The organism is Gemmatimonadaceae bacterium (assembly GCA_020851035.1).
Lineage (GTDB): Bacteria > Gemmatimonadota > Gemmatimonadetes > Gemmatimonadales > Gemmatimonadaceae > JACMLX01.
The window spans coordinates 173,014-288,356 of the sequence record JADZDM010000002.1 but is presented as its reverse complement, the minus strand read 5'-3'; the positions used below and the strand labels follow the sequence as shown (position 1 = coordinate 288,356).

87 protein-coding genes and 1 tRNA gene (1 of these 88 running past the window's edge) are annotated in these 115,343 nt (G+C 70.4%); 49 read left to right on the top strand and 39 right to left on the bottom strand.

Annotated features, from left to right (window positions below):
- The 6 genes from IT355_02015 to IT355_01990 all read right to left on the bottom strand — a co-directional run.
- Nucleotides 1-84 carry the start of an ABC transporter permease gene (locus tag IT355_02015; GenBank protein MCC7052012.1) on the bottom strand. It extends 738 nt beyond the left edge of the window, so 84 of the gene's 822 nt are visible here — the first part of the coding sequence; it begins with the start codon at nucleotides 82-84; its stop codon lies beyond the left edge, outside the window.
- Entirely contained in the window at nucleotides 81-1,028 is a 948-nt protein-coding gene (locus IT355_02010) for an ABC transporter permease (protein ID MCC7052011.1), read from the bottom strand. The genes IT355_02015 and IT355_02010 overlap by 4 nt, the downstream gene beginning before the upstream one ends.
- Nucleotides 1,029-1,070: 42 nt before the next feature.
- Nucleotides 1,071-2,696 (bottom strand): peptide ABC transporter substrate-binding protein, encoded by a 1,626-nt coding sequence (locus IT355_02005; GenBank protein ID MCC7052010.1) that lies wholly within the window; start codon nucleotides 2,694-2,696, stop codon nucleotides 1,071-1,073.
- Nucleotides 2,693-4,240: a DUF885 family protein gene (locus IT355_02000; protein ID MCC7052009.1), complete on the bottom strand. Its 1,548-nt coding sequence runs from the start codon at nucleotides 4,238-4,240 to the stop codon at nucleotides 2,693-2,695. Before IT355_02000 ends, IT355_02005 begins: the two co-directional genes overlap by 4 nt.
- A 134-nt stretch (nucleotides 4,241-4,374) precedes the next feature.
- Complete coding sequence (locus tag IT355_01995) at nucleotides 4,375-5,514, bottom strand: Gfo/Idh/MocA family oxidoreductase (GenBank protein MCC7052008.1); 1,140 nt, start codon at nucleotides 5,512-5,514, stop codon at nucleotides 4,375-4,377.
- Complete coding sequence (locus tag IT355_01990) at nucleotides 5,511-7,253, bottom strand: DUF885 domain-containing protein (GenBank protein ID MCC7052007.1); 1,743 nt, start codon at nucleotides 7,251-7,253, stop codon at nucleotides 5,511-5,513. The genes IT355_01995 and IT355_01990 overlap by 4 nt, the downstream gene beginning before the upstream one ends.
- A 298-nt stretch (nucleotides 7,254-7,551) precedes the next feature.
- On the opposite strand from IT355_01990, the gene IT355_01985 reads away from it, so the two are divergent.
- On the top strand, nucleotides 7,552-8,850 hold the full coding sequence (locus tag IT355_01985) for a GAF domain-containing protein (GenBank protein ID MCC7052006.1): 1,299 nt from the start codon (nucleotides 7,552-7,554) through the stop codon (nucleotides 8,848-8,850).
- Nucleotides 8,851-8,852: 2 nt separating this feature from the next.
- Here the strand turns inward: IT355_01985 and IT355_01980 are convergent, their stop codons facing one another.
- Nucleotides 8,853-10,934, bottom strand: a complete 2,082-nt coding sequence (locus IT355_01980) for a response regulator (protein MCC7052005.1) — start codon at nucleotides 10,932-10,934, stop codon at nucleotides 8,853-8,855.
- A gap of 317 nt (nucleotides 10,935-11,251) precedes the next feature.
- Between IT355_01980 and IT355_01975 the strand changes: the two genes are divergently transcribed.
- The 3 genes from IT355_01975 (at nucleotide 11,252) to solA (ending at nucleotide 13,967) form a co-directional block, all read left to right on the top strand.
- Nucleotides 11,252-11,980: an aquaporin family protein gene (locus IT355_01975; protein MCC7052004.1), complete on the top strand. Its 729-nt coding sequence runs from the start codon at nucleotides 11,252-11,254 to the stop codon at nucleotides 11,978-11,980.
- 82 nt (nucleotides 11,981-12,062) lie between these two features.
- Nucleotides 12,063-12,749 (top strand): hypothetical protein, encoded by a 687-nt coding sequence (locus IT355_01970; GenBank protein MCC7052003.1) that lies wholly within the window; start codon nucleotides 12,063-12,065, stop codon nucleotides 12,747-12,749.
- A 69-nt stretch (nucleotides 12,750-12,818) separates the two neighbouring features.
- The gene (solA, locus tag IT355_01965; protein ID MCC7052002.1) at nucleotides 12,819-13,967 is read left to right on the top strand and encodes an N-methyl-L-tryptophan oxidase; all 1,149 of its coding nucleotides are present in this window, start codon (nucleotides 12,819-12,821) and stop codon (nucleotides 13,965-13,967) included.
- Nucleotides 13,968-13,988: 21 nt separating this feature from the next.
- Here solA and IT355_01960 read toward each other — a convergent pair whose 3' ends face one another.
- The 5 genes from IT355_01960 to IT355_01940 all read right to left on the bottom strand — a co-directional run bounded on the left by IT355_01960 (nucleotide 13,989) and on the right by IT355_01940 (nucleotide 20,566).
- Nucleotides 13,989-14,597: a nucleotidyltransferase family protein gene (locus IT355_01960; protein ID MCC7052001.1), complete on the bottom strand. Its 609-nt coding sequence runs from the start codon at nucleotides 14,595-14,597 to the stop codon at nucleotides 13,989-13,991.
- Nucleotides 14,590-15,681 (bottom strand): XdhC family protein, encoded by a 1,092-nt coding sequence (locus tag IT355_01955; GenBank protein MCC7052000.1) that lies wholly within the window; start codon nucleotides 15,679-15,681, stop codon nucleotides 14,590-14,592. The genes IT355_01960 and IT355_01955 overlap by 8 nt, the downstream gene beginning before the upstream one ends.
- An 8-nt stretch (nucleotides 15,682-15,689) precedes the next feature.
- Nucleotides 15,690-17,906, bottom strand: a complete 2,217-nt coding sequence (locus IT355_01950) for a xanthine dehydrogenase family protein molybdopterin-binding subunit (protein MCC7051999.1) — start codon at nucleotides 17,904-17,906, stop codon at nucleotides 15,690-15,692.
- Nucleotides 17,903-18,391, bottom strand: coding sequence for a (2Fe-2S)-binding protein (locus tag IT355_01945; GenBank protein MCC7051998.1), 489 nt, complete (start codon nucleotides 18,389-18,391; stop codon nucleotides 17,903-17,905). Before IT355_01945 ends, IT355_01950 begins: the two co-directional genes overlap by 4 nt.
- 87 nt (nucleotides 18,392-18,478) lie before the next feature.
- The gene (locus IT355_01940; GenBank protein MCC7051997.1) at nucleotides 18,479-20,566 is read right to left on the bottom strand and encodes a S9 family peptidase; all 2,088 of its coding nucleotides are present in this window, start codon (nucleotides 20,564-20,566) and stop codon (nucleotides 18,479-18,481) included.
- A gap of 111 nt (nucleotides 20,567-20,677) precedes the next feature.
- Here IT355_01940 and IT355_01935 point away from each other — a divergent pair, with 111 nt between their 5' ends.
- The 3 genes from IT355_01935 to IT355_01925 are packed head-to-tail and all read left to right on the top strand — an operon-like array spanning nucleotide 20,678 to nucleotide 22,751.
- Nucleotides 20,678-21,271, top strand: coding sequence for a sigma-70 family RNA polymerase sigma factor (locus IT355_01935; GenBank protein MCC7051996.1), 594 nt, complete (start codon nucleotides 20,678-20,680; stop codon nucleotides 21,269-21,271).
- Nucleotides 21,268-21,843 (top strand): hypothetical protein, encoded by a 576-nt coding sequence (locus IT355_01930; protein ID MCC7051995.1) that lies wholly within the window; start codon nucleotides 21,268-21,270, stop codon nucleotides 21,841-21,843. Before IT355_01935 ends, IT355_01930 begins: the two co-directional genes overlap by 4 nt.
- A complete protein-coding gene (locus tag IT355_01925) occupies nucleotides 21,843-22,751 on the top strand; it encodes a DUF4097 family beta strand repeat protein (protein MCC7051994.1) in 909 nt (302 codons plus the stop codon). The genes IT355_01930 and IT355_01925 overlap by 1 nt, the downstream gene beginning before the upstream one ends.
- Before the next feature lie 16 nt (nucleotides 22,752-22,767).
- Here the strand turns inward: IT355_01925 and IT355_01920 are convergent, their stop codons facing one another.
- Nucleotides 22,768-23,898 (bottom strand): ketoacyl-ACP synthase III, encoded by a 1,131-nt coding sequence (locus tag IT355_01920; GenBank protein ID MCC7051993.1) that lies wholly within the window; start codon nucleotides 23,896-23,898, stop codon nucleotides 22,768-22,770.
- A 98-nt stretch (nucleotides 23,899-23,996) separates the two neighbouring features.
- A complete protein-coding gene (locus tag IT355_01915) occupies nucleotides 23,997-25,439 on the bottom strand; it encodes a 1-acyl-sn-glycerol-3-phosphate acyltransferase (GenBank protein ID MCC7051992.1) in 1,443 nt (480 codons plus the stop codon).
- A 105-nt stretch (nucleotides 25,440-25,544) separates the two neighbouring features.
- On the opposite strand from IT355_01915, the gene IT355_01910 reads away from it, so the two are divergent.
- Together IT355_01910 and IT355_01905 are read left to right on the top strand one after the other, a co-directional pair.
- Entirely contained in the window at nucleotides 25,545-26,708 is a 1,164-nt protein-coding gene (locus IT355_01910) for a membrane dipeptidase (protein ID MCC7051991.1), read from the top strand.
- A gap of 77 nt (nucleotides 26,709-26,785) precedes the next feature.
- Nucleotides 26,786-29,035, top strand: a complete 2,250-nt coding sequence (locus tag IT355_01905) for a fused MFS/spermidine synthase (GenBank protein ID MCC7051990.1) — start codon at nucleotides 26,786-26,788, stop codon at nucleotides 29,033-29,035.
- A 24-nt stretch (nucleotides 29,036-29,059) separates the two neighbouring features.
- On the opposite strand, the gene IT355_01900 is transcribed toward IT355_01905, so the two are convergent.
- Entirely contained in the window at nucleotides 29,060-30,355 is a 1,296-nt protein-coding gene (locus IT355_01900) for an aminotransferase class V-fold PLP-dependent enzyme (GenBank protein ID MCC7051989.1), read from the bottom strand.
- A gap of 166 nt (nucleotides 30,356-30,521) precedes the next feature.
- Here IT355_01900 and IT355_01895 point away from each other — a divergent pair, with 166 nt between their 5' ends.
- A complete protein-coding gene (locus IT355_01895) occupies nucleotides 30,522-32,087 on the top strand; it encodes an SDR family oxidoreductase (GenBank protein MCC7051988.1) in 1,566 nt (521 codons plus the stop codon).
- A gap of 70 nt (nucleotides 32,088-32,157) precedes the next feature.
- On the opposite strand, the gene IT355_01890 is transcribed toward IT355_01895, so the two are convergent.
- The gene (locus IT355_01890; protein ID MCC7051987.1) at nucleotides 32,158-32,640 is read right to left on the bottom strand and encodes an Hsp20/alpha crystallin family protein; all 483 of its coding nucleotides are present in this window, start codon (nucleotides 32,638-32,640) and stop codon (nucleotides 32,158-32,160) included.
- Nucleotides 32,641-32,900: 260 nt separating this feature from the next.
- On the opposite strand from IT355_01890, the gene IT355_01885 reads away from it, so the two are divergent.
- A complete protein-coding gene (locus IT355_01885; protein ID MCC7051986.1) occupies nucleotides 32,901-34,340 on the top strand; it encodes an aminopeptidase P family protein in 1,440 nt (479 codons plus the stop codon).
- A 6-nt stretch (nucleotides 34,341-34,346) separates the two neighbouring features.
- Here the strand turns inward: IT355_01885 and IT355_01880 are convergent, their stop codons facing one another.
- Entirely contained in the window at nucleotides 34,347-35,396 is a 1,050-nt protein-coding gene (locus IT355_01880; GenBank protein MCC7051985.1) for an aldo/keto reductase, read from the bottom strand.
- The gene (locus IT355_01875; GenBank protein ID MCC7051984.1) at nucleotides 35,393-35,776 is read right to left on the bottom strand and encodes a TIGR04076 family protein; all 384 of its coding nucleotides are present in this window, start codon (nucleotides 35,774-35,776) and stop codon (nucleotides 35,393-35,395) included. The genes IT355_01880 and IT355_01875 overlap by 4 nt, the downstream gene beginning before the upstream one ends.
- Nucleotides 35,777-35,814: 38 nt before the next feature.
- Here IT355_01875 and IT355_01870 point away from each other — a divergent pair, with 38 nt between their 5' ends.
- Nucleotides 35,815-37,227 (top strand): hypothetical protein, encoded by a 1,413-nt coding sequence (locus tag IT355_01870; GenBank protein ID MCC7051983.1) that lies wholly within the window; start codon nucleotides 35,815-35,817, stop codon nucleotides 37,225-37,227.
- 7 nt (nucleotides 37,228-37,234) lie between these two features.
- On the opposite strand, the gene IT355_01865 is transcribed toward IT355_01870, so the two are convergent.
- A complete protein-coding gene (locus IT355_01865) occupies nucleotides 37,235-39,496 on the bottom strand; it encodes a response regulator (GenBank protein MCC7051982.1) in 2,262 nt (753 codons plus the stop codon).
- A 249-nt stretch (nucleotides 39,497-39,745) separates the two neighbouring features.
- On the opposite strand from IT355_01865, the gene IT355_01860 reads away from it, so the two are divergent.
- Genes IT355_01860 through IT355_01850 form a run of 3 tightly spaced genes read left to right on the top strand, consistent with a single transcriptional unit; the run spans nucleotide 39,746 to nucleotide 43,424 of the window.
- The gene (locus tag IT355_01860; protein ID MCC7051981.1) at nucleotides 39,746-40,612 is read left to right on the top strand and encodes a nucleotidyltransferase family protein; all 867 of its coding nucleotides are present in this window, start codon (nucleotides 39,746-39,748) and stop codon (nucleotides 40,610-40,612) included.
- Nucleotides 40,612-42,015 (top strand): hypothetical protein, encoded by a 1,404-nt coding sequence (locus IT355_01855; protein ID MCC7051980.1) that lies wholly within the window; start codon nucleotides 40,612-40,614, stop codon nucleotides 42,013-42,015. The genes IT355_01860 and IT355_01855 overlap by 1 nt, the downstream gene beginning before the upstream one ends.
- Before the next feature lie 23 nt (nucleotides 42,016-42,038).
- Nucleotides 42,039-43,424: a Gfo/Idh/MocA family oxidoreductase gene (locus IT355_01850; protein ID MCC7051979.1), complete on the top strand. Its 1,386-nt coding sequence runs from the start codon at nucleotides 42,039-42,041 to the stop codon at nucleotides 43,422-43,424.
- Between the two features lie 9 nt (nucleotides 43,425-43,433).
- Here the strand turns inward: IT355_01850 and IT355_01845 are convergent, their stop codons facing one another.
- Nucleotides 43,434-45,110, bottom strand: a complete 1,677-nt coding sequence (locus tag IT355_01845; protein MCC7051978.1) for a long-chain fatty acid--CoA ligase — start codon at nucleotides 45,108-45,110, stop codon at nucleotides 43,434-43,436.
- A gap of 181 nt (nucleotides 45,111-45,291) precedes the next feature.
- Here IT355_01845 and IT355_01840 point away from each other — a divergent pair, with 181 nt between their 5' ends.
- The gene (locus IT355_01840; GenBank protein ID MCC7051977.1) at nucleotides 45,292-46,632 is read left to right on the top strand and encodes a M20/M25/M40 family metallo-hydrolase; all 1,341 of its coding nucleotides are present in this window, start codon (nucleotides 45,292-45,294) and stop codon (nucleotides 46,630-46,632) included.
- 111 nt (nucleotides 46,633-46,743) lie between these two features.
- Here IT355_01840 and IT355_01835 read toward each other — a convergent pair whose 3' ends face one another.
- Both IT355_01835 and IT355_01830 read right to left on the bottom strand, forming a co-directional pair.
- Nucleotides 46,744-47,961: an FAD-binding oxidoreductase gene (locus IT355_01835; GenBank protein ID MCC7051976.1), complete on the bottom strand. Its 1,218-nt coding sequence runs from the start codon at nucleotides 47,959-47,961 to the stop codon at nucleotides 46,744-46,746.
- A gap of 121 nt (nucleotides 47,962-48,082) precedes the next feature.
- Nucleotides 48,083-50,287: a DPP IV N-terminal domain-containing protein gene (locus IT355_01830; protein ID MCC7051975.1), complete on the bottom strand. Its 2,205-nt coding sequence runs from the start codon at nucleotides 50,285-50,287 to the stop codon at nucleotides 48,083-48,085.
- A gap of 321 nt (nucleotides 50,288-50,608) precedes the next feature.
- On the opposite strand from IT355_01830, the gene IT355_01825 reads away from it, so the two are divergent.
- From IT355_01825 to IT355_01760, 14 genes are all read left to right on the top strand, one after another.
- Nucleotides 50,609-52,981: a carbohydrate binding family 9 domain-containing protein gene (locus IT355_01825; protein ID MCC7051974.1), complete on the top strand. Its 2,373-nt coding sequence runs from the start codon at nucleotides 50,609-50,611 to the stop codon at nucleotides 52,979-52,981.
- A gap of 29 nt (nucleotides 52,982-53,010) precedes the next feature.
- Entirely contained in the window at nucleotides 53,011-53,595 is a 585-nt protein-coding gene (locus IT355_01820; protein MCC7051973.1) for a hypothetical protein, read from the top strand.
- Nucleotides 53,596-53,689: 94 nt separating this feature from the next.
- On the top strand, nucleotides 53,690-55,618 hold the full coding sequence (locus IT355_01815; protein ID MCC7051972.1) for a DUF885 family protein: 1,929 nt from the start codon (nucleotides 53,690-53,692) through the stop codon (nucleotides 55,616-55,618).
- A gap of 95 nt (nucleotides 55,619-55,713) precedes the next feature.
- Nucleotides 55,714-56,373, top strand: a complete 660-nt coding sequence (locus IT355_01810; protein ID MCC7051971.1) for a hypothetical protein — start codon at nucleotides 55,714-55,716, stop codon at nucleotides 56,371-56,373.
- A gap of 46 nt (nucleotides 56,374-56,419) precedes the next feature.
- Nucleotides 56,420-58,309, top strand: coding sequence for an ATP-binding cassette domain-containing protein (locus tag IT355_01805; GenBank protein ID MCC7051970.1), 1,890 nt, complete (start codon nucleotides 56,420-56,422; stop codon nucleotides 58,307-58,309).
- A 191-nt stretch (nucleotides 58,310-58,500) separates the two neighbouring features.
- Nucleotides 58,501-59,343, top strand: coding sequence for a dienelactone hydrolase family protein (locus tag IT355_01800; GenBank protein ID MCC7051969.1), 843 nt, complete (start codon nucleotides 58,501-58,503; stop codon nucleotides 59,341-59,343).
- Nucleotides 59,344-59,383: 40 nt separating this feature from the next.
- The gene (locus IT355_01795; protein ID MCC7051968.1) at nucleotides 59,384-60,409 is read left to right on the top strand and encodes a lipid A deacylase LpxR family protein; all 1,026 of its coding nucleotides are present in this window, start codon (nucleotides 59,384-59,386) and stop codon (nucleotides 60,407-60,409) included.
- Between the two features lie 21 nt (nucleotides 60,410-60,430).
- Complete coding sequence (locus IT355_01790; protein MCC7051967.1) at nucleotides 60,431-60,970, top strand: YaeQ family protein; 540 nt, start codon at nucleotides 60,431-60,433, stop codon at nucleotides 60,968-60,970.
- A gap of 198 nt (nucleotides 60,971-61,168) precedes the next feature.
- On the top strand, nucleotides 61,169-61,564 hold the full coding sequence (locus IT355_01785; protein ID MCC7051966.1) for a hypothetical protein: 396 nt from the start codon (nucleotides 61,169-61,171) through the stop codon (nucleotides 61,562-61,564).
- A gap of 119 nt (nucleotides 61,565-61,683) precedes the next feature.
- Nucleotides 61,684-62,127 (top strand): hypothetical protein, encoded by a 444-nt coding sequence (locus IT355_01780; protein ID MCC7051965.1) that lies wholly within the window; start codon nucleotides 61,684-61,686, stop codon nucleotides 62,125-62,127.
- Between the two features lie 8 nt (nucleotides 62,128-62,135).
- A complete protein-coding gene (locus IT355_01775) occupies nucleotides 62,136-62,588 on the top strand; it encodes a RidA family protein (protein MCC7051964.1) in 453 nt (150 codons plus the stop codon).
- A gap of 173 nt (nucleotides 62,589-62,761) precedes the next feature.
- The gene (locus IT355_01770; GenBank protein MCC7051963.1) at nucleotides 62,762-66,349 is read left to right on the top strand and encodes a PAS domain S-box protein; all 3,588 of its coding nucleotides are present in this window, start codon (nucleotides 62,762-62,764) and stop codon (nucleotides 66,347-66,349) included.
- Nucleotides 66,346-66,903, top strand: coding sequence for a GNAT family N-acetyltransferase (locus IT355_01765; GenBank protein ID MCC7051962.1), 558 nt, complete (start codon nucleotides 66,346-66,348; stop codon nucleotides 66,901-66,903). The genes IT355_01770 and IT355_01765 overlap by 4 nt, the downstream gene beginning before the upstream one ends.
- Nucleotides 66,904-66,985: 82 nt before the next feature.
- Nucleotides 66,986-67,870 (top strand): DMT family transporter, encoded by an 885-nt coding sequence (locus IT355_01760; GenBank protein MCC7051961.1) that lies wholly within the window; start codon nucleotides 66,986-66,988, stop codon nucleotides 67,868-67,870.
- Here the strand turns inward: IT355_01760 and IT355_01755 are convergent.
- Genes IT355_01755 through IT355_01730 form a run of 6 tightly spaced genes read right to left on the bottom strand, consistent with a single transcriptional unit; the run spans nucleotide 67,855 to nucleotide 74,313 of the window.
- Nucleotides 67,855-68,391, bottom strand: coding sequence for a hypothetical protein (locus IT355_01755; protein ID MCC7051960.1), 537 nt, complete (start codon nucleotides 68,389-68,391; stop codon nucleotides 67,855-67,857). The genes IT355_01760 and IT355_01755 overlap by 16 nt on opposite strands.
- Complete coding sequence (locus IT355_01750) at nucleotides 68,391-69,446, bottom strand: MaoC family dehydratase (GenBank protein MCC7051959.1); 1,056 nt, start codon at nucleotides 69,444-69,446, stop codon at nucleotides 68,391-68,393. The genes IT355_01755 and IT355_01750 overlap by 1 nt, the downstream gene beginning before the upstream one ends.
- Nucleotides 69,447-69,456: 10 nt before the next feature.
- The gene (locus tag IT355_01745; GenBank protein ID MCC7051958.1) at nucleotides 69,457-70,500 is read right to left on the bottom strand and encodes a CoA ester lyase; all 1,044 of its coding nucleotides are present in this window, start codon (nucleotides 70,498-70,500) and stop codon (nucleotides 69,457-69,459) included.
- 45 nt (nucleotides 70,501-70,545) lie between these two features.
- On the bottom strand, nucleotides 70,546-71,766 hold the full coding sequence (locus IT355_01740) for a CoA transferase (GenBank protein ID MCC7051957.1): 1,221 nt from the start codon (nucleotides 71,764-71,766) through the stop codon (nucleotides 70,546-70,548).
- A 46-nt stretch (nucleotides 71,767-71,812) separates the two neighbouring features.
- Nucleotides 71,813-73,036 (bottom strand): CoA transferase, encoded by a 1,224-nt coding sequence (locus IT355_01735; GenBank protein ID MCC7051956.1) that lies wholly within the window; start codon nucleotides 73,034-73,036, stop codon nucleotides 71,813-71,815.
- Between the two features lie 11 nt (nucleotides 73,037-73,047).
- Entirely contained in the window at nucleotides 73,048-74,313 is a 1,266-nt protein-coding gene (locus IT355_01730) for a CoA transferase (protein MCC7051955.1), read from the bottom strand.
- A gap of 104 nt (nucleotides 74,314-74,417) precedes the next feature.
- Between IT355_01730 and IT355_01725 the strand changes: the two genes are divergently transcribed.
- On the top strand, nucleotides 74,418-75,269 hold the full coding sequence (locus IT355_01725; GenBank protein ID MCC7051954.1) for a MaoC family dehydratase N-terminal domain-containing protein: 852 nt from the start codon (nucleotides 74,418-74,420) through the stop codon (nucleotides 75,267-75,269).
- Between the two features lie 259 nt (nucleotides 75,270-75,528).
- On the opposite strand, the gene IT355_01720 is transcribed toward IT355_01725, so the two are convergent.
- The 5 genes from IT355_01720 to IT355_01700 all read right to left on the bottom strand — a co-directional run bounded on the left by IT355_01720 (nucleotide 75,529) and on the right by IT355_01700 (nucleotide 82,857).
- Nucleotides 75,529-76,482 carry a DUF1684 domain-containing protein gene (locus tag IT355_01720; GenBank protein MCC7051953.1) on the bottom strand — a complete coding sequence of 318 codons (954 nt, stop codon included), beginning with the start codon at nucleotides 76,480-76,482 and terminating at the stop codon, nucleotides 75,529-75,531.
- A 110-nt stretch (nucleotides 76,483-76,592) separates the two neighbouring features.
- On the bottom strand, nucleotides 76,593-77,321 hold the full coding sequence (locus IT355_01715) for a response regulator transcription factor (GenBank protein ID MCC7051952.1): 729 nt from the start codon (nucleotides 77,319-77,321) through the stop codon (nucleotides 76,593-76,595).
- Nucleotides 77,318-79,549 (bottom strand): hypothetical protein, encoded by a 2,232-nt coding sequence (locus IT355_01710; protein MCC7051951.1) that lies wholly within the window; start codon nucleotides 79,547-79,549, stop codon nucleotides 77,318-77,320. The genes IT355_01715 and IT355_01710 overlap by 4 nt, the downstream gene beginning before the upstream one ends.
- Nucleotides 79,550-79,654: 105 nt before the next feature.
- Complete coding sequence (locus tag IT355_01705; GenBank protein ID MCC7051950.1) at nucleotides 79,655-80,824, bottom strand: hypothetical protein; 1,170 nt, start codon at nucleotides 80,822-80,824, stop codon at nucleotides 79,655-79,657.
- Nucleotides 80,821-82,857: an Ig-like domain-containing protein gene (locus IT355_01700; protein ID MCC7051949.1), complete on the bottom strand. Its 2,037-nt coding sequence runs from the start codon at nucleotides 82,855-82,857 to the stop codon at nucleotides 80,821-80,823. Before IT355_01700 ends, IT355_01705 begins: the two co-directional genes overlap by 4 nt.
- A 115-nt stretch (nucleotides 82,858-82,972) precedes the next feature.
- On the opposite strand from IT355_01700, the gene IT355_01695 reads away from it, so the two are divergent.
- From IT355_01695 to IT355_01665, 7 genes are all read left to right on the top strand, one after another.
- The gene (locus IT355_01695; protein MCC7051948.1) at nucleotides 82,973-86,434 is read left to right on the top strand and encodes a glycosyltransferase; all 3,462 of its coding nucleotides are present in this window, start codon (nucleotides 82,973-82,975) and stop codon (nucleotides 86,432-86,434) included.
- A 108-nt stretch (nucleotides 86,435-86,542) separates the two neighbouring features.
- Entirely contained in the window at nucleotides 86,543-89,509 is a 2,967-nt protein-coding gene (locus IT355_01690; protein ID MCC7051947.1) for a protein kinase, read from the top strand.
- A gap of 106 nt (nucleotides 89,510-89,615) precedes the next feature.
- Nucleotides 89,616-91,076: an MBL fold metallo-hydrolase gene (locus IT355_01685; GenBank protein ID MCC7051946.1), complete on the top strand. Its 1,461-nt coding sequence runs from the start codon at nucleotides 89,616-89,618 to the stop codon at nucleotides 91,074-91,076.
- A complete protein-coding gene (locus IT355_01680) occupies nucleotides 91,073-92,947 on the top strand; it encodes a heavy metal translocating P-type ATPase (GenBank protein ID MCC7051945.1) in 1,875 nt (624 codons plus the stop codon). The genes IT355_01685 and IT355_01680 overlap by 4 nt, the downstream gene beginning before the upstream one ends.
- Nucleotides 92,948-93,157: 210 nt before the next feature.
- Nucleotides 93,158-93,478 carry a PepSY domain-containing protein gene (locus tag IT355_01675; protein ID MCC7051944.1) on the top strand — a complete coding sequence of 107 codons (321 nt, stop codon included), beginning with the start codon at nucleotides 93,158-93,160 and terminating at the stop codon, nucleotides 93,476-93,478.
- Between the two features lie 163 nt (nucleotides 93,479-93,641).
- Nucleotides 93,642-93,950 (top strand): PepSY domain-containing protein, encoded by a 309-nt coding sequence (locus IT355_01670; protein ID MCC7051943.1) that lies wholly within the window; start codon nucleotides 93,642-93,644, stop codon nucleotides 93,948-93,950.
- A gap of 101 nt (nucleotides 93,951-94,051) precedes the next feature.
- Nucleotides 94,052-94,125, top strand: a tRNA-Pro gene (locus IT355_01665).
- Nucleotides 94,126-94,339: 214 nt separating this feature from the next.
- Here IT355_01665 and IT355_01660 read toward each other — a convergent pair.
- Nucleotides 94,340-94,909, bottom strand: coding sequence for a helix-turn-helix transcriptional regulator (locus tag IT355_01660; protein ID MCC7051942.1), 570 nt, complete (start codon nucleotides 94,907-94,909; stop codon nucleotides 94,340-94,342).
- Nucleotides 94,910-95,085: 176 nt separating this feature from the next.
- Here IT355_01660 and IT355_01655 point away from each other — a divergent pair, with 176 nt between their 5' ends.
- From IT355_01655 to IT355_01645, 3 genes are all read left to right on the top strand, one after another.
- Nucleotides 95,086-95,835 (top strand): SDR family NAD(P)-dependent oxidoreductase, encoded by a 750-nt coding sequence (locus IT355_01655; GenBank protein ID MCC7051941.1) that lies wholly within the window; start codon nucleotides 95,086-95,088, stop codon nucleotides 95,833-95,835.
- A gap of 52 nt (nucleotides 95,836-95,887) precedes the next feature.
- Nucleotides 95,888-96,844, top strand: a complete 957-nt coding sequence (locus IT355_01650; protein MCC7051940.1) for a hypothetical protein — start codon at nucleotides 95,888-95,890, stop codon at nucleotides 96,842-96,844.
- A 94-nt stretch (nucleotides 96,845-96,938) separates the two neighbouring features.
- On the top strand, nucleotides 96,939-97,838 hold the full coding sequence (locus IT355_01645) for an SDR family oxidoreductase (GenBank protein ID MCC7051939.1): 900 nt from the start codon (nucleotides 96,939-96,941) through the stop codon (nucleotides 97,836-97,838).
- Nucleotides 97,839-98,320: 482 nt separating this feature from the next.
- Here the strand turns inward: IT355_01645 and IT355_01640 are convergent, their stop codons facing one another.
- Complete coding sequence (locus tag IT355_01640; protein ID MCC7051938.1) at nucleotides 98,321-98,623, bottom strand: hypothetical protein; 303 nt, start codon at nucleotides 98,621-98,623, stop codon at nucleotides 98,321-98,323.
- A 1,151-nt stretch (nucleotides 98,624-99,774) separates the two neighbouring features.
- Between IT355_01640 and IT355_01635 the strand changes: the two genes are divergently transcribed.
- Nucleotides 99,775-100,968 carry a cation:proton antiporter gene (locus IT355_01635; protein MCC7051937.1) on the top strand — a complete coding sequence of 398 codons (1,194 nt, stop codon included), beginning with the start codon at nucleotides 99,775-99,777 and terminating at the stop codon, nucleotides 100,966-100,968.
- Nucleotides 100,969-100,995: 27 nt separating this feature from the next.
- Here IT355_01635 and IT355_01630 read toward each other — a convergent pair whose 3' ends face one another.
- Nucleotides 100,996-102,867 (bottom strand): APC family permease, encoded by a 1,872-nt coding sequence (locus IT355_01630; protein ID MCC7051936.1) that lies wholly within the window; start codon nucleotides 102,865-102,867, stop codon nucleotides 100,996-100,998.
- Between the two features lie 394 nt (nucleotides 102,868-103,261).
- On the opposite strand from IT355_01630, the gene IT355_01625 reads away from it, so the two are divergent.
- A complete protein-coding gene (locus IT355_01625) occupies nucleotides 103,262-104,632 on the top strand; it encodes a DUF389 domain-containing protein (protein MCC7051935.1) in 1,371 nt (456 codons plus the stop codon).
- A 26-nt stretch (nucleotides 104,633-104,658) separates the two neighbouring features.
- Here the strand turns inward: IT355_01625 and IT355_01620 are convergent, their stop codons facing one another.
- Both IT355_01620 and IT355_01615 read right to left on the bottom strand, forming a co-directional pair.
- Nucleotides 104,659-105,156: a MarR family transcriptional regulator gene (locus IT355_01620; GenBank protein ID MCC7051934.1), complete on the bottom strand. Its 498-nt coding sequence runs from the start codon at nucleotides 105,154-105,156 to the stop codon at nucleotides 104,659-104,661.
- 5 nt (nucleotides 105,157-105,161) lie between these two features.
- A complete protein-coding gene (locus IT355_01615; protein ID MCC7051933.1) occupies nucleotides 105,162-105,725 on the bottom strand; it encodes a universal stress protein in 564 nt (187 codons plus the stop codon).
- 193 nt (nucleotides 105,726-105,918) lie between these two features.
- On the opposite strand from IT355_01615, the gene IT355_01610 reads away from it, so the two are divergent.
- From IT355_01610 to IT355_01595, 4 genes are all read left to right on the top strand, one after another.
- Nucleotides 105,919-107,079: a mechanosensitive ion channel family protein gene (locus IT355_01610; protein MCC7051932.1), complete on the top strand. Its 1,161-nt coding sequence runs from the start codon at nucleotides 105,919-105,921 to the stop codon at nucleotides 107,077-107,079.
- A 66-nt stretch (nucleotides 107,080-107,145) separates the two neighbouring features.
- Nucleotides 107,146-109,422 carry a trehalose-6-phosphate synthase gene (locus tag IT355_01605; GenBank protein ID MCC7051931.1) on the top strand — a complete coding sequence of 759 codons (2,277 nt, stop codon included), beginning with the start codon at nucleotides 107,146-107,148 and terminating at the stop codon, nucleotides 109,420-109,422.
- A complete protein-coding gene (gene otsB / locus IT355_01600; GenBank protein MCC7051930.1) occupies nucleotides 109,419-110,210 on the top strand; it encodes a trehalose-phosphatase in 792 nt (263 codons plus the stop codon). Before IT355_01605 ends, otsB begins: the two co-directional genes overlap by 4 nt.
- The gene (locus tag IT355_01595; GenBank protein ID MCC7051929.1) at nucleotides 110,207-111,994 is read left to right on the top strand and encodes a glycoside hydrolase family 15 protein; all 1,788 of its coding nucleotides are present in this window, start codon (nucleotides 110,207-110,209) and stop codon (nucleotides 111,992-111,994) included. The genes otsB and IT355_01595 overlap by 4 nt, the downstream gene beginning before the upstream one ends.
- Before the next feature lie 154 nt (nucleotides 111,995-112,148).
- Here the strand turns inward: IT355_01595 and IT355_01590 are convergent, their stop codons facing one another.
- The gene (locus IT355_01590; GenBank protein ID MCC7051928.1) at nucleotides 112,149-113,408 is read right to left on the bottom strand and encodes a sodium:proton antiporter; all 1,260 of its coding nucleotides are present in this window, start codon (nucleotides 113,406-113,408) and stop codon (nucleotides 112,149-112,151) included.
- 232 nt (nucleotides 113,409-113,640) lie between these two features.
- Between IT355_01590 and IT355_01585 the strand changes: the two genes are divergently transcribed.
- Both IT355_01585 and IT355_01580 read left to right on the top strand, forming a co-directional pair.
- Nucleotides 113,641-113,931, top strand: coding sequence for a hypothetical protein (locus IT355_01585; GenBank protein ID MCC7051927.1), 291 nt, complete (start codon nucleotides 113,641-113,643; stop codon nucleotides 113,929-113,931).
- Between the two features lie 682 nt (nucleotides 113,932-114,613).
- Entirely contained in the window at nucleotides 114,614-115,276 is a 663-nt protein-coding gene (locus IT355_01580; protein MCC7051926.1) for a transposase, read from the top strand.
- Nucleotides 115,277-115,343: the final 67 nt, after the last annotated feature.

The following is a 115,343-nucleotide window of genomic DNA, read 5'->3' as shown; positions in this document are numbered from 1 at the left end:
GGCCAGCAGCACGGCCAGCAGGGACGCGGCGATCACCGGGGCGCGGCGCGACGACTCCGCGGTCTCCGCCGTGCCGGTGCTCATGCGGCCTCCCGCGTGCGCGGGTCGATTGCATGCACCGCCAGGTCGGCCACGAGGTTCAACAGCATCACGGCCACCGAGCCGCACATCAGGAACGCCATCAGCACCGCGTAGTCGCGGCGCGCGAGCGCCTCGGTGAAGAGGCTCCCGATGCCGGGCCAGGCGAAGATGCTCTCCGTGACCACCGCGCCCGAGGCCATCATCGACACGTCGAGGAGCACCACGGTCACGAACGTCGGCAGCGCATTCGGCAGCGCATGGTGGAGCAGCAGGCGGCGCTCGCCGATGCCGCGGGAGCGCGCCGCGCGCATGAAGGGGCGTGAGACGGTGTCGCGCATCGCACGGCGCAGGTAGCGGGACCACGCCGCCGAGAGAGCGGCGGCGAGCACGGTCGCCGGCAGGACGAGGTGGGCGAGGCGGTCGGCCAGGCCGCCGCCGTCGAACGACGCGCGCCCCGACGACGGCAGCCAGCCCAGCGCCCCCGCGAAGACGAGCTGCAGCACGAGCCCGAGCCAGAACACCGGGAGCGAGATCCCCGCCACCGCCACCACGGAGCTCACCCGGTCGAAGCGCCGGTTCACCGCCGCCACGATGCCGGCCGGCACGGCGGCCAGCAACGCCATCACGCACGCCGCACCGACGAGTTCCAGCGTGGCCGGGATGCGCTCGACCATCCGGTCGAGCACGGGACGGCCGTCGGCGTAGCTGAAGCCCCAGTCACCGCGCACGAACGCCGCCAGCCAGGACAGGTACTGCATGCCGAGCGGACGGTCGAGCCCCATCGCCTTCCGGAGGCGCTCGATGTCCTCGGGCCGGACGTTGGGGTTCTCGAGGTACGTCGACAGCGGCCCGCCCGGCGCCGCATGGATCAGCGCGAAGGTGAGCAGCGAGATGACGAGGAGCAGGGGAATCCCCTGCGCCACGCGCCGGACCACGAACCGGATCACCGCCGTGCCGGCGTCACGCGCCGCGGCTGGGGTGCCGGCCGCTCATCGCGGCGTGAGCTGCCACTGGTGCACGTTCCAGAACGGCCCGGCGTTGGTGGGATTGCCCGTGAAGCCGGTGAGGGTCGCCGGCACCGCGTCCACCTTGGAGGTGTTGTAGAGCGGCAGTTCCGGCACCAGCGTCGCCAGCCGGCGCTGCGCGGCCTTCAGGAGCGCGATCCGGGCGCCCTCGTCCACCGTGCGGTCCGACTCGTAGAGCATCCGCGTCAGCGTGTCGTCGCGGAAGTAGTTGATGTTGCGGCCGGCCGGCGGCATGCGGTCGGCGGCGAAGAAGAGCGTGATCTCGGGATCGGCGCCCTGCTGCCACCAGTGGAGCATCGCGTCGAAGTCGCCCTTGAACCACACGCTGCTGATCGAGGTGCCGTCGATGAGCTGCACGCGCGCGTCGATCCCGACGGCACGCAGCTGCTGCTGCAGTGCCTGCGAGACGTTCTCGCGGATGGCGAAGCCCGATTGCGTGATCAGGGTGAAGGCGAGGCGCGTGCCCCCCTTGGCGCGAATGCCATCGGCGCCCACCAGCCAGCCGGCCGAGTCGAGCAGCGCGCGGGCGCGAGCGGGGTCGTAGGGATAGGTGGTGACTTCCTTCTCGTAGGCGCTGGACAGTGGCTGGATCGGGCCGTCGACCACCGTCACCAGCCCGTCGAGCAGCGTGCCCACGATCAGGTTGCGGTCGATGGCATGCGCCATCGCGCGGCGCACCGCCAGCTCGGCGAACGGGGGGAAATGGCGCTGGTTGAGCGTCACGTGCTCGTAGCCGTTGCCCACCACCTGGTTGAGCCGCACCGCCGGCAGGCCGCGCAGCTCGCGCACCTTGTCCCAGGGCACCAGCGCCACCATCTGCACCTCACCCGACTTGAGCTGGTTGATGCGGGTGGTGGTGTTGGGCAGGAACCGGAACAGCAGCCGCCGGATCTTCGGGTACTCGGCGCCACGCCAGTACCCGGGCGCCGCCTCCAGCAGGATGTGCTCGCCGGTCTTCCACTCGGCCACGCGGTATGGCCCGGTGCCCAGCGGGCGGCGGTTGTACTCGGTGGCCGCGTCGATGTTCTTCCCCGCCAGCAGGTGCCGCGGCAGGGTGCCGCGGACGAACTGCAGCCGGTACGGCGCATACACCTCGCGATAGTGGACCACCGCGGTCAGCGAGTCGGGGGTGTCCACCGACGAGATGCGGTCGAAGCCGTCCACGCTCTCCGGCTTCCAGTCGCCCTTGTTGATCGCGTCGACGGTGAACTTCACGTCGGCCGACGTGTGCGGCACCCCGTCGTGCCACTTCACGCCCGGCCGCAGCTTCCAGGTGACGTCCATGCCGCCGTCCTTCCGCAGCGTCACACCGCCGTTGGCGAGCTCCGGCACCTCGAGCGCCAGCACCGGCACCACCTGCATCTTTTCGTCATTGGTGACCAGCCCCTCCACCACGCACGACTCGATGTCCTCCAGGATGTGCGTGGCATACCGGTTCATCGTGTCGGGCTCGCGGTCGTACCCGATCACGAGCAGGTCGCCGGCTGGGGTGCCGGCACCGCCCTTCGCCCCACCGGCCGTCTCGCCGCCGCAGCCACCCAGCAGCAGGGCCGTCGCGAACAGGGCCGGGACCACCAGTGCACGCGTCACGTGTCCCCCTCCGTCATCAGGGTGGCGGCCAGCATCACGGGGATCGCCCCGCGGCTCAGCAGCTCGTCGTGGAAGGTGCGCAGCACGAACGGCGTGCCGCGCACCTCGTGCTGCAGGCGCAGCTCCTCGCGCAGCGCGAGGATGGTGCCGGTGCCAAGCCAGTACATCAGTGCCGTGCACGGGAACATCGAGTTCTTCGTCGTCTCCGCCGTGGCCACGTCCATCGACATGCCGACCACGTCCTGATAGAACTGCACCGCCTCGCCGAAGGTGCACAGCTGCAGGTGCAGGCGGATGTCCACGATCGCGCGCGCCAGCATCCGTACGGTGGTGTGCTGTTCGGAGAGCTGCTCCAGCGGCGTCAGCATGCCCAGCTCCCCCATCAGCAGCGTGGCATAGCAGGCCCAGCCCTCGGCCATCGAGCCGCCCTGGAACATCGCGATGCGGCTGGCGCAGTCGGTGGCGGCGATGCGGCCGATGCGTGACGTGGCGCGGTACCGCGCGTGCCAGTTCTGCACGTGGTGGCCGACCGCGCCGTGGTGCACCACGTGGTTGAGCGTGATGGTGCTGTTGTTCCACGCCCGCAGGCGGCGCTCCTGCTCGTCGTGCGGCATCGTCGCGTCGACCGGCGTCACCACGTAGTCGTAGACGGTGTACGGGTCGAACGGGGCGGGGGAGCGGTAGAACAGCCAGTAGAGCTGCGGGGCGAACTCGCGCGCCCACGGCGGGATCGGCACGTACCGGATGGGCCAGTCGCCCCAGGTGACGGCGTCATGCGCCTCGACGATCGCGCGGCAGTCGTGCCAGCGCCGCTCGAAGGTGGCGTAGTAGGTCGCCGTGGTGGGGCGGTCGGCGGCCAGCGCCGCCTGCGCCCCCTCCCAGGTGCCGCCGAACTCCTCCAGCATCGCGGCCAGGCGCTCCTGCTGGCGCGGGAGCTGTGCCAGCGCCGCCTCGAGCAGCTCGCGCGGCGTGCGGTCGCAGCAGTGGCCGCGCCGGAGCAGGATGCTGAAGGTGGTGTTGCCCACCGCGCAATCGGCCTCGTCGGCGAACTGGTGCGCGTCCACCCACGTGCCCAGCGTCGCGAACGCTGCGCGCGCCTGTGTCGCGGCCTCCAGTACCGGGGCCGCCGCATCATCGCCCACTCCCTCCTGCACGAGCCACGCCCGCAGCCCGCGGTCGAAGAGGCCGTCGGCGGCGTCACACTCGCGCGCGGCGCGCGCCAGCCAGGGGGCCGGCACCGGCACCGTGATCGCCGCCGGCAGCGCGGCGAGGAACGCCGGGATCGCGCGCAGCCGTGCCGCGATGGCGGGGAGCCGCTCCGGCAGCGGCGCGAAGTCGCGGATCATCAGACCCACGACTCCGAAGATCGCCTCGCCGGTCCAGAGCGCGGGGTTTCGCGCATGGAAGTAGCCGCTGTCGTGCTCGGCCAGACGCACGTCGAGGTTGGCGCGGGCCAGCTCGCCATCCAGCAGCACCGGGTTGCGCCGCATCGCGGCGACCGTCGCCCCTTCCGTGTCGGCGAGCTCGGCCCGCAGGCGGCGCATTTCCGCCGCCTCCACCGCGCGCCCCTCCACCGACCAGTCGGGGAGCCGGTCGTCCAGGGCGTGGAGCCCGTGGAAGGTGGCGTTGACCGGGTGGCGCGAGTGGTACTGCGCCAGGAAGCGCTCGAGTGCCTTGCTCAGGAGGCCGCCGCGGGTGCGAGGGGGATGGCGACCCAGCGCCGCTCGCGGAAGCTCAGCTCGACGGCATTGATCAGCTCCTGCACGTGCGCGCCGTCCTCGAAGCTGCCCTCGTTCTCCGGCCCGTCGCTGAGGATCTCGGTGATGAACGAGCTCACCAGGTTGGCGTAGAACAGCGATCGCCAAGATTCCTCGCGGTTGCCTCCCGGCGGGTAGAACCGCGCCGGGATCTCCAGCTCGCGGAACTCGACCTGGTCGCCGGTGGCGGCCTTCAGCACCTCGCAGATGCCGTTCTCCTCCACCAGCCGGCAGATCAGCGCCCCCTTGCTGCCGTAGACCCGCGCCTCGATGCCCGGGTAGTTGCCCACCGTCACGAAGCTGGTCTGGATCGACCCGATCGCGCCGCTGGCAAACTCCCCGATGAAGATGTCCCCGTCGTCGATGTTCATGCGCATCATCGTGCCCGTCTGCCGCACCATCCGCTCGGGGATGAAGTTGCGCATCGTGCCCACCACCTGCTCGAAGCGGCTGCCCATGAACAGGTGCCCGATGTCCATGATCGGGGCACCGTACCCTTCCAGCGACGACACCTGGATCACCGACTGGTCGGCCTCCACGTCCACCTGGCGCAGCGGGGTCTGCGGGTCCAGCCACTGCGAGTTCTGCTCGTAGCCGTTGAAGATGAACGGCGTGCCCACGAACCCCTCGTCGATCAGCTCCTTCATGTACCGCATCGCGGGGCTGTAGCGGAAGGTGAAGCCGAGCTTCGTCTTCAGCCCCCGGGACTTCGCGAACGCGGCCGCGCGCAGCGTCTCGGTGTAGTCGTAGGCCACCGGCTTCTCGCAGAGCACGTGCTTGCCCGCCTCCAGCGCGGCCCAGCTCAGCGCGAAGTGCGTCGCGCTCGGCGTGCAGACATCCACCAGGTCCAGGTCGGCACGCGCGATGAGCTCCTCGTGCGAGCCGTAGACGTGCGGGATCCCGAACTCCGCGGCGAACTCCCGCGCCCGCTCGATCACCGGGTCCGCGATGGCGACCAGCTCGCAGCGTGGATCGCGCTTGTACCCGGGAAGGTGCGCGAACTTCGCCCACGCCCCCGCGCCAAGCACCCCGACGCGCACCCGGCGTGCCGGCGCGGTCACTGGATCACCGGGGCGGTGTCGCCCGGCAGGAAGAGCTGGCGATGGGCCCAGATGGGGGCGATCCCGTTGGTCATGAACCGTTCGTGGAAGGTGCGGAGGTCGAACCGGGCGCCGAGTCTCGCCGCCACGTCACGGCGCAGGGTGAGCAGGCCGCGCTTGCCGAGAAAGTAGCCGCCGTACGTCGGATCGTAGGTGGCGCGCTCGGCCTCGCGCTTCGCCGCCGACGCCGGGATGTAGGCCTCGCGCTCGAAACAGCCCTGCGCCTCGGCGAGCGTCCACTGACCCGAGTGCACACGGATGCCCGAGAGCAGCCGGCAGACGCGCGTCATCGCATCGCTGAGCTGCGCCAGCTCGAGGCGCGGATCACCGCCGCCGAACTTCTCCTCCACCATCAGCTGCTCGGTGTAGTGCGCCCAGCCGTCCTGCCCCGACGAGGGCTGCGGGAAGGGATTGAGCCCGATCCAGATGCGGCGGACCTTGCCCGGCGTGCGTCGCATGTAGGTGGAGTGCAGCCAGTGGCCCGGCATCGCCTCGTGCACCGAGGTGTTCACCAGCGACGCGTAGTTGTATCGCTCCAGCCATGCCTCGGCCTCGGCCTCCGGCATCGACGGCGCGGCGTCGGTGATGCGGTAGTAGCTCGTGACGGGCGGGTTCTCGAGCGGTGGCGAGGCGTGCATCGACGCGAACCCCAGGTCGAAGGGCTGCGCGGCGGCCACCAGCACCCGCTCGCCGGCCGGGACCACCGCCAGGCCGCGCTGCACCACGAAGGCCGTGAGCGAATCCACGAGGCGCTGCGTGGCCTTCACCACGTCGCCGCGCGGGGGGTGATCGCGGCGCACGTCCTGCCACACCGCCTGGGGATCGCGTCCGGGGGCCAGCCGGCCGGCGGCCTCGCGGAACTGGCGCTGATATATCGCCAGCTCCCGCTCACCGATCGCAACCAGCGCCGGCAACGGCTCGCCGATCAGCTCCTCGGCGCGATACCGGCGCGCCACCGCGGCGGCGCCGATGCGGAAGTCTCCGGTGGCACGCGGCAGCACCTCGTGCTCCAACCAGTCGGCGTAGGCGGTGATCTGCGGGCCGGCCACCGCCGTCGCGCGCAGCAGGGAATCCATCAGCGGCGTGCCGCGCTCCGATGCAAAGGCCAGCGGCACATCGGTCTGGAGCATGCCAGCGGCGCCGCGCATGAAGGTGACGCCCCGCTCGGCGAAGAGGCGCGGCGGGTTGCGCACGTTCGTCCGCGCCGCGGCGAGCAGCGCGGGCACGCCGGCCAGCTTGGAGATCAGCCGCCGCATCCGCACCGGCGCCGGCGCATTCTCCATCGTCATCAGGTTGCTCACGCCGTCGGACAGCGCGGAGGCGTACAGCATCGGGTTCCGCGTCCAGTTCCGGAGCGTCTCCTGCTCCAGGAGCCAGCCATCGATGATGCCGTCCAGGATCCGCTGGTCCACCCGCTCGTCGGGGGTGAGGCGGCGAGGGTCGAAGGCGCGCAGCCGGGCGCGCTCCCGCTTCAGCGTCGCGATCTCCCGCGCGATGGCGGCCGCCGAGAAGTCGTCGAGCCGGTCGTCGTGCTGGTGGAGGCCGTTGCCGGCTGCGATGGACGGGTGCCGGGAGGCGAAGCCGTCCAGGTACGCGTCGACGACACGCGCGAACGCCGCCGACTGCGGCCCCTGCGCGGTGACGGGGGACACGTCGACGCAGGCAACCAGGATCGCGAGGGCAGACAGGCGGAGGAACATGACGATCGGGTCCGGGTGAGGTGCCGCCGCGGTCCGCTGGGACTGCCGTGGCGTCCGCGCGGCATGATGATACGCGCGGGCCCGGGAACACGCTCTGCAGCGGTCGCGCCGCCCGCGTGTCCCATCGTGCAGTACTCCAGTGGCGCGGCACCGCCTGTACCTTGCCCCGGAGTCGTGCGTCGTACACACGGCAGGCGTGGCCGGTGGAATCGGGCGTTGTGACCGAGTATGATAAGTAGCGTCTAATTTCGTGCCGGCGATGATCAGCCGGCCGCGGTTACCCCAGCTCGACGCGCCAGTGACGTCCCCCTCTTCCGACGAATCGCGGCTCACGGCCGCCGCGCGCCTCCGCGCCTTCGAGGCGGATGCGCGGCGCTTCGACGGCGTGCTGCTCGAGCTGGCCTCACTGGATCGCGACGACCTCGTCACGGTCTTCGCCAGCATCGCGGAAGCCGGCGCACTGGCGCTCGGCGTCGAGCGACTCTCGTTGTGGCAGTACGACCGGGAGCGCTCGGCAATGGTCTGCCCGGTGGCGTGGGTGCGTGGTGCCATCGAGGAGGAGCCGGCGATCATCTCGCGGGAGCGGCACCCGGCCTACTGGAGCGCGCTGCACGCCGCGCGCACACTGCCGGTGAACTCGGCGCGGACGCACCCGGCGCTGCAGGAGATGCAGGACTACGTGGAGGCGTACGGCATCGGTGCGCTGCTCGACAGCGGCATCCGCGTGCAGAAGGGCACGTTCGGCATCGTGTGCGTGGAGCACCTCGGCGGGCCGCGCGAGTGGACCGCGCTCGAGGAGCAGTTCGTGGCGTCGCTGGCCGACCGGCTCGCGCTGGCGATCCTGCTCGACACGCAACGGCAGCTCGAGATGCAGCTGCTGCAGGCGCGGAAGATGGAGGCGCTGGCCGCGATGGCCGGCGGCGTGGCGCACGACTTCAACAATGTGCTGAACGTGGTGCTCACCTCGGCCGGCTCGGCCAAGGCGGCCCTCGCCGCCGGCACTGACCCTGCGGAGGACCTCGACGCGATCGAGAATGCCGTGCTGCGCGCCGTGCACCTCACGCGCACGCTGACCTTCCTCAGCCGCAACGAGACCGTCGGGCCGGCGTTGTTCGACCTGAACGACGCGGTGCGTGAATTCGCCGAGCACGCGCCGCAGCTCGTGCCTTCGACCGTGCGGCTTCACCTGCTGCCGGCGCCGCAGCCGCTGCCGTTGCGCGGTGACCGCACCTTCGTGGACCGCGCGCTGGTGACGCTCTGCACGCACGCCGTGCATGCGATGCGGGCGGACGGCGGCTCCCTCACGGTCGCGGCGCGCAGCCTGCGGCTGGACGGCACGCAGCGGCTGCACGGGATCTCGATCGCGGGGGGCGACTGGGCGCACCTGCGGGTGCTCGACACCGGCGAGGGGATCGCCGCCGACGCCGTCTCGCGCGTGTTCGACCCCTTCTTCGCGGCGCGCGGCAGCGGCACGCGCGGGCTCGGCCTGTCGGTCGTCTACGGCGGCGTGCGACAGCACGGTGGCCACGTGGCGGTGGAGAGCGTGGTCGGGCGCGGGACTGTGTTCCACCTCTTCTTCCCGCTCGCCACCGCCTGAGTTCAGGGGGTGCGTGCCAGCGCCGCCGCCTCGTGAAGCACCCGGAGCAGGTCCGCCGACTGCACGGGCTTGTCGAGCAGCGACTGCACACCGAACGCGTACGCCTGCTGGCTGGTCGCGTCGTCCAGGTAGCCGCTGCACATCACCACCGGTGGCGCGCCCGGCATCGCCTGCACGTGGGCGGCGAACTCGAGCCCGTTCATCCCCGGCATCGTCAGGTCGGTGAGGATCACGTCGATGCCGTGGCGGTCGGCGTGCAGCGACTCGAGTGCCGGACCGGCCGCGGCGTAGACCTCCACGGCGTGGCCGGCAATCGTGAGCAGCCGCGCGACGGTGTTGCGGACATGTGGATCGTCGTCCACCAGCATCACCCGCAGCGCATCGCCGGCAAGCGGGGCACGTGTGGGCCCGGTGGGCTGGGCCGGCTCCGCCGCCGCGCTGCGGGGCACGCGGACCGTGACGGTCGTTCCGACGCCCGGCGTCGACTCGATCTGCAGCGACCCGCCCAGCGCCGTCACCACGCCATGCGCCACCGCGAGGCCCATGCCGGTGCCGTCACCGATCTCGCGCGTGGTGAAGAACGGCTCGATCGCGCGTTCCAGCACGTCGGGTGCCATGCCATCCCCGTCGTCGCTGACGCACACCACCACGTCCGTCGCCGTGGAGCGCACGGTGAAGCGCAGCACGCTGCCGCGCACCTTCATGGCGTGCACGGCGTTCGAGGCGATGTTCACCACCACCTGGTGCAGCTCGGTGGGATCGGCCATGACGAACGTCTCCCGCCCGGGCAGGTCCACCTCGGCCTTCACGCCGGGGGGCAGTTGCGGGCGCAGGAGCTGCACCACCTCGTGCACCAGTTCCGACACCTCCACCGGATGGCGCTCCGCGCTGGGCTGCCGCGCGAACTGCAGCACGCGGCGCACCAGCGCCGCCCCGCGGTCCGCCGCGGCGGTGATGGCCGAGAGGTCGTGCTGCACGTGGTGCTGGACCGGGAGCTGCGACTGTGCGAGTTGCGCGTAGCCGCGGACCGCGGTGAGCACGTTGTTCAGGTCGTGGGCCACGCCGCCAGCCAGGGTGCCGATCGCCTCGATGCGGCGGCCCTGCGCCAGCGCCTGTTCGGCCTGCGCGCGGCGTGTGATGTCCACCGCCAGGCCACGGAACCCGTCGTGCGCGCCGTCGCCGGCGCGCAGTGCCTGCGCACTGATGGCGAGCCAGCGGATGCTGCCGTCCCGCCGGGTGATGCGGACCTCGAGGTCGCGGAGCGGCGCGGCGCCCGGCAGCGCCTCGCGCACCATCTCGAGCGCGCGGCGCCGGTCGGCGCGGTGCACGAAGCGGAGCGCATGGCGCCCCGACACCCGCTCGGCAGGCTCCCCGAGCACCTCACATCCGGAACGCGAGCAGAACCGGACCCGTCCCGTCGGCCCGACTTCGAACACCACCCCCACCGACTGGTCGGCGACGTCGTGCCACCGCTGCTCGGCCTCCGCCCGTTCCTTCCAGCTTCGGCGGAGCAGTTCCGCCAGCACCACGGCGGCGAGCAGCAGGAGCAGCCGCGCCAGCAGCAGTCCCTGCGACGAGCGGGGTGAGTTCTGCGTGCGGAGTGCAATGCCCTGGGCGCCGGCCCGCATCGCCGCCTGTGCCTCGCCGGCCGACGCCAGCATGGCCTGATAGCGCGGCTCACGGTCCCGGAACTCCTGCAGCGCGGCGCTGCCCTCGCCACTTGGCAGCGCGCGGTCCGTGAACGCGTGTTCCCGGTACTCCTGCCACTTCAGGCGCAGGGCCACGGTCCCGGTCGTGTCGCTGGCGCTCTGCTCGTCGAGCGCACGCAGGGTGGCCACCGCGCCATCGTTCCGGCGGCGCAGTGAGTCGAGCCGCCGGATGTGGCCGGACCGCACACTGTCGGACACGCTGAGTGCCGCCAGCGCCTCCTGGCGGCGGAATTCCCGCACGTCCGCCTCGAAGGAGGCCAGCGTCGCCGAGCGCGCCAGCCACGACTCCGCGATCGCCCGGGCATCCCGTTCCACTTCGGCGATCTGCCGGGTGAGCAGCACGTTCAGCACCAGCGTGCCGAGCCCGATGGCCACGGCAAGGATCAGGGGCGAACTGCTGCGGCGGGGAAGGCTGGGAAACGGCACGTGAGCCGGAAGGGAGGGGGCAGTCGGCGGTGGGAACCGACGATGCCCGGTCAGGGGCGGTCACGAGCGCGTCACGGAGGACGGCGCGTGCCGGAAGATGCCCGCCGGGGTGGGTCAGGGCAACGCTGACGCCGCAGAGTCAGGTCAGGTCGACGAGGACGTTCGTCGCGTCCGCCGGCGTGCCCCATCGCCTAGGTTTCGCGCGCGTTGCGCCGGCGCGCGGGTGCCGGCCCCTGCCGTCCTTCGAGACCCCTGGCCACACCGTCATGCCTTCCAGCACCCTCGGCGAATTCGTCGGCACCGCGATCCTCATCCTGCTCGGCAACGGCGTCGTGGCCGGGGTGCTGCTGCCTGAGTCGAAGGCGAAGGACGCGGGATGGATCGCCATCACCACGGGGTGGGCGCTGGCGGTGCTGGCCGGTGTCCTGGTGGCCGTGAGCCTGGGGGCGCCGGGCGAGCTGAACCCCGCCGCCACGATCGCCAACGTGCTGGCGGGGACGCGGTCGACGGGGGATGCCGTCTTCCACATCGCGGCGCAGCTGGCGGGCGCCATCGTCGGCGCCACGCTGGTCTGGCTGCACTACCTGAATCACTGGCCGCTCACGCGCGACGTGGACGCCATCCGGGCCTGCTTCTGCACCGGGCCGGCGGTGCGGCGCCTCGGGCCGAACGCGTTGAGCGAGGCGATCGGCACCGCGGTGCTGGTCCTGGTGGCATCTGCCATCGGCAGCGCGGGGGTGAACGGTGCCACGCCGGCCACCAACCTCGGTCCCGCCCTTGTGGGTGCACTGGTCTGGGGCATCGGCCTGAGCCTTGGCGGCCCCACCGGCTACGCGATCAACCCCGCGCGCGACCTCGGGCCGCGCATCGCGCATGCGATCCTCCCGATTGCGAACAAGGGGCACAGTGACTGGGGGTATGCGGCCGTCCCGGTGCTCGGGCCGGTGCTCGGTGCGGCCGCCGCCGCGCTCCTCTGGCAGGCGATCGCCGCGTAGTTGCAGCGGCGCGCCGCGCCACAGTTTTGCGGTGCCACGTCCGACACTCGGGAGGGAACCCTCCAGACGCGACGTGAAGACCATGACACGCATCCCGGCCCGGGCGCGCATCGGCTGCGCGACGGCCGTCCTGCTCCTGCTGGCCCTGGCTGGCTGCAAGAAGACCGTCGAGCCCGAGGCCGTGGCACTGCTCACCGTGGTGTCGGGCAACCTGCAGGCACGCCAGGCCGGTCGCACACTCAAGGCGCCGATCGGGCTCCGTGCGACCGCTGCGGATGGCACCGGCATCGCGAACGCGCCGATCACGCTGGTGGTGGTGCAGGGCGGTGGGGCGGGGGACGCGGCGTCGGTGCGCACCGCCGCCAACGGCGAGGCGCGGGTGAAGTGGACCCTGGGCCCCGATGCGGCGCAGGTGCTCACCGCCACCACGCCCGGCGTGGAGGCACTGCGGGTGACCGCCACCGGCATCGTGCCGCGGGACATCGTGATCGCCCAGGGGAACAACCAGTCGGGCCGGGCGGGCGTGGCGCTGGCGAACAACGTGGTGGTCCGCGTGCTCGGCGGCGACAACGTGCCGATGGACAGCATCAACGTCACCTTCACCATCGCGACTGGTGGCGGGGCCATCTCGCCGCAGAGCATCATCACCAACACCTCGGGCGAGGCCACCGTGAAGTGGACCCTGGGCCCGGCGGCCGGTGCGAACAGCGCACTGGTGCGGGCGGCCTCCATCGATCCCGTCACCATCAGCGCCACCGGCACGCCCTGACCCCGGGCCGGGTGCGGCGCCTGCCGGTGCGTTGACGGGTCCGCGGGGCGGTGGCATCGTTGCCTGATCATGGGCACCGCCACGCCACACTGGGATGTGATCGTCGCCGGGCTGGGCGCGATGGGCAGCGCCACGCTCCACCAGCTCGCGCATCGCGGGCTGAAGGTGCTCGGCATCGACCGCTACGCCCCGCCGCACGACCACGGCTCGTCACACGGCCGGTCGCGCATCATCCGCGAGGCGTACTTCGAGGATCCCCGCTACGTGCCGCTGGTGCAGCGCGCCTACCAGTGCTGGCGTGCGATCGAGCTCGAGTCGGGGATGTCGATCTTCCGCCAGACCGGTGGCCTGATGCTCGGGAGCCGCGACAGCACCGTGGTGCGCGGTGCGCGCCACAGCGCCGAACTCCATGGCCTGGCGCACGAGGTGCTGACGGCCGACGAGGTGCGGCACCGGTATCCCGCGTTTCACCTGCGCGACGATGACGTCGGCATCCTCGAGCCGCGCGCCGGCATGCTCGACCCGGAGCTCGCGATCAGCACCTGCATCGACCTTGCCCTCGTGCACGGCGCGGAGCTGCGCACGGGTGAGGCGGTGCGCGCCTGGCGTGCGGTGGCGAGCGGCATCGAGGTGGAGACGGAGCATGGCCGTCACCATGCCGACCGACTTGTGCTCACGGTGGGGGCCTGGACGGGGGCGATGTGCCCCGGGCTCTCGCTGCCGCTGGTGGTGCAGCGCAACCTGCTGTACTGGTTCGATCCCGTGCGGGACCATGCGGCATTCGCGCCGGCGCGGTTCCCGGTGTTCATCCACGAACTGAGCGCCGACCTCACCTGGTATGGCTTTCCCGACACCGGTGACGGCGTGAAGTTGGCCCTGCACCACCACGGCGTGCCGGCGGACCCGGACACGCTGCAGCGCACCGTGACGGATGCCGAGGTGGCGTTCATGCGCGAGGTGGTGGCGGCGTACATGCCCGACGCGAACGGGGCGCTTCGCGACACGGCGGCCTGCATGTACACGAACCTCCCCGACAGCCACTTCCTGATCGACACGCACCCGCAGCACGCCGGCGTTATCGTGGCGTCGCCCTGCTCGGGACACGGCTTCAAGTTCGCGAGCGCGATCGGCGAAGTGCTGGCCGACATGGCCACCGGCCAGCCCGTGGCATTCGACACCTCGCTCTTCTCGCTCGACCGCTTCCGCGCGCCGGCCTGATCACGGAGGCGGCGCACGGAGTCACGCCACGCCGTCACCGGCATCCGCCAGCAGTGCGGCGTAGTCGTCGGGCGTGTCCACGTCGCGCAGCGCCGCTTCCGGCCAGTCGTGCATCACCGCCTCGTGCCGGTGTGCCCGCACCACGGACTTGCCGCACCCCTCGCCGTGCCAGGCCAGCAATTCAGGCCAGAGGCTGCGGCGGAAGAGCAGGGGCGGCGCCAGGACGTCGCCATACCGGGACACCGCGAGTGGCGCGCTGCCCGCGTCCGGTGCCGGCACCAGGGCCCGCACCATCGCGGGCGTGACCCGCACCATGTCGGCCAGCAGCACCACGAACGCCTCCACGCCAGGCTCCAGCGCAGCGATGCCGGCGTGCAGTGACGTGCTGGTGGGGCCGGTGAATTCCGCGTTCACCACGACGTGGCACGGCATGCCATCCAGGGCCACCCGCACGCGGGCCTCGTCGTGCCCGACCACGACGACCACGGGTGAGAGGCCGGCCGACGTGGCCGTGCGCACCGCGCGGCGCACCATGGGCTCGCCCGCCACGTCCAGCAGCTGCTTCGTCGCGCCCATGCGGCGCGAGGCGCCGGCGGCCAGCACGATGGCCGCCGTGTGCCCGCTACTCACCGGTGGCGTGGATCGGTGCGCGGCGGTCCCGCAGCGACTGCGGCTGCCGCCCGGAGCGCACCGCCAGCAGCTCGGCCAGCACCGCCAGCGCGACCTGCTCCGCGCCATCGGTCCCGATATCGAGACCCACAGGTCCGTAGATGCGCGAGAGGTCCACGGGCGCCGCCGCCGACAGCCGGGCGAGGATCCGGTCGGTGCGCTGGCGCGGACCGAGCATCCCCAGGTACCGCGCGGGGGTGCCGAGCAGCGCGCCGAGGTAGGCGGTGTCGTCGGCGTAGTCGTGCGTCATCACCACGGCAGACGACGCCGCGTCCAGCACCAGGCGCTCGGTGAGCGTGGCGGCGTCACTCTCGAGCAGCCGGATGGTGTCGGGGAACCGTTCGCGGGTCAGCAGGCCGGGGCGCCGGTCCACCACCACCACCCGGAACCCCACCTCGGCCGCCATCCGGGCAAGGATGCGCGCGTCGTCGCCGGCACTGACCACCACCAGGCGCGGCGGGGGGATGAGCACGTCGACGAACAGGCGTGCGTCGCCGAGCGCCACCGTGCGCGATTCACCCGCATCGCGCCAGCCGTCGGCGTGTGCCGCCACCTGCTGGTCGAGTGCGGCATCGCCGAGCGTGCCGAAGCGGCCCGCCCGGCTCAGGACCAGTCTCGGTGACTCACCGTACTCCCGCGCCGCCCGCAGCAGGGTCACCGCCACGTACGGCTCCTCGGCCGCGAGTGCGTGGCGCTCGTGGAGCCGCGGCGACGCGACGGGTTCGATGAGGATCTCCACCTCGCCGTCACAGCCCACACCGAGGTCCCAGGCCGCCACCTCGTCGCTGCCACCGCAGTAGCTGCGAAGCTCGGGCATGCCGGTGCTGATCACCCGCTGGCCCACCTCGCGCACGTCGGCCTCGAGGCAGCCACCACTGACGTTGCCGGTGCTGTCACCGGCCGCGGTCACGAGCAGCCTCGCCCCCTCGTGGCGGTAGGCCGAGCCGTGCACGCGAACCACCGTCGCCAAGGCGGCGCGCGCGCCGTCGGCGTGCACGCGCGCCAGGTGGGCGAACACCTGGCGCGTCTCCAGCCATTGCTTCATGACGGCGCCTACGCCCAGCGCAGGTTCTGTCTTGACAGCGGCAGGGTGCGGACGCGCTTGCCGGTGGCCGCGAAGATGGCGTTGCAGAGCGCGGGCACCACCGGCGGCAGCGCCGGCTCGCCCATGCCGGTGGGCGGGTTCTCGGTGAGGCGGAAGTGCACCTCGATCCGGGGCACCTGCGGCATTCGGATGAGCGTGAAGTCGTTGAAGTTGCCCTGCTGCGCGCGGCCGCCGGCGAACGTCATCTCCTGCGAGAGCGCCTCGCCGATGCCGTCGATCACGGAGCCTTCCACCTGGTTGATGGCGCCCGAGGGATTGATGATCTGGCTGCCGACATCGCCGGCCGCCCAGACCTTGGTGACCGTCAACACGCCGGTGCGGCTGACCGACACCTCCACCACCTCGGCGAAATAGCCGCGGTGCGAGAAGTACGTCGCCACGCCCATGCCGGAGCCCTTGCGCAGGCGCCGCGTGCCCCAGCCCGACTTCTCCTTCACCAGCTCCAGCACGCCGCGCATGCGTGACGCCACCATGCCGCCGCGTGGCGGCTCCGCCGGCAGGGCGTCGAGGAGGTTCAGCCGGAAGGTGATCGGGTCCACCGCCGCGGCGTGCGCGAGCTCGTCGATGAACGACTCCATCACGAAGGCGAGCGCGTTGCTGCCGGGCGCGCGGAGGTAACCCGTCGGCACGCCGAGCGGCATGGTGGAGACACCGATGCTCAGGTTCGGCGCCGCGAGGGCAGGGAACTCACCGCCGTCCATCCCCGCGCTCGGCACGAAGTCGGTGCCACCGCCGGCGGACGAGAAGCTCACGAAGTGGTTCTGCCAGGCCGTGAGCCGGCCCGATGCGTCCACCGCGCCCTTCAGTTTGTGGAAGCCGCCGGGCCGGTAGAAGTCGTGCCGGATGTCGTCCTCGCGTGACCAGAGCAGCTTGACCGGCGCGCCGGCCAGCTTCGAGATCATCGCGGCCTCGACCATGTAGTCGTTGTTCAGGCGTCGCCCGAACCCGCCGCCGCTGCGCATCATGTGGATGGCGATGTCCTTCTCGGCCACACCGAGCGTCTTCGCCACCAGCGCACGGCCGGCCTGCGGGTTCTGCGTCGGTGCCCAGATCTCGATGCCGTCGGCACGCACGTGCGCGGTGCAGTTCTGCGGCTCGAGGGTGGCGTGCGCGATGAACGGGTACTCGTACGTCGCCTCGACCGTCTTCGCAGCCGCCGCGAACGCGGCGTTCACGTCGCCGACCGCCTTGAGCGACCGCTGCGGTGCCTGCGCGAACAGCTCGGTGGCCTTCGCCTTGAACGACGCGGTGCCCTGCTGCGCCGTCGCGCCCTCGTTCCAGGTCACGACCAGCTTCTCGCGGGCCGTCTTCGCCAGCCACCACGAATCGGCGACGATGGCGACCCCCCCGAGCAGCCCGCTCAGCACGGTGCCGCCGGGCTGCACGATGAAGACGTTGCGGATGCCCGGCATCGCCTTGACCTCGTCGAGGTTGGCGCTCACCGCGCTCCCACCGTAGACGGGACACTTCACGTACATCGCGTGCAGCATGCCGGGCACCGAGACGTCGATGCCGAAGAGGGGCTGCCCGGTGACGACCTTGTGGTTGTCCACGCCGCCGATGGCCTTGCCGATGATGCGGAAGTCGCGCGGGTTCTTCAGCGTCACGCTCGCGAGGTCGGGCGCCGGCAGCAGCGCGGCGGCGTTCGCCAGCGCGCCGTACGTGGCCTGGCGGTTCGACGCGCGGTGGTGCACCACGCCGGACGCCGTCGTGCACTCGGCCGCGGGCACGCCCCACGCCTGGGCGGCGGCCGCGACCAGCATCTGGCGACCGGCGGCGCCGGCGCGGCGCAGCGGCTCCCAGTTCACCGGCGTCGCCGTGCTGCCCCCCGCCACCTGCCGCCCGTACTTCGACTCGTCGCTCATCGCCTGCTCGATCGTGATCGCGCTGAAGTCCACGTCGAGTTCCTCCGCGATCAGCATCGGGAGCATCGTCTTGATGCCCTGGCCGACCTCGGGGTTCTTCGCCATCACGACGATGGCGCCCGAGGAGGCGATGCGGATGAAGGCGTTGGGGGTGAACTCGTCCGGGGCGAGCGGCGCGTTCGCCGCTTCCGCCACGCCATCGCGGCCGAAGTCCAGCCACGCGCCAAGCAGCAGCCCGCCGCCGGCAAGGGCCGAGACCTTCAGGAAGCTGCGGCGGCCGAGCGTCGTGTCGATGGTCATGAGCGGCCTCCCGTGCCGGTGGCGGCACCGGTGGCGGTGCCCGCGGCGCGATGAATGCCCTCGCGGATGCGCGTGTACGTGGCGCAGCGACAGAGGTTGCCTCCCATCGCGGCGTCGATCTGCGCATCGGTGGGGCGCGGCGTCCGGGCGAGCAGCGCAGCGGCCGTCATGATCTGCCCCGCCTGGCAGTAGCCGCACTGCGGCACGTCCAGTTCCTCCCACGCCTTCTGCAGCGGGTGCGTCCCGTCGGCGGAGAGCCCCTCGATGGTCGTGACCTTCGCCCCCTGCAGCGTGGCCACGGGGAGCTGGCAGGCGCGCGCCGGTGCCCCGTTCACGTGGACGGTGCAGGCCCCACATTGCGCGATGCCGCAGCCGTACTTGGTGCCCTTGAGATCGAGCACGTCACGCAGCACCCAGAGGAGCGGCATGTCGGCGGGGACATCGACGGTGCGCGATGCACCATTGACGGTGAACGTGACCGGCATTGCTGGCTCCTGGGATGGCAGACCCGGGAATCTCGCGCCCGGGCCCCGGGGTCGCAACGCCGCCCCGCAGGCCACCGCACCCCCCGCTCAGGGGTGCCGGACCAGGCTGTCGAGGTCGACGCGCATGCGCCGCAACGCGCGGGCGATGGACGGGATGGTCCGCGGTTGCGCCCGGCCCCCGAGGCAGCGCGCGAGGAAGAGCTCGGCCGCACGGTTCACCGCCAGCGCCGTCTCCGCCTCGCTGAAGTCGTGTCCCTCCGCCGCCGCGAGCAGATACGTCACGGGGATCCGCCGGCGATGCAGCGCACCCGCGATGCGGCCCGACTGTTCCGGCGTGACACGCGGGTCATTCGCCCCCTGGAAGATCAGGAGGGGGGCGACGGCGGCGTCGACCCGGAAGAGCGGTGAGCGGGCGATGAGGTCGGCGCGGCTGGCGGAGTCGCGGGGGTCGCCGACGAAGGGATACCAGTTCCGCGGCAGGAACGGCTGCCACGACGGCGGGAACGACTCGAGCAGCGTCACCAGGTTGCTCATGCCGGCATAGTCCACCGCGCAGCGGAATGTGCGCGGGGTGAACGTCAGCCCCACCAGTGCCGCATAGCCGCCGTACGAGCCGCCCATGATCGCGACTCGCGTGCTGTCGGCGATGCCGGCGTCCACCGCCCAGCGCACGCCATCCAGCAGGTCCTCGTGCATCCGTCCCGCGAACTCGCGTCGTGCGGCACGGGCGAATCGCTTGCCGAATCCCGTCGACCCCCGGTAGTTGACCTGCAGCACGGCGTACCCGCGGTTGGCGAGCAGCTGCACCTCGCCCTGGAAGTCGTGCCGGTCGCGGGCCCACGGTCCGCCGTGGACGAGCAGCACCAGCGGCACACGTCGCGCGCCGCGTCCGGCGGGTTCGGTGACGTAGCCGCGCAGTGGCAGGCCATCGCGCGCGGGGAAGGCCACCGGGCGCATGCGGGCGAGTGCGAACCGGTCGAGTGATGGCCGGTACCGGTGCAGCAGCGTCACCCGCCGCGTGCGTCCGTCCAGCAGCCAGGTGCGCGTGGGCACGTCGGGCGCCGACTGCACCAGCAACCAGCGGCGCTGGTCCGCGCTGGCCCCCGCCACCGACAGACCACCACCCCGGATCTGCGCGGTGGCCAGTTGCAGCATCGTGCGCGCTGCCTCGGTGCGACCATAGAGGCGCAGGGTGTCACTGTCGTACGCAGCCACCAGCACCGCGTCACCCGCATGCGTCAGCAGCGGCGGTTCGGCGTCCGCGGTGCGCAGCGGGTCTTCGTCGAGCATCGCCTCCGCGCCCGCCTGCAGGTCGGCGCGGACGACCCGCGCGAGGTCACTGCCCGCGGTGCTCAGCATCACCACCGAGCGCCCATCGGGCGCCACGCGCAGCGGCACGATCCGGTCCTCCACCGGGTACGAGCGCACGGTGCGCCACGCATCGCGCTCGCTGGCCCGCGCATGCAATGCGTACCGCCCGCCCGAATCCACCGAGTATGCGACGAGCACGCGGCCCGAGTCATCGGCGGCATAGCCGAGGAACGTGCCGGGGTTCTCCGCCACGGCGAGCAAGGCCCCGGTGGTCAGGTCGACCCGGTACGCGTCGGCCAGCGTGGGCGTGCGGCGATTCAGCGTGATGACGGCGGTGCCGGGTCGCGCCGCCGGCAGTGCCACCACCTCGACCTCGACCCCGGGAAACGGGGTGAGGTCGCGTGCGGCGGCTGTCGTGCGCGGGTTCGCGACGAAGAGGTGATAGCGCTCGTCGCCGCCGCCATCCTGGAGGTAGAGCAGGCGTGTGCCGTCGGCGGACCACCAGTAGGCCGCGATGGAGCGCACGGTGTCGGCGGTGATCCGCCGCACCCGCGCCGGTCCGTCGAGGAACCGCAGGTGGATGTTGAGGCGGCCGCGCCACGGCGCGAGATATGCCACGGCGCTCCCGTCCGGCGAGAGGGCCGCGTCGGCAGCCTCGGGTGCGCTGAACAGGGTCTCGATCGGGATCAGTCGCGGTGTCTGCGGCGCCGGCTGTCCGGTGAGGGGTTCGGCCGCCACCAGTGCGGCGATGGCGGGAAGCAGGCACGTGAGGCGCGTGGGCATCGTGGCGGGGTTGGGGACGCTCGATTCGATGCCGCCGGCCCGCGCGATGCGTAGGCTACGCACCGCGTCGCCGGTCGGCATCCAAGCAGGGTAGGCGCTGGCCGGCCCAGGCCCGGCGGCGCGGGCCTCCGCCAGCCGGGTCATCCGGGCGTACCTTCACCTTCCCTGCTTCCCTCCGGAGAACGCCGCATCGTGTCCCGCCGCCCGGCAACGCTCAGCCCGGAAACGCCCGACGTGCCGCCACCCGAGCGGGGCGACGACGGTGCAGAACGCGCACTCGTCGCTGCGGCGCAGCAGGGAGACGATGCGGCGTTCGGCGCCCTGTACCGTAGCCACGCGCCGCGCATCTTCGCGCTGCTGATCCGCCTGGCGGGTGACGAGGCGCTGGCATCCGACCTGCTGCAGGAGACCTTCCTGCAGGCATGGCGCGGGCTGCCGCACTGGCGCGCCGAGAGTGCCCTTGGCACCTGGCTGCACCGCATCGCCGTGAATGCCCACCTCGGCGCGCTGCGGGCGCGTCGCCGTCGCGAGGCACACGAGACGGTGGAGGCCGAGATGGAGAAGCTGGCCGGCATTGCCGCGCCGCTGCGCGATCCCGCCGGTGCCATCGACATCGAGCGCGCCATCACCGCCCTGCCGCCGCGCATGCGCACCGCCTTCGTGCTGCGTGACGTCGAAGGCTACTCGTACGACGAGATCGCACTGGTGACCGACACCGCGCCGGGGACCATCCGCGCGCAGGTGTCACGCGCGCGCTTCCTGCTGGGTCGCGAGCTCGAACGATGACCGACGCCACCCGGGATTCCGGTGCGGACGCGCCGCCGCCGGTGCTGCGCGCGGCGCTGGACGCGCTGCCGGCGGAGCGCACGCCGCCCGCGTCGGCGTGGGACTCGCTGCACGCGGCCATGCAGGTCGCGGAGGGCCCGGCCGCGGCGGCACGCGGGGCTGCAGCATCGTGGCGCCGTCGGGCGCTGGTCACCGCCGTGACCGGCGTGGCCGCGCTGCTGCTGGTGCTGGTGACCACGCAGCGGGTGCGAGGCACCGCCGGACACGCTGCCATGCCGGTGGCCGCGCTGCTTCCCGACGAGCGCAGCGATCCGCGGGTGCGTGCGGCGCTGGACGAGGCCCGCAACTGGCGCGCAGCATCGGCGGACCCGGTGCGGGCCGCCCGGTGGCCGGTGGAAGCGCGGGCGGCAGTGGACTCCGCGCTCGCCACCTCCGAGCAGGCGATTGCGGTGGCGCGTGCCTCGCTGGTGCGCGATCCGGCGAACGATGCCGCGAAGGTGGCCCTGGCGGCGCTGCGCGCGCAGCAGCTCGCGTTGCTGCAGCGGGCCCAGTCACTGCTCGACGACATCTGATGCCCCGCCTGCGGCGGTGGGTCTGGTCGCTCGCGGTGTGGAGTGCCGGCGTCGCGGGAGCGCTGACGGCGCAGGGCGCCCCCGTGCAGCGTGGCTGGCGCGCGCTGCCCTCGGCGGCGATCAAGGTGCATGCCCCGACCGGCACGCTGGAGGTGGAAGGATGGGATCGCGATTCGGTTTCGCTCAGCGGCGTACTGGCGACGGGGGAGACACTCTTCGGCGGCGGGAGTGCCGCGGGGCTGAAGCTGGGTGCGGAGGGCCGGGCCAGCGGCGGCCGGACGCGCCTGCTGGTGCGCGTGCCGTTCGCGGCGCGGCTGGTGGTGCGGAGCGGCGCGGCCGATGTGGAGGTGCGCGGCGTGTCGGGAACGATCGACGTAGGGGCGGCGGCCGGTGAGGTGGACGTCTCGGGCGATGCCGAGGCGGTGACGGCGGAGTCGATCAGCGGCGCCGTGCACGTGTCCGGCCGGATCGCGCACGTACGCGCGCGCACCACGCGAGGGAGCCTCGAGATCGCGGGACGCATCGGCGAGGCGCAACTCGAGTCGTTCAGCGGTCCGGTGTCTGTTTCGGGACAGCCGCTGGGGCGTGTGCGCGTGGAGACGGTGGAGGGGCGCGTCACCATCGACGGGCGACTCGCACCGGACGGGGCCCTCGATGTGGAGACCTTCGGTGGTGCCGTCCGCATCGAGTTGCCGGCCGACCAGGCGGCCGCGCTGGACCTGCGTGGTGGCGCCGACGGCATCGGCGGGCGGATCGGCCGGCCCGCGCTGGACCTGGCTGCGCTGGCCGTGCGCACGGCGTCAACCGCCGCGCTGCAGCGCCGGATCGGCGCACCCGGGCGGGTGATGCCGCCGGTGACGGTGCGCTCCTTTCGCGGCCGGATCGTGGTGGAGTCGCTGCCGCGCTGACGCGGCGGTGGCGCAATCAGGCCGTCGGCGCCGTGTCGAGGAAGACCGGTGCGAGAAGTCCCGCCAGCGACTTGCCGTGTGAGTCGTGGCGCGCGCGAATGGCGTTCACCAGCTCGAGCCCCGTGTGCGGGCAGGGGGGCAGGGCCGCGTTCGACACACCGATCGGTGTCACCCGTGTGCCCCAGCGCACCAGCAGCGAGCAGTAGGTCAGCCCGCCGCCGAAGGCGGGCATGAGCAGGTTCGCTCCGGGCCGGATCCGCCCCTCCTCCAGCGCCTCCACCAGCGCCACCGGCACCGTGGCCGCGCTCATGTTGCCGTACTTCTGCACGTTCACCATCACCCGTTCCATCGGCACGCCGCTGTACTTCGCCACCGACTCGATGATCCGCAGGTTCGCCTGGTGCGGCACCACGAGGTCCACGTCATCGGGCGTCAACCCGCACTCGCGCAGCACCTGTGCCGACGCATCGGCCATCGCATTCACGGCCCGCTTGAAGATCGCCTGGCCGTCGAAGTCCCAGATCGTGTCGCCGAGCTGCACGTCCTGGTTGGAGTAGCTGCAGCCGAGCCCGCGGACCCGCAGCGTCTCACGCGCCTCGGCGTCGCAGCCCAGCACGCTGCCGATCACCCCTTCCTCGTGGTCGCTGGCCTGCAGCACCACGGCGGCGCACCCGTCGCCGAAGAGCACGGCCACGCCACGGTTGTCCCAGTCCATGAAGCGGGTGATGAGTTCCACGCCGATGACCACGACGGTCTTCATCATGCCGCTGCGGATCATGCCGGTGGCCATCGCGAGGCCGTAGCAGAAGCTGGTGCAGGCGGTGTTGATGTCCACGGCCGCGGCCCGGGGTGCGCCGATGCCGAGCTGCACGGCGGAGGCGGTGTTGGGCACGGACTCGTCGTGGCTGCAGCTGCCGTAGATGATCATGTCGACATCGGCGGCCGTGATGCCGGCGCAGGCCAGCGCGTGCTGCACCGCCACCACGCTCATCTCGGTCGCGCTGACGTGCGAGATCCGCCGCTCGCGCATGCCGGTGCGGGACGCGATCCACTCGTCCGACGTGTCGAGGAACGTCGACAGGTCGCCGTTGGTGAGGACCGCGGGTGGCATGCACTTCCCCCATCCGGTGATGGCGGCGTAGGTCATGATGTCAGGCTGGGAGGAGACGTGGGGCGGGGTGCTGGCGGGCTCGTGCTGGCCACAACAGTAACGCGCCGGTGGTCCCGGCGGCGATCCCCGGCGCCTCAGACGGTGAGCAGGTCCATCGGGAGGGCGTCGCGTTGCCGCACTGCCGCCTCCCAGGGGCCGAGCAGGTGCGCGATGCTGTTGGCGTAGTAGCTCACCAGTTCGCGGCCTCGCGGCAGCACCAGGATGCTGTCGCCCTGGGGCAGCACCACGTGCCGCATCACGAGCATGCGCATCGCGAGGTCGAGGGTCTCGGCGGCATCGCGGTCGGCACGCACGACCCGCGCGTTGAGTTCCACCAGCTCGTCGCGCAGGTCCGCGATCCGGGCCAGCAGGCGATCCCGCGCGATCAGTTCGCCGCCGAGGCTCTGGATCGCGGCGCAGGCCAGCGGCACCGGCGTCACCGGGATCAGGGCACCGATGCGCGTCATGATGCGGTCGGTGAGCTCGGCCACGCGGGCGAGGCGATCGGCGCGCGGGATGGTGAAGAGGTCCGGCTGGTTGGCGTACCAGGGGGCGAGCGGCACGGGGGTGCCGATGGTGACGGCGGCCCGTCCGTACCGCTTCCAGCGGCGGGTGAGCACGCGGCCGGCATTCCAGACGACGTAGCTGCCGACCTCGCGCAGCTGCGCCCAGCGGCTCGCGGGCCTGCCACCGCTTCCGGCGTCGAGTTCGCGCAGCAGGGACCGGTCCTCGAGCACGCGGTCGTAGTTGATCGCGACGGGGATCACGTGGATGCGGTCGTGGTAGGCGGGATCGTGCCCGATGCCGAGCACGTAGTCGAGGAGGCCGATCTTGGGTGGGCGCAGGCGGCCGTCGCGCGTGAGGCCGCCCTCGAGGAAGATCCCCTGCGTGACGCCCTCGCGCGTGATGAGCTGGACGTAGCGCTCGAGCACCGTGTGGTAAAGCCGCTCACGGTGCCGGCGCCGCACGAAGTAGCCGCCGAACGCCTTGAAGATCTGCTCCAGCGGGAAGGCACGCGCCCATTCGCCCACCGCGTACGAGATGGCCACCTGGCCGGAGAGCGCGAAGCCCACCAGCACGTAGTCGGCGTTGGACCGGTGGTTCATCAGGTACACCACCAGTGCATCCTTCCGCAGGTGCCGGATGGCGGGTCGGTCCTCGTACTCGACGGTGACCTTGTAGAACATGCCGAGCAGTATGCGCGAGAGCCGGAATCCCACTTCGTAATAGGCGATGATGCTGAAGAACGGCACGATCTCGCGCACGTAGCCGTCCACCATCCGCCACGCGCTGGCGGCCGCCTTGCCGGTGGCGGCGACGTGCTCGTCCACCGCCGCCGCGATCACGGGATCGGCCAGCAGCAGGCCGCGCACATGCGCGCGGCTGCGCAGCTTGAAGCGGTCCAGGCGCCCGCGGTATTTCAGCCGTGAGCGCGCGGCCATCCGGTTGGCGGCGCGGGTGACCGGGCGCAGGGTGAGCGCCGCGACACCCAGTGCCACCACCAGGGCCACCAGCAGGACGGAGGTGCCGGGCTTCATGATCGCCGAACATCGGGGGCGGACCCGGCGACGGCAAGCACCATCGCTTGCGCCGCGACTTTCGCATCCGTTCCTTTCCGGCTCCCCAGACCCCGAGCTCCGTCCATGCTGCGCCGGATTGCCACACGTGTCCTGATCGTGCTGATCGCTGCGCTGCTCGGCACCTGGATCGTGGGCCCGGGCATGGTGGACCGGAAGATGAACCGGGTGGTGGAGGCGGAGCACGTGGTGATCAGCGACAGCGCACGCCGGCTGCACGGCACGCTGACGGTGGCCGACCTGCATGCCGACGAACTGCTCTGGGGCCGCGACCTGCTGGCGCGCACCGACCGCGGCCACGTGGACCTGCCGCGCATGCGCGAGGGGAACGTGGCGCTGCAGGTGTTCTCGGTGGTCACCAAGACGCCGCGCAACATGAACTACGACCGCAACACCGCCGAGACCGACAACGTGCGGCTGCTCGGACTCGTGCAGCGCTGGCCGCTGGCGGCGGTGACCAGCCTGCGCGCGCGCGCCATCCACCAGGCCGACCGGCTGCACGCCGCGATCGGCCGGTCCAGCGGCGCGCTGGTGCTGCTCACCGACCAGGCCTCGCTGGCCGCGTTCACCCTGCGGCGCGCCGTGAAGCCGGACGTGCACGCCACCCTGCTCGCGATCGAGGGGCTGCATGCGCTGGATGGGCAGCTCGAGAGCGTGGACACGCTGTTCGCGCACGGCTTCCGCATGATGGGCCTGGTGCACTTCTTCGACAACGAGGTCGCGGCCTCCGCGCACGGCGTCAGTCACGGCGGGCTCACGCCGCTCGGGCGCGCCGTCATCGCGCGCATGGAGGCGTTGCACATCACGGTGGACCTGGCACACGCCGCGCCGCAGGTGGTGGACGAGGTGCTGGCGATCGCGACACGCCCGGTGGTGGTGTCACACACCGGCGTCGCGGCCACCTGTCCCGGCCCCCGCAACCTCACCGATGCCCAGCTCCGCGCCATCGCCGCCAATGGTGGCGTGGTCGGCATCGGGTACTGGGACGCTGCGGTGTGCACCCTCGGCGCGCGCTCGATCGCGACGGCCATCGTGCACGCCGTGGATATCGCCGGCATCGACCACGTCGCACTCGGCTCCGACTTCGACGGCGCCACGGCGATGCCCTTCGGCACCGACCGCCTCGCCGAGATCACGCAGGCGCTGCTGGACGCGCAGTTCACACTGCCGCAGGTGCGCGCGGTGATGGGCGGCAACGTGATGCGCCTGCTGGGGGAGAACCTCCCCTGATGTCGTGGTCGCGATCCCTCCCGGCGGACGCCGCGGCGTTCCCGCCGGTGCGGCACTAGGCCGGCGGAGGCGCCCAGGTGCTCGTCCTGTACGCGATCACGCTGTTCGTCGCCGGTGCGCTGCTGTTCCTCGTCCAGCCGATGTTCGCGAAGATGGTGCTGCCGCTCTTCGGCGGCGCGCCGGCCGTCTGGAACACCGCGATGGTGTTCTACCAGGTGCTGCTGCTGGCCGGCTACCTCTACGCCTACGGGGTGCGCCGGTGGCTGTCGGCGCGGCAGCAGGTGCTGCTGCACCTCGCGCTGCTGGCCGTGCCGCTGGTGGCGCTGCCGATCGGTGCGCGGGTGTCGCTGGTGCCGCCGTCCGGCGCCAGCCCGGTGCCCTGGCTGCTCGCGATGCTGTTCGCCGGGGTCGGCGCGCCGTTCTTCGTCGTGTCCATCACCAGCCCGTTGCTGCAGGCGTGGTTCGCGCGGACCGACCACCCGGCCGCCGCGCATCCGTACCAGCTCTATGCGGCCAGCAATGCCGGCAGCATGCTCGCGCTGCTGGCGTACCCGCTGCTGCTCGAGCCGCGGCTGGGGCTCCGCCAGCAGAGCGGGCTCTGGTCGTGGGGGTATGCCACCTTCGCCGTGCTGGCGGGCGCGTGCGCGCTGACGCTGCTGCGCGGGCGCGCCGTGGTGCGTGGCGACGTGCTGGCGGGTGCCGTGTCGGCAGGGGAGGGCGGCGGTTCCGCCACGCGAATCACGAGCGTGCTGCGCTCCCGCTGGGTGTTGCTGGCCTTCGTGCCATCGAGCCTGATGCTCAGCGTCACCACCTACATGTCCACCAACATCGCCCCGCTGCCGTTGCTCTGGGTGGTGCCGCTGGCGCTCTACCTCCTCACCTTCATCCTCGCGTTCTCGCGGCAGTCGCTGCTGCCGGCGGCCACCGTGCGGGGCTGGGTGCCGCTGCTGGTGTTGCCGCTCCTGGCCACCGTGCTGGCCGACATGACCGAGCCGATCCGGCTGCTGATCGCGCTCCACCTGGTGGCGTTCGCGGTGGTGGCGATGGCCTGCCACGCCACGCTGGCGGATGAACTGCCGGCCGTGGAGTCGCTGACGGAGTTCTACCTCTGGCTGTCGGTGGGCGGTGCGCTTGGGGGCGTGCTCAACGCGCTGGTGGCGCCGCTGCTGTTCTCGTCGCTGACGGAGTACCCGCTGGTGCTGGCACTGGCGGCGTTCCTGCTGGCGGGCGGTGACGACGCACCGGAGGAGGGCATCCTCGCGCGGACGCGGTCCGCCCTGGCGCACCCGACGCGTGCGGTGGTGAACGACGTGGCGCTGCCGGCGCTGCTGGTGGTGCTGGTGATCGCGCTCGATCCGCTCGTGAAGTGGATGGACCTCGGCCGGCCGGCGATCACCCGGCTGCTGGTGCTCCTCATCCCGACACTGCTCTGCTACCTGTTCACGGAGCGGCCGGCGCGGCTGGCGATCGCGATGCTCGGCCTCACCTCGGCCAGCGTCATCTTCGACCGTGACCGCCACCTGCTGGTCGCCGAGCGCAGCTTCTTCGGGATCAGCCGGGTGATGAGCACCGGTGACGCGAAGTACCACCAGCTCGTGAACGGCAGCATCGCCCACGGGTTGCAGAGTCGCGTGCCGTCGCGCCGCCGGGAGCCGCTGTCGTACTACACGGAGCGCGGCCCCATCGGGCAGCTCATCCGCGACCGGCAGGCCGCCGGCCGGCTGCACCGCGTGGCCTCGGTGGGGCTGGGCGCGGGGTCACTGGCCTGCTTCCGTCGCCCCGGCGAGGAGTGGACGTTCTACGAGCTGGACGCAACCATCCTCCGGATCGCGCGTGACACGAGCCTGTTCACGTTCCTGCACGACTGCGCGCCCGAGGCGCGCGTGGTGCTCGGTGATGCGCGCCTGTCGCTGCGCGAGGCGCCGGACGCGGGGTACGACCTGATCATCCTCGATGCCTACAGTGCGGACGCGATCCCGGTGCACCTGATGACGCGCGAGGCGCTGGCGCTCTACCGCCGGAAGCTCGCGCCGGGCGGGGTGGTGGCCATGCACCTGTCGAACCTCTTCTTCGAGCTCGGGCCGGTGGCGGAGGCGCTGGCGCGCGATGCGCGGATGGCGAGCCTGTGGCGCGAGGACGTGCGCCTGAGCGCACTGGACCTGGCCTGGGGCAAGTCGGCGTCGCAGTGGATCGTGCTCGGCAGTCCCGCCACCGCGCTGGGCGGGCTGGCACGCGACACGGCGTGGAAGCACCTCGACATCCCGGCGGATGCGCCGGTGTGGACCGACGACTTCTCCAGCACCCTGCGGGCGCTGCGGCGCCGCTGAGCGAACGCCGCAGCGCGAGGCCTGCTACGCGATGCCCTGCTTCATCGCCACCAGCACCTTCTCGGCGAAGACATCCACCTCGCTCGGCGTGGTGTAGACGTTCGGCGTGACGCGGATGCCCATGAACTCCTTCTCGTGCACGATCGGCGTGGTGACGATGTTGTGCCGGCTGTAGAGCCACCCGCCCAGCTTCACCGGGTCCAGCCCGTCCACGTTGAAGAAGCCGATGCCGCCGCCGTTCGGGGAGTCGAGCGGGGTGAGCACCTTCACCCGCCCGTTCCCCTCCGCCAGCAGCCGCTTCGCCCAGCGGTCACGCAGCCAGCGCATGCGGGCAATCTTGCGATCGGCGCCGATGCCGCGGTGGAAGACGATCGCCGCCGCGATCGCGTTGAAGTTCGCCTGCGGGTGGGTGCCGATCTCCTCGTACTTGCGGATGTCGTTGTCCTGGCCCGGGTTGCCGGCCATCAGCGGCCAGAGCGCACGCTGGCGATCCTTGCGCACGTGCAGGAAGCCGGTGCCGATGGGCGCGTACAGCCACTTGTGGAGGCTGGTGCCGTAGTAGTCCACCCCCAGCTCCTCGCGCGTGAACGGGAAGTGGGCGAAGGCGTGCGCCCCGTCCACGAACACTTCGATCCCCTTCGGCCGCGCCATGTCCACGATCTTCCGCACCGGCAGGATCTGGCCGGTCAGGTTCGTGATGTGCGTGACCTCGATCACCTTCGTGCGCGGGGTGATGGCGGCGGCGAAGGCGGCCACCACGTCCTCGTCACGCGCCACCGGCACGGCGAACTGCACCCGCTTGAGCACGATCCCCTCGCGCCGCACCCGCTGCTCCCAGGCGTTGATCATGCGGCCGTAGTTCTGCGTGCTGATGATCACCTCGTCGCCGCGCTTCAGGTCGAGGCCGAAGATCATCGTCTCGAGCGCCTCGGAGGCGTTGCGCGTGATGGCCATCTCCTCGGGGTCGCAGCCGAACTCGGTGGCGAGCTCGCGGCGCACGCTCTCCATGCGGGGCTGGAGGTGCCGCCACATGTGGTCCACGGGGATCTCGTTGCTGTAGCGGATGTCGCGGATCATCTGCTCGATGACCATCGACGGCGCGGGGCTCACCCCACCGTTGTTGAGGTTCACCCAGGTGCGGTCCACCTCGAAGGCGCGCTGGATCTCGAACCAGAACGCCTCGTCGTCGGCCAGGTCCACGGCGGTGCGGGAGCCGGCCAGGTCCCGGGCGCGGGTCAGCTGCGCAAAGGCACGGGAACTGAACGCGGGAGCGGCCGCGAGGGCTGCGGCGGCGGTGAGGAAGCCACGACGGGTGGTCATCAGCGGGCTCGGCGGGGAGTGGAGGCACCTCTCGGGGCGGGCCATGGGTGTGGTCCGCCCGGATCTCCCCGGCGCGGGGAGGCCCGAGTCGATGCTACGGCGTTGCCGGTGATCCGGAAAGGCCGACCGGCTGAGGGCGCTGAACCGGGACGGTTAGCTTGCGGGGATGCCTGATGTCCCGACCCCGACCGGCGCCGCCGTTCCTCCCGACTTCGCTGCCCGCGCCCGCGAGGTGGCCGACCTTCTCGAGGCGATCGCCGCCGACCGGTCGGTGCTGGCGCAGCTGCCATCCGCGGACCGGACCCGGCTGTTGCATGCCGCCGGCGAGGTCTCCCGGCCCGACGCCCTCGCCCGGCGCCGGCTGGTGAAGGCAACGCGCTCCCAGCGGAAGGCCGAGCGCACCCAGCGGTCGGAGTCGGTGCTCCAGGACACCGGGATCCGAAAGGGGCGGCGCGACGAGGTGTTCGTCACCCCGCGCCTCTTCGCCCCCGCCGGCTTCGTGCAGGAGACGGTGGAGGAGGAGCCCGACCTGCTCCACGCGCACGAGACGCTCAACTGCTACGTCTGCAAGCGCGACTACACCGAGCTCCATCACTTCTACGACCAGCTCTGCCCCGCCTGCGCCGCGTTCAACTTCGCCAAGCGCACCGAGACGGCCGACCTGCGCGGCCGGGTGGCGCTGCTCACCGGCGGCCGCGTCAAGATCGGCTACCAGGCCGGCATCAAGCTGCTGCGCGCCGGCGCGCACCTCATCGTCACCACCCGGTTCCCGCGGGACTCGGCCTCCCGCTACGCCGCCGAGCCGGACTTCGGGGAGTGGGGCCACCGGCTCGAGATCTTCGGGCTGGACCTCCGTCACACGCCGAGTGTGGAGGCGTTCTGCGCGCACCTCTGCGCCACGCGCGACCGGCTCGACTTCATCGTGAACAACGCCTGCCAGACCGTGCGCCGGCCCCCCGACTTCTACCAGCACATGATGGATGTCGAGACGGCGGCGCTGCAGGCGATGCCAGAGCCGGTGCGCCGCCTGCTCGGTGCGTACGAAGGTGTGCGCGGATACCACATGCTGCCCGAGGGCCCGTCGGGCGTGCCGGCCATCGAGCCGGGGCTGCGCGACGCGGTGGGCCTCACGCACGCCGCGCAGCTGTCGCAGGTGAAGCTGCTGGACGAGGAACATGCGGCGCAGCAGGCGCTCTTCCCGGTCGGCCGGCTGGACCAGGACCTGCAGCAGGTGGACCTGCGCGACCGGAACTCCTGGCGCCTGCAGATGGACGAGGTGCCGTCGGTGGAGCTGCTCGAGGTGCAGCTCGTGAACGCCGTCGCGCCGTTCCTGCTCAACGCGCGCCTCAAGCCGCTGATGCTGCGCACCCCCGGCCGCGAGAAGCACGTGGTGAACGTCTCGGCGGTGGAGGGGCAGTTCTACCGGCGCTTCAAGACCACGCGCCATCCGCACACCAACATGGCCAAGGCGGCGCTCAACATGATGACGCGCACCTCGGCCGCCGACTACGAGAAGGACGGCATCCACATGAACAGCGTGGACACCGGCTGGGTGACCGACGAGGATCCGGCGGAGATCGCGGCCCGGAAGACCGCCGAGCACCGCTTCCATCCCCCGCTGGACATCGTGGATGGCGCGGCGCGCATCGTCGACCCGATCATCGACGGCGTGAACACCGGCCGGCACGTGTGGGGCCAGTTCCTCAAGGACTACGCGCCGACCGACTGGTAGGCGGCGGGGCGGAGCACACACGACACGGCCCGGACTCCGCGTGGAGCCCGGGCCGTGCGGGCGTGCGCGATCAGCCGTGCACCTCGCGCTGCGCCACCGGGGCCGTGACCGCGATCTTGCGCGGCATGGCCGCCGTGGACTTCGGGATCGTCACCTTCAGCACGCCCTGATCGAAGGTGGCTTCGATCCGCTCCACGTCGACGTGCTCGGGGAGGCGCACCGACCGGGCGAAGTTGCCGCTCAGGCGTTCGGCGCTGAAGACGCGCAGCTCCGAGTTCTTCTCGCGGCTGGGCAGCGTGGCCGCGCGGGTGCCGCTGATGGTGAGGGTGTTGCGGTCGAACTGGATGTCCACCTGCTCCTGCAGCACGCCGGGCAGGTCGGTCTCGAGGATGAAGGCGCCGTCGGTCTCGTAGATGTCCACCGGCGGCATCCAGAGCTGCGTGCGCGTGCGGCCATCGGCCGGCGTGATCGGCGCGCGCGCGGCGACGTCATCCAGCACCTGGCTCGCAGTCATCAGGCGATCCAGCACGGTGTTCAGGTTTCCAGCGAACATGGGGAGGCCTCCCGAAAGCAGATGTGAGTGTGTGGGTCACACCTCGTGGTGTGGCGCGGCGCTGTGCGGGCCGCACGAGATGCAGGAGGGCAACCCGCATTCCAGCCCGTGCCGGCCGGCGTGGCAGGGCCCACGTGCCACGGCGGCGGAGGGGCTGTCGGAGTGGCCGGCCGGCCGGAGCCGTTCCGGGGCACGTGCGCGCCGGCTGCCCGTGCTGCGGATAGCTTGGGGCGACCGTCACCCCAACCGGACGCCCCGCCATGACCTGCCCGTCTCCCCGCCGCCTGGCGCCGCTGCTGACCCTGCTCACGCCGCTGCTGGTGACCGCCGCCGGCTGCCACGCGACGAGTGGGGGGGGCAGCGCGCCGGCACCGGCGCCCGTCGCGATGCGCCCGGCCGTCGCCGCTGCGATGCCCACGCTCCTGCCATGGTCGCAGCAGATCGCGGTGCGTGAGCGGTGGCTGGTGCAGCGGCATGCGCTGCTCCTGCCGATGATGCGCCGGCACGGCATCGGCATGTGGATCGTCGTGAACGAGGAGTTCCACGACGACCCTCTCGCGCAGTACGTCGCACCGCCGCGTCCCTACACGGGCAACCGCGACATCTTCGTGTTCATCGATGGCGGCGACCAGGGGCTGAAGAAGTACGCCATCACCGGCTACACCGAGGAGAACCTGGCGCGCTTCTTCGACGCGCCGACCGCGGAGCCGCGACCCGCCGGACCCACCCTGCGGGCGCTGCACGAGACGTGGAAGCCGAAGACGATCGGGCTCGGCATCATGGGCCGCCGCGGCCAGACGCGATCGCTGGGCTGGGATGCGTACCAGTTCATCGCCGACGCCGTCGGGCCGGAGGGCGCGGCCCGGTTCACCAGCGCCTCGGACCTGATCGAGGAGTACCTGGACACGCGGCTGCCCGACGAGATGGAGCACTACCGGACGGCGGTGGCCGTGACCGAGGCGATCGTGCGCCACGCTTTGTCCCCGGCGGTGATCGTGCCGGGCGTGACGACCGTCGGCGACGTGCGCCGGCACCTCTACGACGCCCTCTGGACGGCGGGGGTGCGCACCTGGTTCCAGCCCGACCTGCGCGTGCAGCGCGCGGGCGGTGACATCGCGACGTCGCGCGGATTCCTGGCCGTGGCCCCCGAAGGCACCGTCATCGAACCGGGTGACCTGGTGCACATCGACTTCGGCATCAGCTACATGGGCTTCGACACCGACTGGCAGAAGATGGCCTACGTGCTGAAGCCCGGCGAGTCCGACGCGCCGGCCGGCCTGCAGCGCGCGCTGGCGAACACCAACACCCTGCAGGACGCCCTGATGCTGCGCCAGGCGCGCCCGGGACTCACGGGCGGCGCCGTGTTCCGTGGCACGATGGCCGAGATGAAGGAACGGGGCATCGAGGCGATGGTCTACTCGCATCCCATCGGCACGCAGGGGCATGGGCTCGGGGCGGGGATCGATTTCCGCGCCGCGAACCGCAGCGACACCACCGCCCTGAACAGCCGCCTGCGCCTCGGCTCCTACATCTCCATCGAGCTCAACACCGCCACGGCGGTGCCCGAGTGGGGCGGGAAGAAGGTGTTCGTGATGATGGAGGACGACGCCTACCTCACCCCGGAGGGGTTCCGCTTCTTCCGTCCGCGGCAGGAGGCGTTCTACCTCATTCCATCCACCACCCGCGCGCTGGTGCCGTGACCGGCGTCAGGTGGTGTTGAGGTTGTAGCGCATGATGGCGGCGTGCCGGCCGCCCTTCTCGCGCTCCAGCGTGTAGACGTCGCCGGCGGGGCCGGGTGCGGCGGCCACCAGCGCGTCCACCTGCGCCTGCTCCTCCGCGGAGAGCTCGAGGGTGAGTGCCCGCAGGGTGGGGCCGAGGTGCGCCGTCGAACGTGCCCCCACGATGGCAGCCGCAACCGGCGCCTGTCGCAGCACCTGCTGCAGCGCGACCGCGCCGATGGTCGTGTCGTGCGCCCGAGCGATGGCGTGGAGCGTGCGCAGCAGCGACTGGAACCGGTCCCACCCGCCTGACTCCTCGATGATCAGGCGGTACTTCACCAGCGAGCGGTTCTCCAGCGGCGCCGGTGGATCGGCGGCACCCAGCCATCGCTCGTGCAGGAATCCGCCAGCCAGCGCTCCGTAGGCCAGCAACCCCACCCCCCGCTCGCGTGCCAGCGCGCCCATCGCGCGCAGCGCACGCCCGTCGAGCAGTGACACCTGCACCTGGTGCGACACGATCGGCACCCCCGCGTCGAGCAGCGCCGTGAGGTGTGGCGTGTCGAAGTTGGTGGCGCCGAGGTGATGGATCTTGCCCGAGCGCTGCAGGTCGCGGAGGTGGAGCGCCGCGTCCACCACGCCGGGTGCGTCGTAGTCCCACCAGTGGAACTGGACCAGGTCCAGCCGGTCCTGCCCGAGCCGCTGGAGCGACCGGTCGACGATGCGCGCGATGTCGGCGCGGGTGAGCCGCGGCAGCAGGTCGAGGTCCGGCACGCACTTCGTGTGCACGCGAATCGGTGGGGCGTCGCTGCCGCGGATGTTGCGCCAGTGACGGAGGAACCGGCCGATCAGCTCCTCGACGCCGGTGTAGATGTCGGCGCAGTCGAAGGCGGTGATGCCGGCGTCCGCGAACGCCGTCATGTCGGCGAGGGCAGCGGTCGCGTCGATGGTGCCGTGCCCACCGGCCAGCTGCCAGCCACCCTTGACCAGGCGCGGGATGGCGTAGTCCGGTGCGAGGCGCACTCCGACCGGCGCGCTCACGCGGTGCCGTCCTGCTCCGTCGGCAGCGGCACCCTCGTCACCTCGCCGTGGCGGAAGGTGGTGGTCCCGGTGCGTGAGATGCGGAACCGCCCGCCGCAGTGGGGATCCGGACAGGCGATCTCGGCGTCGGTCGTCATCCAGTCGTGCGGGTGGGTGGGCCGCTGCTTTGCCGGCAGCAGGGGCAGCAGCGCGGCCAGCGGGTAGAGCGGAAAGCCCTGGCCGTCGGGGAAGTGCAGCATCTCGCCGATCACCGCGAACCACGCGCCGGCGGGGTGATCGCAGACCATCGGCCGGTCGCCGGCGACGACCTCGACGCGCAGGTCGAAGAGGGTGAACGCATCGCGCGGTGCGTCGGCGGCGGAGTCGGGGGCTGGCGGCATGGCGCGAACGATAGCGCGCCGCGAGTTTCCGCGTCCACATGACACAGCCCACCGACCCGCCTCGCGCCGCACTGTTGACCTTCCACGGTGGACTGGCGGGGGCGCTCGCACCCTTTGCGGTGTTCCTTGCTGGCGTGGGCGCGCTGGCGCTGTCCGGCGCGCCGGACGAGAAGGGGTTCTGGCCCGTGCTGCTGGCGGCGCTCATGGTGGGACTGCTGCTGGCGAAGGACCGGACGCGCTACAGCGATGCGATGCTGGACGGCATGGCGCAGCGGGTGGTGATGGTGATGCTTTGCGCGTGGCTCTTCGCCGGCGTGCTGGGCACGCTGCTGTCCGCGTCTGGCCTGGTGAGTGCGCTGGCATGGCTGGCGCGCAGTGCACACCTGACCGGCGGCGCCTATGTGGCGGCCGCCTTCCTGGTGTGTGCCCTGGTCTCGACCGCCACCGGGACCAGCTTCGGGACGATCCTGGTGGCCGGCCCGCTGCTGTATCCGGCGGGCGGACCGGCGGGCGCCGTTCCGGCGGTGCTGATGGGCGCGATCCTCGGCGGGGCGACGTTCGGCGACTCGATCTCGCCGGTCTCCGACACCACCATCGCCTCGAGTGGGTCGCAGGGTGCCGACATCGGCGGCACGGTGCGCAGCCGGCTGCAGTACGTCCTGCCCGCCGGTGCGATCGCGCTGCTCGTCTCCGCGGCGCTCGGAACCCGCGATGCCGGGAGCGTGGCGCTGTCCGGCGCGGCCGCGCAGGTGGCGAGTGTCCGCCCGGTGTCGCTCTTGATGCTGCTGGCGCCGGTGGTGGTGATCGCGATGCTGCTGCGGTCACGGCACCTGATCGAGGCACTCCTGACCGGCTGCGCGCTCGCGGCGGTCACCGGCGTGGCCGCGGGGCTGATCGCGCCGGCGGACCTGCTGCACGTGGCGCCCGGCACGTTCGGCGCCACGGGACTGGTGGTGGACGGGATGCAGCGCGCGGTGGGTGTGAGTGTCTTCACGCTGCTGCTGGTGGCACTGGTGGGCACGCTGCAGGCCACCGATGCGCTCGCGCGTCTGGTGCGAGCGGCGGAGGGCAGGGCGGGGACGGCACGCGCGGCCGAGTGGTGGATCACCGGCGTGGTGAGCGCCGCCGTCATCCTCACCACGCACAGCGTCGTCGCGATCCTCGCCGTCGGGCCGTTCGCACGGATGGCCGGTGCGCGTCACGCGCTTTCGGCGTACCGTCGCGCGAACCTGCTCGACATGACCGCCTGCACCTGGCCGTTCCTGCTGCCGTGGTTCCTGCCCACGATCCTGGCGGCCAGTGCCAGCGGTGGGGCGGAGCGCTATGGGATGCCACCGCAGTCACCGCTGGTGATCGGGTCGCACAACACCTATTCGTGGGCCCTGGTGGGCGCGGTGCTGCTGGCCATCGTCACCGGCTACGGTCGCCGGCTGGAGTCGGTCGCGCGCTGACGCTGGCTCAGGGCACGGCGGCCGTGCGGCGTCGCTCGAGTGCCCCGTCGATGCGCTTCAGCAGCTCGGCCGACGTGAACGGCTTCTGCACCAGGTTGTCGCGCACGCCGGCACGTGAGCCGTCCGGCAGCTCGGCATCGGAGTAGCCGGAGATGAAGAGCACCGCCACCTGCGGCCAGCGCTGCCGGATGTACGCCGCGAGCTCGATGCCCGACTCGCCGGGCATCATGATGTCGGTGACCATCAGGTCGATGCCGTCGCCGTGCAGCGCGAACTGTGCGCGTGCCGCGTTCGCATCGCCGGCCGTGAACACATGGTACCCCTCGGCGAGCAGCATGCGGCGCGCCACCTGCCGCACCGCCGTCTCGTCCTCCACGAGGAGGATCGTTTCCGTGCGTGCCGGCTGTGACTCGGTGACGGTCGGCACGGTGACGGCCGATGGCAGGTGGCTGGCGGGTTCGCCCGCCACGCGGGGCAGGTAGAGCGTGAAGCGCGACCCTTTCCCGGGTTCACTCTCCACCTCGATGCCACCGTTGCCCTGCCGGATGATGCCGTAGCTGCTGGCGAGGCCCAGGCCTGTCCCCTTGCCGCGTGGCTTGGTCGAAAAGAACGGCTCGAAGATGTGTCCGCGCACGTCGGCCGCGATGCCGACCCCAGTGTCGGAGACGGAGAGGGCGACGTACTCGCCCGGCGGGAGCACGAGGGAACTGGCGGTGGGTTCCTCCAGCGCGACATTGCGGCCGCTGATCAGGATCGGCCCGCCCGCCGGCATCGCGTCGCGGGCATTGGTGACGAGGTTCGCGATCACCTGCTCGAGCTGGCCGCGATCGGCGGTGATCATGCCGAGGTGCGGCGGGAGGTCCAGCAGGAGCCGGCAGTCGTCGCCGGCGAGCCGCTGCAGCAGGCGCTCGATCTCGCGCAGCACCAGGTCGGGATGCAGGCGCACCGGTGCCGACACCGACTTGCGGCTGAACGCGAGGAGCTGGCGGATGAGCTCCGACCCGCGCACCGCCGCGCTGCGGATGTCGCTCACTTCGTCGTGGGCCACGTCACCGGGCCGGAGCCGGGTGAGGGCGAAGTCGCTGTTCGCGAGCACGGTGGTGAGCAGGTTGTTGAAGTCGTGGGCGATCCCACCAGCCAGGCGCCCCACCGCCTCCAGCTTCTGCCCCTCGCGTGCCCGCTCCTCGTACCGCGCGCGGCTCTCGGCGTCCGCCCGCTGGGCCACCATCAGCGCGTTCTCGCGCACGGCGATGGTCTGCCGCAGCAGGAACAGCAGGTTGAGCGTGAGTGCCGCGACGACGAGGATGCCGAGCGGTTCGCGGCGGTCGGACTGTGCGGCCCAGATCAGCACGATGTACACCGACACGCTGCTGATCGTGGGCAGGAGCGACACCGGGATGAGGCTGATCCCATCGCGCCGGTCGACCGCTCGCTCGGTCCGGTGCACGGCCCGCTGGCTGGCCCAGACGACCGCCACGTACACGCCGGGGCAGATGGCGGCGGCAATCGACGTGAGCTGGGTGACCTGGTTGCTGTAGTCGAGCTCCAGGATCAGGTCCAGGGTGCACTGCACCATCACGGCGACTGCGATGACGGAGATGTCGTTGTAGCGCTCGTTGGTGGCCTGCCGGAGCACCAGGCGCGCCATGAAGGCCATCAGCAGGATGCAGGAGGCAGGATACGACAGCCGCACCGCGAGGTGGAGCGGATCAGTGGCATCCCAGCGGATGGGTTCCAGCACGAAGGTCCACGTCAACACGCTGAGCGAGATCACCACGCTCGCGACGTCGAGGATCCGCTTGCGCGTCTGGTCGACCCCGTGGCTGTCCGCCGGGAACCGGCGCACGGCGAGCATGCCGGCGATGTAGGACGCGATGTAGAACAGGTTCGCCCACGAGTAGGCGGGGTCGAGCGCGAAGAGGGCCTCCTCGACCGACCACCAGAAGTTGCCGACGGCGGTGAGCACGTACATGCCGGCGAGCAGGCGGAAGCCCCGGCGTTCCCCGGTGTCGTACGTGCTGTTGGTGCTGGCCCGGAACAGGAAGTACGCGGCCGCGACGTTGAGCGGCAGGAACGCCATGGTGCCGACCGCGGAGTCGAACACCGTCCTGCCGCCGCCATTGAGCCAGGTCCACACGATGAGCAGCGTCGCGTAGACACCGACACCGATCCAGGCCCGACCGCCGGGGGGCAGCGGCGCGATCACGCCGCTGCCGGAGCTGGCGCTCGCGGCGGTCTCCGGGCGGGCGGCGGTGCTGATGCTGGTCACGATTCCCGGCCTCGAGAGGTTGGCCGGACGCAACGGCAGGGCCCGGCGGACGGCACATCTTCGCGGTTCCCGGTGGGCGTGTCAACTCGCGCCGGAGCTTCTTCGCCGGGGGATGATTGCCGCGGGAGGCAGGCTGCGACCGGCCACACACCCCTCGCCGGAGCCGACAGCCGTGGCGACGAACCACCCCGTCCGTTTCTTTGCGCAGTGTACGCGCACACCGGTGCGCGGTCGTGCGCGCACAGGCGCGTGGACGCCGGACCCGCGGATGCCGGGGCGCTGGGTGAGGGACGTGACGACCTGATGGGAACATGCAAAGCCGTGATCCTGGCCCGCGGGCTGGGCACCCGCATGCGACGCGAGGACACTGCGGCGCGACTCGATGCGGCGCAGGCGCAGGTGGCGGCCGGTGGTGTGAAGGCGATGATCCCGATCGGGCGCCCGTTCCTCGACCATGCGATGACGGGACTCGCCGACGCGGGCATCACCGATGTGTGCCTCGTCATCGGCCCGGAGCACGCCGCGATCCGCACGTACTACGATGCGCTGACGCTCCGGCGCATCCGCGTGCACTACGCCATCCAGCCCACGCCCGATGGCACCGCCGGCGCCGTTGCGGCGGCCGAGCCGTTCGCGGACGGGGAGACGGTGCTGGTGATGAACGGCGACAACTACTATCCCGTGGTGGCGTGCCGCGCACTGGCCGACGCGGGCGGGTCGGGGGTGGTCGGGTTCGGGCTGCAGGGGCTGATCGCCAACAGCAACATCCCGGCGGAGCGGGTGCGGCAGTTCGCCCTGCTGCAGCGCGATGCCGACGGGTTCCTGACCGGCATCGTCGAGAAGCCGGACGAGGCCACGTACGCGGCGCTCGTCGATCACTCGCTGGTGAGCATGAACCTCTGGTCCTTCTCGCCCGTGATCTACGAGGCGTGCCGCCGGGTGCAGCCCAGTGTCCGCGGTGAACTGGAGCTGCAGGACGCGGTGCGGATCGCGATGGGCGCGCTCGGCGAGCGATTCCGGGTGGTGGAGAGTGATGCCGGTGTGCTCGACCTGTCCACGCGCGGTGACATCGAGAGCGTGGCCGCCGTGCTGCGGGACCGCCCGGTGGATCTCTGATGGCGCGGGACCAGCAGGCATTCGTCCCGCGATTGCGCGCACTCGGCTTCAGCGGTGACGGGGCTGCGGTCAAGGCGCAGATGCTGGCGGCGTGCGACCGCGCCCTCGACCGGCACGGCGCCGCGCAGGCGGGGCGCGTGAGTGCCTGGGTGCCGGGCCGCATCGAGGTGTTCGGCAAGCACACCGACTACGCGGGCGGGCGATCGCTGCTGACGGCGGTCACGAACGGCTTCTGCGTGCGGGCCGCGCCGCGCACCGATCGCATGCTGCGCGTGCTCGGCGCGCCGGTGCCCGACCCGCTGCACCCGGGTGGCCGCGCACCGGAGCTCCACTGCGAGATGCCGCTGGACGAAACGGCGGGCGCACCGGATGGTGACTGGTCCAACTACGTCGCGACGGTCGTCCGGCGCGTGACGCGCAACTTCCCGGCGGCCGTGCACGGGGTGGACATCGCGTTCGCGAGCGACCTCCCACCGGCGGCGGGCGCCAGTTCATCGTCGGCGCTGATGATCGGGACCTTCCTCGCCATCGCGGCGATCAACCGCCTGCCGCGCACGGACACCTGGCGGCAGGTCCTTCCCGATCGCGTGGCGCTCGGCGGCTACCTGGGGGCGATGGAGCACGGCGGGTCCTTCGGCCCGCTGCTCGGCGACGCCGGCGTCGGGACGCTTGGCGGCTGCCAGGACCAGACCGCGATCCTCTGCGCGGAGCCTGGGCATGTCGTGGACTTCGGCTGGATGCCCGTGCGCCGGCTCGGGTCGTACGCGCTGCCGGCGGACAAGTGCTTCGTGATCGCGGCCTCGGGGGTGGTGGCGGAGAAGTCCGCCGGCGCGCGCGCGCAGTACAACCGGGCCTCGCTGATGGTGCGGCACCTGCTGGCGCGCTGGAACGACGAGACGGGTCGCGACGACCACTCGCTCGCGGTGGCGGCCGAGAGCGGGCCGGGGGCGATCGAGGTGCTGCGGGACGTGGCGCGCACGCATGCCACCGAGGCCTTCAGCGCGGACGTGCTGCGGATGCGGCTCGACCAGTTCCTGCTCGAGACCTACACGCTGATCCCCGCCGCCGCCGCCGCGTTCGCAGCGCAGGACTGGCCCGCGCTCGGCGCCGTGACGGCGCGCTCGCAGGAAGCGGCGGAGGAGTGGCTCGGCAACCAGGTGCCGGAGACCATCGCACTGGTGCGGATGGCACGTGCGAGCGGTGCGACGGCGGCATCCGCGTTCGGTGCGGGCTTCGGTGGCAGCGTCTGGGCGCTGGTGGATGCCGGCCAGGCGTCGTTCGAGGCGCGGTGGGCCTCCGCCTACCGGCAGCAGTTCCCCGTGGCCGGTGCGCGCGCGATGTTCTTCCGCACGGCCGCCGGTCCCGCTGCCACCACGTGGGCCGACGACGACCCCCTGACCTGATCCACCTTCACGCCCCCGTCCCGATGAGCGACACCCCCGACGATCTCTCGCGCCGCGACCTGCTCAAGGGCGCCGCGCTCACCGGTGCCGGCTTCGTGCTCGGCGTCCCGGCGGCGCGCGCCGCGGAGGGGCCGGCCCACCTGCTGCCGCTGGCCTTGCCCGAGCCGGTGCGCGCCGCGCCGACGATGGTCGGCGTGCCGTTCGAGCGACGCGACGTGGTGCGCGTCGCGATCGTCGGCACCGGGCTGCGCGGCCGGTCGGTGCTGCACGAGCTGCTGGGGGTCGACAACGTGCGCATCACGGCGCTCTGCGACACGGTGCCGGAGAAGGTCGAGCGTGCCGCGAAGCAGGTGCGCGATGCCGGCCACACCTACGAGCCCGCCCGCTTCACCGAGGGTGACCATGCGTACGAGCAGCTGGTGCTGCGCGACGACATCGACCTCGTCTACACTGCCACGCCGTGGCAGTGGCACGTGCCGGTGTGCCTGGCGGCGATGAAGGCGGGGAAGCATGCCGCCACCGAGGTGCCGGCCGCGTACACCATCGAGGACTGCTGGAAGCTGGTCGAGGCGTCGGAACGCTCGCGCCGGCACTGCATCATGCTCGAGAACTGCAGCTACGGCTACAACGAGCTGCTGGTGCTGAACATGGTGCGCGCCGGGGTGTTCGGCGAGATCAAGCATGGTGGTGCCGCGTACAACCACGACCTGCGCGAGATCCTCTTCGAGAACAGGGATGAGGGGCTCTGGCGCCGCGCCCACCACACACTGCGCAACAGCAACCTGTATCCCACGCACGGCCTCGGGCCGGTGGCGGCGTTCATGGACATCAACCGTGGCGACCGGTTCGACTACCTGGTGTCGATGAGCACGCCCGAGATGGGGCTCACGAAGTGGCGGGCCGACCACGAACCGAAGGACTCGCCGAAGTGGCAGGAGACGTATGTCACCGGCGACCTGAACGTGTCGCTGATCAAGACCGCGAAGGGGCGCACCATCCGGCTCGAGCACGACGTGAGCAGCCCGCGCCCCTACTCGCGCATCAACTCGGTGCAGGGCACGAAGGGGATCTTCGAGGACTACCCGGCGCGGGTGTACGTGGAGGGTGAGGGGCAGGAGGATCGCTGGACGCAGGTCGACCCGTACAAGGCGAAGCACGAGCATCGCCTGTGGCGCGAAGTCGGCGAGAAGGCGCGTGCCGGCGGCCACGGCGGCATGGACTACGTGATGGCGTACCGCCTCGTGCAGCTGATCCGCGAGGGACTCACGCCGGACATGGACGTGTACGACGCGGCCGCCTGGAGCGCCCCGGGCCCGCTGAGCGAGCTGTCCAACCGGCGCGGCAGCATGCCGGTGCGCTTTCCCGACTTCACGCGCGGCCAGTGGAGCGGCAGCCGCCCGACGTTCTGACGAGCGCCGTCAGCCTGCCGGCAGCACGTAGTCCCTGAACCGCTCGCGCAGCGCGCGCTTCAGGAACTTGCCCACGGTGGTCTTCGGGATCTCGTCCACGAACTCGTACGCGTCGGGGAGCTGCCACTTCGCCACGGCGCGTTCGAGCAGGTGCTGGTCGAGCTGCGCCTTCGTCGGCACCACGGCCGGGTCACGCAGCACGATCACGCCGAGCGGCCGCTCGTCCCACGTCGGGTGCGGCACGGCGATCACCGCGGCCTCGCGCACCGCCGGGTGCCCCATCAGCTGGTTCTCGAGGTCCACGCTGCTGATCCACTCGCCCCCGGACTTGATCAGGTCCTTGGCGCGGTCCTGGATCATCATCAGGCCATCGAGGTCGATGGTGGCGATGTCGCCGGTGTCGAACCAGCCGTCCACCTGCGTGGCGGCCGTGGCCGCGGGATTGTGGTAGTAGCTGCCGGTGATCCACGGGCCGCGGATCAGCAGCCGCCCGGGTTCACCGGTGCCCCACGGCAGCTCCGAGCCGGCGTCATCCACCAGCTTCAGCTCCACCAGCGGCGACATCTTCCCGCTGTACACCATGCGGTCGTACTTCCGCTCGACGTCATCGGGCATGTCCCCGGCGCGCACGGGATTGGCCGTGCCGAGCGGCGTGGTCTCGGTCATGCCCCACGCGGGCGTCACGTGCACGCCGTGCCGGTCGCCGAATCCGGCGATCAGCGCGCGCGGGGTGGAGGAGCCGCCGATCACCAGCGTGGTCAGTGACGGCAGGTGGTGCGGCGTGCCGGCGGCCTTGGCGCGGTCCATCTCGTCCAGCAGCCCGAGGAAGATCGTGGGCACGCCCGCCACCACCGTCACGCTCTCCGCGGCCACGACGCGTGCGATGCTCTTCGCGTCGGTGAAGACGCTCATGAACACCTGCTTCGCCCCGGTCATCGCGCACGTGTACGGATATCCCCACCCGTTGACGTGGAACATCGGCACGATCGGCATGATGCACTGCCGCGAGTTCACGCCCAGCAGGTCGGCGCTGAGGCTGGCCAGGCTGTGGAGCGTGATCGCGCGGTGGCTGTAAAGCACGCCCTTCGGCTCACCGGTGGTGCCGCTGGTGTAGCACATGCCGCTCGCCTGGCGCTCGTCGATGTGCGGGTAGGTGAACGTCGCGGGCTGTGTGGCCAGGAACGCCTCGTAGTCGATCGTGCCCGGCGGCAGGCCACCCGGCACCGGGCCCAGCACCACGATCGTGGCGACCATCGGGGCATGCTGCCGGATCAGCGGGATCATGCCGGCGAAGACATTCTCGATGAAGAGGATGCGGTCCTCGGCATGGTTCAGGATGTAGGCGATCTGCTCCAGCGGCAGGCGGATGTTCACCATGTGGCACACCGCGCCGACCGAGGGCACGCCGAAATACAGCTCGTAGTGCCGGAAGGTGTTGAGCGCCATCGTGGCCACCCGGTCGCCTGGCGCCACGCCGGCGGCGACGAGCGCGTTGCAGAGCTGCATCACGCGCGGATACGTCTCGCCGAAGGTGGTGCGGTGCACCGCCGGAATCGGTGCCTTGGTCTCCGGATCCACGCCGGCCGGCATCACGGAGACGATCTCCTGCCCGGGATACATGCGCCGTGCCCGCTCGAGGATCGACGGGATCGTGAGCTGGTAGTCCATCATCGTGGAGTCAAGCATGTGCGCAGTCTCCCGGAGGCGGCCATTCGACGGTTCGGTGTGGCGCTGAATCGACCGCCGGGGCAGCGGGCCCGCAAGGCGCGCATCGGCGCCCCACGGTATTTTCCGGGCGCGGCAGGACCCGCACCATCGCCGTCCCGTCTTCCGGCCCCCGGGCCGACCTCTCCTGTGGAATTCCCCGATGCGCCACCACGCCATGCTGGCGGCCCTGCTGCTGCCGCTCTCGTTCACCCGGCCGCCCGCGCCGCGCAGCGGCGTCGCGCCGGCGGCCGCCGACTCCCTGAGCCGGGTGGAACGCGCCCTCGCCCGTCACGCGCTCACCCACGAGGACGAGGCGCTGGCACTGCTGGAGCGGCTGGTGAACATCAACAGCGGCACGCAGAACCTGGTGGGTGTGCGCGAGGTGGGGCGCGTGTTGCGCGCCGAGTACGATGCGCTCGGCTTCACCACGCGGTGGGTGGATGGCGCAGCGTTCGGGAGGGCCGGGCACCTGGTGGCGGAACGCACCGGCGTGGGACCGCGTGTGCTGCTGATCGGACACCTCGACACGGTGTTCGAGTCCGACAGCCCGTTCCAGCGCTGGACGCGGCTCAGCGACAGCACGGTCCGCGGACCGGGGGCCACCGACATGAAGGGGGGAGACGTGGTCATGCTGCAGGCGCTGAAGGCGCTGCAGGCGTCCGGACAGCTGGCCCGCATGAACATCACCGTCGTGCTCACCGGCGACGAGGAGGAGCCCGGCGAGCCGATCGCACTGGCGCGGCAGGCGCTGGTGGAGGCAGGGGCACGCGCGCAGGTGGCGATCGGATTCGAGGACGGCGATGGTGATCCCCGCACGGCGGTGGCGGCGCGCCGTGGCTTCACCGGCTGGACGCTGCACGTCACCGGCACGCCGGCACACTCCTCGCAGGTGTTCCGCGCCGACATCGGCCCCGGAGCGATCTACGAAGCCGCGCGGCTCCTGAACGAGTTCCGCCTGCAGCTCGGCGGTGACCCGCTGCGCACCTTCAACGCCGGCGTGGCACTCGGCGGCACCACCATCACGCTCGACAGCACCGGCACCCGCGGCACGGCCTTCGGCAAGAGCAACGTGATCCCTGAACACTTCACCGTGACCGGCGACCTGCGCGTGATCTCACCCGAGGCGGTGACGCAGGCGAAGGCGCGGATGCAGGCCATCGTCGCCACGGCCGTTCCACACACCACCGCCACGCTGACCTTTGACGACGGTTATCCGCCGATGGCACCCACCGAGGGGAATCGTGCGCTGCTGGCGGCCTTCGACCGCGCCAGCCGCGACCTCGGCTTCGGGCCGGTGGGGATGGACAATCCTGCCCGCGCCGGCGCGGCCGACGTCTCCTTCATCGCCGCCACTGTGCCGCAGGTCATCGACGGCCTCGGGCCCGGCGGCACCGGCGGCCACACCGTGCACGAGACGCTGCTCACGCGCACGGTCGCGATGCAGGTCGCCCGGACTGCCGTGCTCCTCCATCGCGTCACGCGGGCTGCCGTCGTGAAGTGAGCGCCGGTGCCGGCCACGCCGGTTCGGTGCTGCGGCGGGGCCGTGCGGCGTGGTGCCGTTCCGTGTCAGGGTGTTGCTGCGCAGCCGGCGGGCGTCGGACGCTCCCTGCGCTCAGCGATCCATCCGGAACAGGTCCGCGTCAGGGTGCGTCTCGCCGGTGCAGGTGGCGGTGAGGATGGCGGCGGCGATGGCGCTGAAGGTGATGCCGTTGCCGCCGTAGCCGAGGGCGAAGAGGATGCCCGGATAACGCTCGTCGGCCCCGATGTAGGGGAGGCCATCGGGGGTCTCGGCGAAGGTACCGGCCCACTCGAACGCCGTCTCGGTGCGGAGCGATGGGAGCAGCCGCCGGAGCTGCTGCTCGAGCTTGCGTGTCCGGCCCGGCAACAGGCGGTCGCGCCAGGCCGCGTCGCGGAAGCCGACATCCTCGCCGCCGATGATCACCCGGTTGTCGGCGGTGCTGCGCATGTAGGTGTAGGGCCGCGCGGATTCCCAGACCAGGCAGCGGTCATCCCACGTCCCGAGGTCGGGGAGGCGATGCGTGGCCAGCGCATACGTGCTGTGCAGCGCGACGCGGTCCTGCCGCACGAAGGCGGGCAGGTCGTATCCCACCGCGCAGATGGCATGGCGCGCGTCGATCGTGGCGCCGTCGCGAGTGCGGAGGTGGATCCTGCCGCCCTGGCTGTCAGCGGCGCACACGTCGGTTTGCTCGAACCAGCGCGCACCGCGTGCGGCCGCGCGATCGAGGAGCGCACGGGTGAGCGCCAGCGCGTCGACCTCCGCGGCGTCCACGCTGCGCACGGCGCCGAAGCCGGGGAAGCCGTACGTCGCATCCACGTCCGCGCGGGTCCACCAGCTCGCCTCGATCCCGATCGACGCCCGCGCGGCGGCCTCGCGCTCCAGCCGCTGTGCATCGCGCCGCGTGGACGCGAGATAGAGGCTCGGGCGCCGCGCGAAGTCGCAGCCACCGAGCTCCGTGGCGAGCCGGCCGAGGGCGTGCACGGCGTCCAGCGACGCGCGGTACGCGCGCTCGGCGTGCGCGGCACCGACGACCTTCGAGAGCGCGGTCAGCTCGAGGTCGATCTCGTATTGCAGGAGCGCCGTGCTCGCCGCCGTGCTGCCACCCCCCGATTCGCGCCTGTCCACGACCACGACGTCGAGACCGGCCGTCGTGAGGGCATCGGCGACGAGCGCTCCTGTCACGCCGGCACCGATCACGGCCACATCACACCGCTCGGCGCCATCCAGCGTGGGTCGCGGCGGCCGGATGCCGTTCTTGACCATCCAGAATGGACTGCCCGAGGTCAGGTTCATGCGTTCCGGTTCGCTCATGCGACGCGGTCATGCACGATGCGGACCAGCGGCCACCCCGCCGGCGCGAGACACCGGCGCAGGTGGCGCATTCCGGCTGCGGCAGCACCGGGCTACGGCGTGCTGCCGCTCCGCCAAGACCTCAGCGGATGACGTAGTCCGCCGGCGGCTCCGCATCGAGGAGCCAGCGCACGAAGTAGTCCCACCGCCGCCGCATCATGTAGTTCGATGCCGACCCGAAGCCGTGGCCGGCGTTGGGGATCATCAGCAGGTCGAAGTCCTTGTTCGCGCGGATGAGGGCATCCACCACTAGCAGCGTGTTGTCGGGGGGGACGTTGTTGTCCATCGTGCCGTGCGCCAGCAGCAGCTTGCCCTTCAGGTTCTTCGCCAGCGACTGGTTCGCCTCGATGGCATAGCTGTCGGTGCCGTTGGCGCGGGTGAGCAGGCCCTGATAGCGCTCGCCCCAGTCATCCTCGTAGTTGCGCTGGTCGTGGTTGCCCGACTCGGAGATACCGACCCTGAAGAAGTCGGGGTAGCGGAACATCGCGTCGGCGGTGATGAACCCGCCGCCCGAGTGGCCCCACATGGCCGCCTTGTCGATGTCGATCCACGGGTAGCGTTTCGCCAGGTTCTGCATGCCCGCCACCTGGTCGGGCAGGGTGTTGTCCCGGCCCATCGCGCCGTAGTAGGCATCGTGGAAGCTCTTCGAGCGACCCGGCCCGCTGCCGCGCCCGTCGATGCTCACCACGATGAATCCCAGCTCGGCCAGCGCCTGCTTGTCCCCGCGTGCCGCGGCGAAGCCGCGCCCACCCACGCTCCCGGACTGCGGGCCCGGATAGGCGTTGTTGATGATCGGGTACTTCTTCGTCGAGTCGAAGTTCGTCGGGCGGAAGAGCTGGCCGTAGATGTCGGTGGTGCCATCGGCGGCCTTGACGCTGAAGAGGATCGGCGGCTGCCAGCCGCTCGCCACCAGCTTCGAGATGTCGGCCGTCTCCAGCGTCATCACCACGCGGCCCGTGGCATCGCGGAGGGCCGTCACCGGTGGCGTGTCACCGTCGGACCAGGTGTCCACCAGCCAGCGCCCGTCGGGGGAGAGCTGCACCGTGTGGTCGCCCTCGTCCGGGGTGAGCGACCGCGCGTTGCGCCCGTCGAGCCCGATGCGGTAGGCATGCCGCAGGTACGGATCCTGTCCCGGCTCGCGCCCCTGCGCCGTGTACCAGAGCGTGCGCGCCGTCGCGTCCACGCGCACGATGCCGCTCACGGGACCGTCGCCGCTCGTGACCTTGTTCTTCAGCCGGCCGGTGGTGAGGTCGTACAGGTAGAGCTGGCTCCAGTCGTCACGCTGCGAGTTCCAGAGCAGTTCGTTCGTCTCCCAGAGCACACGCCAGCCGGTGATCGACTCGAAGTGCGTCGGCACCGTCTCCTCCAGCACCTGGCGCACGTCGCCGGTGCGTGTGTCGGCAATGCGCACGATGGTCTGCTTGTGGTCCCGCGACGTCGACGCCAGCGCGAGCTGGGAGCCGTCGGGGCTGAAGGCGTAGTCGCTCATCGAGATGTCGTCGCCGAGCGTCGCCCGGTGGAAGTCGGGCGCCATCTTCAGCCGCGTGACCGTGCGCGAGTCGACGTCGATCACCACGCGGTGCACCATCGCCACGACGCTGTCACCCGGGAGCGGGTACTTCCACGCCCGGAGCACGGGGTGGCCGACGCGGGTCTGGACGAGGAACATGTCGCCCACCTTGCGCGCGTCCTGCTGCTGGGTGGCGATCTTCCGCGAGTCGGGGGACCAGGCCACGATGGCGCGGTCGCTGCTGGTCCAGCCGGCGTTGTCGGTGGCGTAGCCGAAGTCCTTCACGCCATCGGTGGTGAGCTGCACCTCGGTGCCCGAGGCGACATCGCGGACCCAGAGGTTCCAGTCGCGGATGAAGGCGAGGCGCTTGCCATCCGGCGACACGGCGGTGCCGCCGCGGCCCGGTGCCGCCGTGGGAGGACCTGAGGCGGCGATGGCGGTGCACGCGCTGCCCGCCACATCGCAGGTGAAGCGGCGGCCGTTGAAGCCGACGGTGACGCTGCGACCATCGGCGCTCAGTTCCACGCCGGTGAGGGTCAAGCTGGTGGCCGGGATGGGCGTCGTGGCGGAGGCAGTCACCCCCGACGCCGCGCCGAGGGCCGCCGCGACCCTGGCGTGGTCGAAGAGTGGCGTACGCGATTTCCGGCGCGGGTCGACGAGCACGTACTCGGTGCCGGCGGGGCGCACGCTGCGGTAGTGGAAGCGGCCGTCCGGGAGCCAACTGAGGCCGGGTGCGGTACCGCCCACCACCAGCGGGGTCACCGTCGTGCCGAGCATCCGCACGGCGCGGTCGTAGTCGGCGGCCGTGACGGCGCGGCGGGGCTGGGCCGTGACCGTGCCGGCCAGCGCCAGCGTGAGGGGCAGGGCCAGCAGCGACGGGCGCAGGCTGGATCCGGGAGTGCGAGACATGCGTGGGGGCGATGTAAGGAGGGCAGCGCAGGAACGCGATGAGCCGTATCCGGGAGACGGGTCCCCGGCCGCGTCCAATGTCACCGGGCGGACGGCGGCGCGGCAATGTGCGGGCGCAGGCCCGTGCCGTATCGTTCCCCGGCGGCGAACGCCGCCCGCTTCGCCCGCCTCCCCCTCAGTCTCCCGCCGGTGCCCGCACCCCTCGCCCTCCTCGCCGCCGTCGCCCTCACCCTGCCGCCGGCGGGTCCGCCGGGCGAACCGCACGCCGGCAAGGTCTACGACGGCCGGAGCGGCGCGCTCGCGATCACGACCCCGCGCGAGGCGACCGCGATCTCGGTCGACGGCGTGCTCGACGAGCCGGCGTGGCGGAAGGCGGCGCTGCTGACGGGCTTCTCGCAGTATTTCCCGACCGACGGCGTGCCCGCGCGGGACAGCACCGAGGTCTTCGTCTTCTACACCTCCACGGCGCTGCATGTGGGCATTCGCGCCTATGCCCCGGCCGGCACCGTGCGTCACAACCTTGCCGACCGCGACAAGATCACGGCCGACGACAACATCCAGCTCTTCCTCGGCACCTACAACGACAGCCGGCAGGCGATGCTCTTCGCCGTGAACCCCATCGGCATCCAGAGCGACGGCGTCCTGATCGAGACCGGCACCGTGCAGGGCGGCGGCTTCTCCGGCGGCATCGTGCGGACCCGCGAGGCCGCCGACCTCGCCCCCGACTACGTCTGGAAGTCGAAAGGACACGTCACGGAGTACGGCTTCGAGGTGGAGATCCAGATCCCGTTCAAGAGCCTCCGCTACCGCGCCGGCGGCGAGCAGCAGTGGCAGTTGAACGTGGTGCGCACGGTGCAAGCCACCGGCTACGAGGAGACCTGGGCACCGACCACGCGCGCCGGCTCGAGCTTCCTCGCCCAGTCGGGACGTCTCGAGGGGCTCCGGGACCTGTCCCGCGGCCTCACGGTGGACGTGATCCCCACGGTGACGTCGTCCGTGGTCGGCGTGCCCGCGACCGGCGGCTGGGGCTACGAGAACAACCGGCCGGAACTCGGCGGGAGCGTGCGCTGGGGCATCACCAGCAACCTCACGCTCTCCGGCACGGCGAACCCCGACTTCTCGCAGGTGGAGGCAGACGCGACGCAGTTCACCTACGATCCGCGGGTCCAGAACTTCTTCGCCGAGCGCCGCCCGTTCTTCCTCGAGAGCCAGGAGCAGTTCTCGGCTCCGAGCCGCCTGATCTACACGCGCCGCATCACGCAGCCCGTCGCCGCCACCAAGCTCACCGGCAAGCTGAACGGCTTCGACATCGGCCTGCTGTCGGCCATCGACAACCGCGAGGCCAGCGTCGACGGGCGGCAGAATCCGGTGTTCAACGTGCTGCGCGTGCAGCGCGACGTGGGCACCCAGAGCCGCATCGGGCTGGTGTACACCGACAAGATGGACGGCGGTGCGTTCAACCGGGTGGCCGGCCTGGACGGGCGCCTCGTGCGCGGCATCGTGAGCGTCCAGGGGCAGTACGCGACCAGCTTCACCCGCACCGGTGGCGTGACGGCCAGTGCGCCGCTGTTCAGCCTCGCGGCGAACGTGAACGGCCGCCGCTTCGGTGCGCAGTACGCCGTCAACGGCATCGCCCCCGACTTCGACGCCCAGAGCGGCTTCATCGCGCGCACCGGGATCGCGAACGTGAACATCACCAACCGGTTCACCTTCCTCGGTGGACCGGGGGCGCTGGTCGAGGCGCTCACCCCCGAAATCGCGTGGCTGAACAGCTTCCGCTACGACGACTTCGTGCGCGGCGGGCCGGTGCAGGACGAGAAGCTGCACTTCCGCCTCAACTCCCGCCTGAAGCGGGGCTGGTCGGTGGGCGCGCAGCTCCTGCTGGAGCGGTTCTCGTACGACCCGGAGCTGTACGCGGACTACGTCTACATCGCACCGGCGGGCACCGGCATCGACACGGTCGGATACCGGGGCACGCCGAACCTCGTGAACGTGGACTGGGTCGGCTCGGTCAACACCCCGGAGTTCAAGCGCTTCTCACTCACCTCGTTCGTGCTCTACGGCGTGGACGAGAACTTCCCGGAGTGGAGCAGCGCCCGGATCGCCATCGTGAACCTCGGTGTCAACGTGCGCCCGACGGACCAGCTCCGCATCGCGGGCACGTGGAATGTGGAGACCTACGACCGGCGCACCGACGGCAGCCGCGTGCTCACGCGCAACGTGCCGCGGGTGCGCGTGGAGTACCAGGTCACGCGGCAGGTGTTCGTGCGCGTGATCGGCGAGGTGGCGAAGCTGCAGCAGGACTCGCTGCGCGACGACTCCCGGACCAACGCCCCGGTCTACTTCCGCAATGCCGACGGCACGCTCACGCGGGCAGTGGCCTTCGACCGACTGCGCGGCCGGCTCGACTTTCTCTTCTCGTACCTCCCGACGCCGGGCACGGTGATCTACCTCGGCTACGGCAACACCTCGCGTGCCGACCGACCCGGCGGCACGCAGGCGCTGCAGCCGAACCGCGATGTCTTCTTCATGAAGTTCAGCTACCTCTTCCGCCTGCAATGACGGATCGCCATTCCACCGGAGTGCCTCCCATGCCCGTCCCTGCCATCGTCACCGCCCTCGTACTCACGCTCGGTGCGGGCTCACTCATGGCCCAGGCCCTGCCGCCGGAGGCGCAGCAGGTGGCCGCGGCCGTCCTGCCACTGCCGGCCGCGCTGCGCGACGGCGCCGGCGTGATGGGCTATCGCGCCGGAGGCCGGCTGGAGGTGCTGCGACCGGCACGCAACGGCATGCAGTGCCTGGCCGACGACCCGTCCGACGACCGCTTCCACGTGGCCTGCTACGCCACCTCGATGGAGCCGTTCATGGCGCGCGGTCGCGCGCTCCGTGCGGCGGGCACGTCGGGCACCCAGGTGGACACGCTGCGTTTCGCCGAGGTGCGGCGCGGCACGCTGCGGATGCCCACCGCACCGGCCGCGCTCTACTCGCTGAGCGGGCCGCGCGGCGACTTCGACCCGGTGAGCGGCACGGCGCCGCGTTCCAAGCCGCTGTTCGTGCTCTACATGCCGTACGCCACCTCGGCCACCACCGGGCTGCCGACGACGCCGGGCAAGGGGCCGTGGCTGATGTATCCCGGCACCCCGAAGGCGCACCTGATGCTGACCCCCGACATGTGACTGCCACCGGCGGCGAGCGCCCCGCGCCGCCGTGACGTGTACGCGTGACGGCGGCCCGCCGTCGCGCGCCTGACCCACGCCGCTGGAGCACGCCGTGACCGGAACCACCCCCGTTGTGCGCCGCATCGCCCGGTGCCTCAGCTGCGCACTGGCGATGGCCGGCGCCGCCATGCCGCTCGTGCTGCACGCGCAGGCCGCGGCGCCGCCGTTTCCGGCCGATCCGCTCGCCTCGGTGCCGGACCTCGGCCCGCTGGCGGTGCCGCGCGCGAGTGAGCTGGCAGACGTGGTGCAGCGGTACAGCGCCGACCTGGCCGCACTCGGCCGGCGCTACGATGCGGAGGGCTCGCCGGACCAGCGTGCCCGGATGCGCGGGTTCTTCGGTGCCTGGCGCACCCGCCTGCGCGCGCTGGACTTCGCGCGGCTCTCGCAGGAGGGGCGGATCGACTACGTCCTCCTCGACAACCACCTGCGCTACCAGCTCGACCTGGCCGACCGCGCCGATGCGAAGCGCGCGGAGGTCGCGCCGCTGTTGCCGTTCGCCGATGTGCTGCTCGCGCTGCACGACGACCGGCGCGACCTCGTGGCGACACCGCCGGCGACGGTGGCGCGCCAGGTGTCGGCGGTGGTGCGGCAGGTGGACAGCCTTCGCGCGCTGCTCGAGCCGGCCCCACGCGCTGGCGACAGCGCAACCACCCGGAGCCGCGGGGTCGCGCCGCGGGTGTCGCGCACCGTGGCCAACCGCGCCGCCGAGCGTCTGGATGCCATCCGCGCCACGCTCGCCACCTGGTATCGCTTCAACAGCGGCTACGATCCGCAGTTCACCTGGTGGCTGCGCGATCCGTACGCCAGGCTGAACGACGCGATGGTGAAGTATGCCGGTGCGATCCGGGAGCGGCTGGTGGGCATCCCGCGCAGCGCCGTGTCCACGGGCCGCGGCGGCGGCACTGGCCAGGACGCCCCGAATGCGAACACCGGTCCGATCATCGGTGACCCCATCGGCGCCGCCGGCCTGGCCGCCGACCTGCGTTACGAGATGATCCCGTACACCGCCGAGGAGCTGATCGCGATCGCGGAGCGCGAGTACGCGTTCAGCCTGGCCGAGATCCGGAAGGCGGCGCGCGAGATGGGCTTCGGCGACGACTGGAAGGCGGCGATGGAGAAGGTGAAGGACTCCTACGTCGAGCCCGGGAAGCAGCCGGCGATGATCCGCGGGCTGGCGCGGCAGGCCGAGGCGTTCTTCGCGCAGCACGACTGGGTGACCATCCCGCCGCTGGCGACGGAGGATTGGCGGATGGAGATGATGTCACCCGAGCGCCAGCGCCTGAACCCGTTCTTCCTCGGTGGTGAGCTGATCCTCGTGAGCTATCCCACCGACGACATGACCGACGAGGAGAAGCTGATGAGCATGCGGGGCAACAACCCGCACTTCTCGCACGCGACGGTCTTCCACGAGCTGAACCCCGGGCATCACCTGCAGGGCTTCATGTCGGCGCGCCACAACCCGCACCGGCGCCTCTTCTCGACGCCGTTCTGGAACGAGGGCAATGCGCTCTACTGGGAGATGTTCCTCTACGACCATGACTTCCACGTCACGCCCGAGGACCGCATCGGGGCGCTGTTCTGGCGGATGCACCGGAGCGCGCGGATCATCTTCTCGCTCAACTTCCACCTCGGGAAGATGACGCCGGACCAGGCGATCCAGTTCCTGGTGGACACCGTGAACTTCGAGCGGGCGAACGCCGAGGGGGAGGTGCGCCGGTCGTTCGCGGGCGACTACTCGCCGCTGTACCAGGCGGCGTACATGCTCGGTGGCCTGCAGATGCGCGCGATGTACAAGGCACTGGTGACGGGGAAGACGCTGCGGGAGCGCGAGTTTCACGACGGCGTGCTGCTGGGCGGGCCGATGCCGATGGCGATGGTGCGCGCCCGCCTCGCGAACATCCCGCTCACGCGTGACGGGCCGGCGCCATGGAAGTTCGCGGATGAGCTGCCGGCGTCGCGGCCGTTTCCCGTCCGGCGCTGACGGCGCCTCGCGCCCCGGTCCGGCGCGGCCGCGACCGCCGGGAAACTCCCGGCTGTCGCGCGTCGTAGGGAGGCACACCGACACGGGAGGACGTGATGGAGGGACGCTTTCGCCGGCTGCACGAAGCGGCGCGCCGCACTGCCGCGCTGCACCGCCTCGCCGTCATCTCGAGGATCCTGCTCGCGCTGGCGTTCGTGCCGACGGCGCTGGTGAAGGTGCAGGGAAAGCGCTTCACCTCCATCAGCGTGCAGGAACCGATCGGCTACTTCTTCGAGGCCCTGTACCAGAGCGGCTTCTACTGGCGCTTCCTCGGCCTCTCGCAACTGGTGGCAGGGGCCTTGTTGCTCATCCCGTCGACGTCCACGCTGGGCGCGGTGCTCTTCCTGCCGATCATCCTCAACATCTTCGTCATCACCGTCTCGCTGCACTTCACGGGCACGCCGGTGATCACGGGGCTGATGCTGCTCGCCTCACTGTTCCTGGTCTGCTGGGACTACCACCGTCTCGCCGCGATCGTCTGGGGCGCGCGCGGCGGCTACGAGGTGCCGGCATCGCCGGTCTTCCCCGGGATCGAGCGCGCAGGGTACGCGCTGGGCGCGTCAGCCGCGATGGTGCTGCTCTTCAGCGCGCGCGGCCTGGCGGTCGGCGGGCCGATGCGGGTCATGCTGGTGTCGGCCGTCGGCGCGGCGGTGCTGGCGTGCCTGATGGTGATCGCGGGGTGGCGCATCGCGGCCGGTGGGCCGCTTCGCACCTGAGGTAGATTGCGGGGCCGGTCCATCCAGCCCCTTCGCGCCGCTTTCCATGTCCCTGTTGGGCCTGCAGGACGTCAGTCTCGCCTTCGGTGGCCCCGCGCTCCTGTCGCACGCGGATTTCAGCATCGAGCGCGGTGAGCGCGTCTGCCTGCTCGGCCGCAACGGCACCGGCAAGAGCACGCTGCTGAAGCTCCTCGACGGCTCGCTCCTGCCCGACACGGGCGAGGTGGTGCGGATCAGCGGGCTGACGGTGTCGCGGCTGGAGCAGGAGATCCCCGAGGATGTGGGGGGCAGCATGTTCGACGTGGTGGCGGCCGGCGTGGGCCCGTCCGGCGCGCTGCTGGCGCAGTACCACCACGCGAGCCTGCACCTGGCCACCGATGCCGGCCCGAAGGCGCTGAAGGAGCTCGAGCGGCTGCACCACGCGCTCGACGCCGCGGATGCATGGCAGGTGCACACGCGTGTCGAGACGGCGCTGCAGCACCTGTCGCTGGATCCCGAGCTGCCATTCGCGAGCGCGTCGGGCGGCCGCAAGCGCCAGGCCCTGCTGGCCCGCGCGCTCGTCCGCCAGCCGGACATCCTGCTCCTCGACGAGCCGACCAACCACCTCGACGTGGCGGCCGTGGAGTGGATGGAGCGCATGCTGGTGGAGCGCGGGACGACGCTGGTGTTCGTCACGCACGATCGGGCCTTCCTGCGGCGCGTCGCCACGCGGATCGTCGAACTCGATCGCGGGACGCTGGTCGACTGGGGCGGTGACTACGACACGTACCTCGTCCGCAAGGAGGCGGCGCTGGACGTCGAGGCGCGCGAGTGGGCCGAGTTCGATCGCAAGCTGGCGCAGGAGGAGGTGTGGATCCGCACCGGCATCCAGGCCCGGCGCACCCGCAACGAGGGACGCGTGCGCAACCTCGAGCAGCTGCGCGTGGAGCGGAGCCAGCGCCGCGATCGCGTCGGCACCGCCACGCTCCACGCGCAGGACGCCGCGCGCTCCGGCCGACTGGTGGTGGAGGCCCGGGACGTGAGCTTCTTCCGCGGCGACACTCCGATCATCCGCAGCTTCTCCACCATCATCACGCGTGGTGACCGGGTCGGACTGATCGGCCCCAACGGCTCGGGCAAGACGACCCTCATCCGCCTCCTCCTCGGCGAGCTGGCCCCCGGTTCCGGTTCCATCACGCTCGGCACCAACCTCGAGATCGCGTACTTCGACCAGCTGCGCGAGCAGCTGGACGAAGAGCGCAGCGTCTTCGACACCATCGCCGATGGCTCCGAATGGGTGGAGATCGGCGGGGCGCGCCGGCACGTGCACGGCTACCTGCAGGAGTTCCTGTTCGGGCCGGAGCGTGCGCGGACACCGGTGCGCGCGCTCTCGGGCGGGGAGCGCAACCGGCTCCTGCTGGCGCGGCTCTTCACGCGGACGTTCAACCTGCTGGTGCTCGACGAGCCGACGAACGACCTCGACATCGAGACGCTGGTGCTGCTCGAGGCGCTGCTGCTCGAGTACGGCGGGACGCTGCTGGTGGTGAGCCACGATCGCGCCTTCCTCGACAACGTCGTCACCTCTACCTTCGCCTTCGAGGGGCAGGGGGTGGTGCGTGAGTATGCCGGAGGCTACGCCGACTGGGTGCGCCAGCGGCCGGCGCCGCCGGCGCCCGTTCCCGCCGCACGGGCGGTGCTGCCGGCACCAGCCACGCGTGCGGCGAAGAAGCGCAAGCTGAGCTACGCCGAGTCCCGCGAGCTCGAGGCGCTGCCGGAGCGCATCGATGCCGTGGAACAGGAACGGACGGCGCTGTATGCACAGCTCGCCGATCCGCTGGTCCTCCGCGACGGTGCGCTGGTGGCTGGCGCCACCGCGCGACTGGCCGCGCTGGACGCCGACCTCGCGGCACTCACGGAACGATGGGAAGCGCTGGAAACGATCGCTGGCGGGGAGTGAGCGCCCCGCGCTGCTGGAGCGGACTGGGGTGCAGGCGAAGGGATCGGGGAACGGGTGCCACCTCGGCGGCCGTTCCAGCGACAGGTGCAACCGCTACTTTTTGCACCGGACCACATCGGAGCCCCCGCTGCCGTGCGTCCTGCCCGCGTTGCCGACCACTGCCGGTCACCAGCCCCACTGCACACCGTCTCATGCACACTCTCCGCACCACACTGCTCGTGCTGGCCGCCACGGCTCCGCTCGCGGCCCAGACGGCACGTCAGCCCGACTACGCCGAGGCCATGCACGCGGCGCACGGTCGCGAGCTGCCCACCGCAACCCCCGCCGCCACGACGGCACCGCGGCGCGCGGTGACCGGGAGCGAGGTGGTGTACGGCACCGTGAACGGCCGCGAGCTGCGTGGCTACCTCTCGCGGCCGGCGGGTGCGGAGCGCGGTGGGCCGGCGATCATCGTGATCCATGAGTGGTGGGGCCTGAACGACAACATCAAGGCGGTCACCGATCGCTACGCCGGCGAGGGGTTCACGGTCCTCGCGGTGGACCTCTTCGGCCGCGTTGCGACGACGCCCGACACGGCGATGGTGCTGTACCAGGCCGCGATGAGGGACGTGCCATCCGGGGAGGCGAACGTGCGGGCGGCGATCGCGTACCTCAAGGGACAGGGGGCCACGGCACTCGGCTCGGTGGGGTACTGCTTCGGCGGTCACTGGTCGTTGCGCACGGGGCTCACCGGTGGCGCCGACATGAAGGGCATCGTCATGTACTACGGTGCGCCGATCACCGACCGTACGCAGCTCGCGCGGCTCCGCGCTCCGGTGCTCGGCCTGTTCGGGGGCCTCGACCGGGGCATTCCCGTGGACAGCGTGCGCGCCATGGAGGCGCAGATGAAGTCGATGGGGCGCCCGGTCACGATCAAGGTGTATTCCGACGCGAACCACGCCTTCGCGAACCCCTCGGGCCAGGCGTACAATGCCGTGGCGGCAACGGATGCCTGGGACCTGACGCTCGCCTTCTTCCGGCGCACGCTGCGCTGAATCGGCGGGCGCGCCGTCGTTTCGCGCCGGTTCGGCACCGGTGAGCGTGCGCCTGTTCGCGCGCGCGCGCGAGTGGATCCGGACGCCACTGGTGCTGGCCTGCGCCGCACCGTGCGCTGCCGTTTCGGCGGGCGCACAGGTGATCACGCGGGTGGTGCTCGACAACGACGCGTTCAACTTCTGGCAGCCCCCGGCGCAGCGCGCCGATCGCGAATACTCGCAGGGCACGCGCCTGGACCTGCTGCACGCGGGGGACAGTCGCCTGGCGCGGCGGCTGCTTGGCGGTGGCGCGCAGTGCCGCCCCGAGCCGATGCCGGCGCCGCGCGTGCGTGCGGCCACGCGGGACTGTCGCCTGGTCTCCGTTGCGCTGCAGCAGGCCATCTACACCCCCACGCTGAGCGCCGTCCGCCGGCGTCCGGGGGAGCGACCGTTCGCGGGATGGTTCGGGGTGGAGGCGGGGATGCTGCGCGAGTCCACGCGCAGCATGCGGGCGTTCGCGGTCGCGCTGGGCGTGACGGGCAGGCCCTCGCTGGCCGAGTCGTCGCAGAAGGCGGTGCACGAGTTCTTCGGCTTCCAGGCGCCGCAGGGTTGGGAGCTGCAGCTGCCGACGGAAGTGACGATGATGGCGAGCTACCGCGGGGCGCACGACCTGCTGCACCTGGGCCACCCGCACGCCGGCGGCCTGCAACTCGTGGCCGCACCGGTGTGGGCGGTGCGCGCGGGGACGCTCGTCACCGACGCCTCTGGTGGCGTGCAGGTCGCGCTGGGAATCCGACCACCGCTCCCCTGGCGCGAGACCGGGCGGGATCTCGCCGGTGGCTGGGGGATGTACGTCGCTGCGGGCGCGACCCAGTCGATCGTCGCGCGAAACCTGTTCCTCGACGGCTCCACCTTCGGCCCGAGCGAGCGGGTGCCTCGACATGTCACCGTCGGCACCACCGAACTGGCCATCGGCGTGCGCGGGCCGCGCGCCGTGATGGAGTGGCGGGTGCACAGCCGGGGCAGGGAATACGCCGGCCAGCCCATGGCGCATGCATATTCCACCCTCGCCCTCACCGTGCACTGACCGACCCTGACTCCGGACCCCGTGGCCCTCACCGCGACCATCTACAACTTCACCATCGAGCTCGCCGACGTGGACCGCGGCGTCTACGAGTCGCTGGTCCTGAAGGTCGCGCAGCATCCGTCGGAGACGGAGGAACGGCTGGTCACCCGGGTGCTGGCCTACTGCCTGGAGTTCGCCGAGGGGATCGCGTTCTCGCGCGGCATCAGCGAGCCCGATGAACCTGCGATCGTGGTGCGGGACCTCACCGGCACGATCACCGCCTGGGTGGAGGTCGGCGCACCGGACGCGGCCCGGCTGCACAAGGCGAGCAAGGCCGCCCCGCGGGTGGTCGTCTACATCGAGAAGCCGGCGGTGATCTACCTCCGACAGCTCGAGGGCACGCGGATCCATCGCGCGGAGTCGATCGTGGTGCGGCTGATCGACCGCGCGCTGGTCGACGGCCTCGTGGAACGCCTCGACCGCCGCATGACGATGGCGGTGTCGGTCACGGATGGCCACCTGTTCGTGTCGATGGGATCCCTCAGCATCGACGGTGCCGTCACGGACTTCGCGATTCCCTGATGGCGACCGTCACCGGTTTGTAGGTACTTTCTGGTACCATTGGGATCGGCGTGCGTTGCATGAGCGCCTTCTCACCCAGTGCGCACCATCACGCCTGGTGGTGCCCGGTGCCCTTGCGCGAGGCGACTCACCGGCTCAATTGAAGGGTGCACCCCGAGTTCTTCGCTCGACGGCCGCTGGTCCCCGGAGTGATGTTCGATGCCGATCACGTACGAGGTCGATGCGGTGCGTCGCCGTGTTGTCGCCGTGGCCACCGGCGACATCAGGGCGGAAGATGTCACCGCCTTCCTCGCGTCGGTGGCCCAGGCGCGCCTCATCGACTGCACCGGCCGTCTCGACACCACCGAGGCGAACATCCTGCTGACCGCCGACGAGACGCGGCGCCTGGTGCCGTTGATGGCGCGATTCCGGGCCGAGCAGGGGCATGCCCGGTCGGCGCTGGTGGCGGTCTCCGATGTCGCCTTCGGGATGGCCCGGATGTACGCCACGCTGGCGGCGGAGTCGGACCCGGGGTTCATGGTCTACCGCACCATGGCCGATGCCGACAAGTGGCTGGGGTGGGCAACCACGCCGGCAGTGCACGAGCACGGTTGATCGGGGTGATGCAAGGGACACGTTCGGCCCTGCCCGCAACGTCGGCAGGCGGCTGCACGGTCGGGTGCGCCGGGTGATATTGGCGCAGGCGCCAACGTTCACCCCCGCAAGCCGGTCCCATGAGCTCCGAATCGAGCATGCAGTCGTTCACCAACCACGCCAGGGTGGTGCCGGGCTACCACTACGTCACCGGCCTCCTGACGCTCACGTACCTGCTCTGGTCGGTCTGGCACGCCGTGAGCACGCGCTCCCTCGACGCGCATTTCCAGATGCTGGGCGGCATGGCGCTGCTCGGGAACTTCTGGTACACGCGCGCCTTCCCGCTCAAGGCACAGGACCGGGTGATCCGGCTCGAGGAGCGGCTCCGCCTCACCCGCCTCGTCCCCGATGACCTCCGGCCGCGCATCGACGAGCTGAGTGCCCGGCAGCTCATCGCGCTCCGGTTCGCCAGCGACGCCGAGGCGCCCGAGCTCGTGCGCTGGGTGCTGACCGACGGCATCACCGACACGAAGCAGATCAAGCAGCGCATCCGGTCGTGGCGCGCCGACACCCACCGACTCTGAGTCCTTCCATGACCCGCGTCACCCCACCGTTGCCGACCCGCCTGCTGCTCGCCGCTGCGAGCGTGCTCCTCACCGCCTGCGCCAGCGCCCGGGCCCCCGAGTTCCTCGGCACCACCGTGGGCCCGCCGCGACCCTTCTCGCCAGCCGTGCGGGCGAACGGGTTCATCTACCTCGCGGGGCAGGTCGGCACCGACAGCACCGGCGCCATCGTCACGGGTGGCATCCAGGCCGAGACACGCCAGGTGATGCGCAACATCGGCGACGTGCTGCAGCGCACCGGCAGCTCGTTCGACCGCGTCGTCAAGTGCACGGCCTTCCTCGCCGACATGCGCGAGTGGAACGCAATGAACGAGGTCTACGTCACCTTCTTCCCGGCGGGCCACTATCCGGCGCGAAGCGCCATGGGTGTCAACGGGCTGGCACTCGGCGCGCGCGTCGAGATCGAGTGCATCGCCGTGTGATCGCTGCCCGCGCAGGAGTCGGTGCCATTGTGCGCGACCGGTGCCGCGCGGCAGGGGCTGGTCAGACGTGAGCCACACGCGTGCGCCTTCCTCCATGCGGGATTGAGGGTAACGTCACAAGAGGTGCTCCCCGGTCCTCACCTGCATCCGCCCTGTCGAGGTGTGCGGCCTCCATGCGCCTCTCCGATCCTGGCCCGAGCGAGCTTCTGCGCGGCATGGGTGCCCTCGTGTGGGAAGGGACCGCCGACGGCACCAGGCGCGAGATACTCTCGACGGATCAGCGAGGTGGCTCGCCAGGCGACACGCCGGAGGCGCCGGATCCCGGATACTGGTGGCAACATGTGCATCCCGCGGACCGGGCGTTGCTCGCCGCCGCCTGTCGCGCCGCCGTGCAGGAGGGGGGCCGACGCAGCGTCGAGTACCGGCTGGTCGCCGACGATGGCGCGGTCCACTGGTACAGTGATGTCCTGGCCGCCGTGCACGGCCCGGGCGGTGCGTTGCGACTGCGCGGGCTCACGGCGGAACTCGGCGACCGCCATGTTGCGGCCGCCGTGCCCGAGGTGCCGGACTGGCGTGGCGAGTCGTTCGACGATGCCCTGCGGCTGGCGCGGATCGGGCACTTCACGCATGACCTCCGCAGCCAGGAGATGCGCTGCGCACCGCAGGTCGACGCCTTCTTCGGTTTCGCGCCCGAGCGCGCCCATCCGTTCGCCGCCTACCTGGCCGTCGTGCATCCCGACGACGTGCCCCTGCTGCGGAACCATCCGGCGTCGCTCCTGTCCACGGGGCAGGAGGAGTTCGAGATGGAGTACCGCGTCGTGCCGCACGCCGGACGCGTACTGCACCTGCGCGCGCTCGGCCGGGTGGTGCGGGACGAGGCGGGTGTTCCGGTGCAGGTGTTCGGCACGCTGCAGGACGTGACCGGGCAGAGGGTGGAGGCCCTGGAGCAGCAGGCCCATCTCTGGTTCCTCGACAGCCTGCGCGAGGTCGAGGCCACGCTGCACCATCACGGCGACCTTGCCCACATCGTGGCGGAGCTCTGCACCGCGGTGCGGCGTGTGCTCGCGTGTGACGCGGTGTGCGTGCTCGGCAGCGCCGACGATGACGGCATCCGCTGGCGGCTCGCGTGTTGTGCGGGGCCGGACGACATGCCCTCCGCGGACTGGTCGGCGATCCTGGCCGACGCGGGCGTGGCGGCCTGCCTCAGCGCAATTCGTGGCTCGGCGACACCGGTGCACCGCGGCCCCGGGGCGGCGCGCGACGTGCCGCATCTGTTCCAGTCGCGCCTGCACGTGCGGTCGCTGCTCGGCACCACCCTGCAGCCGCGCGCGAGCGCCCCGATGGTGCTGGTCGCCGTGCAGCAGTCGCATGCGCGGACGTGGACCGCGATCGAGTGCCAGCTCCTCGAGGAGATCGGGCGACGGCTCGCGGACACGTCGATCACGGTCGCCTCGTACCAGGAGCTGCGGGAGAGCGAACGCCGCCTGGCGGAATCGCAGCGCATCTCCCATGTCGGCTACTGGGAGCGTGACGTGGAGACCGGTGCGATTCGCCTGTCCGAGGAGACGCTCCGCATCATCGGCGTGGCCGATGGGGTGCAGCACTCGGACACGATCAAGGAAGTCGAGCGGCTCTGGCGCCGGCAGATCCACCGCGACGATCGCGCGCGCGTGATGGACGCGCTGGGGCGGGCGTGGGCGGGAACGGCGCCCTACGACATCGAGTACCGGATCCACCGGTTCGACGGCGCGCTGCGCGATGTCCGCAGCGTCGGCACCCTGGTGCGCGATGACCAGGGACGCGTCATCCGCCTGTTCGGAACGGTGCAGGACATCACCGAGCTCCGGAACGCGGAGCGCGAGCTGCACCTGGTGGAGTCGCGGTTCCGGGCGCTGGTCGACCACGCCAGTGATGCGTTCTACATCTTCGCCGGCAGCACCGTGGTGGACGCGAACGCACGCGCGGTGGCGCAGCTCGGCTACCCGATGCACGAGCTGATCGGGCTTGATGCCCGCGTGCTGGACGGACAGCTCACGCCGGCGGAGATGGCCACGATCACGCCGCGGCTGGCCGCCGGCGAGCACGTGTCGTTCGAGACGCTCCACCGGCGCAAGGACGGGTCGACGTTCCCGGTGGAGGTGCGCATCCGGCCGCTGGTCCATGGCGGCCAGGTGTACTCGATGTGCCTCGTCCGTGACCTGTCGGACCGGATCGACGCCGAGCGCCGGCTGCGGGAGAGCCACAGCCTGATGGAGGCGATCATCGGCGGCACCCCCGACATCGTGTACGTGATCGACCGCGGGCACCGGTGCGTGATGATCAACTCCACCGGGGCGCGCCTGCTGGAGATGTCGGTGGAGTCGATGATCGGCCGCCCCAGCCGCGAGATCTACCCGGGTCACTTCGCCGATGGCCACATCGCCGTGGACGAGCAGGTGATGCAGTCGGGGGCGCCGGCGGTGATCGAGGGGCACGCCACCTTCAACGGCGTGCGCCGCTTCTTCACCACCAGCAAGTACCCGCACCGCAACCGCGCCGGCGAGATCATCGGGATGATCGGCGTGACGCGCGAGATGACGGACTACAAGCGCCTCGAGGAGCAGCTCGTCCACTCGCAGAAGATGGAGGCGGTGGGCCAGCTCGCCGGCGGCATCGCGCACGACTTCAACAACCTCCTCACCGTCATCATCAGCTACTGCGAGCTGCTGCTGACGATGCAGCCCGCGTCCGATCCCGGCCGTGAGCTGGTGGCCGAGATCCGGCGCTGCGGGGAACGGGCCGCCACGCTCACCAGCCAGCTGCTGACGTTCAGCCGCAAGCAGCGCCTCTCGCCGCGCATCGTGAACCTGTATGCCGGCATCGGCGAGTGGCGGCGCCTCGTGCGCCCGCTGGTGCGCGAGGACATCGAGATCGACGTGTCGCTGGCCGCCGGCCTGCACTCGGTGCGGGTGGATCCCGACCAGCTCGAGCAGGCGCTCACCAACCTGGTGGTGAACGCGCGCGACGCGATGCCCGACGGGGGGCTGCTGCGCCTGGCGGTGGACGAGGTGGAGATCACGCCGGCCGGGGCACCGCTCCATGGCGGCGTGTCACCCGGCCGCTACGCGCGCATCGTGGTCGCCGACACCGGGCAGGGCATTCCCGATGCCGTGCTGGCACGCGTCTTCGAGCCCTTCTTCACCACCAAGCCGGTGGGGAAGGGCACCGGCCTGGGCCTCGCGATGGTGTACGGCTTCGTGCGGCAGTCGGGTGGCCATGTCACCATCACGAGCGAGGTGGGCGTCGGCACGAGGGTGTCGATGTTCCTCCCGTCGGTCGATGCCCCCGCCGAGTACGCACCGGAACCCGGGGGAGATGCGAATGTCCGCGGCGGGAGCGAGACGGTGCTGCTGGTGGAGGACGAGCGGGTGGTGCGCACGCTGTCGCGTCGCATCCTGGAAGGGATGGGGTACACGGTGCTCGAGGCCTTCGACGGCGAGGAGGCGCTGGCGGTGGCGCGGTCGCACCGCGGCCGGATCGACATCGTGGTCACCGACGTGGTGATGCCGCGGCTCAACGGACGCCGCATGGCCGCGGCGTTGCGCGCCGACAACCCGATGCTGCGCGTGCTGTTCGTCTCCGGCTACGCGGGCGACATGGCGGGTGACCCGGCCGCGATCCCGCCCGGCGAGCTGCTGCAGAAGCCGTTCACGCCGGCGGTGCTCGCGCGCCGGGTCCGCGAGCTGCTCGATGCCCCGCCGCCCGTGGAGCCCGCGCCATGACCATGCTCCGGCACGCGGTGCCGGCGGACGTTCCCGCGATCCGGTCACTGATCGATGCCTCGGTGCGCGGCCTCAACGCCGGTCGCTACACTGACGCCCAGGTGGAGGAATCGCTGGTCTCCGTGTTCGGCGTGGATTCGCAGCTCCTCGCGGATGGCACCTACTACGTGATCACGGACGGCGGTGCCGTCGTCGCCGCCGGCGGCTGGAGCCGGCGCACCACGCTCTACGGCGGTGACCAGGTGAAGCGCGATGAGGCCGACCCCCTGCTCGATCCCGCCACCGATGCGGCACGCATCCGGGCGTTCTACGTCGCGCCGACGCACGCACGCCGCGGCCTCGCGCGTCGCCTCTACCTGGCCTGTGAGGATGCCGCCGTGCAGGCGGGGTTCCACCGGTTCCAGCTCGGCGCCACGCTCCCCGGCGTGCCGCTCTACGAGGCGCTGGGCTTCCGTGCGGTCGAACGCGCCGACTTCGCGATGCCGTCCGGCGCGCTGCTTCCCATCATCCGCATGGAGCGGAACCTGCCCGCCGCGGTGGATCGCACGCGCTGAGCCGCACTGGACTTTCCCGGCACGCCCGCGCAGCTTGCCGCGTCGGCGGGCAGGGGCCCGTTCCACCGACAGCAATGAGGCCATGCCAACCACGCCGGACGCCGCGACGCCCGCGCGCGCAGTGCCGCCTGCAGTGCTCACGACGGTCGCGCTGGTGGCATTCGCCGGCAACTCGCTGCTCTGCCGCCTTGCCCTCGCGCGCACGCCCATCGACGCCGCGAGCTTCACGGCGATCCGGCTCACCGCCGGCGCCGCGACGTTGTTCCTCGTGCTGCGCACCCGGCGCACGGAGCGCACGCCGCGCGGCTCGTGGCGCTCGGCGATGGCGCTCTTCGCCTACGCCGCCGGGTTCTCGTTCGCGTACCTGCACCTCACCGCCGGCACCGGTGCGCTGCTGCTCTTCGGCGCCGTGCAGGCCACGATGATCTCTGTCGGGCTGGCCCGCGGCGAGCGCCTGGCGCTGCCGCAGGCCGCCGGCCTGCTGGTGGCGTGCGCCGGCCTCGTGGCGCTCGTGCTCCCCGGGCTCTCGGCGCCGCCGCTCGGCGCTGCGGCACTAATGACATGCGCCGGCATCGCCTGGGGGATCTACTCGCTGCGTGCGAAGGACGCCGGTGATGCCACGTCGGCCACCGCCGGGAACTTCCTGCGGGCCGTGCCGATGGCGGCGCTGCTGCTGCTGGTCAGTGGAGGGCCGCGCACGGTGGATGCCGCCGGCGTCCTGTATGCCGTCGCGTCCGGGGCGCTCGCGTCGGGGCTTGGCTACGCCATCTGGTACGCCGCGCTGCGGTCGCTGCGGGCGACCACCGCAGCCACGGTGCAACTGTCGGTGCCTGTCATCGCGTCCGCCGGCGGTGTGATGCTGTTGCAGGAACCCGTCACGTTGCGCCTCGTCCTCTGCGGCGCGGCGATCCTTGGCGGCGTGCTGGTCGTGGTGCTGTCGCGGGCCCGGCGTCAGGTCGGGCTGTAGCCGCGCTCGAGCAGGAAGGCCGCGATCGCCTCGGGATCGCGCACCACGTCCACACTGCCCGGCTTGAGCCCGACGCGCAGCAGCAGCCCGGTGCCGGTGGTCGTCGCGACGACGATCGCATCGGTGGTGAGGCAGACGACGTCGGCATCCTCGGCGAGCTGGCCCGGATGGCCGCTGAAGTGGACTGCCGCCCCCTCGCGCAGCTCGACACCCAGCTTCTCGCCCGCGTCGGACACCGTCCACGTCGCACCGGTGAACAGCACCACGTCGTTCCGGCCGAGCCCGAACTCGCCGGCCGCGTCGGTCGGCGGCCCCTGCGCGGGGTCCACCGCCGCATTCAGGCGGAAGGTCTCGAACAGGTCCTCCACGTCGGCGGCCTCGCATTCCACGCGGACCGCCTCGCCGGTCACCAGGTGCATCGTGAACGCGGACTCCGCGATCGTCATGCCGTGCCACACGCCCCGGGCCAGGCGCAGGGCCTCCTGCGTCTGCTCCGTGGCCAGGAACCGGTACTCCCGCATCAGCGCCGCCGTGGCATCAGGACCGTGTAGTCGAAGTCGAGGACCACGGCCGGGTCGTAGGCCCCCGCCGCATCCTGGTACGGGAAATCTTGGCAGGAGCGGTCCTTCGCCGCCACCGTCCGCAGCCGCAGCGCACCGACATCGTCGTGGCCGGGCACCTCCATCCGGTCCAGCACCTCCGTCCAGGCGTAGATGGTGTCACCGGCGAAGGTCGGGGCCGTGTGCCGGCCGCCGTTGATCGCGGCGATGCAGAGCGCATTGGCCAGCCCGTTGAAACTCAGCGCCCGCGCCAGGCTGATGATGTGGCCGCCGTAAATGATCCGCCGGCCGAAGCGTCCCTCGCGCTCCACGTGCTGGTTGAAGTGCACCCGCGCCGTGTTCTGGAACAGCTTGGCGGCCATCATGTGCTCCGCCTCCTCGATCGTGACGCCATCGACATGGTCGATGCGCTCCCCGACGGCGTAGTCCTCCCACAGGTGCGGGCTTCCGGCCAGGTCGGTGTCGTAGTCACCCGGCTCGATGCTGAAGGGCACGTGCAGGTCGGCGACGGGCACCGCGTCCTCCAGCGCCGGGATCACCACCGCCGGTGCCGGCGCCTCCGGGTTCCGCTTGCGCACCATCACCCAGCGCACGTAGTCCAGCACCATCTCACCCACCTGGTTCACGCCCACCGAGCGCACGTACACCACACCGGTCTTCCCGTCGCGGTTCTCCTTCACGCCGATGACGGTGGAGGTCGTGGACAGCGTGTCGCCGGGATAAACCGGCACGCCGAAGCGCCCGTTGGCATAGCCCAGGTTCGCAATCGCATTCAGCGAGATGTCCGGCACCGTCTTCCCGAACACCACGTGGAAGGCGAGCATGCTGTCCACCGGGGCACCACCCAGCCCCACGCTGGCGGCGAACGGATCCGAGGAGGGCACCGCGAAGCGCCCGCCGAAGAGGGCGGTGTAGAGCGCCACTTCACCCTCCGTCACCGTCCGCGGCGTGGCGTGGATGATCTGCTGCCCGACCGCGAAGTCCTCGAAGAAGTTGCCCGACTGTGTCTTCGACACGGATGCCTCCTCAGAAGCCATACGATGCGGCCAGGTCCGGGTCCTTCCGGGCGACGAGCCGTGCGAGGTCCACGATCACCTTCGCCTGCTTCCAGGTGGCGTCGTCCTGCATCTTGCCGTCGATCATCGCCACGCCGGTGCCATCGGGCATGGAGTCCAGGATGCGCTTCGCGAACAGCACCTCGTTCACGTCGGGGCTGAAGACACGCTTGGCGATGGCGATCTGGTTCGGCGCCAGCGACCAGGCACCGGTGCACCCCATGATGAACGCGTTCCGGAACTGTGCCTCGCAGCCCGCCTCGTCCTTCAGGTCACCGAACGGCCCGTAGAACGCACGGAGGCCGGCCGAGGCGCAGGCGTCCACCATCCGTGCCACCGTGTAGTGCCAGAGATCCTGCTGCGCGAACACCCGCGGTGCACCGTCAGGCAGCGGATCTGCCAGCACGCCGTAGAACGGGTGCCCGCCACCCACCCGCGTGGTCTTCATGCCGCGCGAGGCGGCGAGGTCGGCCGGCCCGAGGCTCATGCCGTGCATGCGCGGACTGGCGATGGCGATCTGCTCGACGTTCTTCACCCCCTCCGCCGTCTCCAGCAGGGCGTGGATCAGGATCGGCTTCGTGACACCGTGGCGCGCCTCGAGCAGCGCGAGATACTGGTCCACGAAGTGGATGTCCCATGGGCCCTCGACCTTGGGGATCATGATGGCGTCCAGCCGGTTGCCGGCGCGCTGCACGACCTGCGCGATGTCGTCCAGGACCCAGGGGCTGTTGAGGCAGTTCACGCGCACCCAGAGGCCGGTGTCGCCGCGGTCGACCGCACACGCCGCCTCGATGAATCCCTCGCGCGCCGCCTCCTTGGCGTCCACCGGGATCGCGTCCTCGAGGTTGCCGCACAGCACGTCCACCTGCCGCGCCGTGTCGGGGAGCTTGGCGCGGATCTTCTCCAGGTGCGGCGGGAAGAAGTGGATCACGCGCTCGGGGCGCACCGGCAGCTCACGGAACGGCTGCGGCGCGCCGATGGCGAGCGGCTTGTAGAAGTTCGCGGGGAGCTTCACGTCAGGTCTCCGGGGGAGTGTGGTCGGTCCGGCGGGTGAGGCCGCTCAGGTGGCCTGCAGCACGATGCGCGCATCATGCAGCACGCCCACGTCATGCTCGGACAGGCCGAGCAGGTCGAACAGGATCTCGTCGGTGTGCTGGCCGAGGACCGGCGCGGGCGCCAGTGGCACGCGGGGCAGGGCGCCGAAGTCGAGCGGAGAGGCGGCGGCCAGCAGGTCGCCCACGCCGGGCTGGTGCAGCATCCCGAACATCGGGTTCGCGAGCGAGAGGTCGGCATCCTGCGCGATGGCCTCGCGCACAGTGCGGTACGGCGCCCACGTCACGCGGGCACCGTCCAGCGCCGTCCGCACGTCGGCCATGCTGCGCGTCGCGAACCAGGGCTCGAGCACCGCCGCGATGGCCTCGCGCGCACGGAAGCGGTTGCCTTCGTCCGCCAGGTCGAGCCCCGTGGTGGTGGCCACGCCCGCCATCGCGTCGGCGGTGCCGGTCGCCTTCACCAGCGTGCTCCACTGCATGTCGGTGAGCCCCACCACCATCGCGCGCCCGCCGTCGGCCGTCACGAAGTCGCGGCCGAACGCGCCATAGAGGTAGTTCCCGAACCGCCCGCGATCCGCGTCGTTCACCATCACCTCGCCGATCATGCCGAGGTGACCGAGCATGGCCAGGCCCACGTCCTTGAGCGCGAGCGTCACGAGCTGCCCCGCGCCGCTGCGCGTGCGATGCCGCTCGGCCGCAAGCATGGCGACGGCCAGCATGTTGCCGGCAATCGCATCCCAGGCGGGGAACACGTGGTTCACCGGGTCGTCGCTGCCGGCGGGGCCGGTCATCGCCGGCAGGCCAATGGCGGGATTCACCGTATAGTCCACCTCGGAGCCGCCGTCACGCCGTCCGAGCAGGTTCACCATGATCAGGTCCGCACGGTGGGCGCGGAGCGCGTCGTACGAGAGCCAGCCCTTGGCCGGGAAGTTCGTGCTGAAGATCCCCGCGTCGGCTCCGGGTGCGCAGATGAGTTGCGTGAGCAGCTCCTGCCCGCGGGGCGTGCGGAAGTCCACCGCGATCGAGCGCTTCCCCTTGTTCAGCCCCGTCCAGAAGAGGCTCTGCGCGCCGTCGTTCGTGAGCGGCCAACGCCGCGCATCCAGGCCGCCGCCGATCGGGTCGAAGCGGATCACGTCGGCGCCGAGCTGCGCGAGCGTCATGCCGCCGAGTGGTGCCGCCACGAACGCCGATCCCTCGACGATGCGAAGTCCCTCGAGGATGCCACTCATGACCGGCCCTCGCCGTGGGTGGGTGTGCGGGTGATCGGTGCCGGCCTCAGATGACCCGCCGGCCGCGCAGGTCCGCGATCTCGGCCGCGCCCATGCCGAGCACCTCGGCCAGCACCTCGTCGGTGTGCTCCCCGAGCTTCGGGCCCAGGCTGCGGATGCTGCCCGGCGTCTCGGAAAGTGCGGGCACCGGCGACGGGACGATGATCGACTCGCCGGTGTCCGGATCGTCGAGCGCCACCAGGTTCCGCCGCGCGTGGAACTGCCGGTCGCCGAAGATGTCGGCGATGTTGTTGAGCGGGCCGGCGGGGGTGTCGGTGGCGTAGCACCGTTCCAGCACCTGCTCGCGCGTCAGCGAGCCGCACCAGTCCCGCACGATCTCGTTCACGTCGTGCCGGTGCTCCAGCCGCGTCTTCTGCTCGCCGTAGGTGCTCGACGCCGCCAGTTCCGGCCGGCCCATCGCCATCGCGAGGCGTCGGAAGAGCTTGTCGGTGGCGGTGCTGATCGCCACCCACTTGCCATCCTTGGTGGCGAAGTGGCCGTGCGGGCAGGCGAAGTCGTTGTGCGACGAGCCCTGGCGCTCACGCACGGTGCCGTACATCGCGTAGGCCGGCGCCAGTTCCTCGGTGCAGCGGAACACCGACTCGTAGAGCGCGGCGTCGACGTACTGTCCCTCGCCGGTGAGGTCGCGGTGGCGGAGCGCCATCAGCACGCCGAGGCAGCCGTAGAGCCCCGTCATGTAGTCGCCGAGGGTCGTGGAGCCCGGCGTGACCGGCGTGCCCTTCGGCATGCCGGCGAGGTACGCGATGCCGCCCACGGCGTGCGCGACGCGCGCGAAGCCCGGACGGTCGCTGTACGGGCCCGTCTGCCCGTAGCCCGTCACGCGCAGCATCACCAGCCGCGGGTTGAGCTCGTGGAGCACCTCCCAGCCCAGCCCCCACTTCTCGAGGGTGCCGGTGCGGAAGTTCTCGCAGAGCACGTCGGTCTTCTTGATCAGCTCCTTGAACACGTGCACGCCGGCCGCATTGCGGAGGTCGAGCGTGACCGAGCGCTTGTTGCGCGACTCGCTCATCCAGGTGAGGGTGTCGCCGCGCAGCGACGGGGTGCCGAACCGGCGGAGCGCGTCGCCGCCCACCGGGTGCTCGACCTTCAGGACGTCCGCGCCGAACTCGCCGAGGATCGTCGCGCAGTACGGCGCGGCGATGACCGTCGCGACATCGATCACGCGGATGCCGGCGAGTGGCAGCCCGGACGCTGGGGGGGTGGCAGGCATGGTCCGTGGGCTCAGATGATCCGATGCTGACGCAGTCGGTGCAGTTCGGCGACGGTGAGGCCGAGCAGGTCGCGCAGCACCTCGTCGGTGGCATTGCCGAGCGTCGGGCCAAGGTTCGTGATGCGGCCCGGTGTGGCGGAGAGCGTCGGCACCACCCCCGGCACGACCACGTCACCCAGCTCCGGATCGGTGATGTGCGCGAGGTTGCCGCGGGCCTGGAAGTGCTCGTCGTCGAAGATGTCGGCGATGCTGTTCACCTTGCCCACCGGCACCTCCTCCTGCAGGCAGAGGCGCAGCACCTCGTCGCGGTCCAGCGAGGCGACCCACTCGATCACCATCGCGTTGACCGTGTCGCGGGCGGCGAGGCGCTTGCGCTGGTCGCCGTACAGGCCGGACGAGGCGAGGTGCGGCTGCCCCATCGCGACAGACAGCCGCTCGAACATCTTGTCGGTGGTGCAGGCGATCGCGATCCACCGGTCGTCGCGGGTGCGGAAGTGGCCATGCGGCACCGCCACGAAGCTCCCCGACCCCTCACGCTCGCGGATCTTGCCCGAGACGCCGTACACGGCGGCGATCTCCTCCATCATCCGGAAGACGGCCTCGTAGATGCCGACGTCGATGATCTGCCCGCGACCGGTCTTCTCGCAGTGGCGCAGCGCGACCATGATGCCGATGGCGCCGTAGAGGCTGGCGATGTAGTCGCCGAGCGGCACGGTGCCGGGCAGCACCGGCGTCTCGCCCGGGAAGCCCGCGAGGTAATTCAGCCCGCCGAAGGCCTGCGCGATGTGCGCGAACCCTGACCGGCGGCGGTACGGCCCTGTCTGGCCGTAGCCCGACACCCGCAACATCACCAGCCGGGGATTGGCGGCACTGAGGGCCTCCCATGTCAGCCCCCACTCCTCCATCGTGCCGGGCCGGAAGTTCTCGATCAGCACGTCGGACTTCGCGACGAGCCTGAGGAAGAGCTGCACACCGTCGGCCTGCCGCAGGTCCATCGTCACCGACTTCTTGTTCCGGCTCTCGCTGAGCCACTTGAGCGTGGCATCGGGGCGGCTGGTGGCGGTGCCGAACCGGCGCATCGGGTCACCGCCGATGGGATGCTCCACCTTGAGCACCTCGGCGCCGAACTCGCCCATCATCGCGGCCGCGTACGGGCCGGCGAGGAAGTTGCCGACGTCGATCACGCGGATGCCACGGAGCGGCCCCTCGCCAGGGGCCGTCGCCGCCCCATCCGCAGGACGGTCATCCGGCGGTGCTGCACGATCACGAGCGAACATCGATGGCCTCGGGCTCAAGTGAACATGCCTTGATATCTTAACCGCGATCCCGCATCCGTCAGCACCGGGCGCGCCGCCCGCGATTCACGCCGACCCATCCACCGATGACCGACGCCGTGCCAGACTTCCGCGAGTGGATCGGACGCACCGAGACCGTGCTGGACGGGTTGAGCCCGGAACATGCTCGCCGCGCAGCCGCGACCTTCGATGACGAAGTAACCGGCGTCGGGGCGGATGACCCGCTGCCGCCGCTCTGGCAGTGGTTCTACTTCCTGCCGTTCGCGGCGCAGTCGGCGCTGGACGTGGATGGTCATCCCCAGCGCGGGGGCTTCCTGCCGCCGATCCCGTATCCGCGGCGCATGTTCGCGGGCTCGCGGATGGTGTTCCATCGCCCCCTGCGGCTCGGCCAGCCGGCCGCGCGCGAGGGCGAGATCCGCAACGTGGTGATGAAGTCGGGACGCAGCGGGTCGCTGGCGTTCGTGACGGTGCAGTACCGCTTCACGCAGGGTGGCGTGCTCTGCGTCGAGGAGGAGCAGGACATCGTGTACCGCGAGCCCGGCGCCGCCGTCAGCGCGCCGGTCGCGGCACCGCTCGCACCGGCCACGGCGGGCGAGTGGCGCCGCACCATCACCCCCGATGCGCGCCTCCTCTTCCGCTTCTCGGCGCTGACCTTCAACGCCCACCGCATCCACTACGACCGGCCGTACGCCGAGCGTGAGGAAGGGTATCCGGGGCTGATCGTGCACGGCCCGCTGACGGCGATGCTGCTGGCCGATCTCGTCCGGCGCAACACCGGCCGGCCGATCGCGTCGTTCTCGTTCCGCGGCCTCGCGCCACTCTTCGACCTCGCGCCCTTCCACCTCTCCGGCACGCCCTCCGGCGACAGCGTGGACCTCGTCGCGCTCGCGCCCGACCTCACGCCGGCACTCTCGGCACAGGTCAACCTGCGCGACTGAGAAGTGCACGGGCAACGGCTTCAACGCAAGGCGCCAAGGGCGCGAAGGACGCAAAGAACAGCGGCCGTGCGCTTCAGGCGTCGGTCGCTGCAGGCGAGGACGAACGTACTCGAGGGAAACTGCGGTGGCTGTTGCAGTTCCCATCAACTACTTGGGCATTCGTGCGGGCCGAGCATCGCAGAGCGCGCAGGGCCGCCGTTCTTTGCGTCCTTCGCGCCCTTGGCGCCTTTGCGTCAATGCCGTTCCCGATGCCGAGGCGCTATCGGAGTTCAGCGCCGTGCGGCCCGGCGTAGCGCTTCTCGCCAGCCGGGATCGCGACGGTGAGCACGTTCCCGGCCGGCGGCAGCGGGCAGGTGGCGAAGGCGGTGAAGGCGCAGGGCGGGTTGTAGGCGCGGTTGAAGTCGAGGATCGTGTAGCCGGCGCTGTCGACGAGCGTGGCGTACATGAAGCGGCCGGCGGGGTAGGTGGTCTCCTTGCTCGTCGCGTCGCGGAAGAGCATGAAGTACTGCGTGGTGTCCTTCCCCTCGAAGGTCGCCGTGAGCGCGTACGCCGTGCCGCCGATGCGGAAGTGCAGCACGCCGGGCGACCGGTACTCCTCCGTCATGCCCAGCACGTTCAGGATGCGCACCGTGCGCGGCGCGGGGTGCGGCACCAGGTGCGCCTGCACGCGGAACGAAGTGTCTGTGGGGAAGTAGGTGAGCCCCTTGAAGTCGCGACGGAGCACGTAGGCGCTGTCCTTCACCCGCAGCGCCTGCCGGCCGCCACGCTCGATCAGCCGGTAGGTGAGGCTGCCGGTGCGCAGCACCGTGGGCTGTTCCGCCTTGTCGTTGGCCAGCGTCACGCTGTCGATCCGCGTGCTGTCCACCATCACCGTGGTGCCACGGGCGGCGAGGAACGTCACGCGGGACGCATCGTTGCGCAGGGTGCCGACGGCGGGCGGCGTGTGGTCCGCCGGGAGGCGGATCGTGCTGGCCGCCGCACTCCCGATGCTGTACGAGGCGCTGTCCAGCCAGAACAGCCCGGCGAGAGTGCTCCAGCCATCCGGCCCCGCGATCGCCTCGAGGCGCTTCGCGTGGAAGTCGGCGATGTCGGCCGCGTAGGTTGCCGAGTCCACGGCCGTCTTGGGTGGCACCGCCAGTTCCGCTGTCGCACACGCTCCCAGGAGCACGGCAGCGAGGGCGGTCACGGCACGGCGTTGGCGCGCTGCGGGCATGCGGGCTCCTGGAAGGGGTACGGCGCAAGGTACCCGACCTGTCCAGTCGGCAGTGCAGCTGCACCTGGCGGACGGGGCCGTGATGACGACCCGCAGCACGTGGCCCGCGCTCAGCGCCGTGCGTCGTCGTCCAGGATGCCCATGCGCCGCGCCGTGTCCACTGCCGCGATGCGTGAGCTCACGTCCAGCCGCGCATAGACGTTCTTGACGTGTGTCTTGACGGTGTTCACCGACAGCGACAACTCCTTGCCCACCTCGGCCAGCGTGTGCCCGTGCGCGAGCTGCCGCAGCACGTCGGTCTCGCGGTTGGTGAGCGCCGCCGGCGGAATGCTGGGACGTGACGGTGCATGCCGCATGACTGGTGACTCGCCGCGGAAGTACGCCAGCACACGCCGCGCGATCGACGGCGACACCACCGGCTCACCGGCCATCGCCGCCTGCAGACGCAGCCGGACCACGTCGATCGTCTCACCCTTCAGCAGGTACCCCTGGCCCCCGGCGGAGAGCACCGCGAAGAGGTGTGCATCGTCATCGAACACCGTGCGCGCCACGCAGACGGTCGGGATCTCGTTCACGTCGGCCGAGTGCGGCGGATCACCCATCAGCGTGCGGATCAGCCCGACCCCCGACCCGTCGGGCAACCCGAGGTCGATGATCGCGAGGTCGAACCGGACGCGCTTGATCCAGCGTTCGGCCTCGGCCACGGTCCGGGCCGTGCGCACGCTGGCGCCGGGGAAGACCGCCACCGCGGCGATGGCCTCGGCCTCCATCGTCGGATCGTCCTCCACCACCAGCACGTGCTGCACGGCGCGCATCGCCGGCGCAGGGGTTTCGCTCATCGTGCCTCCACTGTGGACGCGACGGTGCCGCGCGGCGCGCGGGTCAGCATGGCCGCGAGCATCACCTCGGTCCCGCGCAGGCCGTCGCTGCGCGGGCCGATCGAGGCCTGGCCACCGAGGGTGGATGCGCGTGCGTGCAGGTTCGGCAGGCCATCGCCGGTGCGGGACGGGTCGGGCGTGAAGCCACGACCGTCGTCGGTGACCTGCACCTGCAGCGCCTCTCCCGCCATCTGCACCTGCACGCGCACCTGGCCGGCACCGGAGTGCCGGATCACGTTGGTCACCGATTCCTGCAGGAAGGCCGTCAGCGCATGGCGCTCATCCGGCCCGAGCATCACCGCGCCGACCTCCGCGATGGGCCAGTGCAGGCCGATGCCGGCCGCCCCCAGCCGCTCGGCGGCGGAGAAGCGGGCGTCGGCGAGGCAATCCGCGAGCGGTGCACTGGTGACGCCCTCGCCACTGACCACGCTGCGCATGCCGCGCACGGCGCGCCGGATCTCGTCCTGCACCGCGGCCATGTCGGCATCGGCCGCGGCACCGTCGCGGCGCGGCGCCAGGCCGGCCAGCAGCGGCGAGCTCACGGTGTCATGCAGGTCACGCGCGATGCGGGAGCGTTCGCGGCTCACGCCGATGTCGTACGCCATCCGGCTCTCGTTCGCCGACTGCATCAGCGAGACGAGGGTCCGCACGAGCTGTGCGTCACCGGGCGTGAAGAGGCGCTTGCCGCCCCCGGCATAGGTGAGCCGGATGGCCGGGCTGGAGGCCACGGCCGGCACCGCGAGTTCCTGTCCCTGCGCCTTGAGTTCCACGTCGGCCGTCGATCCGTCGGCGAGCCGCGTGCCGTCCTCGGCGGAGTGCAGCGGATCGAACAGCTCGAGCAGCAGCGCGCGCCAACGGGCGTCACGCTCCGCATCGGATGCAGCGTAGGTCACGTGCAGCGCCTTCTCGAACAGCGCTTCCGGTGGCAGGCGACGCCGGTCGAACAGCCGCGACCACACCCAGCGCCGCAACGGGAAGGTGCCGAGGGCCAGCAAGGTGGCGAGGCCGATGGTGCGGGCGGCGCCTGAACTGGCGGAGTTGAGGAGGGCAATGTCGAACGCCACGAACGCCGCCACGATCACGCCCCAGAACAGGATGCGGTAGGCCCACTGGTCCAGGTCGAACAGGCGGTACTGGCGCAAGCCGATGGCGAGGCCGGCGTACATCAGCACGAAGAACCCGAACGCATACCCCTGCGGGATCGGCGGCAGGCCCCCGATCGAGCTCACCAGCGCAGTCAGCCCCACGAACGCGCTGCACCCCGCCAGCACGCTCACGGCGAACCAGCGCAGCACGGCGCGCGCCGCCGGGTCCCCCTTCGTGCGCCGCCACTGCCAGACGCTGATGCCGATCGCCCCGAGCATCGCGAGCATCACCGGGAAGCGCGTGCCGGTGTCCTGGTCGGGAGCGAGGCGTGTGGCGCCGGCCACCCACCACACGAATGCGACGGCACCGATCGCAAGCGGCACGCGTGCACTGGTGAGCCGCAGCGGGTAGACGAGGAAGATCGTGCAGAGCGCCGCACCGAACATCGTGGCGCCGAGGTGGTTGATGCGGCTCAGCGTGTGGAAGATCGCGCTCGGCAGCGCGATCTCGCGGGCGCTGTAGATGGCCGCCGCATGCGCGAAGACCAGGAAGCAGGCGCCGGTGACGGCGTACGCGCGCGGACCCCAGTCATCGGGGCGCAGGGCCCAGACCCAGGTGCCGATGATGATCCCGGCTGCGCCGAAGAGCAGCTGCAGCCAGAACACCAGCGGCAGGCTGCCGACCGGGCGGGGACGCGGCGCGAGGCGCACCGTGCGCACGGTGTTGCTCTTGTCACGCAGCGTCAGCAGCACCGTACCGGCGTGCAGGATCCGCGTGATCGAGTCCTGCCGCGCGTAGAAGGTGTCTTCCTCGGCCCACGTGTCCAGGAAGTCCGGCTCCTCGAGCAGGTCACCCGGCACCAGCGCGAAGGCGGGTCCGCCGGCAGCGGCGATGGCCATCAGCGAGTCGCCCGCCTGTGCACCGGCGGCAGGCACCGTCGCATCCACCTCGGCGAGCATCAGCGTGGCGCCGGCCGTCGTGTGCTCGAAGGTGAGACCGAGCCATGGAGGCTGGCGCACGAGCCAGGTGCAGAGCACGCCCGACACAAGGCAGGCGACCACCGCGCTGAGCAGGCGCGCGCTCGGCAGGACTGGAGATCCCATCTGATGGGAAACGGGTGGTGGGGTGCCGAAATACCGCCGGCGAGCTCCGCAGTTCGAGCCGCCGGTAACGTACATGCAGGTCTCGAGACAAGGGAAGCGCCCGCCTCACATCAGGACGTCGATCCCCCCCGCCATCTGTCCCACGTCCACCGTGGCCACCGTCCGCATCGTCCGCAGGTCGATGATCTCGACGGTGCCGGGCTCCGAGCCGATCCCCTCGACCGAGATGAAGGCATACCGGTCGTCCGGCGACACCACGGCGCCGTGCACCACCTTCCGCCGCGTCGGCAGGCGCGCCACTTCGCGACCGGTCGGCAGGGCGAAGATGCTCACCGACTGCCCGCGCTTGTTGGTGGCGATGAGTGTCGTGCCGTCACGCGTGACGGCCATGTTGTAGATGCCGGCGCCCGCCGGGATGCGCCGCACCATCGTCCAGGTCGCGGCATCGATCTCGACGATGTCACTGCTGCGGTTGCAGGCGACGAAGATGCGCGAGCCATCGGCCGAGGGTTGTGCCCAGGTGGGGGAGCAGCCCGGGTCCCCGGCGGCCGGTGTGGCCATGCCGTGCCCGGACATGTCGTGCGTGGCGCCATGGTCCATGCGCACCGGCGAGCCCGTCATCCCCGCCTCACGCCCGGTGGTGAGCACGAAGTGCCGGCTCACCGCGAAGGTCGCCACGTCGATCTCCACCAGCATGTCGTCCATCATGCAGGCCGAGTAGTGCTTGGTGCCCTGCGGGTTCATGCGCGAGCCGTGCGGCATGGTGCAGGTGGGGATGCGGGTGAGTTCCACCATGTCGTCCACCCCCACCACGCTCACGTCGCTCGGCACCATGTCGCCGTGCAGGTTGAAGTTCACCACGAACGCCAGGTGCCCCTCGGGCGTGACCTGCGCGGTGGCGGGGAAGTTGCCGAGCGTGACGCGGCCGGTGATGACGTTGTCGGCAGCGCGCACCTTCCAGAAGCTGCCGTACGGCGTGCCGTGCGCGGTGGACACGTAGTAGAACTGCCGGTCGGGCGACGTGGCGAGTCCGTGCGGACCATCGGGGTCGGTGGCGCTCAGCCCGATCGACAGCTTCGACTGCACGCTCGCGCCGCCGGGGCCGAAGGTGATGACCGAGATCTCATCGGTGCCCTCCGACGCCACCGCGATGCGGTAGGTGCGGTCCGGCATCGCCGCTGCCCCTGACACCGCCGCGGTCGGCTGGGCAGGGCAGGGGCGTGCCGGCAGGAACACCGCCGCCAGCACCCCAGCCGCGACGGCGCACCGCCTCATGGCGTGATGCCGCGCTGCGGCTGCATGCGCACGATCCAGAGGCCGTTGTACATGTCGTTCACGTACGCCAGCCCGTCGCGCACCACCACGCCCCAGGTCATGGCCGCGTTCTTCACGAACCCGTCCATGTCGGCGGTGTTGAGGTGCGCCATCTCGCGCTGCTGCGCGCGCAGGTCGCCGCGCAGCTCGCCGCTGATGTCGAAGGTGCGGAAGCCGGCGTTGTAGGCGCCCATGTAGAGCGTGTCACCGGCCACCCAGATGTTGTGCACGCCGCCGAACTCGGGCTCGTAGAACGCCACCGACTTCGGGTTCGCATAGTCCGACACGTCGATCACCTGCAGCCGGCCGTAGGCGCGGCCCGCCGACGCGTCCTTCGCGCCCTTCACGCCGCTCGCCGGGAAGACCTCGTCGGCAATAAAGACGTAGTTGCGGTGGCGCCAGGCGGTGTGGGTGCCGCGGATGAACCCCGCGCCGCCCGCCAGCTCCACCTGCCGGTACAGGTCGTTCAGGTCGTACTTGTACTGGCTCACCACCACCGGGTTCGAGGGCGAGCCGCCGCGGATGCCGTTGCCGACGTCGAGGATCACGAGGCCGTCGTTCCAGTAGCTCAGGTACGCCAGCCCGTCCTGCACGTCCACATCGTGCAGCGAGCGGCCGGCGTCCGGGCGCGGGGTGCGGTATTCCCCCACCTGGCGCGGGTGCGCGGGGTCGTTGATGTCGATGATGTGGAAGGCGCCGGTGCCGTCGTTGGTCGCGTAGACGTGCGTGCCGTGCTTCGGCTGCGTGTACACGAACGCCGAGTGCACGCCGGCCGTCATCCCCTCGGTGAACTCCGCGATCTTCACCGGGTGCAGCGGATCGGCGAGGCTGCTGATCACGATGCCGTTCTTGCGGTCACTCGCCCCTTCGCGCGTGTTGACCAGGATCGTGCCCTCCGCGTTCGTCATCAGGTCGTTCACGCGACGGGTGTTCAGCACCATGCTGTCGCTGACGATCGGGTTGGCCGGGTTGGAGATGTCGAGGGTGTAGAACAGGTCACCGCCGCCCCCGGAGCCGAGGTACGCCACCTTGCCGTTCGGGTGCAGCCACACCTCCTCGGTGGTGAAGCGCCGCTTGGGCGAGCGGCCCACCACTTCCAGCGCGCGGCGCACGTCGCGCGCCTTGAGCGTGACCGTCGCCTCGGCCGTCTGCGTGCCGAAGCTGGCGGTGATGGTGTAGGTCCCCTGTTCGTAGCCCACGAACGCACCATCGGCGCCGATCAGCCCCTGGCCCGGCGAGAAGCTCCAGATCGGCGTCAGGCCCTCGATCGGCCGGCCGGCGGCATCCTTCGGCCTGGCCGTGAACCGGATCACGTCACCGGTGCGCGCGTCGGCGGTGCCCGGCGTGACATTGAGGGCGGCGATGCGCCGCGCCGGCACGGTGACGGGCACCTCCTGTGTGACACCTCCCGCCGCCGCGACCAGGCGCGCGCTGCCTGCCGACACCGCGCTCGCCAGGCCCTCGCGCGTGACCTGCACCACCCGCGGGTTGGAGCTGGTCCAGAGCACGCGGTCGTCGCGCCGGTCGTTCCCGGCGTCGAAGGCGGTGGCGAGGTACCGCATGCGCTGGCCGAGGGCGAGCGTCGCGACCGGCGTCGTGACGGCAATGCGGGTCGCCGGCCCGGGTGTCATGCGGATTTCGAGCCGCTCCGTGACCGGGCGCTGCCCGAGCTGCGTCGCCGACACCACCACCGGCAGGGTGCCCGTCGAGCCAGAGTGGATGAGGCCGTCAGGCGTGACGTCACCTTCGAAGAACCCGCCCGCGCGGTTGAACCGGATCACCGCACCCGGCACCTCCTTCCCCTGTGCGTCCAGCGCCTTCACCTGGAGCCGCAGGGTGTCGCGGGCGCGCATCGTCCGCTCGCGCGGGGTGATCTGCAGCGAGGCGATGACGGGGCCGGCGGGCACCGGCGACGCGGGTGGGGTCGTGGCCTGCGCCGCCGCGACCGACGGAGCGATGGCGAACAGGACGGCAAGGGAACGGTGATGCGGCATGCGCAGAACCTCAAGCGACGGGCCCGAACGGTCGAAACACGAAGGAAATCGAAGCATACCGAGCCGCTTCCAGCCGCGCGACGATCCTCCACCACGGTTTGGAAACCGGACCTGCATGACACCGTCAGAGCGACCGCCGAACCTCACCCCACCCGTGGTCCCGGTCTTCTCCGACCCCTCGGGCCGGCGCTGGCGCGCCCTGCGCGGCGCGGCGCTGGGGGTCGGTGTGGCGACGACGCTGCTGACGGCGGTGCTGATCCTCACGGTGCTGGTGCCACCGCTGCTGCCGGTCACCTGGCAGCCGACCGCGGTGAAGGCGGCCGCCGCCCCCGGTCCCGGGTCGCAACGCCGTGACCCGGCGCGCCTCGAGGCCCGGAAACGGCTCCTCGCCGCCCTCGCCGAGCATCATGTCGCCCCGGTGCTGCGCGGACCGCGCGCCGAATCGATCGTGCCGACGTCCACCCGCACCGCCGCCGACAGCAGCCCGCTGGTCCTGGGCTTCTACGTGAACTGGGACGACAACTCCTTCTTCGCGCTCCAGGCCCATGCCCGCGAGATGGACTGGGTGGTGGGCGAGTGGGCCTTCCTCGGCGCAAGCGGACGGTCGGTGGCCTGGGACTTCGGTGACACGAAGAAGAAGGACGTCCTGGGCCTGATCGGGAGCATGCCGCCGGAGCAGCGCCCGCGCGTCTTCGCCATGCTCACGAACGTCGACAAGGTGACCCACGCCTTCGACAGCCTGCGCACCCGCGCGCTCCTGACAGTGCCGGCACATCGTCGCGAGGTGATCGACGCGCTGGTGCGCGCCGTCCGGCAGCACGGACTGGCCGGCATCATGGTGGACTTCGAGCTCGTGGACGACACCTCGCGCGAGGGGCTGGCGCTCTTCGTGCGCGACCTCGGCGCCGCCCTGCATGGCGTCCAGGCGCAGGTGGTGCAGACCGTTGCCGCCGACGCCACCGACGGCGAGTTCCGCGCCGCCGGCGCACACGCCGACTTCGTCGTCGACATGTTGTATGACGAGCACTATCCCACCAGCGACCCAGGACCGGTGGCCAGCCAGGCCTGGTACGAGGCGAAGGCGGCGCGTGCGCTCACGCTGATCCCGCGCGAGAAGGCGATCTTCGCCATCGGCACCTACGGCTATCACTGGGACGACACCGGCGACCGGCGGCCCGCCGAGGCGGCGACCTTCGCCGAGGTGATGCGCGAGCTGCGTGACAACCAGGGCGAGATCACGTTCGCGTCGCCGTCACTGAACCCGGTGGCCACCTGGAGCACCGCCGACTCCGTGGATCACCAGGTCTGGTTCCTTGACGCAATCACGGCCTGGAACCAGCTCTCCACCGCCGTCAGGCTGGGGGCGCGTGGTGTCGCGCTCTGGCGACTGGGCGCCGAGGATCCGTCACTCTGGAACGTGATCGGCGCCGCCACCGTCCCGGACCCGGAACGCGACCTGGCGACCGTGCTGCCGGGCTACGACGTGGAATTCGATGGCGAGGGCGAGATCCTGCGCGTCACGTCGCGGCCCACGGCCGGCCACCGCGCCATCGGCGTCCACAGCAACTCGCAGCTCATCACTCGGGTGAAGTGGACGCAGTATCCCTCGCCGTACGTGATCGAGCGCACCGGCTCGGGGGCACCGCACCGCGTCGCGCTCACCCTCGATGACGGTCCCGACCCCCGCTGGACGGCGGCCATCCTCGACACGCTCCGCTCGCGCGGGGTGCACGCGTCGTTCTTCATCATCGGCAGCAACGCGCTGCGCGAGATCCCGCTGGTGCGCCGCATCATGGCCGAGGGGCATGAGCTGGGGAACCACACCTTCACCCACCCGAACCTCGCCGTCACCCCTGCGTTCATCACGCGCCTCGAACTCGACGCCACCGAGCGCCTGATCGAGGCCATCACCGACCGGCGGAGCGCCCTCTTCCGCCCCCCGTACTTCGGGGACGCCGAACCGACCACGCCCGATGAACTGGGGCCCGTGGCGCAGGCCAACGACCTGGGGTACATCACCGTCGGGCTGCACGTCGATTCCGGCGACTGGCTCGAGCCGGGTGCCGCGCAGATCGTGCGCAACGTGCTCGACGCCCGCTCGCGCGGCAACGTGGTCCTGCTGCACGACAGCGGTGGTGACCGCAGCCAGACGGTGGCCGCCATCGGGCCGCTGGTGGACTCGTTGCACGCGCGCGGCGACACGGTCGTGCTGCTCTCCGAGCTCCTTGGCCTGACCCGCGACCAGGCCATGCCGCCGCTGGAGGCGGGGGACGAGACCTCCCGCGGCTTCACGCTGGCCGCCTTCTTCACGCTCGGCGCGCTGCAGGTCGGCATCACCTGGCTCTTCGTCGCCGCCGTCGTCCTCGGCTCGATCCGCATCGTGGTGGTGCTGGCGCTCGCCATCCTGCACCGGGTGCGCAGTGCGCGGCGCGGTCCCACGCCCACCGACTTCGCGCCCCACGTGAGCGTCATCGTGCCCGCCTTCAACGAGTCGAAGGTCATCGCGATGACCATCCGGAGCCTGCTGGCCCAGCGCTACGCCGGTGCGCTGGACGTGGTGGTGGTGGATGACGGGTCACCCGACGACACCGGCGCCATCGCCGCGGCGGCGTTCCGCGACGATCCGCGCGTCACCGTGCACGTGAAGAAGAACGGCGGCAAGGCCAGCGCCCTCAACTTCGGCATCAAGCGCGCCGCCGGCGAGATCGTGGTCTGCCTCGATGCCGACACCGTCTTCGAGCCCGACACCATCGCCGAGCTGGTGGCACCGCTGCGAGACGCGGGCGTGGGCGCGGTGGCCGGCAACGCCAAGGTGGGCAACCGCCTGAACCTGATCACGCGCTGGCAGGCGCTGGAGTACGTCACCAGCCAGAACGTGGACCGGCGTGCGTTCGACCTGCTGAACTGCATCACGGTGGTGCCGGGCGCGGTGGGGGCCTGGCGGCGCAGCGCGGTGCTCGAGGCCGGGGGCTTCACGCACGACACGCTGGCCGAGGACCAGGATGCCACCATCGAGCTGCGCAAGCGCGGGTGGCGCATCGCCTACGCCGACCGCGCGATCGCCTGGACCGAGGCGCCGGATTCGTTCCGCACCCTCGTCAAGCAGCGCTTCCGCTGGAGCTTCGGCACGCTGCAGTGTGCCTGGAAGCACCGCGCCACGCTGCTGCGTCGCCGGTTCGGGTCCCTCGGCCTGATCGCGATGCCGAACACCTGGGTCTTCCAGCTCTTCTTCACCGCCGTCTCACCACTCGCCGACCTGATCTTCCTCGGCAGCGTGGCGAGCATCGGGCTGACCTGGCTGGAGCATGGTCCCACCTTCGCGTGGCACACCGGCATGCAGCTCGCAGGCGTGTACCTCGTCTTCCTGCTGATGGACTGGGTGGCGGCGGTGATCGCGTTCATGCTCGAGCCGGGCGAGGAGCGACGGCTCACCTGGCTGATCCTGCTGCAGCGCTTCGCCTACCGGCAGCTCATGTACTGGGTGGTGGTGAAGTCGTTCGTTGCGGCGGCGCACGGTGGGCTGGTGGGGTGGGGGAAGCTGGAGCGGAAGGGCACCGTGGCGGCGCAACAGGGGTGACCTCGGGGCGCGGCAGTCGCGCCGCGATGACGGAACCGCCGGGGGCCACCTCTGTAGTGTGTCAGGTGTCGCAGAGGTAGATTCCCCGGGCGTACCTCAACCCACCCCGTGTCCGCATCCTTCCAGGAACACCTCGAACTCGCCCTCGGCGACGAGTATCGCGTGGTACGCGAGCTTGGCGGCGGCGGCATGAGCCGCGTCTTCCTCGCCGTCGAGGTGGCGCTGGGCCGGAACGTGGTGATCAAGGTGCTCACCCCGGAGCTGGCCGCCGGCGTGAACCGCGAGCGGTTCCGTCGCGAGGTGCAGCTGGCGGCCGGCCTGCAGCACCCGATGATCGTGCCGCTGCTCACCGCCGGCGAGGCGGAAGGGCTGCTCTGGTACACGATGCCGTTCGTGGAAGGGGAGTCGCTGCGGGAGCGGATCCAGCGCGGGCCCATGAGTGGCCGCGAGGCCCTGCCCATTTTGGTGGACATCGCCCGGGCGCTCGGGGCCGCACACCGCAAGAACATCGTCCACCGCGACATCAAGCCGGGCAACATCCTGCTGCACGAGCAGCACGCGGTGGTGGCCGACTTCGGCGTGGCCAAGGCGCTCACCGCCGCCGTCGCCGGCAGCACCGGCCTCACCACCTCGGGACTCGCGGTGGGCACCCCGGCGTACATGTCGCCCGAGCAGGCGGCCGGCGACGCCACGGTGGATGCCCGCGCCGACATCTACGCGCTGGGCTGCGTGGCGTACGAGATGCTCAGCGGCAAGCCGCCGTTCGTGGACCCGAGTGCCGCGCGCACGCTGGTGGCGCAGGTCTCGCAGGCGCCGGTGCCGCTGCCGCAGGTGGCGCCGGTGAAGGCCGGCATGGCGGCGGTGATCATGCGCTGCCTCGAGAAGGACCCGGCGCTGCGCTGGCCCACCGCTGATGCGCTGGCCGAGGCCTTCGAGCTGCAGCGCTTCACCGGCGAGCCGACCCCGGTGCCCCCCGTCGCCACCACGTCACCTTCCCGCAGCGCCACGCCGGCACCGGCGCCGGCCGGCCGGCCGACCCCCCCGCCCGCGGCGAGCGCCACCGGCCGCGCCCGCATGATCGGCGGGGGCGCCGCAGTCGCGATCGCCGTCGCCGTCGGCGTGGCACTCTCGGGTTCGCGCGACGGCCAGAAGACGGCCACCGCCTTCGTCGCACCGCAGACGGTGATCGTGGCCGACGTCGAGAACCAGACCCCGGACTCGACCCTCGGCAACCTGCTGTCGGAGTCGCTGCGGGCCGAGCTGCAGGAATCGAAGATCGCCACCGTGATGACCCCCGCCGCCACCGCCTCGGCACTGGAACGCATGCAGCGGCCGGTGTCGTCGCGCATCCCGCGGGCGCTGGCCACCGAGATCGCCGTGCGCGAGGGGGTGTCGCTGGTGGTCGCGGGGCGCATCCAGAAGGTGGGCAACACCTACCTCGTGCGGGCCGCACTCGTGTCGCCGGGCGACGGCGGCGAGGCCTCCGCGATACAGGAGACCGCCGCATCCGAAGATGACCTGATCGCCGCGATCGGCCGCCTGGCGCGGCGCACCCGCGAGAAGCTGGGCGAGTCGGCCACGACGCTCACCGCGCTGCAGCCGATGGAGCGCGTCACCACCACCTCGCTGGATGCGCTGCGCAAGTACACCGAGGCGCTCCGCCTGGACGACGCGCCCACGCGCGAGGGCGAGGCGCGCGACCGCGACATCACCCTCCTCGAGGAGGCGGTGCAGCTCGATCCCACCTTCGCGATGGCCTGGCGGCGACTCGGCGTGCGGCTCACGCGATTCGGCGGCGGCCCATTCTCGAACGAGCGGTACCTGCGCGGCGTCGCGGCGCTCACGAAGGCGTTCGAACTGCGCAGCAAGCTTTCCCCGGTGGAGCGCGGGCTGGCCGAGGCGGCGTACTTCTCCACCGTGCAGCACGACGAGGCGCGTGCCGATGCCGCCTACGCCGCGATCCTCACGGAGCAGCCCGGCAATCGCATCGCCCTCAACAACCTCGCCTCCGCGGCGCTGAACAGCGGCGCCTACGAGCGGGTGCGCGAGTACGGCCAGCGGTACCTGGCCATCGATTCCACGAACATCGATGCCTGGCCGTGGGTGATCTGGGGCGCCTACGGCACCAACCGCACCGGCGAGGCGCAGGCCACCCGTCGCGCGATGCACGATCGGTTCACGTCGCCCGCCGAGGTGATCCGGCTGGCCGACCTCGAGCTGCAGTGGCTGCGCGTGGAGCGCGACTGGCCCGGCCTCGAGACGCTGGCCCGCCGCGAGCTGGCAGGCACCACCGACACCCACCGCGCCGACCACCTGCTCCGCTCCCTGATGGCGGCGCTCACCATGCGAGGCCGGCTCGAGGCCGCGTGGCGCATGAACGATTCCATCGGCGCCGTGCGGCTGGCCGGCCGCGACACCATGCAGCAGCGCCTCTGGCGCGGCGATGCCGCGCACCAGCGAGCCTTCGACAAGGCCTGGTACGCCGACGACACCGTGGGCATGGGCGCCGCGATCCGCACCTACATCGCGGCTGCCGGCATCGATCGCTGGCGCATGCAGGACCGGCCGCTCTTCAACCTCGTGGTGGACTACATGGTCGCCGGCGACGCGAAGGGCGCGCGGGAGCGGTTCCAGGCGTACCGCGCCGCCGCCGCACGCGAGAAGGGGTTGGGTGACCTGCCGCCGGTGACGTCGCCGATCTTCCGCGCCGTGGAGGCCCAGGTGCTGCTCACCGAACGCCGCCCCCGCGAGGCGCTCGCGCTCCTGCTCCCCGCTGCCGGCGAGGCGAGCCGCTTTCCGCAGCCGCAGACCTTCTACATCGCCCGCGCCTACCTCGATGCCGGACAGCGCGACTCGGCGCGCACCTGGTTCGCGCGCCTCACCGACACGCCCGATCCGCGCCGCGCGTGGAGCGAGACGGAGTTCCGTCCGCGCGCGTTGCAGGCCCTCTGTTTCCTGGCTGAGTCCGCTGAACAGAAGACCCGCTGGTGCGGCGCGCTGGCCGGGGAATGGAAGGACGCCGACGCGATGCTGCAGCCGATCGTCGCGCGCGCCCGGGCTCGTCTCACGGAGTAGGTTTCCCCCAGGCCAGATTCCCCCCGCGCCACCCCGCCGGCCACGGGGACTCCATCGCCGCCGCCCGGCAGCAGACGCGGCGCAGCCCGACCGACGCCCATCCCCAATGTTCTTCAGGCATCTCTACGAGCCGTCGCTCGCGCAGGCGAGCTACTTCATCGGCTGCCAGGCCACCGGTGAGGCCGTGGTCGTGGATCCGCTCCGCGACGTGGACCGCTACATCGCGCTCGCCGAGGCCGAGGGCTTCCGCATCTCGGCCATCACGGAGACGCACATCCACGCCGACTTCTGCAGCGGTGCGCGCGAACTCGCGGCACGCACCAGCGCGCAGCTCTTCCTCAGCGGCGAGGGCGGCGACGAGTGGCGCTACCGGTTCGTCGCGAGCGATCGCGCCGTGGAACTGATGGATGGGGACGTGATCGGCATCGGCAACATCCGCCTCACCGCGATGCACACCCCCGGTCACACGCCGGAACACCTCGTCTTCCTCGTCACCGACGGCGCCAACAGCAACCGTCCGATGGGAATGCTCACCGGGGACTTCCTCTTCGTGGGCGACGTGGGTCGGCCCGACCTGCTGGAGCGCGCCGCGAAGCAGGTGGGCACGATGGAAGCCGGCGCACGCGCGTTGTACCGCAGCCTGCAGCGAGTGGCGGCGTTGCCGGATTACCTGCAGCTCTGGCCCGGCCACGGTGCCGGCAGCGCCTGCGGCCGCGCACTGGGCGCCGTGCCGCAGTCCAGCCTGGGCTACGAGCGGCTGGTGAACTGGGCCCTCCAGCCGCAGTCCGAGGACGAGTTCGTGGCCGAGGTGCTGCGCGACCAGCCCGATGCACCGGCGTACTTCGGCGTGATGAAGCAGATCAATCGTGACGGCCCGCCGGTGCTCGGCGCCGTGCCTGCCCTGCCGCTGCGCAGTGCGTTCGAGGCGCAGGAGTGGCTCGACCGGCTCGGCCTGATGATCGACACGCGGCCCGCCCACGACTACGCGCGCGGGCATGTGCGGCGCACACTGAACATCCCCGCGACCAAGTCGTTCTCCAACTGGTTCGGCTCCCTCCTCGACTACGGCAGCGCCGCGTGGCTGCTGGTGCAGGACCAGGCCCAGGGCGAGCGATTGCTGCGCGAGCTGATGATGATCGGCTACGACAACGTCGCCGGGGTCACCGTGGTGTCGGAGGACACCATGCCATCGACCGCCACGGCGCAGGTGCCGCAGCGTTCTGCGGCGTCACTGGCGGGTGCGCTCGGACGCAGCGACGTGCTGGTGCTGGATGTGCGCAGCGACAGCGAGTTCCGTGGCGGGCACATTCCGGGCGCGGTCAACATCCCGCTCGGCGAGCTGCCGGAGCGTCTCCGCGAACTGCCGGCCGATGGCACGATCGTGACGCAGTGCGCCAGCGGTGGCCGGTCCGCCATCGCGGCCAGCCTGCTGCTGATGGCGGGGGCCGCACAGGTGGAGAACCTGGCCGGCGGCATCGAGGCGTGGCGCAACGGCGGCTTCGAGGTCGAGTCCGGGCCGGCGCCATCGGCCAGCATCACCGATCGCGGGGCGCAGGTGCTGCGTTGACCCAGCCCGCGACCGTGCGCGAACCGTGGTCCGCCGCCCTGCGCATCCCGGTCGCGGCACTGCTCTTCCTGGTGGCCGGTGCGGTGGTGTGGGCCCGGCACATCGAGTCGTACGATGCCATGCTGGCCAACCGGATCTGGTTCGCCGGGCTGGTGCTGACGGCGGCGATCCCCGTCTGGAACACCGTCCGCGACATGCTGCGCGGCGAGTTCGCCGCCGACGTGGTCGCGATCCTCGCGATCGTCTCCGCCGCCGTGTTGTACCAGCCGTTCGCCGGGCTGGTGGTGGTGATCATGCTCACCGGCGGCGCGGCGCTCGAGCGGTACGCCGAGGGACGCGCCGGTGCCGCCGTGGCTGCGCTGGAGAAGGCGGCGCCGCGGCAGGCGCACATCAGGGCCGCGGATGGCACGCTGCGCGACGTGGCCGCCGAGACGGTGCAGGTCGGCGACATGCTGCTGGTGCGGCCGGGTGAACTGGTGCCCTGCGACGGCGTGGTGACGGAAGGACGCAGCCACGTGGATGCCAGCGCCATCACCGGCGAGCCGCTGGCGGTGCCGGTGGCCGTCGGGTCGCAGGTGGTGTCGGGCAGTGCCAACGTCGACGGCCCGCTCACGGTGCGCGCCACGGCGAGCGCCGGCGAGAGCCAGTACCTGCGCATCGTTGAGCTGGTGCGCAATGCGCAGGGCAGCAAGGCACCACTGCAGCGACTGGCCGACAAGGCCGCGGTCTGGTTCACGCCGTTCACGCTGGCCGTGTGTGTGATCACCTGGTTCATCACCCGCGACACCAACCGGGTGCTGTCGGTGCTGATGGTGGCCACGCCCTGTCCGCTCATCCTGGCGACGCCGATCGCTATCATCGGCGGCATCAACCGCTGCGCGCGCCGCCAGGTGATCATCCGCACCGGCGGGGCGCTGGAGGCGCTGGCGTCGGTGAACACCGCGGTGTTCGACAAGACCGGCACGCTCACGCGCGGCCAGCCGGCGGTGGAGCGGGTGCAGGCGCTGGCGGGCTTCGACGAGCCGACGGTGCTGCGGCTGGCGGCGGCGGTGGACTACGGCAGCGGGCACCAGCTCGCGCGGCCGCTGGTGAAGCATGCCGAGGACGTGCTGGGGGTGTTGCCGCTGGCGACGGACGTGACGGAGGTGGCGGGTCGCGGGATCAGCGGGGTGGTGGATGGGGCCCGCGTGCAGGTCGGGTCGCTGGCGTGGCTGCGCGAGACGCTGCCCGCCGAGTCGGGTGCCGGCCTGGCGATGCTGGACGCGCAGGGCGACGGGCTGCGGGCGTACGTCTCGGTGGATGGCCGGCCGGCGGGGACGATCTCCTTCGCGGACTCGCTGCGCGATGGACTGCCCGCGTTCTTCCGGACGCTCGGCACGCTGGGCATCACCCGCACCGTGATGCTGAGCGGCGACCACACGGCCAACGTGGCGGTGGTGGCGACCGAGCTGGGGATCACCGACGCGCGGGGCGACCTGTTGCCCGAGCACAAGGTCAGCATCGTGCAGGAGTTCCAGGCGAAGGGCGAGAAGGTGGTGATGATCGGTGACGGGACGAACGATGCGCCGGCGCTCGCCACGGCCGAGGTCGGCATCGCGCTGGCGGGGCATGGCGGCGGCATCACGGCGGAGTCGGCCGATGTCGTGCTGCTGGTGGACGAGATCACGCGCGTGGCCGATGCCATCAGCGCCAGCCAGTCCACGATGCGGATCGCGAAGCAGAGCATCGGGGTGGGGCTGGGCCTCAGTGCGATCGGGATGGTGTTCGCGGCGCTGGGCTACTTCACGCCGACGATGGGGGCGCTGGGGCAGGAGGTCATCGACGTGGCGGTGATCCTGAACGCGTTGCGGGCGGCTCGGAGCAGCAGCTGAGCGCCGTGGGCGGGCCGATGGGCAGCCGGTGCACTGACGGCGTGGTGACGGCTCGGTGACGTCAGGCGCGATTGCCGGACTGCGGCAGGATCGGCGGCGCGGGTGCCCATCGTGCTGCACGTGACAGATGTTTCCGGCTTGCGTGGGCGGCGGAAATCGCCACTTTCATTGGTGCTGTCTCATCCAACACCAGTCGTCAGGGAGTTCATCATGAAGGGCCGCCGACCGAGTGCGACGTTGCGCCTCGCTGCTGCTGCAGTTGCCTTTGCCGTGTACGGGAGCGGCGCCGCTGCGCAGGCGCGTGCCACGCCGTTGCAGAACATGGCGCAGGAGGCGCGCGTGTCGCGGGATGCGGCGCGGATGACGGCGTTGAGCAAGGTGCCCGGCGGGCGCATGAGCTCCATCGAGTTGCGGCGCGGCGTGGGCGGGAAGCTGGTGTACACGGCGCTGATCACGGAGCCCGGGAAGACGAACAAGACGGAAGTCGTGATCGATGCGATGACCGGCGCGATGATCAGCAAGCGGCCGTAGCGCGCACGGCGTGCGCCGTCCGGGGGCGCGCCGGTTGGGATCCCGTGTGCTGGCACGCGGTGCGATCGGGCCGGTGGTCGGGCGTTGCGTTCCCGGCCGTGTCTGGTGATCCTGTCGCGGTTGCTGTGCACTCGCGGTGGTTTCCGCCCTTCGGGAGGGAGAGATGGCGCTTCGGACGGTGTGCCGTGTGGTGGTGCTGGCGGGCGCGTTGTTGCTGGCGGTGCCGGAGGCGCGCGGCCAGCGGCCCGCGACGGCGACGCCCCCGTCCACGCTGACGCAGGCGAAGATCAGCAAGGAAGCCGCGGCCATGACGGCGACGCGGGCGGTGCCGGGGAGCCGGCTGCAGACGATCGGGCTCGGGATGGTGGCCGGGAAGCTGGCCTACACGGCGTTCGTGACGGCGGCGGGGAAGCCGCGGACGATGGTGGTGGTGGACGCGAACACGGGGGCGGTGCTGAGCCGGCGTCCGTGAGCGGTGATCGCGGGGTTGCCGGAGGTGATTGAAGGGCGGGTGTGGGTGGGTTAGGTTGCATGACTGTCAGCTGGCCGGGCGTGGGTGGTCCGGGCTGGCGACGGGACGTAGCGCAGCCCGGTAGCGCACCTGAATGGGGTTCAGGGGGTCGCGGGTTCGAATCCCGCCGTCCCGATGGAAACGTGTTGCTTCTCGACGACTTGCCGACCCGCTGAATCCTGAATTCAGTGGGTCGGCGTCGTTTCCAGCGCTCGCTCGTCGCGGAGTGGATACTGGGTTGATGGCGGTCGTGGCAGCGGTTCGGGAACTCACGCTCGAGCATGCGACAGCTGGGGAGGCGGTGCGACACATGCACGCGCAGACGCCAAGTCCCCCAGTCTGGCTCGAGCTCAGCCCACTTGGCCCGCACCGTACCGCAAGCCATCGACCAGCAGTCCGACCATGCGCCGGGCGTGGTCAGTCGAGCCGTCGCGAGACGGCGTGCACAAGCTGGCGACCGCCTGCAACAAGTCGAACGCGTCGACCCCGTCCCGCACCGCTCCCGCAGCGACCGCCGAGTCGAGTAGGGACCGCAGCGCAGGCTCGAGGTGCGCCTTGAAGTAGGCCGGCAGCGAATCGAACGCGGCCTCCCCCGAGTGCAGCGCCGCAGCCAGTCCGCGTTTCGCAGCGATGAAGTCCATGTAGCGAAAGATCCACCGCGTGAGCGCATCTCCGGGCGTATGGGTCGCCGCCAGCGTACTTGCGGCGGCGGCGCACGCGTCGACCTCGCGTCGAAAGACCGCGACGATCAAGTCCGTGCGCTGCGGGAAATGCCGGTACATCGTGGCGATGCCGACGCCCGCTGCGTCGGCGATGTCCCGTACCGGCGCATCGACGCCGGCCTTCGCAAAAACAGACGCTGCGGCCTTGAGCAACGTGTCGATGTTGCGCTGTGCGTCAACGCGCACGGTGCGTGGCACCGAAACGTCTGTGGCGCGTGTGGCCGCGCTCCGCGCTCCTTTCCTGGCCACCCGTGACTCCTCCGCCTTGCCAAACGGAACACTGTTCCGTATATAGATGGAACACTGTTCCTCTTTATTGGGGCCGCGGGTCCGGTCTCACCGGGCCGGTTGACCCCATAACTCCGGAGAAATATATGCCCGACACGCGGGTCGCCCTGATAACAGGTGCAAACAAGGGAATCGGCCAGCAGATCGCCAGGGAGCTCGCGTCGCACGGGCTCACCGTGCTGGTCGGCTCGCGACGTCTGGTGGACGGGGAGGTCGCGGCGGAAGGCATTGGCCCCCGGGCACATGCGATCCAGCTGGACGTGACCGACGAGCCGTCCGTCGATGCGGCGGCCACGCGCATCCGGAGTGAGTTCGGCCGGCTCGACGTCCTCGTGAACAACGCCGGGATCTCCCATGTCCCCAGGGACGACGCCGAGTTCCCGGCGACGGCCCAGTCCGGGCTGCTGACACTTGCGCGCCTCGACGATGTCCGGGCGGTCTTCGAGACAAACGTCTTCGGCATCATCGCGGTCACACAAGCGATGCTGCCACTGCTGCGCGAGTCGCCGGCAGCCCGCATCGTGAACATTGCAAGCTCGGGTGGATCCCTCACGTTGAATTCCGATCCGGCAAACCCGCACCGCGCGATGTTCGGCAATTACTCGGTGTCGAAATCGGCGTCCCATGCGGTCACCCTCGCCTTCGCGCTGGCGCTGCAACCCAGCGGCATCAAGGTGAATGCAGCCTGCCCGGGCTTCACCGCAACCGCGTTGAATAACTTTCGCGGCACCCGCAGCGTCCAGGAAGGTGCACGCGAACCGGTGCGGCTCGCGCTCATCGGCGCCGATGGCCCAACGGGTACCTTCTCCGACGAGAACGGGCCGGTGCCGTGGTGAGCACGACGACTGCGCCTGCTCCGCTCGCGCAATACACGCCGGATACCCTGCGATGAAGTCGATCATCGGTTTCGCCGAGCGCATCCCGTTGAGCGCACCGTCGCCAGTAGTGTCTTTCAGCCCAGTGGTGCTGCCGGCGGCAGGACGCGCTGTCGATCTCCAGCTGCGCGTCTCGGCACCGCTGAACGGGGCTGACCTCCCAGTCATTCTCCTGTCGCACGGCCACGGCCGCTCCAATCACCTTTCGTCGCTGCACGGCTACGCGCCACTCGCAAACTTCTGGGCTGCGCACGGCTTCGTCGTCGTCCAACCAACCCACCTCAGTTCGAAGACGCTCAGCCTCGACGGGCCCGACGCGCCACTCTTCTGGCGCTCGCGCGTTGCTGACATGTCCCGGATCATCGACGAGCTGGATGCGATTCAGGCCGCGACGCCGCTGCTCGCTGGTCGAATCGACGTGACACGAATCGCCGTCGCCGGTCACTCGATGGGCGGGCACACCGCGAGCATGCTCCTGGGCATGCGCCTCGTCGACCCGGAGAGCGGCGCGGAAGTCAGCGTGCAGGAGCCCCGAATCAAAGCCGGTGTGCTGCTCGCGGCACCCGGTAGCGGCGGCGCCGACCTCAGCGCCGCTGCAGCAGAGCACTACGCGTTCTTCTCGCGGCCGAGCTTCGCCCAGATGTCCACACCAGCGCTCATAGTCGTCGGGGATGCTGACGTCTCGCCGCACCTGACTGTGCGCGGTGCGGACTGGCACGCGGACGCGTATCGGCTGAGTCCAGGGCCGAAATCCCTGCTCACGCTGTTCGGTGGCGAGCACGGTCTTGGTGGAGTGTCTGGATACGACGTTGCCGAGACGACCGACGAAAACCCTGAGCGCGTCGCTGTCGTTCAACGCATCACGCTGGCCTATCTGCGCACTGCGCTGACGATCGATGACACTGCCTGGCCGTCGGCCGTGGACGTCATGGAACACGCAGGCGCGCCTGGGCGCGTCGAGTCAAAGTGAGCCGATGCCTGCTCACGGATCGACAGTCCGCGCACCGGGATCGCGCGGCCGCCGGTGCTGCCGATGTACCACACCCTCCTGAACCCCTTCTCGCATGAAAGTATTCGTTACTGGCGCGACCGGCTTCGTCGGCTCTGCCGTCGTGAGTGAACTGATCGAGGCGGGACACGACGTCCTGGGACTCGCCAGGTCTGAAGGCGCAGCCGAGGCGCTGAGCGTGGAGGGGGTGGAAGTCCATCGGGGTGACCTCGAAGATCTCGGCACCCTGCGCCGTGCCGCCTCGCTGTCGGATGCTGTGATCCACGCGGGCTTCAATCACGATTTCTCGAAGTTCGTCGAGAACTGTGAAACGGATCGCCAGGCCATTCTCGCGCTCGGCGACGCGTTGTCCGGATCGGCGCGGCCACTCATCGTGACGGCAGGAATTCCCTACGCACCCGGCCGAGTGACGACGGAGGATGACACGGCACCGGCAGGCGCCGGACGAAGCCCGAGAGTGTCGGAGCAGACGGCATTGGGACTGGTGTCACGCGGTGTACACGCGCGCGTCGTGCGGATGCCGCAGGTGCACGACCGGCACAAGCACGGACTCGGCAGTTACCTGATCCAGGTCGCCCGGGAGAAAGGCATCTCGGCCTACATCGATGAGGGAACGAATCGATGGCCGGCGGTGCATCGTCTCGACGCCGCTCGGGCGTACGTGCGCGCGCTCGAGCATGGCGTCATCGGGATGTCCTATCAGGCTGTCGCGGAGGAGGGCTTCCCGCTGCGCGAGATCGCTGAGTCCATTGGTCGCGGACTCAGCGTTCCTGCGGTCTCGTTGTCGCCCGACGCGGGCGCGGCGCACTTCGGATGGCTCGCGTTTCCGGCGGCGATGGATGCTCCAGCTTCGAGCACGTTCACGCGAGAGCGGTTGGGCTGGGCACCTACTGAGCGGGGGACATTCATCGACGACCTGAGTCGCTCGAGTGCATTCACGGTCGACGACACGTGAACCCGCAGGAACGAAGTCCGGCGTGTTCGCACGCATCTCGAAGCGGCCTGGCCGGTGGCGGGCCTGCCGCGGCGCGCAGGTCCGGCGGCATCGCTCGTCCTCCTCGCGGAGGGCAGTCACTGCCGTGCGAAGCCGTACCAGGGCGACCGTTGAGTCAAGATGGGCGCTGCTTGGCCGTTGAAGTCTGTCGCGCCAGTGCGGGCGACGTCTTGTCCCTGAAGCTGTCCACCGCGAGCCGGCGATCCCCTGAGTTTGCGCCGCGCTTCCACGTTATGACGTCGTAACCCCATGTGCCGGACTGGCTTGCGCTGCCGAACAGCAGTGTGGGGTTCAGGGATCGCGGGTTCGAATCCCGCCGTCCCGATGAGGAAATTCAACGACGAACGGCGCCTGTGTGGGCGCCGTTCGTCGTTCCGCATCCCGCCCCGCGGCACGCTTCGGGCGCTGGCGCTCCCGTGCGTCACCCCGGGCTCGCGCGCAGACTACTTCTTGACGCGCGTGTCGGTATCAGAGATCGTCCCGATCTCATCATCCGTGTGATGGTGACGAGCGGCGTCCTTCTCCAGGCGATTGCGGTCGCTCTGCTTGTCCGCATCGTCGTGCTGAATGCGGCCCTCGAAGAGGCGATCCTTTCCGGTGTCGTCGTGCCTGCGCACCTGCTCGGCGTCATGGCCCGCGTGCGGCTTCGCCGCCGCCTTTTCCCGAGCGGCGTCCGCCTCGGTTGCCGCCCGGTCCAGCTTCTTGTCGCTCGAGTCGTGCGCGTATGTGTGCTTGTCGTCCGCCATGCCTGACACTCGCTGAGAGAGGTGATCGTGCGAGTGGTGTGCCCCCGCTGCGCCCAGACGTTCCCGATCACGGGTGCACCCTGGCGTGCTCTGCATGACTCCCACGCACGACATATCACCGCGCAGGCCGTCATGGGCTCCGTCGCGGCCGCCGGGAGATCGCTCGATGGCGCGTGGCATGCCGTGCAGTCTGGACATGGAAGTCCGGTGGAAGTCCGGCGACAGTGGCAATCCGGTGGGCAATCCGGTGACAGTGGGTGGATATCCGGTGACAGTGCACAGGGGAAATCCGGTGACAGTGCACCATTTCCGGGAAATCCGGGGAAATCCGGTGACGGTGCACAATTTCCGGATATCCGGTGGCAGTGCACAGGGGAAATCTGGTGACAGTGCACAATTTCCGCGAAATACGGCGACAGTCCGCCTCTGCCGGCATGTGGCCACCACGCCAAGCCGGTGACAAGATACGCTGCCGGCGACGCACCGACCCGATGCGTGAAAACCGGTGACAGTGCACGCGTTCGAGTTGGTTCGCGGAGCGGGACACCCGCATGGTGGGCATGCCCGCCGCAGCGGCCGTGTGGGCCTTTGGGATGTGATCGAGCATCTCTTGCAGTGCGCATGGTTCTGTCACGAAGCTCCGCTTGACCATGCGGTCGAACTGTGACTCGGTGCTTGCACCCTCGTTCACCAGTGCGAGCGACAGGACGCGTGCGATGTCGACGTCGAAAGGCGCAATGGCCGGGCGCGAGCGCGGTTCGGCGTCCCTGAGGAACTCCAGCCCCCCTGGCGCCGGCTCCATACGTTCGGCATCGCTGAGACGACCCTGGCGGCACGCCATGTCCGCTTCCCCGGAGGAGCCGCGAATCAAGCCGGTGCTGTGCCCGCTGTCGCATGGCGATCTGGACGGTGCATCGAGCGGACGACGCACAGATGGATCGCCCGTGTGCCGCTGCCTCTAGGGCGGGACGTCGCGTGTGGCGACTGGCGTTAAGTTGTGCCCGGTATGCGGAACCGTCTGCTTCGACCGCCTCTGACGTGTTCACTGGACACTACCCGCCGCGGGGTGGACTGTTCCGGTTCACGTGATCCCCGGCAGCCAGATCGCTCAGTTCATCCATCGTACGAACGTCGCCCTCTTACGTCATCGCGTGCCGAAAGATCTCACGTACATCCTGCTGCTCTTCGCGCTGTTCGTCGTGCCTCGAGCGCTGCAGCGCTTCCGCCTGCCCAGCGCAATCACGAGCTTTCTGCTGGGTGCAGCGGCGTCTGCCAGCGGGATCCTGACGCAGGACCCGACGCTGAGTCTGCTTGCCACATTCGGCATCGTCGCGATGTTCCTCACCGCCGGGCTGGAGGTGAACGGCGCTGACCTGCGGGAGGGAGCGAGGGTCATCGCGCAGCATGTTGCGGTGCGTTTGCTCGTGATCCTCGGGTCGGGTGTGGTGATCGCCATGAGCATGCAGTTCTCCTACCGAATCGGCGCGCTCATCGCGCTGGCCCTCTTCACGCCGTCAACGGGATTCATCCTTGATTCGCTCGACTCCCTCGGTCTGCAGCCGCGGGAGCGATTCTGGATCAAGTCGAAGGCGATCGCCACCGAGCTGCTCGCGCTTGGTGTGCTGTTCATTGCCCTGCAGTCCACGTCGCGAGAGCGACTCGGCGTCGCGACTGCTGCGCTGCTCGCCCTTGTCCTCGTGCTGCCACTGCTGTTCCGGTTCTTTGCGGCACGGATCGCACCGTACGCACCGAAGTCGGAGTTCGCCTTCCTGCTGATGCTGGCGGTGGTCAGCGCCTACATCACGCGTGCTCTCGGCGTGTACTACCTCGTGGGCGCATTCATGGTCGGCATCGCGGCTCAGGCGTTTCGCACGCGCCTGCCAGCCATGTCGTCCGAGCGGACGCTGCACGCGGTGGAGGCGTTCGCGTCCGTCTTCGCCCCGTTCTACTTCTTCAATGCCGGGCTGCACCTGCATGCCGAGGACTTCACCGCGAAGGCGATCTGGTTCGGTCTCGGTGCCGTGGTGGTGTGCGTCCCGGCCCGCATCGCGATGGTCGTCGTGCATCGGCGCCATGCGATGGGTGAGTCGTGGCAGAGCGGCCTGCCGATCGCAATCGCCCTCGCACCGACGCTCGTCTTCTCGCTGGTCATCGCGGAGATCCTCCGGGATCAGTTCGCGGTCCCCGACTTCGTCTTCGGCGCGCTGATCGTGTACACCGTCGTGAATACCATCCTGCCCGGATTCCTGCTCGGTCGTGGGGTTCCGGAACTGGACGTCCTGAGCGAGGTCGGAACGCCGGTCGCGTCACATGGCTACGCGCCGCTTGATCCTCCAGTGACATGACGGCGCTCGGTCCAGTCTGGCGCCAGCCTACAGGATGAGCCGAACACCGCCGAGCGCTTCGATCCGATGCGGGAAGTGATCACTGGGCGTGCCGATGAACATCAGGTTCTTCGGCACGCCCAGATGGAGCGACAGCTGCTCGACGAGCTCCGGCGCGAATCGGCCGCGGACAAAAAGGACGTCGATGCGCAGGCGGGGAAACTCGCGATCGATCAGTGCCAGCGATCCGGCCAGACCCGCGGGAAGATCGTGCTCGTCGTGGTACACGTGAACGACGGTCATCCGATTCGTCTGCTCGTTCTGGAGCACATACTCAGCGGCGCGGCGGAGGATCTCGACACTGTCACCCTTGGTGAAGTAGACGACCGACACGCTGTTGATCTGCTCGATCCAGCGGATCACGCGCTCGCGGATCCAGCGATTCACGCCGATCGCCCGGTCCGCAACGGCGCGGGACGCATTGAGGACGAAACTCAGGACGCGGATCCGGAACAGCATCGCGGCCACAGCCAGCAGTGCGATACCTGCATACGCGAGAAAGACCTCTGCATTGCGCGTCGAGAGCGCGACATTGCCGACCAGCGCGACCGCAACGGCAACGAGCGCAATCGCGATGGCTGTGCGCGACGCCGTGACCGCCCGCGGGAGCCGGCCCCGCGCCTGCTTGAGGCGCAGGTTGCCGATCGCAAAGAGCGCCATGACGCTGAGGAATGACAACGCATAGACACCAGCCAGCGTCGAAAGGTCACCCGCGGTCGCCCAGAGGATCGACACACAGAGCACGAGGAAGGCGATCGCGATCCAGTGGTTCGTGCCGCGGCGTGTCTCGCGCAGGAGCAATTGCGGCAGGCAGCGATCAAGTGCCATCCGGCGCACCAGGCCCATGACGCCCACATAGCTCGTGAGCACGGCGCCGCATAGCACCAGCACGGCATCGATGCTCACGGCGGTGCCAAGCCAGGGCGCGACGGCGCGATCACCCATCCGTGCGAGCATGTCGGGCGGGACGGTGCGCAGCTGCGCCAGCGGCAACAGCCCGAGCGAGAGCAGGCTGACGAGCGGATTGAACACCGCCACGGCAAGCCACATGTTCCGCAGCGTCTTGGGAAACACGCCGACGCGCTGCTCCTCGATGAAGTTTGCCGAACTCTCGAATCCACTCACCCCGAGCATCGCGGCGGCAAATCCGAAGAAGAGCGCGGGCATCAACGCGCGCGGTGAGGGCAGGGCGATGTTGGCCATCAGCAGCGACGGATCGTGGACCACGCTGATGATGCCGCCGATCACGAGCACGACGAGTGTCACCATGTGCAGCAGAAAGATGCCGATGGCGACGATCGCCGACTCCCCGACGCCGAGGATCGTGAGTGCTGCGAAGATGGCGAGGACGGCTATTGTGGACGCGAGGACTGGCAGCCCGGTCACAAGGTTGTGCGCATAGTGCATCGCCTCACTTGCGCTGATCACCGCCGTCGCGATGTACGAGAGAAGCGTGAGGCATGCGGCGCCAGCGGCCAGCCGTTTGCTGGTGGTGTTCAGCAGTACGGTGTAGGTGCCCCCGTTGAGCGGCAACGCACTGCCGACTTCCGCGTAGATCCCACGGAAGAGGTAGAGCACCCCGGCGACGAGCAACAGGACGATGGGCGCGAGGATTCCTGCCTGTGCGGCACAGAGCGCCGATACGTACAGCACGCTCGAGGTGATGTCATTGCCGCAGATGGCGGTTGCGCTCCACTCGCCGAGCAGGTGGCGCTTCGGCTGATCGAGGTGGCGGATCGGCTCCGCTGCACCGGAGCCGGTGGCCGTCAGGTCGAGTCGGTCAACCTCGCCCCAGCCGGCAAACTGCCAGGCTGGTAGTGTGCGTGCCCGGCGCGACGGCTCGGGTTCTTCGTCGTGCATTCTCGGCCGATGGGAGCGGAATGGCGAACGTGTACGCGGCACACGGTGGTCGTAGCCTGGACACTGGTGCAAGACGCCTGTCGTGCCGTGACGAAGCTATTCGCCGTACGACAACTCGGCCAGTCTCGGATTGGGATCGTGCTGTACGCGCTCGGTGCGGCCTGTTGTCGACGCGGCGAAGCGTGGCGGGCACGGGTCCCATCGGAGCGCGTCCGCCGAATTCACAGCGCCTGTGGCCCTCCCGCGCCAGCACATGCGCCCTGGGCGTCAGCGCGTTGCGGTTGGACGTCGTCCCAGACCTGCGTCAGGACCTTGTGCGTGAGCATGAGATCGACGAACATCCGGAGAGCGTGCGCCCTGGAGACGCCGTCACCATTTGCCGAAGGATCGTCTCGTGCTCCCTGAACAGCTCTGGAATCGCGCCCGATCGGCGTTGTCGCTCCGGGAGGAGACCGACTACGTCGCCAGCATCGAGCACGTTCGCTCAGACGTGGAATTGCGGAGCACGGGAGCCTGGGCGCTCGTGTTCGCGATCCTGATCGCGTCAGTCGGACTGAACGTGAATTCCACGGCGGTCATCATCGGTGCCATGCTGATCTCGCCGCTCATGGGACCGATCGTCGGCATGGGGGTTGCGCTCGGGACCAGTGACGTCCTGCTCCTGCGCCGCAGCGTGCGCAGCTTGGTGTTCGCGACGGCCATCGCACTCGCGGCGTCGACGTTCTTCTTCTTCATCTCGCCGCTGGCGGAGGCGCAGTCCGAACTCCTCGCGCGGACACGACCGACGCTGTTCGACGTGCTGATCGCCCTGTTCGGGGGCGCGGCTGGCATCGTCGCGGTCACGCGCAAGGCGAACAAGAGTCAGGTGCTTCCCGGCGTCGCGATTGCCACCGCGCTCATGCCGCCGCTCTGCACGGCAGGCTTCGGTCTCGCCCACGGCGATCTTTGGTTCTTCCTCGGCGCGATGCATCTGTTCCTGATCAATGCGCTCTTCATCTGCCTCGCGACGCTCGGCTTCGTGCGACTGATGCACTTCCCGCGGGTCGCCGTGCCGGAGTCGACCACGCGTGGGCGCGTGCGCACTGTCATCGTGATCCTGACGCTCGTCCTCGTCCTGCCGAGCATCTACACCGGCTGGAACGTCGTGCAGGAAACACGGTTCAAGGGGGCCGCGCGCCGCTTCGTTGCGGAGAACCTGGTGTTCGCCGACCGAAGCGTCCTGAACACGGCGTTCCGATATGCTCGCGATTCCTCCACCATCGAGGCGACGTTGATCGGTGAACCGGTCCCCGTCGCGCAAGTTGACAGCGTACGTCAGCGCCTTTCCGCGTATGGACTCGCGAAGACGCGGCTGGTGCTGCGACAGCCGCTCGGGCATCAACCGTCGCTGGAGGAACTCGCCGATGTGCTGCGGCAGGAGGCGCTGAAGGAGATGACGATGCGCGATGCGAAGGCGCCGTCGGCCGATGCGCAACGTGCGGCGGCGCTGCAGGCGGAGGTCATCCGCCTGCGGGCGGCGGAACTGCCGTCCCGGAGCCTGTATTCGGAGGTACGCGCACTCAATCCGGGGCTGCTGTCGCTGGCGGTCGGTTACATCGTGTCCGACGTCGATACCGCCGCCACACCGGCGCTCGGTGCTCGTGTCGCCGTAGTGGCAAGGTGGCGCCGTTCGCCGGATCGCACCGCCTCGACCCGATTGCGAGCCTTTCTGACGACGCGCCTGAAGGTGGACTCCGTCGAGCTGACGAACGTCGAGCGGCGGTAGTGCGCCGTCGCCCATCGGTGTCGGCGCTACAGCGAGGCGAGTGGACGCAGGCGTGCGCTGTCGTCCGCGTTGAGATGACTGATGAGTGCGCGCAGGTCCGCATCGAGCCTGTGCAGCGTGTCCGGATCGAGGTTTCCCAGGGCGGCCGGCAAGACCCCCTCGTAGGGCGGTGACACACGCGCGAGCATCGCCAGTCCTGTTCGCGTGATGCGCAGGGCGACACCACGTCGGTCGTCCGTGCGGCGCTCGTGAGTGATGCACCCCTGCTCGGCGAGACTGCGGGCCAGGTTGCTCGCCGTCGGCTGTCGCACGCTGAGCGCGACGGCGAGTTCGCCGATGCTGATCCGCGGGTGGTCCCTAATCGTGGCGAGCGCCCAGACCTGTGCCCCACCGATGCCTGCCTGTCGTTCCAACTGCTGAAAGTGCGTCTTGATGGCCGTGAAGACGACCCGAAACTGCTGCAGCACCGTGTCAGGCGTGGCACGCGAGTCCGGTTCGTCAATGTGCCGGCGTCGCGGAGGCACGTCTATCACGCTGGCACGCCGGTGAGCCCGCAGCGTGTTGGGCGCCCTCGCGCGACGACAGTCAGCACGGGGGCCGGATCTCGCGTCGGCGGCGTGCGTGTCACGGGTGCCGGCACGACATCCCGGTTCGCCTTACAGACGATCACGGGCATCGGGGCGTGTGTGATGAGGCCGGGGATCAGGCTCCCCGCGATGAGGCGACCCAGCGCGGACCGACCGTCGGACGCGATGATGATCGTGTCGCACCCCTCCTCTTCCGCGACAGCGACCACCATCTTGGCACTCCGCGGCGGGTCCAACAGGCGGAATGCGCTTCGCAGCCCGAGACGCGACGCCTCGCGGACGCCGCGTTCGATCCGGCTTCTCACGGTCGCCTCGGCGGTGGACTGCCGGCGCGCGGTGCTGAGCACCGAGATGCTGGGCACCTCGAAGGGTGGCACCGTCAGCGTCGGCACGATGCCGACGAAGAGCACGGCACTGCCGTGCTCGCCGGCGAGATGCAAGGCTTCCATGATCGCGATCTCGGACGGATCGAATTCGTCGAGCACGAGAAGCAGTCGATTCAGCACGTGAGCCTCCGGCGTGATCGGGAAGTGAGGCGCGTGGGTTGCCGCCGCTTGCGTCATCGAATACTATATTTGTGTCTATGTAAAGGACAGCTCTCGCGTCGTGGAATCCTGAGTGTTCGATCAGGGCCCGCGTCGGTTGTTCCTGCCGCAGTGCTGATTGCACGCAGCGGCACCGCTCGATGGTCCGGACGGCATGCCGAGCCGGCTCCCACTTGTGATTCGATGGGCTGGCCTGCGGTTGCAGGTCGGCGGGAGGAGACTCGTGCTCCCCGAATCGGTCGTTCTTGCAGACGTGTCTACCGTGGTATTGCTGCGCGCGGCAGCACTGTCGGCGGCGGTGGTGGCGTGTGGACTGCTCATGCGTTCCGTCGCCGCAAACCGGCTCGCCGTGCTGTCGAAGCGCACCACGAATCCCTGGGACGACGTGGTGGTGAGCGTGGTCCGTAGCACGCGCACGCTGCTCGTCGTCGTCGGCGGTCTCTTCGTCGGATTGCGCTCGCTGCCGCTCTCGTCAACTGGCGAGCGGTGGGTGAGCGGGGTGGCCGCGCTCGCCCTCCTGGCGCAGGTGGGATTGTGGGCTACGGCGGCCGCCCGCGGTGTGATCACCGTTCACCGCAGTCGGCGGCCGGCGGAGGACCGGAGCACATCCACCATGTTCGCCGCGCTGCAGGTCGCCGTGCAGGTGGTGATCTGGACAGTGGTACTCTTGCTGGCACTCGACAACCTCGGCGTCAACATCACTGCGTTCGTGGCGAGTCTCGGCGTGGGCGGCGTCGCGATTGCACTCGCGACGCAGAAGATCCTCGGTGACCTCTTCGCGTCGCTCGCCATCGTGCTCGACAAGCCGTTCGTGATTGGTGACTTCATCGCGGTCGGCGAGCTGATGGGCACGGTGGAGCGCGTCGGGCTGAAGACGACGCGTCTGCGGGCATTGTCCGGGGAGCAGCTCATCTTCTCGAACGGCGACCTGCTCGACAGTCGGGTTCGCAACTACGGCCGGATGCAGGAGCGGCGCGTGGTATTTCACGTCGGCGTGACATATCAGACGCCAAGGGATCTGCTCGAGCAGATTCCCGGTATGCTGCGCGATGCGGTGGAGCGCCAGTCACCGGTGCGGTTTGACCGCGCGCATCTGGCCTCGTTCGCCGACTTCGCGGTCGACTACGAGGTGGTGTACTTCGTGAACTCTGCTGACTACAACCAGTATATGGACATCCAGCAGCAGGTGAACCTGTCCTTACACGCGCAGTTCGAGGACGCCGGGATCGAGTTCGCCTATCCAACCCAGACGTTGCTGCTGCAGCGTGCCGCACCTCGCGAGCTGCGTGCCCGGGAGTACGCCGACGCGTCGTGAGCCGACGCCATCAGCACGACGACCACGGTTCCGTCCCCTGGATTCACGCACGACCCGATGAGGCCCATGCGACTCTCGCTCCGATTCATCATTCCGCTGCTGCTCGTGCTCGCCGGAGTCGCCTATGCCGTCGTCCCGCTCGTCGACACCCTGACGGTGCGGTGGTTCACGCGCGACCTCGACATTCGCGCCAAGCTGGTGGCGACCACGGTCGAAGATGCCGTGCAGGACCTGGTGCAGGTTGACAACAAGGCGAGGGTACGCCAGCTGTTCGCAAAGATCACCCAGGATGAGCGCCTGTTCGCGATGGGGTACTGCGCGGCGCCCGGTTCGAAGCCGATTGCGACCCCGTCATTGCCGGCGGAGGTGGCGTGTGACAGCCTCGCCCGCTTCACCGGCGAGGATCCGGCAACGCACGTTCTGAGCAGTGCGCGCGGTCCGCTGCTCGTGTCGGTGCATTCGCTGGCGAGCGACAGTGCTCCATCTGGTGAGCTGGTCCTGGTGCATGACATGAGCTTCGTCGGACGCCGAAGCGAGGAGACGCGGAAGTACCTGTTTTACGTCTTCGCGGCCCTGGGCCTGACCGTGTCGATGATCACGGTGGCGGTGGCGCAGCTCAGTTGGCGTGGATGGGAACAGGGCCTCCGGGCGCTCATGCGGGGCGAAGGTATCCTGCGCCCCACTGACAAGCATGACCGGCCGGAGCTGCGGCCCATTGCGGCCGATCTCCGCGCGCTGATTCAGGATATCCAGTCGGAGCATCGCGCCCGGGAAGAGCATCAGGCGCCGTGGGATGCGGCCGCATTGAAGGCGATTCTCGATGGCGACCTGCGTGGGCAGGAGGTGATCGTGGTCTCGAACCGCGAGCCGTACATGCACATGTTTCAGGGCGACGAGATTGTCGTGAAGCAGCCGGCGAGCGGGCTGGTGACGGCGCTGGAGCCGATCATGCGTGCCTGTTCCGGCACGTGGATCGCACACGGCTCCGGCACCGCCGACCGGGAAGTCGTCGACCGCCATGATCGGGTCGGCGTGCCCGTCGACACGCCTGCGTACCAGATCCGCAGGGTCTGGCTGTCGGCGCAGGAGGAGTCCGGGTACTACTACGGCTTCTCGAACGAGGGGCTCTGGCCTCTCTGCCACAATGCACACGTGCGACCGACGTTCCGGGCCACCGACTGGGCGCAGTACGTCGCGGTGAATCGGAAGTTCGCCGAGGCCGTGGTGCGCGAGGCGACGTCCAGCGACCCCATCGTGCTCGTGCAGGACTACCACTTTGCGCTCCTGCCGCGATACGTCCGCGAGCTCCTGCCGAACGCCACGATCATCACGTTCTGGCACATCCCGTGGCCGAACCCTGAGGCGTTCAGCATCTGCCCGTGGCGTGAGGAGCTGCTCGATGGACTGCTGGGCAGCAGCATCCTCGGCTTTCACACACAGTTCCACTGCAACAACTTCGTCGACACCGTGGATCGGCTGCTCGAGGCGCGGGTGGATCGTGAATCATTCACCGTGTCCTATCACGGTGAGCCGACCGCGGTGAAGCGATACCCGATCTCGGTCGACTGGCCGCCGGCGGCGCCGATGCTGGCCAAGCAAGTGGAGCAGTGCCGGGCGGACGTCCGGCACCATCATCAGCTGCCGGAAGGGCATGTCATCGGCGTCGGTGTGGATCGCCTCGATTACACCAAGGGCATCGAGGAACGCTTCCGCGCGGTGCAGCGCTTTCTCGAGATCCACCCGGAGTGGGTGGGCCGGTTCTCCTTCATCCAGATCGCCGCCCCGACGCGTTCGAGCATCGAGCACTACCAGGCGTACGAAGCGCGGGTGCGTGCGCTGGCCATGCGGATCAACACGCAGTTCTCTGCCGCCGCGCATGCCCCGATCATCCTGCACGCGGAGCACCACGAACCTCGCGAGGTCTACGAATATTACCGGGGCGCCGACGTCTGCTTCGTCAGCAGCCTGCATGACGGGATGAACCTCGTGGCGAAGGAGTTCGTGGCCTCGCGCGACGACGAGCGGGGCGTGCTCGTGCTGAGTCAGTTCACCGGTGCGGCCAGAGAACTGCCGGAGGCCATCGTCGTCAACCCGTACGACGCGGAAGAGTGTGCAGAGGCCTTGTTCCAGGCGGTCACCATGCCGCCGCAGGAGCAGCGCGCGCGCATGCGCCTGATGCGCAGCCTCGTGGGAGAGTTCAACGTGTACCGCTGGGCCGGGCGCATGATGCTGGATGCCGCCAGCGTGCGGCGCCGGACACGCCTCATCCGCCGCTTCGAATTCCCGGCCGGCCTGCGCCCCCGTCTCGTCGCGACCCCTGACCGTCGGGAGGCGAGCGCGTGACCGCGACAATGCCTGCGTCGCGACGACGGCGCACGGCTGGCGTCCCGTCACCGACTCCGGAGTGGGCGTACTTCGTGGATCTCGATGGCACGTTGCTCGACATCGCCCCTCGGCCGGGCGACGTACAGGTGGACGCGGAACTCCGGGCGACGATCACCGCGCTCACGACGCTCACCGGCGGTGCGGTCGCGATCATCACGGGCCGCCCGGTGGCCGAGGTCGACCAGCTCTTTCCGGCGCTGCACCTGCCCGTTGCCGGGCAGCACGGCCTCGAGCGGCGAGCGCCAAACGGCCATGTCACGCGGTGCTCGCCGCCGCTCCCGGCGCTCGATCTCGCCCGTACCCGGCTTCGCGACGTCGTCCAGCGTCACCCCGGCCTCCTGCTCGAGGACAAGGGGCTATCGCTCGCGCTGCACTACCGTCAGGCGCTGGCGCTTGCAAGCTATGCACATCGCGTGATGCGGCAGGTCGGTGACGTGGCTGGCGCGGAGTTCTGCGTGCAGCGCGGCAAGCGCGTCGTCGAACTGAAGTTGGCGGGACGCGACAAGGGCACGGCCATCCGCACCTTCCTGACGGAAGCGCCATTCCGAGGGCGACGGCCCGTCTTCATCGGGGACGACATGACGGACGAGTACGGATTTGCGGTGATCAACGAACTGGATGGAATCTCGGTGAAGGTGGGCCCGGGACGCACGACGGCAGGTTGGCGCATGCGGGACGTCCGTGCCGTGCGGCGCTGGCTCAGCCAGGCCGTCGCCGCGAGTGCCGGTGGAGCGGTCCCGTCATGAATTCACTGAACCTGGCCCTGATCGGGAACGGCACCATCAGCGCGCTCATCACGCCCGACGCGGATATCACGTGGGCGTGCTTCCCGCGCTTCGACGGAGATCCCGCGTTCTGCTCGTTGCTGAACGGGACGGACGCGCCGGAGGCGGGCGGCCATTTCGGCATCGAGGTGCTCGAGTGTGTGCGCACCGAGCAGTCCGTGCTCGAGAACACCCCCGTCCTCGTGACCCGGCTGCACGACGCCTCTGGCGGCGTGGTCGAGATCGTCGATTTCTCACCGAGATTCGAGCAGTACGGGCGCTTCTTCTGTCCCATGTCGCTGGTGCGTCGCGTGACCGCCGTGGCGGGTCACCCCCGCATCCGGATTCGGCTCCGACCGATGTGCCAGTACGGGCGCTATCCGGCCGAGCGTACGATGGGCAGCAATCACGTCCGCTACATCGGCGGTGACGTCGTGCTGCGCCTGACGACCGATGCGCCGCTCACCCCGATCGTCGAGGAACTGCCGTTCTTTCTCGACGGCACGGTGACGATGATCCTTGGCGCCGATGAGACGGTGACGGAGTCGGCCGGGATCGTCGGCCGGCGCTTCCTCGAGGAGACGGTGGCACACTGGCGCGACTGGGTGCGCGCGCTGGCGATTCCGTTCGAGTGGCAGGATGTCGTGATTCGCTCCGCCATCGCGCTCAAGCTCAACGCGCACGAGGACACGGGCGCGGTGATTGCCGCCATGACGACGTCGATCCCTGAGGCCTCCGGAAGCGAACGTAACTGGGACTATCGCTACTGCTGGATCCGCGACGCGTACTTCGTCGTCGACGCACTGAACCGGCTTGGCGCGACGCGCACGATGGAGCGCTTCCTTGCGTACATCATGAATGTGATCGCCAGTGCGGAGCACGGGGAGCTGCAGCCGATGTACACCATCAGTGGGCGGCCGGACATCGAGGAACGCACCGTGGAGTCACTGCCGGGGTATCGCGGCATGGGGCCCGTGCGGGTTGGCAACGACGCGTATCGGCAGGTGCAGCATGACGTGTACGGCGCCGCCATCCTGGCCGCCACGCACATCTTCTTCGACCGGCGGCTCGAGCAGCGCGGCGACGTCGCGCTCTTCGAGCGCCTCGAGCAGATCGGGCACCGTGCTGCCGCCTGCTATGACCAGCCCGACGCTGGAATCTGGGAGCTGCGTGGAAGCACGCATGTTCACACGTTCTCGAGCGTCATGTGCTGGGCGGGCTGCGACAGGCTGGCGCGGATCGCAGCGCAGCTTGGCCTCCGCGATCGGTACACGTTCTGGCGCGAGACAGCCGATCGCATGCACATCGAGATCTGTCGCCGCTGCTGGAACGCAGAACTGCACACGTTCGTGGCCACGATGGACGGCAGCACACTCGACGCGTCGCTGCTGCGCATGCACGACGTCGGCTTTGTGTCGGCGGACGACGTCCGCTTCGTCGCCACGGTGCATGCCATCGAGCGCGAGCTGCTGCGCGGGCACTTCATCTACCGGTATGTCGGCGAAGACGACTTCGGCAAGCCGGAGAACGCCTTTCTGGCGTGCACCTTCTGGTACATCAACGCGCTGGCAGCCATCGGCCGCGAACTGGAGGCGCGTGAGCTGTTCGAACACGTACTGGCGTGCCGCAACCCGCATGGCCTGCTGGCGGAGCACATCGATCCGGTGTCGCTCGAGCAGTGGGGAAATTTCGTGCAGACGTACAGCATGGTCGGGTTGATCAGCTCAGCGCTGCGGCTTTCGATCCCGTGGGAGCGGGCCTTCTGAGCGCCGAAGGGGCCAGAGCCGACCCCGTTGACCCGAACGCGGTCGGTCGCGGTTGGCTGTGGCCGGTCGTGGGCCGCACAGATGTGGCGGCTTTCCCGAAAGGGTGACGATCAACGCCGGTGCTCGGAGGATGTTCGCCGTGGCGGACGGCGGATCAGTCGTGCGCCGTGTCGGTGCCTTGTGCTGTCGCCCCAAGGAGTCGGCGTGCGACCCAGCCGACCGACAGTCCCTGAACGACGATGGAGAAGCAGACGACCACGTAGGTCGCCGCGAGTAGCGTCGTCCGCAACGGATTCGCCGGAAGCGCGAGGGCCAGGGCAATCGAGATACCGCCGCGGACTCCCGCCCACGTGACCAGGCCGATGCTTCCCGCGGGCCACTGGAGCGCGTGCCGCATCGGCCAGACGACGCCGGCGACCGAGATCCAGCGCACGGCCACGATCACCGGGATCAAGAGGAGCCCGAGGAGCAGCGCAGCGGGGCGTACATCGATGACGAGGATCTCGACGCCGATGAGGACGAACAGCCCGGCGTTGAGAAATTCGTCGATCAACTCCCAGAAGTCGTCAAGTCGCTGCTTGGTCCTTGTCGAGATGACGTCGTCGCCACCCTGCCGCCCGATCACGAGACCCAGTACCACCATACCGAGGACACCAGAGACGTGGAGATACCGCGCGAGGGTGAAGCCTGCGAATGCGAAGGCGAGCGTGAGCAGGATTTCCGTCTGGTATTCGTCGATCTGGCGCAGCATACGCACGGCAACCCACCCGAGCCCCAGCCCGAACGCCAGGCCACCGACGATCTCGACGCCGAGCAGGCGAGCGATCTCGCCCGCACCAGGGACGACGCCCTGCTCGATCGTCGTCAGGACGGCGAGGAACAGGACCACGCCGATGCCGTCGTTGAAGAGCGACTCGCCGGTAATCGTCTTCTGGAGCGCGTTGGGAACGCCTGCGCTGCGTAACAGCGCCGCCACCGCGATGGGGTCCGTCGGCGCGATCAGGACGCCGAACGCGAGAGCCCAAATGACTGGGACGGGTGTCCCGATTGCCTTGCCGATCCATACCACCGCTGTCGCAATGAGCACCGCGCTGATCAGTGTGCCCAGTGTTGCAAGGGCAGCGATGGGCCTGACCTGTGCCCGCAGCTGGGCTGGGTCCACGTGCAATGCGCCAGCGAAGAGCAGCAGGCCGAGCATGCCGTCGAGGAGCGCTGCGCGGAAGTCGAGCTCGCGCAGCAGCGCCAGAATCGGATCCAGGTTCAGGAGGCCGAGCACACCCAGCGCCTTGACGACGAGGGCGCTGCCGAGCGCGGTGATCAGCAGTCCGATTGCGGGCGGCTGCCGCAGGAAGCGCGTGTTGACGAACGCGAGGACGGCGGTGACGGCCAGCAGAATCGAGACGATTTCGAGCACGATGGCGTAGCTGGAAGGCGGGGAGACGGTCGACTCCGTCTGCTCGAGCCAGGCGCGCTCCTGGCGAGGTCCGCACCCTGCGCGGTCGAGCGTTCTGCAGCTAATTTACTGATTCGCGGGGCGGTCGCGCGCACGGAATGGCGAAGATTTCCGCTCGGCGCCGCTGAACGTGCATCGTGTCACTGGCCGAAACCGGAGCGACCTCATGCGTCGGATTGCCAATCTTTGCCTGATGCTCGGCGGCATCGTGGGCTTCGCGGTCTGCGTCGGCATGGCGCTGGGCTACAAGCCGAGCGTCCTGCCGTCGGCGTGGATCGATCTGGCAGTGTTCAAGCTGGCGATCATCGCTTCCGGCGCGCTGTTCGTCGCCGGCGCCACGCTGGGACGAGCCGCGATGCAGAGCGCCGAGCACTGCGGTGTGCAGCGTGATGCCGAGCGGTTCGCCGCGCTCGATGCAGGCGCACCGCGCAAGGTCGGCGCGAGCTGCGCGTCGGAACGTGAGGACGCGCGCAGCCGGCTCTGACACCTCGAGACGCGGGGCCGCCTTGTACTCCTGACTATTCCCGAGCCTGGGGCCTTTTTGGTGCAGGCGCACCGAACCGGGCGTGGGCACCCGGCGACGACGGCGTCAAGTTACTCGAGTGCCACTTCGATGCCACTCTGCGCGAACACGGCGCAGGAAAAGCGCGCGTTTCCTGCGGATCATGGTGGCATCGCGGCAGGGGCATCAGTGTCTTCGTGCTCCGCTGACCATAGCACGAGCTCGACGGGCATCGGCGCGCGGGCGATGCCCGTCGCGCTCAGGCGATAGACGACTCACCGGTCGTCGACCGCATCCCGCACCTTCGTGATGATGCCTGTCACTTCGAAAGTTCGGTGACAGTGCACCATTGCGGACGTCAGGTGACAGGAAATCCGGTGACAAGGAAATCCGATGACAGTGCACCGTTTCCGCGAAATCCGATGAAATCCGGTGACAGTGCACCGTTTCCGCGAAGTCCGGTGACAGCCCGCCCCTTCCGGCATGTGGCCATCACGCCAAGCGGGTGACAAGGCACGCTGCCGGCGACGCGCCTGCCCGATGCACGAAAACCGGTGACAGTGCACGCTTTCGAGTTGGTCCGCGGAGCGGGACACCCGCATGGTGGGCATGCCCGCCGCAGCCGCCGTGCGGCTGCTCACGCAGCGTCCAGCCGAAACCCGCCATGGCCCGTATCGCGCGCGTCGTCATCCCCGGCCTCGCCCATCACGTCACCCAGCGTGGCAATGGGCGCCAACGCACGTTCCACTCCGCTGAGGATTGTCTCGAGTATCTCCACCTTCTGCGCCGCGCGTGCGCGGCACAGAAGGTCACCTGCCTCGCGTACTGCCTGATGCCCAACCACGTGCACCTGATTCTCGAGCCGGCCACCGGCGACGGGCTGCGACGCAGCCTCGCGGTCGTCCACCAGCGCTACGCGCAGCGCAGCAACGCGCGCCACGGTGTGACCGGGCACTTCTGGCAGGGACGATATGGGTCAGTGCCGATGGATGACGCACACCTGTACGAGGCGTTGCGCTACGTGCTGCTCAACCCAGTCCGCGCCAGCCTGGCACAGACGGCCGCCGAATGGCGCTGGTCGAGCGCGCGGGCGTACCTCACCGGCGCAGATGATGGGCTGACGCATCCCCGGCGTCTGCTGCGCATGATCGGTAATGTGGCGACGTATCTGGGCGATGAGCCGAACGCGCAGCGGGTGGCAGGCCTGCGTGCGGCGTCCACGATCGGCCGGCCGGTGGGGTCGCCCGAGTTCGTGCGCCGGCTCGAGGCTCTGACCGGCCGAGGGCTCGCACCGAAGGGCCCTGGCCGCCCCGCGCGTCGGAAATGAGTGCACTGTCACCGGAATACGAAGGGCCCCGGCCGCCCTACGCGTCGGAAATGAGTGCACTGTCACC

What these genes read in the sequence shown, in the direction of transcription:
- IT355_01910 (MCC7051991.1), top strand. Translation starts at nt 25,545, where the DNA reads ATGCTGCGCCGGATTGCCACACGTGTCCTGATCGTGCTGATCGCTGCG.
- IT355_01805 (MCC7051970.1), top strand. Translation starts at nt 56,420, where the DNA reads ATGTCCCTGTTGGGCCTGCAGGACGTCAGTCTCGCCTTCGGTGGCCCC.
- IT355_01850 (MCC7051979.1), top strand. Translation starts at nt 42,039, where the DNA reads ATGAGCGACACCCCCGACGATCTCTCGCGCCGCGACCTGCTCAAGGGC.
- IT355_01930 (MCC7051995.1), top strand. Translation starts at nt 21,268, where the DNA reads ATGACCGACGCCACCCGGGATTCCGGTGCGGACGCGCCGCCGCCGGTG.
- IT355_01595 (MCC7051929.1), top strand. Translation starts at nt 110,207, where the DNA reads ATGAATTCACTGAACCTGGCCCTGATCGGGAACGGCACCATCAGCGCG.
- IT355_01710 (MCC7051951.1), bottom strand. Translation starts at nt 79,549, where the DNA reads ATGGGATCTCCAGTCCTGCCGAGCGCGCGCCTGCTCAGCGCGGTGGTC.
- IT355_01760 (MCC7051961.1), top strand. Translation starts at nt 66,986, where the DNA reads ATGCCAACCACGCCGGACGCCGCGACGCCCGCGCGCGCAGTGCCGCCT.
- IT355_01915 (MCC7051992.1), bottom strand. Translation starts at nt 25,439, where the DNA reads ATGAAGCCCGGCACCTCCGTCCTGCTGGTGGCCCTGGTGGTGGCACTG.
- IT355_01845 (MCC7051978.1), bottom strand. Translation starts at nt 45,110, where the DNA reads ATGCTTGACTCCACGATGATGGACTACCAGCTCACGATCCCGTCGATC.
- IT355_01975 (MCC7052004.1), top strand. Translation starts at nt 11,252, where the DNA reads ATGCCTTCCAGCACCCTCGGCGAATTCGTCGGCACCGCGATCCTCATC.
- IT355_01715 (MCC7051952.1), bottom strand. Translation starts at nt 77,321, where the DNA reads ATGAGCGAAACCCCTGCGCCGGCGATGCGCGCCGTGCAGCACGTGCTG.
- IT355_01775 (MCC7051964.1), top strand. Translation starts at nt 62,136, where the DNA reads ATGACCCGCGTCACCCCACCGTTGCCGACCCGCCTGCTGCTCGCCGCT.
- IT355_01895 (MCC7051988.1), top strand. Translation starts at nt 30,522, where the DNA reads ATGCCTGATGTCCCGACCCCGACCGGCGCCGCCGTTCCTCCCGACTTC.
- IT355_01700 (MCC7051949.1), bottom strand. Translation starts at nt 82,857, where the DNA reads ATGCCGCATCACCGTTCCCTTGCCGTCCTGTTCGCCATCGCTCCGTCG.
- IT355_01970 (MCC7052003.1), top strand. Translation starts at nt 12,063, where the DNA reads ATGACACGCATCCCGGCCCGGGCGCGCATCGGCTGCGCGACGGCCGTC.
- IT355_01990 (MCC7052007.1), bottom strand. Translation starts at nt 7,253, where the DNA reads ATGTTCCTCCGCCTGTCTGCCCTCGCGATCCTGGTTGCCTGCGTCGAC.
- IT355_01670 (MCC7051943.1), top strand. Translation starts at nt 93,642, where the DNA reads ATGGCGCTTCGGACGGTGTGCCGTGTGGTGGTGCTGGCGGGCGCGTTG.
- IT355_01835 (MCC7051976.1), bottom strand. Translation starts at nt 47,961, where the DNA reads ATGAGCGAACCGGAACGCATGAACCTGACCTCGGGCAGTCCATTCTGG.
- IT355_01685 (MCC7051946.1), top strand. Translation starts at nt 89,616, where the DNA reads ATGTTCTTCAGGCATCTCTACGAGCCGTCGCTCGCGCAGGCGAGCTAC.
- IT355_01730 (MCC7051955.1), bottom strand. Translation starts at nt 74,313, where the DNA reads ATGTTCGCTCGTGATCGTGCAGCACCGCCGGATGACCGTCCTGCGGAT.
- IT355_02000 (MCC7052009.1), bottom strand. Translation starts at nt 4,240, where the DNA reads ATGCGCCGCCTGCGGGCCGAGCTCGCCGACACGGAAGGGGCGACGGTC.
- IT355_01675 (MCC7051944.1), top strand. Translation starts at nt 93,158, where the DNA reads ATGAAGGGCCGCCGACCGAGTGCGACGTTGCGCCTCGCTGCTGCTGCA.
- IT355_01695 (MCC7051948.1), top strand. Translation starts at nt 82,973, where the DNA reads ATGACACCGTCAGAGCGACCGCCGAACCTCACCCCACCCGTGGTCCCG.
- IT355_01605 (MCC7051931.1), top strand. Translation starts at nt 107,146, where the DNA reads ATGCGACTCTCGCTCCGATTCATCATTCCGCTGCTGCTCGTGCTCGCC.
- IT355_01650 (MCC7051940.1), top strand. Translation starts at nt 95,888, where the DNA reads ATGAAGTCGATCATCGGTTTCGCCGAGCGCATCCCGTTGAGCGCACCG.
- IT355_01655 (MCC7051941.1), top strand. Translation starts at nt 95,086, where the DNA reads ATGCCCGACACGCGGGTCGCCCTGATAACAGGTGCAAACAAGGGAATC.
- IT355_01610 (MCC7051932.1), top strand. Translation starts at nt 105,919, where the DNA reads ATGCCGAGCCGGCTCCCACTTGTGATTCGATGGGCTGGCCTGCGGTTG.
- IT355_01925 (MCC7051994.1), top strand. Translation starts at nt 21,843, where the DNA reads ATGCCCCGCCTGCGGCGGTGGGTCTGGTCGCTCGCGGTGTGGAGTGCC.
- IT355_01640 (MCC7051938.1), bottom strand. Translation starts at nt 98,623, where the DNA reads ATGGCGGACGACAAGCACACATACGCGCACGACTCGAGCGACAAGAAG.
- IT355_01765 (MCC7051962.1), top strand. Translation starts at nt 66,346, where the DNA reads ATGACCATGCTCCGGCACGCGGTGCCGGCGGACGTTCCCGCGATCCGG.
- IT355_01580 (MCC7051926.1), top strand. Translation starts at nt 114,614, where the DNA reads ATGGCCCGTATCGCGCGCGTCGTCATCCCCGGCCTCGCCCATCACGTC.
- IT355_01780 (MCC7051965.1), top strand. Translation starts at nt 61,684, where the DNA reads ATGAGCTCCGAATCGAGCATGCAGTCGTTCACCAACCACGCCAGGGTG.
- solA (MCC7052002.1), top strand. Translation starts at nt 12,819, where the DNA reads ATGGGCACCGCCACGCCACACTGGGATGTGATCGTCGCCGGGCTGGGC.
- IT355_01840 (MCC7051977.1), top strand. Translation starts at nt 45,292, where the DNA reads ATGCGCCACCACGCCATGCTGGCGGCCCTGCTGCTGCCGCTCTCGTTC.
- IT355_01705 (MCC7051950.1), bottom strand. Translation starts at nt 80,824, where the DNA reads ATGAGGCGGTGCGCCGTCGCGGCTGGGGTGCTGGCGGCGGTGTTCCTG.
- IT355_01770 (MCC7051963.1), top strand. Translation starts at nt 62,762, where the DNA reads ATGCGCCTCTCCGATCCTGGCCCGAGCGAGCTTCTGCGCGGCATGGGT.
- IT355_01810 (MCC7051971.1), top strand. Translation starts at nt 55,714, where the DNA reads ATGGAGGGACGCTTTCGCCGGCTGCACGAAGCGGCGCGCCGCACTGCC.
- IT355_01785 (MCC7051966.1), top strand. Translation starts at nt 61,169, where the DNA reads ATGCCGATCACGTACGAGGTCGATGCGGTGCGTCGCCGTGTTGTCGCC.
- IT355_01585 (MCC7051927.1), top strand. Translation starts at nt 113,641, where the DNA reads ATGCTCGGCGGCATCGTGGGCTTCGCGGTCTGCGTCGGCATGGCGCTG.
- IT355_01940 (MCC7051997.1), bottom strand. Translation starts at nt 20,566, where the DNA reads ATGCCGACCGGCGACGCGGTGCGTAGCCTACGCATCGCGCGGGCCGGC.
- IT355_01875 (MCC7051984.1), bottom strand. Translation starts at nt 35,776, where the DNA reads ATGCCGCCAGCCCCCGACTCCGCCGCCGACGCACCGCGCGATGCGTTC.
- IT355_01955 (MCC7052000.1), bottom strand. Translation starts at nt 15,681, where the DNA reads ATGAAGCAATGGCTGGAGACGCGCCAGGTGTTCGCCCACCTGGCGCGC.
- IT355_01945 (MCC7051998.1), bottom strand. Translation starts at nt 18,391, where the DNA reads ATGCCGGTCACGTTCACCGTCAATGGTGCATCGCGCACCGTCGATGTC.
- IT355_01645 (MCC7051939.1), top strand. Translation starts at nt 96,939, where the DNA reads ATGAAAGTATTCGTTACTGGCGCGACCGGCTTCGTCGGCTCTGCCGTC.
- IT355_01950 (MCC7051999.1), bottom strand. Translation starts at nt 17,906, where the DNA reads ATGACCATCGACACGACGCTCGGCCGCCGCAGCTTCCTGAAGGTCTCG.
- IT355_01890 (MCC7051987.1), bottom strand. Translation starts at nt 32,640, where the DNA reads ATGTTCGCTGGAAACCTGAACACCGTGCTGGATCGCCTGATGACTGCG.
- IT355_01900 (MCC7051989.1), bottom strand. Translation starts at nt 30,355, where the DNA reads ATGACCACCCGTCGTGGCTTCCTCACCGCCGCCGCAGCCCTCGCGGCC.
- IT355_01740 (MCC7051957.1), bottom strand. Translation starts at nt 71,766, where the DNA reads ATGAGTGGCATCCTCGAGGGACTTCGCATCGTCGAGGGATCGGCGTTC.
- IT355_01855 (MCC7051980.1), top strand. Translation starts at nt 40,612, where the DNA reads ATGGCGCGGGACCAGCAGGCATTCGTCCCGCGATTGCGCGCACTCGGC.
- IT355_01755 (MCC7051960.1), bottom strand. Translation starts at nt 68,391, where the DNA reads ATGCGGGAGTACCGGTTCCTGGCCACGGAGCAGACGCAGGAGGCCCTG.
- IT355_01870 (MCC7051983.1), top strand. Translation starts at nt 35,815, where the DNA reads ATGACACAGCCCACCGACCCGCCTCGCGCCGCACTGTTGACCTTCCAC.
- IT355_01885 (MCC7051986.1), top strand. Translation starts at nt 32,901, where the DNA reads ATGACCTGCCCGTCTCCCCGCCGCCTGGCGCCGCTGCTGACCCTGCTC.
- IT355_01820 (MCC7051973.1), top strand. Translation starts at nt 53,011, where the DNA reads ATGCCCGTCCCTGCCATCGTCACCGCCCTCGTACTCACGCTCGGTGCG.
- IT355_01920 (MCC7051993.1), bottom strand. Translation starts at nt 23,898, where the DNA reads ATGACCTACGCCGCCATCACCGGATGGGGGAAGTGCATGCCACCCGCG.
- IT355_01720 (MCC7051953.1), bottom strand. Translation starts at nt 76,482, where the DNA reads ATGCCCGCAGCGCGCCAACGCCGTGCCGTGACCGCCCTCGCTGCCGTG.
- IT355_01735 (MCC7051956.1), bottom strand. Translation starts at nt 73,036, where the DNA reads ATGCCTGCCACCCCCCCAGCGTCCGGGCTGCCACTCGCCGGCATCCGC.
- IT355_01725 (MCC7051954.1), top strand. Translation starts at nt 74,418, where the DNA reads ATGACCGACGCCGTGCCAGACTTCCGCGAGTGGATCGGACGCACCGAG.
- IT355_01830 (MCC7051975.1), bottom strand. Translation starts at nt 50,287, where the DNA reads ATGCTCGGCACGACGGTGACCCCGCTGGTGGTGGGCGGTACCGCACCC.
- IT355_01630 (MCC7051936.1), bottom strand. Translation starts at nt 102,867, where the DNA reads ATGCACGACGAAGAACCCGAGCCGTCGCGCCGGGCACGCACACTACCA.
- IT355_01800 (MCC7051969.1), top strand. Translation starts at nt 58,501, where the DNA reads ATGCACACTCTCCGCACCACACTGCTCGTGCTGGCCGCCACGGCTCCG.